The 111,785-nt window shown below is 64.4% G+C and carries 112 protein-coding genes (2 of these 112 running past the window's edge); 68 read left to right on the forward strand and 44 right to left on the reverse strand.

The genetic code is table 11. The features are described 5' to 3' along the window. The 3 genes from LB545_RS01650 to LB545_RS01660 all read right to left on the reverse strand — a co-directional run. Positions 1–306, reverse strand: partial view of a F0F1 ATP synthase subunit delta gene (locus tag LB545_RS01650; protein ID WP_140492968.1) — the 5' portion only. It extends 255 nt beyond the left edge of the window; the window shows 306 of its 561 coding nt (coding positions 1–306); the start codon lies at positions 304–306; its stop codon lies off the left edge, out of view. A 235-nt stretch (positions 307–541) separates the two neighbouring features. Beyond that, positions 542–937: a DUF4345 family protein gene (locus LB545_RS01655; protein WP_224704311.1), complete on the reverse strand. Its 396-nt coding sequence runs from the start codon at positions 935–937 to the stop codon at positions 542–544. A 95-nt stretch (positions 938–1,032) separates the two neighbouring features. Further along, the gene (locus tag LB545_RS01660) at positions 1,033–1,728 is read right to left on the reverse strand and encodes an aspartate/glutamate racemase family protein (protein ID WP_140566756.1); all 696 of its coding nucleotides are present in this window, start codon (positions 1,726–1,728) and stop codon (positions 1,033–1,035) included. Positions 1,729–1,790: 62 nt separating this feature from the next. On the opposite strand from LB545_RS01660, the gene LB545_RS01665 reads away from it, so the two are divergent. After that, a complete protein-coding gene (locus LB545_RS01665) occupies positions 1,791–1,997 on the forward strand; it encodes a type II toxin-antitoxin system Phd/YefM family antitoxin (protein WP_224704312.1) in 207 nt (68 codons plus the stop codon). Between the two features lie 6 nt (positions 1,998–2,003). Here the strand turns inward: LB545_RS01665 and LB545_RS01670 are convergent, their stop codons facing one another. Next, positions 2,004–4,187: a primosomal protein N' gene (locus LB545_RS01670; RefSeq protein WP_140554877.1), complete on the reverse strand. Its 2,184-nt coding sequence runs from the start codon at positions 4,185–4,187 to the stop codon at positions 2,004–2,006. 90 nt (positions 4,188–4,277) lie between these two features. On the opposite strand from LB545_RS01670, the gene fsa reads away from it, so the two are divergent. Beyond that, entirely contained in the window at positions 4,278–4,934 is a 657-nt protein-coding gene (fsa, locus tag LB545_RS01675; protein WP_140518241.1) for a fructose-6-phosphate aldolase, read from the forward strand. A gap of 73 nt (positions 4,935–5,007) precedes the next feature. On the opposite strand, the gene LB545_RS01680 is transcribed toward fsa, so the two are convergent. The 3 genes from LB545_RS01680 to leuS all read right to left on the reverse strand — a co-directional run bounded on the left by LB545_RS01680 (position 5,008) and on the right by leuS (position 11,022). Beyond that, complete coding sequence (locus LB545_RS01680) at positions 5,008–7,569, reverse strand: DNA translocase FtsK (protein ID WP_224704314.1); 2,562 nt, start codon at positions 7,567–7,569, stop codon at positions 5,008–5,010. A gap of 263 nt (positions 7,570–7,832) precedes the next feature. Beyond that, a complete protein-coding gene (gene lptE / locus LB545_RS01685) occupies positions 7,833–8,411 on the reverse strand; it encodes an LPS assembly lipoprotein LptE (RefSeq protein WP_140492946.1) in 579 nt (192 codons plus the stop codon). Then, positions 8,398–11,022, reverse strand: a complete 2,625-nt coding sequence (gene leuS, locus LB545_RS01690) for a leucine--tRNA ligase (RefSeq protein ID WP_140492943.1) — start codon at positions 11,020–11,022, stop codon at positions 8,398–8,400. The genes lptE and leuS overlap by 14 nt, the downstream gene beginning before the upstream one ends. Before the next feature lie 153 nt (positions 11,023–11,175). Here leuS and LB545_RS01695 point away from each other — a divergent pair, with 153 nt between their 5' ends. The 3 genes from LB545_RS01695 to LB545_RS01705 all read left to right on the forward strand — a co-directional run bounded on the left by LB545_RS01695 (position 11,176) and on the right by LB545_RS01705 (position 13,360). Next, complete coding sequence (locus LB545_RS01695) at positions 11,176–11,838, forward strand: YggS family pyridoxal phosphate-dependent enzyme (RefSeq protein WP_140492940.1); 663 nt, start codon at positions 11,176–11,178, stop codon at positions 11,836–11,838. Positions 11,839–11,938: 100 nt separating this feature from the next. Further along, the gene (locus LB545_RS01700; protein ID WP_140492937.1) at positions 11,939–12,193 is read left to right on the forward strand and encodes a type II toxin-antitoxin system Phd/YefM family antitoxin; all 255 of its coding nucleotides are present in this window, start codon (positions 11,939–11,941) and stop codon (positions 12,191–12,193) included. Between the two features lie 117 nt (positions 12,194–12,310). Beyond that, positions 12,311–13,360 carry an aldo/keto reductase gene (locus LB545_RS01705; RefSeq protein ID WP_140492934.1) on the forward strand — a complete coding sequence of 350 codons (1,050 nt, stop codon included), beginning with the start codon at positions 12,311–12,313 and terminating at the stop codon, positions 13,358–13,360. 154 nt (positions 13,361–13,514) lie between these two features. Here the strand turns inward: LB545_RS01705 and LB545_RS01710 are convergent, their stop codons facing one another. After that, the gene (locus LB545_RS01710; RefSeq protein ID WP_140492931.1) at positions 13,515–14,420 is read right to left on the reverse strand and encodes a LysR family transcriptional regulator; all 906 of its coding nucleotides are present in this window, start codon (positions 14,418–14,420) and stop codon (positions 13,515–13,517) included. A gap of 124 nt (positions 14,421–14,544) precedes the next feature. Here LB545_RS01710 and LB545_RS01715 point away from each other — a divergent pair, with 124 nt between their 5' ends. Then, positions 14,545–15,726 carry an MFS transporter gene (locus LB545_RS01715; RefSeq protein ID WP_224704315.1) on the forward strand — a complete coding sequence of 394 codons (1,182 nt, stop codon included), beginning with the start codon at positions 14,545–14,547 and terminating at the stop codon, positions 15,724–15,726. A 58-nt stretch (positions 15,727–15,784) separates the two neighbouring features. Further along, entirely contained in the window at positions 15,785–16,819 is a 1,035-nt protein-coding gene (locus LB545_RS01720) for an aldo/keto reductase (protein ID WP_140492924.1), read from the forward strand. 232 nt (positions 16,820–17,051) lie between these two features. Here LB545_RS01720 and LB545_RS01725 read toward each other — a convergent pair whose 3' ends face one another. Continuing rightward, the gene (locus LB545_RS01725; protein ID WP_140492921.1) at positions 17,052–17,324 is read right to left on the reverse strand and encodes an usg protein; all 273 of its coding nucleotides are present in this window, start codon (positions 17,322–17,324) and stop codon (positions 17,052–17,054) included. A 304-nt stretch (positions 17,325–17,628) separates the two neighbouring features. Here LB545_RS01725 and acs point away from each other — a divergent pair, with 304 nt between their 5' ends. Both acs and LB545_RS01735 read left to right on the forward strand, forming a co-directional pair. Continuing rightward, a complete protein-coding gene (acs, locus tag LB545_RS01730) occupies positions 17,629–19,584 on the forward strand; it encodes an acetate--CoA ligase (RefSeq protein WP_224704316.1) in 1,956 nt (651 codons plus the stop codon). Between the two features lie 8 nt (positions 19,585–19,592). Next, on the forward strand, positions 19,593–20,333 hold the full coding sequence (locus LB545_RS01735) for an MOSC domain-containing protein (RefSeq protein ID WP_224704317.1): 741 nt from the start codon (positions 19,593–19,595) through the stop codon (positions 20,331–20,333). 1 nt (position 20,334) lies between these two features. Here the strand turns inward: LB545_RS01735 and LB545_RS01740 are convergent, their stop codons facing one another. From LB545_RS01740 to LB545_RS01750, 3 genes are all read right to left on the reverse strand, one after another. Next, the gene (locus LB545_RS01740) at positions 20,335–21,597 is read right to left on the reverse strand and encodes an SAM-dependent methyltransferase (RefSeq protein WP_140492912.1); all 1,263 of its coding nucleotides are present in this window, start codon (positions 21,595–21,597) and stop codon (positions 20,335–20,337) included. Between the two features lie 365 nt (positions 21,598–21,962). Then, complete coding sequence (locus LB545_RS01745; protein ID WP_224704318.1) at positions 21,963–23,441, reverse strand: TadE/TadG family type IV pilus assembly protein; 1,479 nt, start codon at positions 23,439–23,441, stop codon at positions 21,963–21,965. 287 nt (positions 23,442–23,728) lie between these two features. Beyond that, a complete protein-coding gene (locus LB545_RS01750; RefSeq protein WP_140524987.1) occupies positions 23,729–24,598 on the reverse strand; it encodes a transglutaminase-like domain-containing protein in 870 nt (289 codons plus the stop codon). A gap of 213 nt (positions 24,599–24,811) precedes the next feature. Here LB545_RS01750 and LB545_RS01755 point away from each other — a divergent pair, with 213 nt between their 5' ends. Then, positions 24,812–25,486, forward strand: a complete 675-nt coding sequence (locus LB545_RS01755; protein ID WP_140492904.1) for an HAD-IA family hydrolase — start codon at positions 24,812–24,814, stop codon at positions 25,484–25,486. 60 nt (positions 25,487–25,546) lie between these two features. Here LB545_RS01755 and LB545_RS01760 read toward each other — a convergent pair whose 3' ends face one another. Next, complete coding sequence (locus LB545_RS01760; protein ID WP_140518225.1) at positions 25,547–25,765, reverse strand: DUF1674 domain-containing protein; 219 nt, start codon at positions 25,763–25,765, stop codon at positions 25,547–25,549. A 118-nt stretch (positions 25,766–25,883) separates the two neighbouring features. Between LB545_RS01760 and htpX the strand changes: the two genes are divergently transcribed. The 4 genes from htpX to purH all read left to right on the forward strand — a co-directional run bounded on the left by htpX (position 25,884) and on the right by purH (position 31,957). Continuing rightward, positions 25,884–26,897: a zinc metalloprotease HtpX gene (htpX, locus tag LB545_RS01765; RefSeq protein ID WP_140560732.1), complete on the forward strand. Its 1,014-nt coding sequence runs from the start codon at positions 25,884–25,886 to the stop codon at positions 26,895–26,897. Continuing rightward, complete coding sequence (locus tag LB545_RS01770; protein ID WP_224704319.1) at positions 26,894–28,276, forward strand: RsmB/NOP family class I SAM-dependent RNA methyltransferase; 1,383 nt, start codon at positions 26,894–26,896, stop codon at positions 28,274–28,276. The genes htpX and LB545_RS01770 overlap by 4 nt, the downstream gene beginning before the upstream one ends. 249 nt (positions 28,277–28,525) lie before the next feature. Further along, positions 28,526–30,250 carry a heparinase II/III family protein gene (locus LB545_RS01775; RefSeq protein ID WP_140518222.1) on the forward strand — a complete coding sequence of 575 codons (1,725 nt, stop codon included), beginning with the start codon at positions 28,526–28,528 and terminating at the stop codon, positions 30,248–30,250. A 90-nt stretch (positions 30,251–30,340) separates the two neighbouring features. After that, the gene (purH, locus tag LB545_RS01780) at positions 30,341–31,957 is read left to right on the forward strand and encodes a bifunctional phosphoribosylaminoimidazolecarboxamide formyltransferase/IMP cyclohydrolase (protein ID WP_140676176.1); all 1,617 of its coding nucleotides are present in this window, start codon (positions 30,341–30,343) and stop codon (positions 31,955–31,957) included. Between the two features lie 139 nt (positions 31,958–32,096). Here purH and LB545_RS01785 read toward each other — a convergent pair whose 3' ends face one another. Together LB545_RS01785 and LB545_RS01790 are read right to left on the reverse strand one after the other, a co-directional pair. After that, a complete protein-coding gene (locus LB545_RS01785) occupies positions 32,097–33,473 on the reverse strand; it encodes an MFS transporter (protein ID WP_140560729.1) in 1,377 nt (458 codons plus the stop codon). Positions 33,474–33,726: 253 nt separating this feature from the next. Beyond that, positions 33,727–38,559, reverse strand: coding sequence for an NAD-glutamate dehydrogenase (locus LB545_RS01790; RefSeq protein ID WP_224704320.1), 4,833 nt, complete (start codon positions 38,557–38,559; stop codon positions 33,727–33,729). Between the two features lie 136 nt (positions 38,560–38,695). Between LB545_RS01790 and LB545_RS01795 the strand changes: the two genes are divergently transcribed. Further along, positions 38,696–39,259 carry a peroxidase-related enzyme gene (locus LB545_RS01795; RefSeq protein WP_224704321.1) on the forward strand — a complete coding sequence of 188 codons (564 nt, stop codon included), beginning with the start codon at positions 38,696–38,698 and terminating at the stop codon, positions 39,257–39,259. Between the two features lie 129 nt (positions 39,260–39,388). Then, complete coding sequence (locus tag LB545_RS01800) at positions 39,389–39,712, forward strand: YciI family protein (RefSeq protein ID WP_140662781.1); 324 nt, start codon at positions 39,389–39,391, stop codon at positions 39,710–39,712. A gap of 3 nt (positions 39,713–39,715) precedes the next feature. Here LB545_RS01800 and LB545_RS01805 read toward each other — a convergent pair whose 3' ends face one another. Next, entirely contained in the window at positions 39,716–40,330 is a 615-nt protein-coding gene (locus LB545_RS01805) for a LysE family translocator (protein WP_140518106.1), read from the reverse strand. Between the two features lie 399 nt (positions 40,331–40,729). Between LB545_RS01805 and LB545_RS01810 the strand changes: the two genes are divergently transcribed. Next, a complete protein-coding gene (locus LB545_RS01810; protein WP_224704323.1) occupies positions 40,730–41,356 on the forward strand; it encodes a DUF1062 domain-containing protein in 627 nt (208 codons plus the stop codon). A gap of 61 nt (positions 41,357–41,417) precedes the next feature. On the opposite strand, the gene typA is transcribed toward LB545_RS01810, so the two are convergent. Continuing rightward, a complete protein-coding gene (gene typA / locus LB545_RS01815; protein WP_224704325.1) occupies positions 41,418–43,247 on the reverse strand; it encodes a translational GTPase TypA in 1,830 nt (609 codons plus the stop codon). A gap of 199 nt (positions 43,248–43,446) precedes the next feature. On the opposite strand from typA, the gene LB545_RS01820 reads away from it, so the two are divergent. Continuing rightward, positions 43,447–43,728, forward strand: a complete 282-nt coding sequence (locus LB545_RS01820; protein ID WP_181174415.1) for a hypothetical protein — start codon at positions 43,447–43,449, stop codon at positions 43,726–43,728. 88 nt (positions 43,729–43,816) lie between these two features. Here the strand turns inward: LB545_RS01820 and LB545_RS01825 are convergent, their stop codons facing one another. Beyond that, a complete protein-coding gene (locus LB545_RS01825) occupies positions 43,817–45,100 on the reverse strand; it encodes an MFS transporter (RefSeq protein WP_140880322.1) in 1,284 nt (427 codons plus the stop codon). 74 nt (positions 45,101–45,174) lie between these two features. Here LB545_RS01825 and LB545_RS01830 point away from each other — a divergent pair, with 74 nt between their 5' ends. Both LB545_RS01830 and LB545_RS01835 read left to right on the forward strand, forming a co-directional pair. After that, a complete protein-coding gene (locus LB545_RS01830) occupies positions 45,175–45,792 on the forward strand; it encodes a TetR/AcrR family transcriptional regulator (RefSeq protein WP_140524978.1) in 618 nt (205 codons plus the stop codon). 44 nt (positions 45,793–45,836) lie between these two features. Next, positions 45,837–46,430: a hypothetical protein gene (locus LB545_RS01835; RefSeq protein WP_140554860.1), complete on the forward strand. Its 594-nt coding sequence runs from the start codon at positions 45,837–45,839 to the stop codon at positions 46,428–46,430. A gap of 115 nt (positions 46,431–46,545) precedes the next feature. Here LB545_RS01835 and LB545_RS01840 read toward each other — a convergent pair whose 3' ends face one another. After that, on the reverse strand, positions 46,546–46,713 hold the full coding sequence (locus LB545_RS01840; protein ID WP_140492852.1) for a hypothetical protein: 168 nt from the start codon (positions 46,711–46,713) through the stop codon (positions 46,546–46,548). A 308-nt stretch (positions 46,714–47,021) separates the two neighbouring features. Between LB545_RS01840 and LB545_RS01845 the strand changes: the two genes are divergently transcribed. Further along, a complete protein-coding gene (locus LB545_RS01845; RefSeq protein WP_140518068.1) occupies positions 47,022–47,939 on the forward strand; it encodes an SMP-30/gluconolactonase/LRE family protein in 918 nt (305 codons plus the stop codon). A 23-nt stretch (positions 47,940–47,962) separates the two neighbouring features. After that, positions 47,963–48,169 carry a tautomerase family protein gene (locus tag LB545_RS01850; RefSeq protein ID WP_013892236.1) on the forward strand — a complete coding sequence of 69 codons (207 nt, stop codon included), beginning with the start codon at positions 47,963–47,965 and terminating at the stop codon, positions 48,167–48,169. Between the two features lie 3 nt (positions 48,170–48,172). Here LB545_RS01850 and LB545_RS01855 read toward each other — a convergent pair whose 3' ends face one another. The 8 genes from LB545_RS01855 to LB545_RS01890 all read right to left on the reverse strand — a co-directional run bounded on the left by LB545_RS01855 (position 48,173) and on the right by LB545_RS01890 (position 55,505). Further along, complete coding sequence (locus LB545_RS01855; protein WP_140492845.1) at positions 48,173–48,703, reverse strand: NADPH-dependent FMN reductase; 531 nt, start codon at positions 48,701–48,703, stop codon at positions 48,173–48,175. Positions 48,704–48,733: 30 nt separating this feature from the next. Then, positions 48,734–49,354, reverse strand: a complete 621-nt coding sequence (locus tag LB545_RS01860) for a pyridoxamine 5'-phosphate oxidase family protein (protein ID WP_140518070.1) — start codon at positions 49,352–49,354, stop codon at positions 48,734–48,736. A 24-nt stretch (positions 49,355–49,378) separates the two neighbouring features. After that, positions 49,379–50,053 carry a septation protein A gene (locus LB545_RS01865; RefSeq protein WP_140524974.1) on the reverse strand — a complete coding sequence of 225 codons (675 nt, stop codon included), beginning with the start codon at positions 50,051–50,053 and terminating at the stop codon, positions 49,379–49,381. A gap of 51 nt (positions 50,054–50,104) precedes the next feature. Continuing rightward, the gene (gene ftsY, locus LB545_RS01870; protein WP_224704327.1) at positions 50,105–51,940 is read right to left on the reverse strand and encodes a signal recognition particle-docking protein FtsY; all 1,836 of its coding nucleotides are present in this window, start codon (positions 51,938–51,940) and stop codon (positions 50,105–50,107) included. Between the two features lie 12 nt (positions 51,941–51,952). Next, complete coding sequence (gene mtaB, locus LB545_RS01875) at positions 51,953–53,278, reverse strand: tRNA (N(6)-L-threonylcarbamoyladenosine(37)-C(2))-methylthiotransferase MtaB (protein WP_224704329.1); 1,326 nt, start codon at positions 53,276–53,278, stop codon at positions 51,953–51,955. Next, on the reverse strand, positions 53,278–54,162 hold the full coding sequence (gene dapF, locus LB545_RS01880) for a diaminopimelate epimerase (RefSeq protein ID WP_140518073.1): 885 nt from the start codon (positions 54,160–54,162) through the stop codon (positions 53,278–53,280). The genes mtaB and dapF overlap by 1 nt, the downstream gene beginning before the upstream one ends. A gap of 72 nt (positions 54,163–54,234) precedes the next feature. Continuing rightward, a complete protein-coding gene (locus LB545_RS01885; RefSeq protein WP_140518074.1) occupies positions 54,235–54,396 on the reverse strand; it encodes a DUF1328 family protein in 162 nt (53 codons plus the stop codon). Between the two features lie 89 nt (positions 54,397–54,485). Beyond that, positions 54,486–55,505: an MBL fold metallo-hydrolase gene (locus tag LB545_RS01890; protein WP_224704330.1), complete on the reverse strand. Its 1,020-nt coding sequence runs from the start codon at positions 55,503–55,505 to the stop codon at positions 54,486–54,488. 129 nt (positions 55,506–55,634) lie between these two features. Here LB545_RS01890 and LB545_RS01895 point away from each other — a divergent pair, with 129 nt between their 5' ends. The 3 genes from LB545_RS01895 (at position 55,635) to zapE (ending at position 58,041) form a co-directional block, all read left to right on the forward strand. Next, positions 55,635–56,078, forward strand: coding sequence for a VOC family protein (locus LB545_RS01895; RefSeq protein WP_224704331.1), 444 nt, complete (start codon positions 55,635–55,637; stop codon positions 56,076–56,078). Positions 56,079–56,214: 136 nt separating this feature from the next. After that, positions 56,215–56,754 (forward strand): protease inhibitor Inh/omp19 family protein, encoded by a 540-nt coding sequence (locus LB545_RS01900; protein ID WP_140550731.1) that lies wholly within the window; start codon positions 56,215–56,217, stop codon positions 56,752–56,754. Positions 56,755–56,781: 27 nt separating this feature from the next. After that, entirely contained in the window at positions 56,782–58,041 is a 1,260-nt protein-coding gene (gene zapE, locus LB545_RS01905) for a cell division protein ZapE (RefSeq protein ID WP_224704332.1), read from the forward strand. Here zapE and LB545_RS01910 read toward each other — a convergent pair. After that, positions 57,977–58,489, reverse strand: coding sequence for a GNAT family N-acetyltransferase (locus LB545_RS01910; RefSeq protein WP_224704333.1), 513 nt, complete (start codon positions 58,487–58,489; stop codon positions 57,977–57,979). The genes zapE and LB545_RS01910 overlap by 65 nt on opposite strands. Positions 58,490–58,724: 235 nt before the next feature. Between LB545_RS01910 and mdh the strand changes: the two genes are divergently transcribed. The 12 genes from mdh to lpdA all read left to right on the forward strand — a co-directional run bounded on the left by mdh (position 58,725) and on the right by lpdA (position 70,639). After that, positions 58,725–59,693 carry a malate dehydrogenase gene (mdh, locus tag LB545_RS01915; protein WP_140492808.1) on the forward strand — a complete coding sequence of 323 codons (969 nt, stop codon included), beginning with the start codon at positions 58,725–58,727 and terminating at the stop codon, positions 59,691–59,693. A gap of 30 nt (positions 59,694–59,723) precedes the next feature. Then, positions 59,724–60,917, forward strand: coding sequence for an ADP-forming succinate--CoA ligase subunit beta (gene sucC / locus LB545_RS01920; protein ID WP_140492804.1), 1,194 nt, complete (start codon positions 59,724–59,726; stop codon positions 60,915–60,917). Between the two features lie 4 nt (positions 60,918–60,921). Beyond that, positions 60,922–61,293 carry a cupin domain-containing protein gene (locus LB545_RS01925; protein ID WP_140518078.1) on the forward strand — a complete coding sequence of 124 codons (372 nt, stop codon included), beginning with the start codon at positions 60,922–60,924 and terminating at the stop codon, positions 61,291–61,293. A 4-nt stretch (positions 61,294–61,297) separates the two neighbouring features. Further along, the gene (locus tag LB545_RS01930) at positions 61,298–61,795 is read left to right on the forward strand and encodes a DUF1579 family protein (RefSeq protein ID WP_140518079.1); all 498 of its coding nucleotides are present in this window, start codon (positions 61,298–61,300) and stop codon (positions 61,793–61,795) included. Between the two features lie 83 nt (positions 61,796–61,878). Beyond that, the gene (locus LB545_RS01935; RefSeq protein ID WP_140492797.1) at positions 61,879–62,184 is read left to right on the forward strand and encodes a hypothetical protein; all 306 of its coding nucleotides are present in this window, start codon (positions 61,879–61,881) and stop codon (positions 62,182–62,184) included. Beyond that, positions 62,111–62,527 (forward strand): PIN domain-containing protein, encoded by a 417-nt coding sequence (locus LB545_RS01940; RefSeq protein WP_140670624.1) that lies wholly within the window; start codon positions 62,111–62,113, stop codon positions 62,525–62,527. The genes LB545_RS01935 and LB545_RS01940 overlap by 74 nt, the downstream gene beginning before the upstream one ends. 26 nt (positions 62,528–62,553) lie before the next feature. Continuing rightward, positions 62,554–63,456, forward strand: a complete 903-nt coding sequence (gene sucD, locus LB545_RS01945; RefSeq protein WP_140518080.1) for a succinate--CoA ligase subunit alpha — start codon at positions 62,554–62,556, stop codon at positions 63,454–63,456. Positions 63,457–63,594: 138 nt separating this feature from the next. Continuing rightward, positions 63,595–66,579, forward strand: coding sequence for a 2-oxoglutarate dehydrogenase E1 component (locus LB545_RS01950; protein ID WP_140554852.1), 2,985 nt, complete (start codon positions 63,595–63,597; stop codon positions 66,577–66,579). Between the two features lie 46 nt (positions 66,580–66,625). Then, positions 66,626–67,912, forward strand: coding sequence for a 2-oxoglutarate dehydrogenase complex dihydrolipoyllysine-residue succinyltransferase (odhB, locus tag LB545_RS01955; protein WP_224704334.1), 1,287 nt, complete (start codon positions 66,626–66,628; stop codon positions 67,910–67,912). Between the two features lie 86 nt (positions 67,913–67,998). Then, on the forward strand, positions 67,999–68,457 hold the full coding sequence (locus LB545_RS01960; RefSeq protein ID WP_181172074.1) for a hypothetical protein: 459 nt from the start codon (positions 67,999–68,001) through the stop codon (positions 68,455–68,457). Further along, on the forward strand, positions 68,454–69,209 hold the full coding sequence (locus LB545_RS01965) for an SDR family oxidoreductase (RefSeq protein WP_140662757.1): 756 nt from the start codon (positions 68,454–68,456) through the stop codon (positions 69,207–69,209). The genes LB545_RS01960 and LB545_RS01965 overlap by 4 nt, the downstream gene beginning before the upstream one ends. Before the next feature lie 26 nt (positions 69,210–69,235). Then, positions 69,236–70,639, forward strand: coding sequence for a dihydrolipoyl dehydrogenase (gene lpdA / locus LB545_RS01970; RefSeq protein ID WP_224704335.1), 1,404 nt, complete (start codon positions 69,236–69,238; stop codon positions 70,637–70,639). A 550-nt stretch (positions 70,640–71,189) separates the two neighbouring features. Here the strand turns inward: lpdA and LB545_RS01975 are convergent. Both LB545_RS01975 and LB545_RS01980 read right to left on the reverse strand, forming a co-directional pair. Then, the gene (locus LB545_RS01975; protein ID WP_224704336.1) at positions 71,190–72,257 is read right to left on the reverse strand and encodes a TraB/GumN family protein; all 1,068 of its coding nucleotides are present in this window, start codon (positions 72,255–72,257) and stop codon (positions 71,190–71,192) included. A gap of 174 nt (positions 72,258–72,431) precedes the next feature. Further along, positions 72,432–73,370, reverse strand: coding sequence for a tyrosine recombinase XerC (locus LB545_RS01980; protein ID WP_224704337.1), 939 nt, complete (start codon positions 73,368–73,370; stop codon positions 72,432–72,434). Between the two features lie 282 nt (positions 73,371–73,652). On the opposite strand from LB545_RS01980, the gene rimM reads away from it, so the two are divergent. Then, positions 73,653–74,252, forward strand: coding sequence for a ribosome maturation factor RimM (gene rimM / locus LB545_RS01985; RefSeq protein ID WP_140492758.1), 600 nt, complete (start codon positions 73,653–73,655; stop codon positions 74,250–74,252). Next, a complete protein-coding gene (gene trmD / locus LB545_RS01990; RefSeq protein ID WP_224704338.1) occupies positions 74,249–74,950 on the forward strand; it encodes a tRNA (guanosine(37)-N1)-methyltransferase TrmD in 702 nt (233 codons plus the stop codon). Before rimM ends, trmD begins: the two co-directional genes overlap by 4 nt. On the opposite strand, the gene LB545_RS01995 is transcribed toward trmD, so the two are convergent. Next, a complete protein-coding gene (locus LB545_RS01995) occupies positions 74,932–75,684 on the reverse strand; it encodes a sulfite exporter TauE/SafE family protein (RefSeq protein ID WP_224625130.1) in 753 nt (250 codons plus the stop codon). The two genes, trmD and LB545_RS01995, sit on opposite strands and share 19 nt — an antisense overlap. Before the next feature lie 305 nt (positions 75,685–75,989). Between LB545_RS01995 and rplS the strand changes: the two genes are divergently transcribed. The 7 genes from rplS to leuC all read left to right on the forward strand — a co-directional run bounded on the left by rplS (position 75,990) and on the right by leuC (position 82,074). After that, entirely contained in the window at positions 75,990–76,529 is a 540-nt protein-coding gene (gene rplS, locus LB545_RS02000; RefSeq protein ID WP_140492749.1) for a 50S ribosomal protein L19, read from the forward strand. A gap of 154 nt (positions 76,530–76,683) precedes the next feature. Next, complete coding sequence (locus LB545_RS02005) at positions 76,684–77,103, forward strand: organic hydroperoxide resistance protein (RefSeq protein WP_140492746.1); 420 nt, start codon at positions 76,684–76,686, stop codon at positions 77,101–77,103. Continuing rightward, on the forward strand, positions 77,100–77,609 hold the full coding sequence (locus LB545_RS02010; protein ID WP_140492743.1) for a MarR family winged helix-turn-helix transcriptional regulator: 510 nt from the start codon (positions 77,100–77,102) through the stop codon (positions 77,607–77,609). The genes LB545_RS02005 and LB545_RS02010 overlap by 4 nt, the downstream gene beginning before the upstream one ends. A gap of 178 nt (positions 77,610–77,787) precedes the next feature. Beyond that, the gene (locus tag LB545_RS02015; protein ID WP_140524675.1) at positions 77,788–78,585 is read left to right on the forward strand and encodes a transporter substrate-binding domain-containing protein; all 798 of its coding nucleotides are present in this window, start codon (positions 77,788–77,790) and stop codon (positions 78,583–78,585) included. Between the two features lie 260 nt (positions 78,586–78,845). Then, positions 78,846–79,658 carry an amino acid ABC transporter permease gene (locus LB545_RS02020; protein ID WP_140492737.1) on the forward strand — a complete coding sequence of 271 codons (813 nt, stop codon included), beginning with the start codon at positions 78,846–78,848 and terminating at the stop codon, positions 79,656–79,658. Positions 79,659–79,714: 56 nt separating this feature from the next. After that, entirely contained in the window at positions 79,715–80,350 is a 636-nt protein-coding gene (locus LB545_RS02025) for a class I SAM-dependent DNA methyltransferase (RefSeq protein ID WP_224704339.1), read from the forward strand. A gap of 314 nt (positions 80,351–80,664) precedes the next feature. Then, positions 80,665–82,074 (forward strand): 3-isopropylmalate dehydratase large subunit, encoded by a 1,410-nt coding sequence (gene leuC, locus LB545_RS02030; RefSeq protein ID WP_140524672.1) that lies wholly within the window; start codon positions 80,665–80,667, stop codon positions 82,072–82,074. An 88-nt stretch (positions 82,075–82,162) separates the two neighbouring features. Here leuC and LB545_RS02035 read toward each other — a convergent pair whose 3' ends face one another. Further along, positions 82,163–82,477, reverse strand: a complete 315-nt coding sequence (locus LB545_RS02035) for a hypothetical protein (protein ID WP_140492726.1) — start codon at positions 82,475–82,477, stop codon at positions 82,163–82,165. Positions 82,478–82,637: 160 nt separating this feature from the next. Between LB545_RS02035 and LB545_RS02040 the strand changes: the two genes are divergently transcribed. Beyond that, positions 82,638–83,834, forward strand: coding sequence for a sensor domain-containing diguanylate cyclase (locus LB545_RS02040; RefSeq protein ID WP_140554844.1), 1,197 nt, complete (start codon positions 82,638–82,640; stop codon positions 83,832–83,834). A 189-nt stretch (positions 83,835–84,023) separates the two neighbouring features. Further along, positions 84,024–85,226, forward strand: a complete 1,203-nt coding sequence (locus tag LB545_RS02045; protein ID WP_140492718.1) for a sensor domain-containing diguanylate cyclase — start codon at positions 84,024–84,026, stop codon at positions 85,224–85,226. Here the strand turns inward: LB545_RS02045 and LB545_RS02050 are convergent. After that, positions 85,210–85,572 carry a hypothetical protein gene (locus LB545_RS02050; RefSeq protein WP_224704340.1) on the reverse strand — a complete coding sequence of 121 codons (363 nt, stop codon included), beginning with the start codon at positions 85,570–85,572 and terminating at the stop codon, positions 85,210–85,212. The two genes, LB545_RS02045 and LB545_RS02050, sit on opposite strands and share 17 nt — an antisense overlap. Positions 85,573–86,016: 444 nt before the next feature. Between LB545_RS02050 and sdhC the strand changes: the two genes are divergently transcribed. The 5 genes from sdhC (at position 86,017) to LB545_RS02075 (ending at position 90,225) form a co-directional block, all read left to right on the forward strand. Beyond that, the gene (gene sdhC / locus LB545_RS02055; RefSeq protein WP_140518100.1) at positions 86,017–86,436 is read left to right on the forward strand and encodes a succinate dehydrogenase, cytochrome b556 subunit; all 420 of its coding nucleotides are present in this window, start codon (positions 86,017–86,019) and stop codon (positions 86,434–86,436) included. A gap of 2 nt (positions 86,437–86,438) precedes the next feature. Then, positions 86,439–86,834 carry a succinate dehydrogenase, hydrophobic membrane anchor protein gene (gene sdhD / locus LB545_RS02060; protein WP_140518101.1) on the forward strand — a complete coding sequence of 132 codons (396 nt, stop codon included), beginning with the start codon at positions 86,439–86,441 and terminating at the stop codon, positions 86,832–86,834. A gap of 4 nt (positions 86,835–86,838) precedes the next feature. After that, positions 86,839–88,674, forward strand: a complete 1,836-nt coding sequence (gene sdhA / locus LB545_RS02065) for a succinate dehydrogenase flavoprotein subunit (RefSeq protein ID WP_140518102.1) — start codon at positions 86,839–86,841, stop codon at positions 88,672–88,674. A 39-nt stretch (positions 88,675–88,713) separates the two neighbouring features. Then, positions 88,714–89,493, forward strand: a complete 780-nt coding sequence (locus tag LB545_RS02070; protein WP_140518103.1) for a succinate dehydrogenase iron-sulfur subunit — start codon at positions 88,714–88,716, stop codon at positions 89,491–89,493. Positions 89,494–89,598: 105 nt separating this feature from the next. Then, positions 89,599–90,225, forward strand: coding sequence for a YceH family protein (locus LB545_RS02075; RefSeq protein ID WP_140559263.1), 627 nt, complete (start codon positions 89,599–89,601; stop codon positions 90,223–90,225). Positions 90,226–90,273: 48 nt separating this feature from the next. Here LB545_RS02075 and LB545_RS02080 read toward each other — a convergent pair whose 3' ends face one another. Beyond that, entirely contained in the window at positions 90,274–90,699 is a 426-nt protein-coding gene (locus tag LB545_RS02080) for an OsmC family protein (protein ID WP_140492697.1), read from the reverse strand. Positions 90,700–90,912: 213 nt separating this feature from the next. Between LB545_RS02080 and LB545_RS02085 the strand changes: the two genes are divergently transcribed. Further along, entirely contained in the window at positions 90,913–91,140 is a 228-nt protein-coding gene (locus LB545_RS02085) for a hypothetical protein (RefSeq protein WP_140554839.1), read from the forward strand. After that, positions 91,137–91,493: a YciI family protein gene (locus LB545_RS02090; protein ID WP_140492691.1), complete on the forward strand. Its 357-nt coding sequence runs from the start codon at positions 91,137–91,139 to the stop codon at positions 91,491–91,493. Before LB545_RS02085 ends, LB545_RS02090 begins: the two co-directional genes overlap by 4 nt. 13 nt (positions 91,494–91,506) lie before the next feature. Here the strand turns inward: LB545_RS02090 and LB545_RS02095 are convergent, their stop codons facing one another. Further along, positions 91,507–92,766, reverse strand: coding sequence for a ubiquinone biosynthesis hydroxylase (locus LB545_RS02095; protein ID WP_140728659.1), 1,260 nt, complete (start codon positions 92,764–92,766; stop codon positions 91,507–91,509). A gap of 99 nt (positions 92,767–92,865) precedes the next feature. Between LB545_RS02095 and tesB the strand changes: the two genes are divergently transcribed. From tesB to LB545_RS02130, 7 genes are all read left to right on the forward strand, one after another. Next, positions 92,866–93,726 (forward strand): acyl-CoA thioesterase II, encoded by an 861-nt coding sequence (tesB, locus tag LB545_RS02100; protein WP_224704341.1) that lies wholly within the window; start codon positions 92,866–92,868, stop codon positions 93,724–93,726. 249 nt (positions 93,727–93,975) lie between these two features. Further along, positions 93,976–94,314, forward strand: a complete 339-nt coding sequence (locus LB545_RS02105) for a P-II family nitrogen regulator (protein ID WP_013528889.1) — start codon at positions 93,976–93,978, stop codon at positions 94,312–94,314. 32 nt (positions 94,315–94,346) lie between these two features. Continuing rightward, on the forward strand, positions 94,347–95,699 hold the full coding sequence (locus tag LB545_RS02110; protein WP_224704342.1) for an ammonium transporter: 1,353 nt from the start codon (positions 94,347–94,349) through the stop codon (positions 95,697–95,699). Positions 95,700–96,003: 304 nt separating this feature from the next. Beyond that, a complete protein-coding gene (locus tag LB545_RS02115) occupies positions 96,004–96,279 on the forward strand; it encodes a hypothetical protein (protein ID WP_140492681.1) in 276 nt (91 codons plus the stop codon). Positions 96,280–96,492: 213 nt separating this feature from the next. Continuing rightward, a complete protein-coding gene (locus tag LB545_RS02120) occupies positions 96,493–99,159 on the forward strand; it encodes a DNA translocase FtsK (RefSeq protein ID WP_140492677.1) in 2,667 nt (888 codons plus the stop codon). Positions 99,160–99,295: 136 nt separating this feature from the next. Then, positions 99,296–99,976: an outer membrane lipoprotein carrier protein LolA gene (locus LB545_RS02125; protein WP_140513951.1), complete on the forward strand. Its 681-nt coding sequence runs from the start codon at positions 99,296–99,298 to the stop codon at positions 99,974–99,976. 130 nt (positions 99,977–100,106) lie between these two features. Continuing rightward, entirely contained in the window at positions 100,107–100,913 is an 807-nt protein-coding gene (locus LB545_RS02130) for an exodeoxyribonuclease III (RefSeq protein ID WP_140492674.1), read from the forward strand. 122 nt (positions 100,914–101,035) lie between these two features. Here LB545_RS02130 and LB545_RS02135 read toward each other — a convergent pair whose 3' ends face one another. Continuing rightward, positions 101,036–101,491 carry a cyclic nucleotide-binding domain-containing protein gene (locus LB545_RS02135; RefSeq protein ID WP_140524662.1) on the reverse strand — a complete coding sequence of 152 codons (456 nt, stop codon included), beginning with the start codon at positions 101,489–101,491 and terminating at the stop codon, positions 101,036–101,038. Between the two features lie 121 nt (positions 101,492–101,612). Next, on the reverse strand, positions 101,613–102,296 hold the full coding sequence (locus LB545_RS02140; RefSeq protein ID WP_140492669.1) for a response regulator transcription factor: 684 nt from the start codon (positions 102,294–102,296) through the stop codon (positions 101,613–101,615). A 144-nt stretch (positions 102,297–102,440) separates the two neighbouring features. Between LB545_RS02140 and LB545_RS02145 the strand changes: the two genes are divergently transcribed. After that, positions 102,441–102,977, forward strand: a complete 537-nt coding sequence (locus LB545_RS02145) for a L,D-transpeptidase (protein WP_181165209.1) — start codon at positions 102,441–102,443, stop codon at positions 102,975–102,977. Between the two features lie 56 nt (positions 102,978–103,033). Here the strand turns inward: LB545_RS02145 and LB545_RS02150 are convergent, their stop codons facing one another. Continuing rightward, entirely contained in the window at positions 103,034–103,279 is a 246-nt protein-coding gene (locus LB545_RS02150) for a hypothetical protein (RefSeq protein WP_140554835.1), read from the reverse strand. 165 nt (positions 103,280–103,444) lie between these two features. Here LB545_RS02150 and gcvA point away from each other — a divergent pair, with 165 nt between their 5' ends. Continuing rightward, positions 103,445–104,377: a transcriptional regulator GcvA gene (gene gcvA, locus LB545_RS02155; protein ID WP_140492662.1), complete on the forward strand. Its 933-nt coding sequence runs from the start codon at positions 103,445–103,447 to the stop codon at positions 104,375–104,377. Positions 104,378–104,386: 9 nt separating this feature from the next. Here the strand turns inward: gcvA and LB545_RS02160 are convergent, their stop codons facing one another. The 6 genes from LB545_RS02160 to tsaD are packed head-to-tail and all read right to left on the reverse strand — an operon-like array spanning position 104,387 to position 108,431. Beyond that, positions 104,387–104,803: a DUF1761 domain-containing protein gene (locus tag LB545_RS02160; protein WP_140628176.1), complete on the reverse strand. Its 417-nt coding sequence runs from the start codon at positions 104,801–104,803 to the stop codon at positions 104,387–104,389. A gap of 51 nt (positions 104,804–104,854) precedes the next feature. Then, positions 104,855–105,568 carry a class I SAM-dependent methyltransferase gene (locus LB545_RS02165; RefSeq protein ID WP_411971061.1) on the reverse strand — a complete coding sequence of 238 codons (714 nt, stop codon included), beginning with the start codon at positions 105,566–105,568 and terminating at the stop codon, positions 104,855–104,857. Beyond that, on the reverse strand, positions 105,523–105,948 hold the full coding sequence (locus LB545_RS02170; protein WP_224704343.1) for an EVE domain-containing protein: 426 nt from the start codon (positions 105,946–105,948) through the stop codon (positions 105,523–105,525). The genes LB545_RS02165 and LB545_RS02170 overlap by 46 nt, the downstream gene beginning before the upstream one ends. A 28-nt stretch (positions 105,949–105,976) precedes the next feature. Next, positions 105,977–106,273, reverse strand: coding sequence for a YciI-like protein (locus LB545_RS02175; protein ID WP_140554833.1), 297 nt, complete (start codon positions 106,271–106,273; stop codon positions 105,977–105,979). 23 nt (positions 106,274–106,296) lie between these two features. Continuing rightward, positions 106,297–107,319, reverse strand: coding sequence for an NAD(P)H-dependent glycerol-3-phosphate dehydrogenase (locus tag LB545_RS02180; RefSeq protein WP_140563973.1), 1,023 nt, complete (start codon positions 107,317–107,319; stop codon positions 106,297–106,299). 26 nt (positions 107,320–107,345) lie between these two features. Further along, entirely contained in the window at positions 107,346–108,431 is a 1,086-nt protein-coding gene (gene tsaD, locus LB545_RS02185) for a tRNA (adenosine(37)-N6)-threonylcarbamoyltransferase complex transferase subunit TsaD (RefSeq protein ID WP_181171872.1), read from the reverse strand. Positions 108,432–108,536: 105 nt separating this feature from the next. On the opposite strand from tsaD, the gene hemC reads away from it, so the two are divergent. From hemC to LB545_RS02205, 4 genes are all read left to right on the forward strand, one after another. Next, positions 108,537–109,463, forward strand: coding sequence for a hydroxymethylbilane synthase (gene hemC / locus LB545_RS02190; RefSeq protein ID WP_140513958.1), 927 nt, complete (start codon positions 108,537–108,539; stop codon positions 109,461–109,463). Between the two features lie 2 nt (positions 109,464–109,465). After that, positions 109,466–110,182, forward strand: coding sequence for a uroporphyrinogen-III synthase (locus LB545_RS02195; RefSeq protein ID WP_140513959.1), 717 nt, complete (start codon positions 109,466–109,468; stop codon positions 110,180–110,182). A gap of 89 nt (positions 110,183–110,271) precedes the next feature. Beyond that, entirely contained in the window at positions 110,272–111,753 is a 1,482-nt protein-coding gene (locus LB545_RS02200) for a COG4223 family protein (RefSeq protein WP_224704344.1), read from the forward strand. Between the two features lie 10 nt (positions 111,754–111,763). Beyond that, positions 111,764–111,785 carry the 5' end (the start) of a heme biosynthesis protein HemY gene (locus LB545_RS02205; protein ID WP_140513961.1) on the forward strand. The gene runs 1,580 nt beyond the window's last position, so 22 of the gene's 1,602 nt are visible here — the first part of the coding sequence; its start codon is at positions 111,764–111,766; its stop codon lies off the right edge, out of view.

Here is a 111,785-nt window from a genome sequence, read left to right on the forward strand (position 1 = left end):
TGCCCTGATCATGCCGGGCACGGCGAACAGCCGGCGGTTCTTGGCGACGACGCGCAGGAAATTGCCGGTCAGGCCGGTGATCCCGGCCTTGTCGGCGATCGCCGCGATGGCCTTGGCCTGGTCCTCGCTGGAGAACACCGGGCTGTTGATCAGCCGGGTCAAGTCGGCGCTGCCCGCGAGCATCGCCTCGAAACTGTTGAGGTCGGCTTCGACCTTGGCGACGGAATTCGCCTGCGATGCCAGTTCGAACAGCGAACCCGCATAGCGTTCTGCGACACCTGAGATTGGCGATGACGATTGGGCCACGGACCGTCTTTTCTCTTGTCTGACAGGCCGCAGATTGTTGGCGCGAGCGAAAACTCTGGCTAAATCTTTGACCTTACTGCATTTTTTCAAGCACGGAGGCGCGGCTTCCGCTATCCCCGGCCGAAAGTCGATTGCCGTCTAGCACAGGCCTTTTAAGACCGCAATGCGTCGTTCCGCATGGTTTTCAGGCACTATTGTCGCATCCGGGGACGAAGTCCCTGGATTGCCTGCGGATTCAGGGCAGGAAGCCGAAGGCAAAGGCAAGCGGCAACGCCGCCAGCGCCAGTTCCACGACGATGGAAACCCAGTTGAAGGGCGTGTTGGCGCCATCCGACATCATCGACAGCAACCGGCCGAAGGCGGTGAACAGCCAGGAGAAGCCGAGCGCCATGTAGATCAGCGGCTGCGCCAGCAGGATGCAGCACAGGCCGACGCCGAGATAGAAGCCCGCCATGCGGCCGCGCCCTTCGGCGATCGCCGCCGCCTTCTCCGGCTTGACCTGCAAGCGCAGAATGCGGAAGGCAAGCCCCGGCGCCAGGAAAAGCACCAGGCCGAGCAGCACCGTGACGACGGCGCTCGACCAGGCCAGCCATTCGCCCTGGCTCACCGGCCATGGAAACGCAAAATCCATAGTGTCCCCTCGTAAATGCCGCTCTGAAATCGCGGGCATTCTAGCGGAGGAAAAGCCGCGCGCCAGATGGCGGCCAGCACTTTAGGCCAAACGCATCAGGAGAGCGCGAAGGCGACCGCCGCTTCAGCATGGATGCGCGTCGTGTCGAAGACCGGAATGTCGAAATCCTGCTGGCCGATCAACATCGTGATTTCGGTGCAGCCCATGATCACGCAGTCGACATTTTCATCGCGCCGCAGGCGGTTGATCTCGGCGATATAGGCGGTTTTCGATGGCTCGGTGACGATGCCCTGGCAGAGCTCGTCATAGATGATGCGATGGACCATGTCGCGTCCTGCCTGGTCCGGCACGATCGGCTGCAATCCATATTTGTCGGCAAGCCGGCGCTTGTAGAAATCCTGCTCCATGGTGAACCGCGTTGCGAGCAGCGCCGGGCGCCGCATGCCGGCCGCCTTGACCGCGGCTGCGGTGGCGTCGGCGATGTGGGTCAGCGGGATCGACACCGAGGCCTGCACCTGGTCGGCGAGCTTGTGCATGGTGTTGGTACACAAAAGCAGGCCTTCCGCGCCAGCTGACTCGAGCTTGCGCGCGGCATCGACCAGAAGCGCGCCGGCGCCGTCCCAGTCCCCGTGATGCTGCAGCTCGGCGATCTCGGCGAAGTCGAAGGACCACAGCAGCAATTTCGCCGAATGTAGCCCGCCGAGACGCTGCCTCACGAGATCGTTGAGCAGGCGATAATAGATCGCCGTCGATTCCCAGCTCATGCCGCCCAGAAGGCCAAGGGTTTTCAAAACGGTTTCCTTTCCTTGCAGCGACTTATGATACAGTCCAAGGCGATGTTGAGGGCTACTCGATGAAAACAAAATCCAGCAGCAAAGCACGCAGCGAACTGTGCGCCGTGGTCGCTGAAGCCAGCAAAGGCAGCTCGACAACAATCACCAAGCGGGGACGCCCCGTGGCCATAGTGATATCGATCGAGGACGCCCGTCGACTCTATCCTGAAGAGTTTAGGCAACGTCCCGAACTGAAGGACACGACCAGCAATCCGCGCGAACGCTGAGCGACCTTACAAAAAGCTCTGCGGATCGATGTCGACCTGCACCCGGACCGAGCCGCGCTGCTTCGGCCCGTTGGCGAGCATGGTCCGGATAAACCTTTGCATGTCGGCGCGGCGCTCGCCCTGGATCAGCAGGCGGAAACGGTGACGGCCGCCGAGCAACGACAGCGGCGCTTCGGCCGGCCCGAGCACGAACAGGTCGGATGCCTCGGGCGCGGCACGGCGCAGGGCGCGGGCATGGCCCTCGGCTTCCGCCCGCGTCACCGCGCTGACGATGACGCCGGCGAGCCGGCCGAAGGGTGGCAGAGCCGCCCGCTCGCGCTCGGAAATCTCGCGCTCGTAGAACGCATCGGCATCGCCGGAGACGATCGCCCGCATCACCGGATGGTCGGGCTGGAAGGTCTGCAGCAGGCCGAGACTCTTCTTGCCGGTGCGCCCGGCGCGGCCGGTCACCTGGCTGAGCAGCTGGAAGGTGCGTTCGGCGGCGCGCGGATCGCCATTGGCAAGGCCGAGATCGGCATCGACGACACCAACCAAGGTCATGTTCGGGAAATTGTGGCCCTTGGCGACGAGTTGCGTGCCGATGACGATATCGGCCTCGCCATTGGCGATGGCTTCCAGCTCCAGCCGCAGCCGCCGCACGCCGCCCATCAGATCCGACGACAAAACGATGGTGCGCGCATCCGGGAAATGTGTGACGACTTCCTCGGCGATGCGCTCGACGCCCGGCCCGCAGGCGACCAGATGATCGAGCGTGCCGCATTCCGGACAGGCTTCCGGACGGCACTCATTGTGCCCGCAATGGTGGCAGACGAGCTGGCCGCGAAAGCGGTGCTCGACCAGCCAGGCCGAGCAGACCGGGCAACCGAAGCGGTGACCGCAGACGCGGCACAGCGTCAGCGGCGCATAGCCGCGCCGGTTGAGGAACAAAAGCGATTGTTCCTTCCTCTCCAGCGTCCGTCGCATATGGTCGAGCAGCACCGGCGACAGGAAGCCGCCGCGCGCCGGCGGCGCGCGCCGCATGTCGATCGCTTTCAGGTCGGGAAGTGCCGCCTCGGCGAAGCGGGCGGACAGCACCGCCCTGGCGTAGCGGCCCTGGCTGGCATTGACGCGGCTCTCGACCGATGGCGTCGCCGATGCCAGCACCACGGGGAAGCCACCTATATGGCCGCGCACGACAGCCATGTCGCGGGCATTGTAGAAGACGCGGTCTTCCTGCTTGTAGGCGGGGTCGTGCTCCTCGTCGACGACGATCAGGCCAAGCTCCTTGAACGGCAGGAACAGCGCCGAGCGTGCGCCGGCCACGACCCGCACGCCGCCTTCCGCCACCTGCCGCCAGACGCGTTCGCGCATCCTCGGCGGCAGGTCGGAGTGCCATTCGGCGGGCTTGGCGCCAAAACGCTGCTGGAACCGTTCGAGGAAAGCGTGGGTCAATGCGATTTCGGGCAGCAGGATCAGCACCTGCTTGCCCCGGTCGAGTGCCGCCGCCACCGCCTCGAAATAAACCTCCGTCTTGCCCGAACCAGTGACGCCGTCGAGCAGTGCGACGTTGAAGCCGCTGCCCGCGACATTGGCGCGCAGCAGCCGCGCGGCTTCGTTCTGGTCGGGCATCAATTCCGGCGCGGCGTAGGCTGGGTCGGGCTCCGCCACCACGGGCCGCGGCGGGATCATCACCGTTTCGAACACGCCTTGCGCCTTCAGCCCTTCGATTACCGTCGACGACACGCCGGCCGCATGGGCAAGGCCGGATCGCGTCCAGGCCAGTCCGCCTTCGGCCGTCTCCAGCACGCGGGCCCGCGCATCCGTCATCCGGTCCGGAACGGCCGCGGTTCGCTGCAATCCCTCGATCCACGGTTCCGGATCGAAGGCCTCCGGCGCCCTCAGCAGCATGCGCGCCACCATGCCCGGCGCCGACAGCGTATACTGCGCCACCCAGTCGACGAAACGGCGCATCGCCCGATCGATCGGCGGACAGTCGAAGACCTGTTCGATCGGGCGCAGCTTTTTCGCGTCGACCGTCTCGACCGCGCCGTCCCACACGATGCCGGCGACCTGGCGGGGGCCGAGCGGCACGCGCACGATCGAGCCCGGCACCACCCGCATGCCGGCGGGCACGGCATAGGTGTAGGGGCGTTCGGCCGGCATCGGCACCAGCACCGGTGCGGCTGCGACAAAGGGCGAATCTTCGATCATGAGGCGTGACCTTGCCCCGACTTTGCTCTAGATCAAAGGGCAACGCTGAACGTGCCTTCCCAAGCACGAGGAAATCGTCAGGAGACCGCCATGAAATTTTTTGCCGACACCGCCGACATCAAGGAAATCCGCGAACTGATTGATCTGGGGCTGCTCGACGGCGTCACCACCAACCCGTCGCTGATTCTCAAATCGGGCGGCAAGATCTCCGAGGTCACCAAGCAAATCTGCGACATCGTCGAAGGTCCGGTTTCGGCCGAGGTCGTAGCCACCGAATACAAGCAGATGATGGCGGAGGCCGAGGTGCTGGCCAAGATCGCGCCGAATGTCGCCATCAAGGTGCCGTTGACGCTGGATGGATTGAAGGCCTGCAAGACGATCCGCACCCAGATGAACCGCATGGTCAATGTCACGCTGTGCTTCTCGGCCAACCAGGCGCTGCTCGCCGCCAAGGCAGGCGCCTCCTTCATCTCGCCCTTCGTCGGCCGCATCGACGATACCGGCTCCGACGGCATGGAAGTGATCCAGGAGATCCGTCAGATCTACGACAATTACGATTTCCAGACCGAGATCCTGACGGCTTCCGTGCGCACCGTGAACCACGTCAAGCAGGCGGCGCTCATCGGCGCCGATATCGTCACCGCGCCGCCCGCGACACTGAAGGCGCTGGTCAATCACCCGCTGACTGACAAGGGTCTTGCCGCCTTCCTCGCCGACTGGGCCAAGACCGGCCAGAAAATCGGCTGAGCGAGCTTATATCCGACACGAAAAAAGGCCGGGCAACCGGCCTTTTTCATGCGCTGCGGATCAAGAGGCCCGGTCAATCCGTGCCGTCATCCTCAACTGCGGTTACCGGCGGGCGCCGGCCCATGATGATCTCGCGCTTGCCGACATGGTTTGGTGCACCGACCAAACCCTCCTTCTCCATGCGCTCGACCAGGGACGCGGCGCGGTTGTAGCCGATGCCGAGGCGGCGCTGAATGTAGGACGTCGAACACTTCTTGTCGCGCAACACCACCTTGACCGCCTCGTCATAGCTGGTATCGCCGTCCTCCGACGCAACGGCGCCCTTGTCGAAGACCGCGCCCTCATCGCCTTCGTCTTCCTCTTCATCCTCGTCGGCCGTCACGGTTTCCAGGTATTCGGGGCGACCCTGCGCCTTCAGATGCGCCACGACATGCTCGACCTCCACGTCGGAGACGAAGGGGCCGTGCACGCGGGCGATGCGCCCGCCGCCCATCATATGCAGCATGTCGCCCTGACCCAGCAGCTGCTCGGCGCCCTGCTCGCCAAGGATGGTGCGGCTGTCGATCTTGGAAGTGACCTGGAAGGAAATCCGGGTCGGAAAATTGGCCTTGATCGTGCCCGTGATGACATCGACCGAGGGGCGCTGCGTCGCCATGATCAGGTGAATGCCGGCCGCGCGCGCCATCTGCGCCAGGCGCTGGATGGCGCCTTCGATCTCCTTGCCGGCGACCATCATCAGGTCGGCCATCTCGTCGACGATGACGACGATGTAAGGCATTGGCGCGAGGTCGATTTCCTGCTGCTCGAAGAGCGGCTCGCCGGTGCCTTTTTCGAAGCCCGCCTGCACGGTCATGACGACCGTCTCGCCGCTTTCGCGGGCTTGGGCGGCGCGTTGATTGTAGCCGTCGATATTGCGCACGCCGAGCCTCGCCATCTTGCGATAGCGGTCCTCCATCTCGCGCACCGCCCATTTGAGCGCGGTAACGGCCTTTTTTGGATCGGTGACGACCGGGGTCAGAAGATGCGGGATGCCGTCATAGACGGAGAGTTCGAGCATCTTGGGATCGACCATGATCAGCCGGCATTCCTCCGGCTTCAGCCGGTAGAGCAGCGACAGGATCATCGTGTTGATGGCAACCGACTTGCCGGAACCGGTGGTGCCGGCAACGAGCAAGTGGGGCATCTTTGCCAGTTCGGCGATGACAGGCTCACCGCCGATCGTCTTGCCGAGGCAGAGCGCCAGCTTGCAGCCGGTCTTGCGGAAGCCCTCCGATTCGATCAGCTCGCGGAAATAGACGGTTTCGCGCGCCTCGTTCGGAAGCTCGATGCCGATGACGTTGCGGCCCGGCACGACGGCGACGCGCGCCGAGATCGCCGACATGGAGCGGGCGATGTCGTCGGCGAGACCGATGACGCGGGAGGATTTGACGCCCGGCGCCGGCTCGAATTCATAGAGAGTGACGACCGGACCGGGGCGAACATGGATGATCTCGCCGCGCACGCCGAAATCCTCGAGCACGCTTTCCAGAAGATCGGCATTCTGCTCGAGCCGCTCCTGCGACATGTAGAAGCCTTGTCCCTCCGGCGGCTGCTGCAACAATTCTTCTGAGGGGAGTTCGTACGTCTCGCCCGTCGCGGTCGGCACGATCCTGCCGACCAGTGGCGCTCGCGACGATGCGCGCGCAGCCGGAGCCGGTACGGCTTGCTCCAAACTTTGCGTGACCAGTGCCGGAACGGCATTGCTTGCGACGGCGGGAATTGCGGCCGGAGCCCGGGCTTGCTGCGGCACGCGGTTCGCCGCCGGCTGAACCGCGGCCTGGTTGGAGTTGGCCGGACGGACATCCGGCACGGCGGACGGAGCTGGCGACCCGGGAAGGCATTCGATGACACGGAACAACGCGGTCGGATCGGCCGTTGGCGCGGGGCGGTTGTCGATCCGCTCGGTGACCACAGGCGCGGTCGTGCGTGCAACCGAAACGGCCCGAGGCGCGGGTGACGGGCCTTCGACCAAATAGGGCGCCATGATCTCGAAAAAGACGTGATCCGACAGATAGGGCCAGCGCACATTTTCGCGGCTCGGCGTCTTGACCGGGGCTGTCGCTGCTTGGGCGGACGCTGCCGGTGCGGATGCCCGCGCCGCCGCAGTCATCCTGTGGCCCGCAGGCGTAGCGGCGGCCCGCGCCTTTTCGCCGGCATGCCCTGACGGAACCGGCGCCGGGGCCGGTTGCACCACGGCTCTGTTGCCGACGGGCGGCCTGGCGGCGCCCGAAGAAAGGTTTCGGCTTGGTATTGGCGCCGATGAAGACGTCCCAGCCGCGGTGGATTGGCCAGGTGCCTGCGGTGCTGGTGATTCGCTTTGCTCGACGGCAATCGCCTGGTCCCGCGGACGGCGCGTGCTGGCTTCATAGTCCGGCGTGCGCGTAAACCGCACATTGGGCGCCAGGAAGAAATAGTCTTGCCAGGCAGGGCTTTCGTTGCCGCCGAGATCGACAGGGGATGGGGAAGGGCCGGCTCCTGCTGCTCTTGCCCGCTGGCTGTCCGCCTTGTTGTCCACACCCGTGAAACGCTTCACCCCGGGGTCATCGGGCGACGCTGCCTTCAATGAACTGACCCGAGGAAAACGCTTGGATTCCATGCTCAAGACTCACGCTGAAATGTCTGCTGAGCAATAGAGAGCGAGTGGTTAACAGTTGCTTCCCGTCGGCCCCCCAAGAGCGGCGAAGCGTGACTTTCACAGCGGTGTCGGACGATCGGATCCGTGCGGCCGATCGTCATCCCACGATCGTCAACACACCCGCGCGCTTCGGCTAAAGGCGAACGGAGAACCGGCTCCGGAGCCGTGGCAAAGGCGGCCTTCAGGCACCAGATTGTTATGCCACCGTGAAACGGAGAGCGGCGCTAACCAGTCGTCTTGCCGTGCCGTGCCAGATCCTGGGCGATGGACAGTTGCAGCGCGTTGGCAAGCTCGCGCGCGGCGCGGTTCTCGGCATCGATCTGTGCCCGGTACGCGGCGAATTCCTGGCGCGGCCTGTCGAAGGACGAAGTGATCGCCCGCCTGCCGGTCGCGATCACCGCGCCGGTTTTGGCATCGGTCAGCGTGTAGCCGGCGGTCAGCGTCACCGAACCCGCGGTCGGCTCGTCCTGGTCGGTTCCGACCTGCACGAGCGCCGAGGATTCAACGGCTTCGGTCACGCCGAGATCGAGCGAGTAGGCCGGCGAGGCCGGTTCGCCGGCGCCGCGCCCAAATCCGAAGATCAGGTTGTTGCGCACCTGCTGGCCGTAACGCGTCCTGACGGGTTTGATAGCGATCGATGCCAGTTCGGCATTGGCGCTTGAGCCGGTCGACAGCGGCGCGCTCGAGTAGAGCGGCCGCACCTGGCACGCCGAAACCAGCGCAAGCGAGCCGACAAGGCCGGCAAGCGCGGCACGGCGCAGCAAACGGCTCAGCTCTGTCTTCTCCCGATCAGGCAACGACATTGACGATCCTCTGCGGCACGATGATCACCTTGCGCGGAGCCTTGCCTTCGAGCGCCTTCTGCACGAAGTCGAGAGCGAGCACGGCTTTTTCGACCGCACCTTGGTCCGCGTCGCGGGCAATTGTCAAATCCCCGCGCTTCTTGCCGTTGACCTGAACCGGATAGGTGACCTCATTGTCGACGACCAGCGCCGGATCGAAGATCGGCCACGGCCGTTCGGCGACGAGATCGGCACCGCCGAGCGCCTCCCAGCATTCCTCGGCCAGATGCGGCATGATCGGCGCGATCAGGTGCACGAGCACCTCCACGGCCTCCCGGCAGGCGCCTTTGAGCGCGGCATCGGCCTTGCCTTCGGCCACGTCATTGAGCGGCGTGGTCAGCACGTTGGCGAGCTCATAGATGCGGGCGATGGCGCGGTTGAATGCGAGTTTCTCGATGTCTTCGCCGACCGCTTTCAGGATCTTGTGCGTGGCCTTGGAAACCGCCCCGGCTTCACCGCCACCGCCCGCTATGGGTGCGATGCCGGCCAGCGATTCGGCCGCGGTCGAGACCAGGCGCCAGATGCGCTGCATGAAGCGATGCGCGCCGGCGGCGCCATCGTCGGTCCATTCGACGTCGCGTTCGGGCGGCGAATCCGACAGCATGAACCAGCGCGCGGTGTCGGCGCCGTAGCCGTCGGTGATGTCTTCCGGGCTGACCGTGTTCTTCTTCGACTTCGACATCTTTTCCAGGGAGCCGATCTCCGCCGTCTCGCCCGTGGCGATCTCGACGGCGCGGCGCTTGCCGCCGACGTCCTCCAGCCGCACCTCGGTCGGCGCCAGCCAGCGGCCGTTCGATGCCGATCCCACGCGATAGGTCTCGTGCACCACCATGCCTTGCGTGAACAGGCCCTTGAACGGCTCGGCTAGGTCGAGATGGCCGGTCTCGCGCATGGCCCGGGTGAAGAAGCGCGAATAGAGCAGATGCAGGATCGCGTGCTCGATACCGCCGATATACTGGTCGACGGCCAGCCACTCGTTCGCCGCCTTCGGGTCGGTCGGCTCATTCGCCCAGGGCGCGGTGAAGCGGGCGAAATACCAGGACGAATCGACGAACGTGTCCATCGTGTCGGTTTCGCGCCGCGCATCCTTGCCGCATTGCGGGCATTTGACATGCCGCCAGGTCGGGTGGCGGTCCAGCGGGTTGCCTGGGCGGTCGAACTCGACATCGTCGGGCAGCTTCACCGGCAGGTCTGCCTTCGGCACCGGCACCACGCCGCAATCCTCGCAATGGATCATCGGGATCGGACAGCCCCAGTAGCGCTGGCGCGAAATGCCCCAGTCGCGCAGGCGGAAGTTGACCTTGCGCTCGGCCATCGGCCGGTTGCCGATCGTCTTCTGCTCCAGCAGCTTCGCCACCTCGTCGAACGCCCGCTCTGGCTTCATGCCATCGAGGAAGCGCGAATTGATCATCACGCCGTCGTCGACATAGGCTTCGTCGATGACCTGGAAGGTCTTGGGATCAGCACCTTCCGGCATCACCACCGGGATCACCGGCAGGCCGTATTTGTTGGCGAAATCGAGGTCGCGCTGGTCGCCGGACGGGCAGCCGAAGATGGCGCCGGTGCCGTAGTCCATCAGCACGAAATTGGCGACGTAGACCGGCAGCGTCCAGTTCTCGTCGAACGGATGCACGACGCGGATGCCGGTGTCGAAGCCTTTCTTCTCGGCCGTCTCCAGCGCCGCCACCGAAGTGCCCATATGGCGGACTTCGTCAATAAAGCTCGCCAGCGCCGGATTGGTCTCGGCGGCCTTCCTGGCCAGCGGATGGTCGGCGGCGACCGCCATGAAGGAGGCGCCGAAGATGGTGTCGGGCCTCGTCGTATAGACTTCCAGCTCCTGCTCGCCGGCGACGGGAGCCGCCAGCGGCCAGCGGACCAGCAGGCCTTCCGAACGGCCGATCCAATTGTGCTGCATCAGCTTGACCTTCTCGGGCCATTCGTCGAGGCGATCGAGCGAATCCAGGAGATCCTGCGCAAAGTCGGTTATCCTGAAGAACCATTGCGTCAGCTCGCGTTGTTCGACCAGCGCGCCCGAGCGCCAGCCGCGCCCGTCGATGACCTGCTCGTTGGCGAGCACCGTCATGTCCTCCGGATCCCAATTGACCTTCGAGGATTTGCGCGTCACCAGGCCCTTCTCGACAAAGTCGAGGAACAGCATCTGCTGGCGGTGGTAGTAGTCGACATCGCAAGTCGCGAATTCGCGCGCCCAGTCCAGCGACAGGCCCATGACCTTGAGCTGTTCGCGCATGGTGGCGATGTTCTGGTAGGTCCATTCCTTGGGATGGACCTTGTTCTGCATCGCCGCGTTCTCGGCCGGCATGCCGAAGGCGTCCCAGCCCATCGGATGCAGCACGTTGAAACCCTTGGCCCGCTTGTAGCGCGCCACCACATCGCCCATCGTATAGTTGCGCGTATGCCCGATATGGATGCGTCCCGATGGATAGGGGAACATCTCCAGCACGTAGTATTTCGGGCGCGGATCATCGTTGTGCGCCTCGAACAGCTTCCTGTCGGCCCAGGCCTTCTGCCATTTGGGCTCTGACGCGCGCGGATTGTATCGTTCGGTTGCCATGGGACGTTTTTCACTTAAAAAGCATGCGGACTGCGGGCGACAGCTCGGCAGTCCATTGGATGTGGTCCGGGTGTTCACCATGGTTTGGCAAACCCGTCAACCATATGGGTATCGCGTCTGGAAAAAACGCGGTCAAAACAGCGGGATTTGGACATGGGCGACGCCGTTCAGCAGGTTTTAGCGGTCAAGGCGAAGATCGCCGCCGCCGAGCGCGAAGCCCGGCGCGACGCTGGCGCAGTGACGCTGGTCGCGGTTTCCAAGACCTTTGACGCCGCCGACATCAGGCCCGTCATCGAGGCAGGCCAGCGCGTCTTCGGCGAGAACCGGGTGCAGGAAGCGCAGGGCAAGTGGCCGGCGCTGAAAGAGGCTTTCCCCGATGTCGAACTGCATCTGATCGGACCGCTGCAATCGAACAAGGCCAGGGAAGCCGTGGCGCTGTTCGACGTCATCGAGACGGTCGATCGCGAGAAGATCGCCGCCGAACTCGCCAAGGAGATCGCCCGGCAAGGCCGGGCGCCAAAGCTCTACGTCCAGGTCAACACCGGCTCCGAGCCGCAGAAGGCCGGCATCGAGCCGCGCGACGCCGTGACCTTCGTCGCCCGCTGCCGCGATGTCCACGGCCTCGCCATCGAAGGCCTGATGTGCATTCCGCCGGCGGACGAGAACCCCGGCCCGCATTTCGCCCTGCTGGAAAAATTGGCGCGGGAGGCAGGCGTCGCCAAACTGTCGATGGGCATGTCCGGCGATTACGAGACGGCCATCGCCTTCGGCGCCACCGGTGTCAGGGTCGGTTCGGCGATCTTCGGCAGTCGATAAAACCGTCCGCCCTGGGTTGGCCCTGTCGTCTGTGAGTTCTAAGCCTGTGATACACAGACGGACTGAACACATCTTGCGAGTCAAGCGAGGAGTAGTCTTCTTGAGCTGGCAGCTGCGGGACGCAAGAAACAACCTCTCGAAGCTGGTAAGACAGTCGCGCGAAAAAGGGCCGCAAACCATTACGGTGCGAGGGCAGCCATCTGCCGTGGTGCTAGCGGTTGAGGACTACGAACGGTGGGTTGGCGCAAAGCCCTCCCTTGCGCAATATCTTCTCTCCGTCCTCGTCTGGGATGACGAATTTGTCGAGGAGGTCAATCGCCGCCCGAACACAATGATCCGAGCGGTCCATCTCTGACAAGTTTCTGTCACCGGCAAGATGGTCCAGTTCTACCGGCTGATTACGCCAGCGCTGGAAACGAAACGTACCGTTCCTATTTGATCTGTGTCATCACAAATCTCTGGAGCTTTCGCCATGCATTACAACCAGCTTGGAAATACGGGGATGTTCGTCTCCGAACTCTGCCTCGGCACCATGACCTTCGGTGCAGCCGGCCAGAATGCCCAATGGGGCCTGATCGCCAGTCTCGACCAGAAAGGCGTCAACGAGATCGTCGGCCGCTCGCTCGCCGCCGGGGTCAATTTCTTCGACACGGCCGATGTCTATTCCTTCGGCGAATCCGAGCGCCTGCTCGGCCAGTCGCTCAGGGATCTCGGCGTTGACAGGTCGAGCGTGGTCGTCGCCACCAAGGTTCACGGCGCCATGGGCGAAGGCCCGAACCAGCGCGGCTCCTCGCGCGGCCACATCATGGACTCGGTCGATGCCAGCTTGGAACGGCTGCAGCTCGATCATATCGATCTCTATCAGTTGCACGGAACCGACGCGGTGACGCCGATCGATGAGACGCTCAGGGCACTGGACGATCTCGTCGCCAGCGGCAAGGTCCGCTATGTCGGCGTATCCAACTGGCAGGCCTGGCGCATCGCCAAGGCGCTTGGCATAGCCGACCGCAAGGGCTTTGCCCGCTTCGAGACCATCCAGTCCTATTACTCGATCGCCGGTCGTGATCTCGAGCGCGAGATCGTGCCGCTGATCAACGAGGAGAAGCTCGGTCTTATGGTCTGGTCGCCGATGGCCGGCGGACTGCTGTCCGGCAAATACGGCCCTGGTGCGCCCGGCAATGGCGAGGGCCGCCGCGCCTCCTTCAACTTCCCACCGGTCAACGAGGACCGCGCCTGGGCGGCGGTCGCGGTCATGCGCGAGATCGCCAAAAAGCATGACGTCAGCGTCGCTACCGTGGCACTAGGCTATGTCCTGGCCAAGCCCTTCGTGATGAGCGTGATCATCGGCGCCAGCCGCATGGATCAGCTCGAACAGAACCTTGCCGCCACGAACCTCAAACTTGATACCGATGATCTCGCCAGACTGGACGAGGTGAGCGCGCTGCCGGCCGAATATCCCGGCTGGATGCTGGAGCGGCAGGCGGCCGGCCGGCGGCCGGCGCCGTTCGTGCCGAAGGCCTGATCGCTTTTCGAGCTGGCTTCGAAGCCGCGTGCCTTAGGTACGCGGCTTCTCAGTTAGAGCAATTCCAAGAAAAGTGTGTGCGGTTTTCTGTCCAGAATTGCGTCAAAACAAAGAGTTAGAGCGGTTCGCCGTTTCCACGAAACGGTGAACTGCTCTAGAGGCGAACGGCCTCCGAGAGAAAATCGAGAAAAGCCCGCACCCGCGCAGGCAGATGCTTGCCCTGGCCGACATAGACGGCATGGGTGGCCTCCTCGTCGCCTGGGTTGAATTCCTCCAGCAACGGGACGAATGCCCCGGCGTCGATGTCCGGCTGGACATGCCAGCGCGCCAGCCTAGCGATTCCGCCTCCCGCCAGCGCGATCCGCCGCATCGCCTCGCCGTCGGTCAGCGTTGCGTTTCCGACAACCGGGACGATGACCGGCGCACCTGCCGCATCGACAAAAGGCCAGCCGTCTATATGCCGCGCAAAGCCGAAGGCCAGCATATTGTGACGCCCGAGATCGGCCAGCGTGCGCGGCGTCCCACGCGCTTCGACATAGGAGGGTGCCGCGACCAGCACCATCCGGCTCTGCCCCAGTTTGCGCGCTACCAGCCGTGACTCGCGCAAGGGCCCGGCGCGTATCGCCACATCGGCGCGCTCCTCCAGAAGGTCGATCACGCTGTCTGTCAGCACGGCGTCGACGGAAATCTCGGGATAACGCTCCAGAAACCGAGGCAGCAGCGACATCAGCCGGTGGTGGCCGAACGGCACGTAGCTGTTGACCCTCAACCGGCCGCGCGGCGCCGCCCCGGCGGCCGCCTCGCGCTCGGCCGCGTCCATGTCGGCGAGGATGCGCATGCCGCTGTCGTAGAAAGCAGTGCCTTCCGGCGTCAGTTGCAGCTTGCGCGTCGAGCGGGTGACCAGCCGCGCGCCGAGCCTAGCCTCCAGCCGCGCGATCAATTTGCTCACCGCGGACGGGGTCATGCGCAAGGCACGTGCCGCCGCCGAAAAGCTGCCCGCCTCGACGACGCGCACAAACACTTCGATCTCGCCGGAACGATTGATGTCGGATCTCGCCATCTGTGAATCTATTTCACAGAAAGTATGCCTGGAGCAAGTCTGGTTCACATCGCATGGCCACACGATCTTCCCGGTCGGGGCGCGGCCTGGACAGGGCGCCCGTCACCGCCGAAGTGGAAACATCATGCCTCTCGCTCTCTATGCTCTCGCCGCCGGCGCCTTCGGCATCGGCGTCACCGAATTCGTCATCATGGGCCTGCTCATCGACGTCAGCAAAGATCTCGGCGTCTCGATCTCGGCCGCCGGCCAACTGATTTCCGGCTATGCGCTGGGCGTCGTCATCGGAGCACCTCTGCTGACGATCGCCACCGGCAACTGGCCGCGCAAGACGGTGCTTCTGGCGCTGATGGCGATCTTCACCATTGGCAATCTGGCCTGTGCGCTGGCGCCTGATTATTGGACGTTGATGGGCGCGCGCGTCATCACCGCCTTTGCCCATGGCACCTTCTTCGGCGTCGGCTCGGTGGTCGCCACCGGATTGGTCGCGCCTAACAAGAAGGCGTCGGCGATCGCGCTCATGTTCACCGGCCTGACCATCGCCAACATTCTCGGCGTTCCCTTCGGCACCTGGCTCGGCCAGGCTTTCGGCTGGCGCGCCACCTTCTGGGCGGTGACCGCGGTCGGTCTCGCGGCCTTTGCCGTCATCCTGGCACTGGTGCCGCGCAGCCAAGCAACTCCCGTGAAGAGCGACCTGCGCGCCGATCTCGCCGTGCTGCGCCGCACGCCCGTCCTGCTCGGCTTCGCCACCACCGTTCTCGGCTATGCCGGCGTCTTCGCCGTCTTCACCTACATCGCCCCGTTGCTGACCGAGATCAGCGGCTTCCAGGAAGCGGCCGTTTCGCCGATCCTGCTCGTCTTCGGCGGCGGCCTCATCGCCGGCAATATCGCCGGCGGCAAGATCGCCGACCGCTGGCTGGTGCCGGCGGTGCTCGGCAGTCTTGTGGTGCTCGCCCTGGTTCTGGCGACCATGAGCTTTGCTATCCACAGCCAGGTGTTGGCCGTGATCTATGTCGGCCTGCTGGGCGCCGCCGCCTTCGCCACCGTGGCGCCTTTGCAGATGTGGGTGCTGGAAAAGGCCCAAGGTGCTGGCCAGAGCCTCGCCTCGTCCTTCAACATCGCCGCCTTCAACCTCGGCAACGCGGCCGGCGCTTGGCTCGGCGGCGCGGTCATTGCCCAAGGTCTTGGCCTGGGTTCGCTCACCTGGGTCGCCGCCCTGCTGCCGGTCGCGGCACTCGCCGTGGCGGGACTGGCCCTGCGTCTCGACCGCGGCACCGCGCTCGGCGCGCCCGTCTGCGTTCGGTCGTGAAGCTCGCCGGCAAAGCCGGATCGATTCGACTTCTTTCAAAATCACAAGGAGTAAGAAAATGGACTATCGAAATCTTGGCGCATCGGGCCTGAAGGTGCCGGTGCTCTCGTTCGGAGCGGGAACCTTCGGCGGTTCCGGCCCGCTGTTCGGCGCATGGGGCAACAGCGACGCCAGGGAAGCGCGGCGGCTGGTCGACATTTGCCTCGAGGCCGGCGTTAATCTGTTCGACACCGCCGATGTCTATTCGAACGGCGCCTCGGAAGAGGTGCTCGGCGAGGCGATCAAGGGCCGGCGCGATGCCGTGCTGATCTCGACCAAGACCTCGCTGCCGATGGGCGACGGGCCGGCCGACTATGGTTCCTCGCGTTCGCGGCTGATCAAGGCCGTCGACGCCGCGCTGAAGCGGCTCGGCACCGATTACATCGACCTGTTGCAACTGCACGCCTTCGATGCCGGCACGCCGATCGAGGAAGTGCTATCGACGCTGGACGGCCTCGTGCGCGCCGGCAAATTGCGCTATGTCGGGGTCTCCAATTTCTCCGGCTGGCAGGTGATGAAATCGCTCGGGCTGGCCGACAGGCACGGCTATCCGCGCTATGTCGCGCATCAGGTCTACTATTCGCTGGTCGGCCGCGACTATGAATGGGAGCTGATGCCGCTTGGCCTCGACCAGGGCGTCGGCGCGCTGGTCTGGAGCCCGCTCGGCTGGGGCCGCCTGACCGGCAAGATCCGTCGCGGCCAGCCATTGCCCGACAAAAGCCGGCTGCACGACACCGCGAGCTTCGGACCGCCGGTCGAGGACGAGCATCTCTACCGGGTCATGGAGGCCCTCGATGCGGTGGCGCAGGAGACCGGCAGGACCGTGCCGCAGATCGCCATCAACTGGCTGTTGCAGCGCCCGACCGTGTCGTCCGTCATCATCGGCGCCCGCAACGAGGAGCAGTTGCGTCAGAACCTCGGCGCCGTCGGCTGGACGTTGACGCCGGAGCAGATCGGGAAGCTCGATGCGGCAAGCGAGGTCACCGCGCCCTACCCTTATTTTCCCTACCGCCGCCAGGAGGCCTTCGCCCGGCTGAGCCCGCCGGCGGTTTGAGCGTGTCCGACCGCTAGAGCCGAAGGTTAGCGGGGCGGCGCCCGCCTCTGTCCTGCCGGACATCTCCCCCACGGGGGGAGATTGGATGTCACCTCGGCTTTCGCCAATTTCCAACGTGAAGGGATGGCGCTGTTAGCAAAGCTGCCGATCTCCCCCCTCGTGGGGTAGATGTCCGGCAGGACAGAGGGGGGCGCCGTAGAGTGCCGACCTTACGGCCTCGAAGCAGCGGCCCCTAATGCAGCACGAATTCGCCGTCGACCTTGCGCCACTCGTTGGGCGCGATGAGCTTCTGGTGCGTGTAGCTGACCGAATGCAGCGGCCCCTCGAGCTTGGTCTTCCAGAACTCGATGAAGCGGATCAGCACCGGAAACTTCGGCGCGATGTCGTAGTCCTGCCATATGAAGCTCTGCAACAGATGCGGATGGTCTGGGAAATGATAAAGGATATTGGCCGTAGTCAGGCCATAGCCCCGCAGCATCAGGTCCATTTCAAGCTGGTCGCGCATTTTTGCTCCCCGGGTTGATTCTCCTTCCTCCCAACAATGGATTGTGCGCGCGGTTGCTTAACCGTCTATTGATTTTTTCTTGATCGAAACCGGCTTTAGCACGCGAAAACATGAAGTTAGCAGCGGTCCGGTGCAAGTGCTGACAGCAGCCGCGGACCCATGTGCGGCATCCCGCCGCGCAAACCCAACGTCTAATGTTGCCGTCATCGCGGAACTGTTAATAATGCGCGCGAATTCGCGGCCGCGTCGCCGCGATCCCGCTGGCGGTTCAAGCCGGCGTTAGTTTCGGGAGGAAAAGCAGGAAATGTCCGAGGTTCATGTCCACCGCGTTCAGCCGGCCTGGAAGAAGAATGCGCTGATCGACAACGACACCTATTTCAAATGGTACGCCGACAGCGTGAAGAATCCGGACAGGTTCTGGAGCAAGCACGGCAAGCGCATCGACTGGTTCAAACCCTTCTCCAAGGTCAGGAACGCCTCCTTCGACGGCAAGGTCTCCATCAAATGGTTCGAGGACGGCCAGACCAATGTTTCCTACAACTGCATCGACCGCCACCTGAAGAAGCGCGGCGACCAGACCGCCATCATCTGGGAAGGCGACAACCCCTACGACGACCGCAAGATCACCTACAATGAGCTCTATGCGCATGTCTGCCGCTTCGCCAACGTGCTGAAGAAGCACGGCGTCAAGAAGGGCGACCGCGTCACCCTCTATATGCCCATGATCCCGGAAGCGGCCTATGCGATGCTCGCCTGCACGCGTATCGGCGCCATCCACTCGGTCGTCTTCGGCGGCTTTTCGCCCGACGCGCTCGCCGGCCGCATCGACGATTGCAAGTCAACCATCGTCATCACCGCTGACGAGGGCCTGCGCGGCGGCAAGCCGATCCCGTTGAAGGAGAACACCGACAAGGCAATCGAGATCGCGGCAAAAGCCGGTACCAGGGTCGAAAAGGTAGTGGTGGTCCGCCGCACCGGCGGCAAGATCGGCTGGGCGCCGGGCCGCGACGTCTGGTACCACGAAGAGGCCGCGACCGTTAAGGCTGAGTGCAAGCCGGAGAAGATGAAGGCGGAGGATCCGCTGTTCATCCTCTATACGTCGGGTTCGACCGGCAAGCCGAAAGGCGTGCTGCACACCACGGCGGGTTATCTCGTCTACGTCTCGATGACGCACCAATATGTCTTCGACTATCATGATGGCGACATCTACTGGTGCACCGCCGATGTCGGCTGGGTCACCGGCCACAGCTACATCGTCTACGGGCCGCTCGCCAACGGCGCCACCACGCTGATGTTCGAGGGCGTGCCCAACTACCCCTCGCAGTCGCGCTTCTGGGAAGTCATCGACAAGCACCAGGTCAACATCTTCTACACCGCGCCGACGGCGCTGCGCGCCCTGATGGGCGCCGGCGACAACCACGTGAAAAAGGCGTCGCGCAAATCGCTGCGCGTGCTGGGCTCGGTCGGCGAACCGATCAATCCGGAGGCATGGGAGTGGTATTTCAACGTCGTCGGCAACGCCAAGGTGCCGATCGTCGACACCTGGTGGCAGACCGAGACCGGCGGCATCATGATCACGCCGCTGCCGGGCGCCACCGACCTCAAGGCTGGCTCGGCCACGCGGCCCTTCTTCGGTGTCAAGCCGCAACTGGTCGACGGCGAGGGCAAGGTGCTTGAAGGAGCCGCCGACGGCAATCTATGCATCACCGAGTCATGGCCCGGCCAGATGCGCACCGTCTATGGCGATCACGACCGCTTCGTGCAGACCTATTTTTCGACCTACAAGGGCAAGTACTTCACCGGCGACGGCTGCCGCCGCGATGCCGACGGCTATTACTGGATCACCGGCCGCGTCGACGACGTCATCAACGTCTCCGGCCACCGCATGGGCACGGCCGAGGTCGAATCCGCATTGGTCAGCCATGACAAGGTTTCGGAAGCCGCCGTCGTCGGTTATCCCCACGACATCAAGGGGCAGGGCATCTACTGCTACGTCACGCTGATGGCCGGCGAGACGCCGAGCGAGGACTTGCGCAAGGAACTCCTCGCCCATGTCCGCAAGGAGATCGGCGCCATTGCCACGCCCGACAAGATCCAGTTCGCACCCGGCCTGCCTAAGACCCGCTCGGGCAAGATCATGCGGCGCATCCTGCGCAAGATTGCCGAGGACGATTTCGGCGCCCTTGGCGATACCTCGACGCTCGCCGATCCGGCCGTCGTCGACGACCTCGTCGCCAACCGCCAGAACAAGAAAGGCTGACACCGGCCATGGCCGCGATAGGCAGCGTTGCCGAACTCTGGCGCTATCCGGCGAGTTCGCTCGCCGGCGAACGCCTGGAGACGATCGCGGTCGGCACCGAGAGCATCGAGGGCGACCGCATGTTCGGCCTGGTCGATGCCTCCGACAATGAGATCGCCCGTCCCGATCGCGAGCCGAAGTGGCACAAGGTGCCGCGCATCCGCACCCGGCTGACTGGCGACCGCAGGCTCGAGATCGCGATTCCCGGCGCGGATTGGCTGGCGGCGCCCGGCGCCGAAAGCGACCGTGCCGTTTCCGACTATCTAGGCTTTCCGGCCTCGATCCGTCCGTTCGGCCTGGAGAACGCCCCGCCGGCCTATTCCGGCCCGTTGACCGAGGCGCGCTACCGCAAGGCGCCGATCCATCTGTTGACCACCGCCTCCCTGGCGCGCCTGAAGGCGCTGCATCCGCAAGGCACTCCCGATCCGCGCCGCTTTCGTCCCAACATCGTCATCGACATGGCGGCGGTCGAAGGCGCTTTCCCCGAAACCGAATGGATCGGCAGGAAACTCGCCGTCGGCGACCTGCTGTTGACCATTTCCGAGCCGTGCCGCCGCTGCGGCTTCACCATCATCGCCCAGGACGGTTTCGACGACGATCCGGCGATCCTGCGCAATCTGGTGCGTCATAACGCGCACAATCTCGGCGTCTACTGCACCGTCGACCGCGCGGCCAGCGTCAAGGGCGGCGACGGGATGCGATTCGCCTGAATTACCGGTAAAGGTCCGCCCGCGTCGGCGGCAAGCCGCTCGGGCCCCGCGTCCGCTTGGTGGCGACCGTCTGGAAAATCTGCGCCGAGGCACGATCGAAGGCGATCGAACAGCCGGCCAGGTAAAGCAGCCACAGCCGCGCCTTGGCTTCTCCCACTTCGGCGATGGCCTCGTCGAAGCGCGCATGCAGGCGCTCTGCCCACAGCCGGCAGGTGCGGGCGTAGTGCTCGCGCAGATTCTCGACGTCGTGGACGAGGAAGCCGTGTGCTTCCAGATTGCCGCACGTCATGCCGATCGTGTCGATCTCGCCACCCGGGAAGATGTATTTGATCAGCGCCTTGTATTCCGAGCCCTTGCGCAAGGTCTTCTTCATGCTGCCCTTGCTGCGCCTGGTGATGGCATGATGCAGATAGATGCCGCCCGGCTTGAGCAGGCGATGGACGGTCGAGAAGTAGGCGGCGTGGTTGGCCAGCCCCAGATGCTCGAACATGCCTATCGAGGATATCTTGTCGAAGCTTCCGGTGAGCTCGGCATAGGATTTTATCTCGATTGTGATCCGGTCCTCCAGCCCCTCGGCCCGAATGCGTTCGCGGGCGAGTCCGGTCTGGGCCTCCGACAACGAGACGCCATGGCCGACGACGCCATGATGCTTCGCCGCATGGATCAGCATCGCGCCCCAGCCGCAGCCGATATCGAGCAGGCGGTCGCCGGGCTTCAGCCGGAGCTTGCGGCAGATATGCTCGAGCTTGTCGGCCTGGGCCTGGTCGATGTCATTGGCGAAATCCTTGAAATACCCGCAGCTGTAGACCATGCGCTCGTCGAGGAAGAGCCGGTAGAAGGCGTTCGATATGTCGTAGTGATGCTGGATCGCCTGCTTGTTGGAGCCGCTGACAAAGGGATTTTGCCCGGCGAGATCGGCGCGTTGCGTCATCTGCCTTCGCGAGAACAGCACGGCCGGCAGGTCGCGCATGATCGCGAGCTTCGGCAGCGCCTTGAACCGCAGCTTGCCTCGTGAAGGCAGCGCGTAGAGGTCAAACAGCGACCCCTCCTCCACGTCGACCGCCTTGGAAATCCACATCTCGACCAGCGTCGAGAAATTTGGCCGGCGGGCCAGTTGCCAGACGATGTCCTGGTCGTTGATGGCAAGCACCGGGCCGCCGGCCGGACCGATGCGCTCGCCGGTCCAAAGCCTGACGGCAAAGCCCGGCTTCAACGCCTCGACGACCGTGCGAACGATGCGTGCTGCTCTTTCGGTAGCGTCCATGCCGTCCCCCCTGCATTCGGTAGGCCGATCTTGTCCGCTTGAACCCCTGGCCGCAACCCGCTTGCACGAAAGGACGCGGCCAAGCCGGAAAAACGTCTTTTTCCATCCGGCGTCTTGTCTTTTGCTGCAACGCACCCCATCATCAGTGCGTGTTCAACAAACTGAAAGGAGGTGATCCGATGTCGAGTGATTTCGTTTTCCAGAACGTGGCCTCAGCGGATTGCACTTTCGGGAAGCAGTCTTCCCGTTAAGGCGCGAGATGCGCGGCGGGCGACCCCTCGGGTTGCCGCCAGGAGCCGCGCCATGGACGGAAACACGGAAGGCCGCCGGCTTCGAAAGAAGCGGCGGCCTTTTCCTTGTGCGGCCTACTGCGTCAGCGCGACCTTTTCGGTGTTGCGGATGATTTCCTGAAAGGCGGCGTCCAATTCCACCCCGGTCGACACCTCGAAATAGTGTTTTTGAGCGGCGGAGGCATCTTTCGACGAACAGTCCTTCAGCACCGCCTTTGCCTGATCCCGCTCGGTTGCCGGCATGTCCTTGTTGTTCAGGTCGAAGCCGATGGTGAAAATCTCGATGCCGTCATTTTTCATGTTGCCGCACAGCGTTTCGGCGTTGCCGCGCGCAAGATTGCCCTGGCTGTTGTAGCGGCCCCCGGCACCGGCGAAGGCGGTATTGAACTGGCCATCGGTCATCAGGATCGCGACCTTGGCGATCTTCTTCGCGTTGACGTCCGAGGCGCCGTTGCCGAGGCCGGCATTCTTGATCGCAGCGCGCCATTGCGGCGACAGCATATAGTAGGTCCACTGAATGGCGATCGCGCCGGCGGTATAACCGTCAGCCTGGAAGTCGTCGATCGAATCAAGCAATGCGCCGGAATCGGCGGTCAGCGGGATCACTTCCGCATCGGGGCACTTGTTCATTCCGCCGCCATCGAGATGATCATCCCGGTTGACCAGGGCGTAGTACTTCTTGCCGTTCTTGTCCGTGCGAACAGCATCTGGGCCGTCGGCGCTCAAATCCGCATCGCCGTTTTTGTCCTTGCGCTCCGTGGCGCAATTATCGGGGCGTGGCATCGCCGCGCCGACAATGGAAATGTAGTCGCTGAAGGACGGCAGAAGAGTTTTGCCCGTCTTGGCGACGAGAAGCGAACTGCCGGCCACGGGTGGCAGCTCAGAGCTCGCCGGCTTCTCGGCATAGACGTTTTCGGCCAGCTTGCCGGCGTTCACGCCGGATGCGTAAGGCACAATCGCGACGCGGATGCGGGGGTTCTTCGGATCCTGGTTCCGGAGCATCGTCCGAACGGCGTTTTTCGCTGCTGCTTTCAGATCGCCGATCTTGTCGACCTTGCCCCGCTTCGCCATCGAGCCTGTTATGTCGAGCATCATGGCCACCTCGATCTGCTTGTCCGAATAGAGCGCTGTCGTCGAGGCGGGAACGCGCTGCATGTCGCGCGTGCCGAACAGCGGGAAATAGAAGGCGACGTCGGCATGGGCCTCCGCCTGCACCGTCCTGGCGGTCCTGTCGACCGTCAGCCTGTCGAGCACGATCTGGTTGGCCTGCAGGATGCCGGCCGTGCTGTTGGCGTCGAGGAAGGCCTGCACCGATTTGTTGGCATCGGCCTCCTTGATGACGCCGGTCGTCAGGTCCCGCGCCGTCGACGTCACCGCGGCGTCGACCACGCTCTGCAGGCTCGATTTGGCGTTGTAGAGCTGGGTGATGTTGACGGCGAAGCCGACGCCCAGCACCAAGACCGAGGCGGCGAATCCGAACAGGATGGCGAAATTCCCGCCGCGGTGCCTGGCAAAGTCGCCGGCCGCGTCCACAAGACCCCCGAAAATCCGCATCGTTCTCTCTCCGCTCGCCCCGGCCTCGTCGCCGGGCGGATCGATGCAGGATTCCGGCCGGGCGCGGCCAGCGGCCGCGCACCAGGGACTAGACTCTTATTTTTACTTCGCTTTCAAGGATGGAAAGGTGAATGGCCGGTAAACGCCAATGCTGCGTTCCCGCGGCATTTACGAAGCGCTTACCAAGATCCTGCATGTCGCGGCACAGGGCGCGCGGCCGTGTCCCGCCGCGGCACAGCGGCACCTGTGCCAGAGCGAGGCAGTATGGGGATGCATGGAAACCCGGATCAGGCCAGCATCTGCGCGGTGACCGTCCTGTCGATGGCGTGGTAGGGCGGGTTGAACAGATTGTTCTCCTGTTCGTAGGTCCATACCTTGAACAGGCTGAGCCGGTGCGGCCCGAAACTGTGCAGCAACGGCACGTCGGTGGCATCGCGTCCGCGCGCGATGACGATGCGGCCGATCCTCGGAACATTGTGGCGGGGGTCGAACGTGTACCACTTGCCGTCGAGAAACACTTCCATCCAGGCCGAGAAATCCATCGGCGCCGGATCGGCCGGCACGCCGATGTCGCCGAGATAGCCATTCACATAGCGTGCCGGAATGTTCATGCAGCGGCAGAGCGTGATCGCCAGATGGGCGAAGTCTCGGCAGACGCCGACCTGCTCCTCATGCGCCTGCGCCGCGGTGCGGGTCGAGCGGGCATAGCCATAGCCGAAGGACAGCCGGTTGTGGACGTAGTCGACGATCGCCTGCACCCTCGCCCAGCCGGACGGCAAACGGCCGAAAAGCTCCCAGGCGAGCTGGCTCAGGTGATCGGTCTCGCAATAGCGGCTGCCCAGCAGATAAAACAGCACCTCGTCGGGCAGCTCGGCCACCGGCACCTCGCGTGCCAGCGTGTTGACCTCGTCCGTCTCGCCGCTGTCCTCGACCACGGCATCGTAGAGGATGCGAAAAGTGCCGGCGGGTGCGGTAAAGCGGCGGCACGAATTGCCATGCAAATCGCTGTAGAGCCTGGTCGGAACCGCGGGCGACGTCAGCATGCGCGTCTGCCGCTTGATGTCGGCCTGCCTGTCCCTGTGGATCTCGAGCATTGAAATCACCGGCGTGGCTCCAGCGCATTCAATGGCCATTTCGTAGCCGAGCCGAATCAGCATCGCGTCCCCCTTCGATGGTCGTGGAAAAGCAGCGAAGTTGAAACGCCGGAGGCGGATCGCGGTTCCCTGACTTGCGGAAAAGGGGACTTGCCGAAAAGGGAAATGGCCGAAAAGGGGAAATGCCGAAAAGGTGGCCGCGCGGCTTCCAATGCCGGCGCCGGGACGTTACCATCGGCGCTCCCTCGAAAGACCTCCCCGAAATCAAGGAAAATCATGTACGCAGGCAGAAAATTCGCCGCCTTCCTCTTCGACATGGACGGCACGCTCATCAATTCCATTGCCTCGGCCGAACGGGTGTGGAGCGACTGGGCGCGGCGGCAAGGGCTCGACGTCGCCGCCTTCCTGCCGACGATCCATGGCGTGCGGGCGATCGAGACGATCGCCGGTCTGGCGCTCCCCGGCGTCGATCCGGCGCATGAGGCCGACCTCTTGCTCAAGGCCGAAGCCGCCGATCTGGAGGGCATTGTTCAGATCGCCAGCGCCGCCGCGTTTCTCAACGCGCTCCCGCCGGGGCGCTGGGCGATCGTAACCTCGGCACCGCGCGAACTGGCGCTCTTGCGCATGAAGGCTGCCGGCATCCCCGTCCCTGCCGTGCTGATCGCGGCGGAAGATGTTTCACGCGGCAAGCCGGCGCCCGACTGCTTTCAGCTCGGCGCAACGCGGCTCGGCGTCGATGCGCGCGATTGCCTCGTGTTCGAGGATGCCCCGGCGGGCATCACGGCGGCCGAGGCGGCGGGCGCAGCGGTCATGGTCATAAACGCCACGCACCGACATCCCCTGGCGACGCGGCATGCCGCGATCGCTGGCTACGACGCCATCGGCGTCACCGTCGACGAGCGGGGCTGGATCGCGCTCGAGCCGCAGCGGGCGGCGGCGGCGGCCTTCTAGGCTGTGGCGACACTCAAACACCCGATTGCCGGCAAATGAGCTGTTTGCTGGGCCGGCATATTAGAAATCGCTGGTCAGGCCCTTGATCTCCCAGTCGCCGTAGCGGCCGGGCTCCTTGCCGCCGCGGCCGCCGACTTCCTTCGGCACCGCGGCTTCCTTGCGGCGGTAGTCCTCGCGCCGCGCCGCGGCCTCTTCAAGCGCGCGGCGGGCGGCGGGCGTCAGCGTCTTCAGCCGCGCTTCGTCATCAGTGGCAGGTGTTTTACTGGTCTCGTCGTTCATGCGATATTCCGGCGGATTGAAACAGGCCGATTGAAACGGGTACCGGCGTTTCCCATCATATAGCGATGAGCCCACGAGGATCGACCCCCTTACATCACGACCAGGACGGGAGCAGACGATGAACACACTTCGCACCGCCATGCTTCTTGCCGCGATGACCGCGCTGTTCATGGGCGTCGGCTTCCTGATCGGCGGCACGGGCGGCATGATGATCGCCTTCCTGATCGCCGCCGCCACCAATCTGTTCAGCTACTGGAACGCCGACAAGATGGTGCTGTCGATGAACCGCGCCGTCGAGGTCGACGAGAAGAACGCGCCCGAATATTACGCCATCGTGCAGGCACTGGCCAAGCAGGCAGGCCTGCCGATGCCCAGGACCTACCTGATCGACAATCCGCAGCCCAACGCCTTCGCCACCGGCCGCAACCCGCAGAACGCGGCGGTCGCCGCTTCCACCGGCCTTTTGCAACGGCTGACGCATGAGGAAGTGGCCGCGGTGATGGCGCACGAGCTCGCCCACGTCCAGCACCGCGACACCTTGACCATGACGATCGTCGCCACCTTCGCCGGCGCCATCTCGATGCTTGGCAATTTCGCCTTCTTCCTCGGCGGCAACCGCGACAACAACAGCCCGTTCGGTTTTGTCGGCGTGCTGGCGGCGATGATCGTGGCGCCCTTTGCGGCGATGATCGTGCAGATGGCGGTCAGCCGCACCCGCGAATACGAGGCCGACCGGCGTGGCGCTGAAATCTGTGGACACCCGCTGTGGCTGGCCTCGGCGCTTGACAAGATCGCCCGGGGCGCCGAACGCATACCCAATCCGGATGCCGAGCGTAACCCGGCGATGGCTCATCTCTTCATCATCAACCCGCTGCACGGCGAGCGCATGGACAGTCTGTTCTCCACCCACCCGAGCACCGAGAACCGCATCGCCGCGCTGCAAGCGATGGCGCAGCGCATGGACGGTGGCGTATCGCGGTCCCCGCAGCGCCAGGCGCCAGTGCCGCCGCAGGCCGACGAGCCGCAATCGGCAGGACCGTGGGGCAAGCCGGCCGCGCCGGAACCGCCGGCAGAGCCCAAATCCAATCCATGGGGTCGCAATCCGACCGGGCCCAAGGGCCCGTGGTCGTGAGCGTGGCGGGCAGAGCACCTCGACACACAGGTGGTCAGGAAGACAAAAAGGACGGCGAGTTCGTTGCCGGCCTTGCCGCCCGCAAGGCGGCGGCGCGCCTGCTGGCAGCTGTCATCGATGCGAGGACGCCGCTCGACGGCCTGACCGACCATGAAAACGGCCATCCGCAATACAAGGCGCTAGACCTGCGCGATCGCGGTCTTGTGCGCGCCATTCTGGTCACCGCGCTGCGCTATCGCATGACCATTGCCGGGTTGCTGGCGCGGCGTCTGGAAAAACCGCTGCCGGCCAATGCCACCGCGCTGTCGCATATTTTGCATGTGGCGGCCGCGCAGATCCTGTTCCTCGACATTCCAGACAGCGCCGCGGTCGACCTCGCCGTCACCCATGCCAAGTCCGATCCCCGCACATTGCGCTTTGCCGGCCTGGTCAACGGTGTGCTGCGCACGCTCGCGCGGATCAAGGAGGCTGAACTTCCAGAGGCTCTTGCTACCACCGACGAAGCGCCGAAATGGTTTTCCGACCGTTTGAAGGCCGCCTATGGCGTGGACGAGGCCGGACGGATACTCGCCGCCCACCGCCAGGAGGCCCCGGTCGATTTCTCGGTCAAGGCCGATCCGGAGCACTGGGCCGAAAGGCTCGGCGGCATTGCCCTGCCGACCGGCACGATTCGGGTGGAGAAGCTTGCCGGCCCGGTCACCGAACTGCCTGGCTTCGCCGAAGGCGCCTGGTGGGTCCAGGATGCCGCAGCCGGCCTGCCTGCCCGGTTGCTCGGTGATGTCGGCGGGCTTCGCGTCGCCGATCTCTGCGCCGCGCCCGGCGGCAAGACCGCCCAATTGATCGTGGCCGGCGCACGCGTCACCGCGATCGACACCTCGAAGAACCGGCTGGCGCGGCTGGCGCAGAATCTCGAACGCCTCCGCCTGTCGGCGGATATCGTGCAGGCCGACCTCCTCCAGTACGAGCCGGACGAGCTGTTCGACGCCGTCCTCCTCGACGCGCCCTGCTCCTCGACCGGCACAGTGCGGCGGCATCCCGACGTGCCATGGACCAAGACTGTGGCTGATGTCGAGAAGCTCGCCGATCTCCAGCGCCGGCTGCTCGCGCGCGCCGTCACCCTGGTTAAGCCGGGCGGAAGGATCGTCTTTTCGAACTGTTCGCTCGACCCACTCGAAGGCGAGGAGCTTTATCGTGGCTTCCTCGCCGCGACGCCTGGCGTCGTTGCCGACCCGCTTCGCGCCGGCGAGATCATCGGCATCGATCCCTTCCTGACGCAGGAAGGCACGCTGCGCACCACACCTGCCGACCTCGATCTCGGCTCGCCGCAACGTTCCGGTCTCGACGGCTTTTTCGCCGCGCGCATGCGTCGCGCCGGCTAAGGCAAGTCCACGAAAGCTGCGTGACGATTCTCCGTCCGGAATTGCGTGGAACAAGGATCTGGAGCGGAGTATGGATGCCCATCGGGCGCTGAACCGCTCAGGGGTTTAAGCATAGGAAGTTGCTGACTTTTTTGGGGAGCATCCGCGGCCAAGCCAGGCGCAGCGTCACCGCTCGCGGGAATTCGCCTTCGCATGAATCGTTGAATCAGATAAGCTTGCCCTTGGGATAGAGGACGATCAGGAGGGGTTTTGGCACTTGCTGCCGGCAACACGACGCGTCTGTGGGCGCTTGTCGCGAAGGAGTTTTGGCGCAAAACGCGCCGGCGCCTGCGTGCCGGACCGGTTTATCGCTGGCGCTATTCCGGCCGCACGCCCGAACGGGTGCTGATCGCGCCGCCGGACCTGCGGCTGGCCGACCCGCAGATCGCGCTTGAGATCTACTATGGCCGCTATCCCTTGTCGGGACATATGGTCGAGACCGGCGGCAAGTCGCCCTTCCAGATCAGCGTTCCCAATTACGGCTGGCAGAAGACGCTGCATGGCTTTCGCTGGCTGCGTCACATGCGCGCCGCCGGCACCGAGCTTGCCGCCGCCAATGCGCGTGCGCTGGTGTCCGACTGGATCGCCACGCATGGAAACAACATTTCCGGCATTGCCTGGGAGCCCGGCACGGCCGCCAAGCGCATTATCGCCTGGCTGCAGCATTCCTCGATCGTGCTGCAAGGCGCTGAATTCCCGTTCTACCGCGCCTTCCTGAAATCGCTGGCCGTCCAGATCCGCTACCTCAGGTCGATGGCGCGCGAAATGCCTGACGGCAAGGACAGGCTGCGCGCCCGCATCGCCCTCGCCTTCGCCGCCCTGTCGCTGCCGGCGCCCGCATCGGCGCTGCGCGGCGCCACCCGCAACCTCGCCGAGGAACTGGACCGCCAAATCCTTCCTGATGGCGGCCACATCTCGCGCAACCCAATGGCGGTGCTGGAAATCCTCGCCGACCTTTTGCCGCTGCGGCAGACCTACGCCAACCAGGCGGAAGCGCCGCCACAGGCCCTGATCGGCGCCATCGACAGGATGCTGCCGGCGCTGCGCTTCTTCCGCCACCAGGACGGCAGCCTCGCCCGCTTCAACGGCATGGGCGCCACCATCCATGACCGCATCGCCAGCATCCTGCGCCACGACGACACCGCCGGCTCGCCGCTGCTGCATGCACCGCATTCGGGCTATGAGCGGCTGTCCATGGGTGGCGTCACCGTCATCGCCGACACCGGCCTGCCGCCGCCCGTCCACGTCTCCAATGCCGCCCATGCCAGCTGCCTTGCGTTCGAGCTGTCGTCGGGCCGCCAGCATTACATCGTCAATGCCGGCATCGACACCTATGGCGCCGCCGAATTCCGGCCCCTGGCCCGCGCCACCGCCGCGCATTCGACCGCCACCATCAACGACACCTCGTCGGCGCGGTTCAGCCATTCGCTGCGCATCAACGATCTTCTGGGGTCGCCTTTGATCGGCGGCCCGCAGCATGTGCAGTGCAAGCGTATCGACCAGAAGGGCGTTCAAGGCTTCATCGCCCGCCATGACGGCTATATCCAGCGCTTCGGTTTCCTGCACGAGCGCGAGCTGAAACTGTCCTCGAACGGCAATGTGCTGACCGGCAGGGACCGCTTCCAGCGTCCTGGAGGTGCGGCGATCCGCAACAATGGCCGCGATTTCGTCACCGTGCGCTTCCACGTCCATCCCGACATCAACCTTTTGCAGGACGAGCATGACCGCCTGGTGCTGACCGCCGAGCAGGCCGACAGCTGGGTGTTCACCTGCACCGAGATGGTGCCGGAGGTCGAGGAATCGATCTACTTCGCCGGTCTCGGCGGCCCGCGCCGCAGCCGGCAGATCGTGCTTGCCTTCAAGCCGTCCGACATCGCCGAAGTCCACTGGCAGCTCACCCGCACCTCTATCGCCGGCTATCCCGAAAACAACTGACCGCGCCTGCGCTGACCGAGCTTGCGCCTTGATTTCCTGATCTCATATGATACGGCGCGGGCCTGCCCCTCCAGCCGTGAAAGCACGCCCATGGCCGTCGCCGCCAAGAACATTCCCGCTCCCGACCTCGTTCCCGTGCGTCGCGCGCTGCTCTCCGTCTTCGACAAGACCGGCCTCATCGATCTCGCCAGGGCGCTCGCCGCTTCCGGCGTCGAGCTGGTGTCGACCGGCGGCACGGCAAAAGCGATCGCCGATGCGGGCCTGGCGGTCCGCGACGTCTCCGAGCTCACCGGCTTTCCCGAGATCATGGATGGCCGCGTCAAGACCCTGCACCCGTCGGTGCATGGCGCCCTGCTCGGCGTTCGCGATGATCCCGATCACGCCGCGGCGATGCACAAATATGGCATCGAGCCGATCGACCTGGTCGTCTGCAATCTCTATCCGTTCGAGGAAGTCCGCCGCTCCGGCGCCGACTACGCGGCGATCGTCGAGAACATCGACATTGGCGGCCCGGCGATGATCCGCGCCTCGGCCAAGAACCACGCCTATGTCGCCATCGTCACCGATCCCGGCGACTATGCCTCCGTGCTCAATGCGCTGGAGATGAATATCGGCTCGCTTTCGCTGGATTTCCGCAAGAAGCTCGCGGCCAAGGCTTTTGCCCGCACCGCCAGCTACGACGCGGCAATCTCGGGCTGGTTCGCCGAGGCGCTGGAGATCGAGCACCCGACCTGGCGCACCTTCGGCGGCAGGCTGGAGACCGTGATGCGCTATGGCGAGAACCCGCACCAGGGCGCCGGCTTCTATGTCAATGGCGACAAGCGGCCGGGCGTGGCCACCGCGCGCCAGCTCCAGGGCAAGCAGCTTTCCTACAACAACATCAACGATACCGACGCCGCCTTCGAGCTGGCCGGCGAGTTCGACCCGGCGCGCTCGGCCGCCGTCGCCATCATCAAGCATGCCAACCCGTGCGGCGTCGCCGAGGGTTCGACGCTGAAGGCGGCCTACGCCAGGGCGCTGGCCTGCGACCCGGTCTCGGCCTATGGCGGCATTGTCGCTGTCAATCGCATCCTTGACGCCGAGGCCGCCGAAGAGATCGTGAAGACCTTCACCGAGGTCATTATCGCGCCCGGCGCCACCGACGAGGCGGCAGCGATCGTGGCCGCGAAGAAGAACCTGCGCCTGCTGGTCGCGGGCGGCCTGCCGGATCCGCGCGCGATCGGCACAACCGTCAAATCCGTCGCCGGCGGCCTGCTGGTGCAGGGCAGGGACAACGCCGTCGTCGACGACCTCGAACTGAAGGTGGTGACGAAACGGGCGCCGACGCCGGCCGAACTGGCCGACCTGAAATTCGCCTTCCGCGTCGCCAAGCACGTCAAGTCGAACGCCATCGTCTACGCAAGGGACAGCGCCACGGTAGGCATCGGCGCCGGGCAGATGAGCCGCGTCGATTCCTCGCGCATCGCTGCCCGCAAGGCACTCGACGCTGCGGAAGCGGCGGGCTGGGCCGAGCCGCTGACCAAGGGCTCTGTCGTCGCCTCCGACGCCTTCTTCCCCTTCGCCGACGGCCTGCTGTCGGCCATCGAGGCCGGCGCCACGGCGGTGATCCAGCCCGGCGGCTCGATGCGCGACGACGATGTGGTTGCCGCCGCCGACGAGCATGGCATCGCCATGGTGTTCACGGGCGTGAGACACTTCAGACATTGAGCGCCTCACCCTCCCCCTTGTGGGGAGGGTCGGCGAGCGATGTTTGCGAAGCAAAGCTCGTGAGAGGGGTTGGGGGCAGCGCCGTCCCCCACCCCGCTCCGCTTCGCGGATCGACCCTCCCCACAAGGGGGAGGGTAAATCACTCCGCCGCCCGATCCGCCGGATACGGCGTCCTGATCAGGATCGCCATGCCTATGGCCAGGAACAGGATGATAACCGCCATGCCGAGCCGCGCCGAATCGCTCACCGCCGTGATGGTCGCCACCAGGAACGGCGCCAGGAAACTGGTCGCGCGCCCGGCCAGCGCATAGATGCCGAAATAGCGGCCGGATTCCGACGCCGTGACGCTGCGCGCCATATAGGACCGCGATGACGCCTGCACCGGCCCGAAGGCGAGCCCGATCAGCAATCCATAGAGGATGTAGGCCTTTTCCGCGGCGGTGCCGAACAGGCCCCCGGAATCGGTGGTCGAGAGCTGGATAAGCCCGAGCAGCGTGAAGCCGGGGCCGGTCGAGACGACGCCGATGGTAGCGATCGAAAGCATGACCAGCGCGATCATCACCACCGCCTTGGAGCCGAGCGCGGTGTCGAGCCGCGCGGCGATCCAGCAGCCGAAGATGGCGACGACGTTGAGGATGATGCCGAACATGCCGATTTCGGTGATCGACCAGTGGAACATGCCGGCAGCGAACGTGCCGCCGAGCGCCAGCAGCGCGTTGACGCCGTCCTGATAGATCATGCGGGCGACGAGGAAGCGGAAGATGCCGCCGCGCCTGCGCACCTCGGCCAGGGTCGACTTCAGCTCCGACAGGCCTTCGCGCACCGCAGGCTTGATCGGGATGCCTTTGATGGCATCGGGAGTGAAGAGGAACATCGGCAGGATGAACAGGAAATACCAGCCGGCCGACAGCGGCCCGGTGGCGCGGGCATCCTCGCCGAGCTTCGGGTCCAGCCCGAACAGCGGGTCGAGGCCGATGATGGTCTTGCCGGTCTCCTGCGATCCGGCCAGGAACAGCACGACGAAGATCAGCGCGATCATACCGCCGAGATAGCCAAGCCCCCAGGCCATGTTGGAGATGCGGCCGATCTCGCTCTTCGGCACCAGGCGCGGCATCATGGAATCGTTGAAGACGGTGGAGAATTCAGCCGCCACCGAGGCCAGCGAGAACAATGCCACGATCAGGAACAGGTTCGAGCCGGGCGCGGCGAGCCACAGCAGCGCCAGGCTGGCGATCTTGATCGCCGCGAAGAAGGCGATCCACGGCTTGCGCGGCCCGGTCTGGTCGGCGATCGAACCGAGGATCGGCGACAGCACGGCGATGACCAGTCCGGCCGCGGCGATGCCGTAGCCCCAGACGGCCTGGCCGGTGGTCGGATCGCTGGCCATGCGCGAAACGAAATAGGGGCCGAAGATGAAGGTGGTGACGACCGTGAAGAAGGGCTGCGCCGCCCAGTCGAACAACATCCACCCCCAGATGCCGCGCCCGGACGCCCGCTGCACTGCTACTTCGGCCATGTCCCCTCCGGTCGCCTTCGTTTCGTTGGGCGGTTCACCCCATGTCTGCATGTTTTCCGCTGGTCATGCAAACGAACACGAGTCGCGCGGCCGTTCTTTGGCTTACCCGCCTTCATTCCGACGAGAGCAAGGGCGCCGACCCTAGCTCCCCCCTTGTGGGAGGTCGGACCGAAGGTCCGGGTGGGCGTCCGGCGCCGCCCTCCCGCTGCTTCGCAGGGCCCCCCCGCCTGGGAAGGGTAAGTCAGGCGATGGCTCACATCCCCGTCAGATCGCTCATCAGGCCCGATGCCACCGACAGCCGCGACACGGTGATGTCGCCGCCCTCGGTCAGCGCCTGCAGCCGTTCGCGGGTGCGGCCGATCCTCTCCCCGCCGGCCTCCAGCCACGCCGCCACCGGGTCGGCTGCCCCGGCGTGGTTCACGAGTGCCGCCACCGCGATGCCGCGCCGCGCGGTCCCGATCGTGTCGGTGGCGCGCGACAGGGCGAGCTGGTCGTAATAGTCCGCCGGTGTGATGGAGCGGGCCGCCTCCTCGACGCGCGGAATACGGAAGGCGTCGCTGACCGCGAAGAAGGCCTTCGCCGCGGCGACGATGTCGGCGCCTGCCGTTCGCGCCGTCAGCGCGATGTCGGGGATCAGCTCCGCCACATCGGCCAGCGCCAGTTGCGCTGCCAGCCTGTCCGGCGCCCCGGCCTTGAACAGTCCATGCCGCTTCTCGTCGATCCGTTCGCGCGAATAATCGGGGAGCAGCGAAACGAGTTTCGGCTCCAGCGCCTTGCGGGCCTCCTGCAATTCGGCGATGCGCTGGGCAAGCGGCGCCGTGCCGGCGTCGTTCTTCAAGTACCAGCCGCTGGTCACGTAGATCAGCCGGCTGACCGCCTGGTAGAGATCGAGCTGCATCTGGCCGTCGATCTGATTGTCGAGTGCGTCGATCTCGCGGTAAAGCGCCGGCAAGGCAAAGCCGTCGCGCACCACGGCGAAGGTGCGCACCACGTCGGCGGCGGTGCGCCCCGTTGCTTCCCGCAACCGGTTGACGAAGGAGGGACCGCCGCGGTTGACCAGCTCATTGGCTACGACCCGGGCGATGATCTCGCGGCGCAGGCGATGGCCGTGGATCTCGGCGGCATATTTCTTCGCCATCCGGTCGGGGAAATAGCCCATCAGGTCGCGGTCGAAATGCGGCTCGTCAGGCACGTCGCTTGCGACGATGTCGGAAAACAGCACGATCTTGGCATAGGCGAGCAGCACGCCGAGCTCGGCCCTGGTCAGCGGCTCGCCGCGCGCCTCGCGCTCGGCAAGGGCCGCCGGCGAGGGCAGCGTCTCGACCGTGCGGTCGAGCAGGCCGCGTGCTTCCAGCGCCGACATGAAGCGGGCTTGGTGGGCGATGTCGGCGAGGCCGCGCTTGCGGGCGATGGAGAGCGCCAGCGTCTGCTGGTAGTTGTTGGACAGGACCAGCTCGCCGACCTCGCCGGTCATCTCGGCGAGAAGCTTGTCGCGCGCCGGGCGGGTCAACGACCCTTTGCGCATGGCGGACGCCAGCGCGATCTTGATATTGACCTCGACGTCGGAACAGTTGACCCCGCCCGAATTGTCGATGGCGTCGGAATTGCAACGCCCGCCATTCATGCCGAATTCGATGCGCGCGCGCTGCGTCACCCCGAGGTTGGCGCCCTCGCCGATCACCTTGGCGCGCACGTCGAGCGCGGTGATGCGGACGGCGTCGTTGGCGCGATCACCGACCTCGGCGTTGGTCTCGGTCGAGGCCCGCAAATACGTGCCGATGCCGCCGAACCACAAGAGGTCGACGGGCGCCTTGAGGATGGCGCTCATGATCTCGACCGGCGTGGCGGTCGTCTTGTTGAGGCCGATCGCAGCAGCAGCAGCGGCCGGCAAGGTGATCGATTTCTGGCCGCGCGAGACGATGACGCCGCCCTCGGACAGCTTGCTCTTGTCGTAGTCCTGCCAGCTCGAGCGGGGAAGAGCGAACATGCGCTGGCGCTCGGCCATCGACGCCGCCATGTCGGGATCGGGATCGATGAAGATGTCGCGGTGGTCGAAGGCGGCTATCAGCCTTGTCTTCGGCGACAACAGCATGCCGTTGCCGAACACGTCGCCCGACATGTCGCCCACCCCGACGACGGAGAAGGGCGTGGTCTGGATGTCGCGGTTCATCTCGCGAAAATGTCGCTTGACCGCCTCCCACGCGCCCTTGGCGGTGATGCCCATCTTCTTGTGGTCATAGCCGGCCGAACCGCCGCTGGCGAAGGCATCGTCAAGCCAGAAGCCATGGCTTTCGCTGATGGCGTTGGCGGTGTCGGAGAAAGTTGCCGTGCCCTTGTCGGCGGCAACGACGAAATAAGGGTCGTCCTGGTCGCGCCTGACAACGCCGGCCGGCGGGATGACGCCGTCGAGGCCGATATTGTCGGTGATCGACAAAAGGCTGGAAACGAAGTTCTTGTAGGCCGAGGTGCCGGCTTCGAAGATGGCGTCGCGGCCGGCGCTCATCGGCAGCTTCTTCGGATAGAACCCGCCCTTGGCGCCGACCGGCACGATGACCGCGTTCTTGACCTGCTGTGCCTTGACCAGGCCGAGCACCTCGGTGCGGTAATCCTGGGCGCGGTCCGACCAGCGCAGGCCGCCGCGCGCCACCGGACCGAAGCGCAGATGCACGCCCTCGACCTCAGAGCCGTAGACGAAGATTTCCCGCCACGGTCGCGGCTCGGGCAACCCGTCGACCGAACGCGAATCGAGTTTGATCGCCAGCGATTGGCCCTTGGCTTTCGTATCGGCAACGAAATGATTGGTGCGCAGCGAGGCTTCGATGAGATTGAGGTAGCGGCGGATGATGGCGTCGTCGTCGATGTTGGGAACGTCTTCCAGCGCGTCCTTGATCTTGGCCTTGAGATGCTTTGCCGCCACCACGCCTTCCGTCTCGGCTGTCGGGCCGAGCCGGGCGATGAACAGCGCGTGCAGGCCGCGTGCGATCTCGGGATAGCGGTTGAGGGCCGCGGCGATGAAATCCTGGCTCTGCGGAATGCCGGCCTGCTGCAAATAGCGACCATAGGCGCGCAGGATGGTGATTTCACCCGACCACAGGCCTGCGGTCTGGGCAAGGCCGTTGTAGCCGTCATTGTCGACGTCGCCGCGCCACACCGAGAGGAACGCGTCCTCGAACAGCGCGCCGGCATTGCTGAGGTCGATCGGCTTTCCGTAGCTGTTCTCCAGCTCCATGTCGTGGATGAAGACGGTGCCGGGCTGATCACTATTGATCATGCCGGGCTGGCCGCTATTCCCGGCTTTGTCGTCGCCGACCTCGAAGGTGCGCTCGCTGATGACGCGGAAACCGATGTTTTCCAGCACCGGCACGCGCCGCGACAGCGCCACCGGGCTGCCATGGTGATAGATTTTCAGCGCCGCCTGGTGCGGCTTCTGCTCGGCATGGCGATAGTAATCGATGGCGATCGGATTGCTGGCGCTGATCCTGGCGATACGCCCGGCATCGACCAGCGCCACACCGGCGCTGAAGGAGTCCCGGTAGCTTTCCGGAAATCGTGCCGCGATCCTCTTCAGCGCCGGGTCGCTGCCGCTGGTTTCCGCCGCCTCGGAAAGGGCGTCCTCCCAGGTGCGCACGATGTCGCGGATCGCCGCCTCGATCGTCGCCTGTTCGACCTTCGGCGTCTTGCCGCCGGAGCGGCCGATGATGAAATGCACGCGCGCCAGCCCGCCTTCCGGGAAGGCCGGGTAGTAGGCCGACAGCCGGCCTTCGAACACCGTCTTGAGGTAGGTGCCGACCTTCTCGCGCACGACGCTGTCGTAACGGTCGCGCGGCACGAAGACGAGGATGGAGACGAAGCGGTCGAACTGGTCGGCACGCACCAGTGCCCGCACGCGCGGCCTCTCGACGAGGCCCAGAATGGCCGCGGCATGCTTCCTCAGGATCGGCACCGGTACCTGGAACAGCTCGTCGCGCGGATAGCTCTCCAGCACGTTGATCAGCGCCTTGCCGGAGTGGTCGTGCCGGTCGAAACCGGATTTGGCGATGACGGTTTCGGCCTTCGACCTGAGATAGGGGATCTTCATCACCGAGCGCGTGTAGGCGGTCGACGTGAACAGGCCGACAATGCGCAGTTCGCCCGCCAGAGCGCCCTTGGCGGTGTAGGTCTTGATGCCGATATAATCGAGATAGATGCGCCGGTGCACGGAAGACTTGGCATTGGCCTTGGTGACGATCAGCGGCTCCGGCCCATGCAGGAAGGCTCGAATCTCCGGCGTTGTCGTCACCGCTTCGGTGCCGCGCCGCAGCACCAGCACGTCCAGGTCGGACAATATGCCCAGGCCAGGCTTGTCGGCACGCTCCAGCGTGCCGCTTTCCTCGCCGCCGACATATGTGAATTCGCGCATGCCGAGGAAAGTGAAATTGTCGTCGCGCAGCCACTCCAGGAAGGCGATCGCCTCGGCCACGCTCTTCTTGTCCAGCGGCACCGCCGAATAGCGGAACTCCGAGATCGCCTGGTCGAGGCGGGCCAGCATCGGCTTCCAGTCGCTGACGGCTGAATGGACCTGGCCGAGGATCTTGCGCAGCCGCTCTGCCAAGCCGTTCGCCTGCTCCGGGGTCAGCCGGGGAATATGGACATGGATGACGCTCAGCCGGTCGTGGCTGCCGTCGTCCCTGGCGAAATTGCCGTCGCCGAGAATTTCCTCGACGCCGTCCTTGCCATGGCGGACGGTGATGACGGGATGGGTGACCAGGGTCGGCTCGCCGGCACTCTCGGTGATCTCGCCGAGTATGGAATCGAACAGGAAAGGCATATTGTCGTTGACGACGGTGACGATCGTGACGGGTCGGCCCTCGCGAACGACGCCGGAATCGGTGTCGACGGCGACGGCGCACGCGCCCTTCTTGTGACCGGCGACCGCGCGGCCGGCGAGATCCGCGGCGCGTTCGAGGTCGGCCACCTCATAGGCGGCAATGTCTTCCGCCGGCGCGCGGGCGAGCAGGTAGTCGGCAAGCCTGGCCGGCCTTTCCTGCGTCTTCGGCATCGCCGTGGCTTTCTTCTTCGACCTGCTCGCCGATTTCACGCTGGCCATGACGCTTCTTTCCTCCCGTCGTATGCTTTTGCGGACATCTGTAGCAGATGACCGCTATTTGGCGACAAAGGTTTGACGGCGTGCCAAGAATTATCGCAATTCGGCGGCAGCCGGCGACAAACGAGGAGGAATGCCCATGACCGACAAGATCACCGCGCTCGATCTCGCCGCCGCTGAGCTGAGCGATGCGACCAGGACCTATTTCGCCAAATGCGAGGAGAAGCTCGGCCTGGTCCCCAACGTGTTGCGCGCCTATGCCTTCGACGACAAGAAGCTGCGTGCCTTCACCGACATGTACAACGATCTGATGCTGGGCGATTCAGGCCTGTCGAAGCTGGAGCGCGAGATGATCGCGGTCGCTGTCTCCTCCATCAACCATTGCTACTACTGCTTGACGGCGCATGGCGCCGCCGTGCGGGAGCTGTCGGGCGACCCTTCGCTCGGCGAGATGATGGTAATGAATTTCCGCGCCGCCGATCTTTCATCGAAGCAGGTCGCGATGCTGGAATTCGCGGTCAAGCTGACAGAGGAGCCGGCCAAGATCGTCGAAGCCGACCGCGCGGCCCTGCGTATGGCCGGCTTCACCGATCGCGACATTTGGGACATCGCCTCCACGGCCGCCTTCTTCAACATGTCGAACCGGGTGGCGGCGGCAATCGATATGCGCCCGAACCCCGAGTACCACGCCATGGCAAGGTGACGATCAGGGCCTGACTCGGCAGTATATTAGCTATCGCTCATTCTCATTGCTTGTTTGCCGGTTTGGTCCGATGATCGCCGGGCGGCATGACCGCATGCCGGTTCGATGCCGCCGACAAGGGAGGAGAACATGGCGAAATTTCTCTATGTCTATCACGGCTCCGGCAAGATGCCGACCGAGGAGGCCGAACGCAAAGCCGCGATGGATGCCTGGAACGGCTGGTACGGCAAGCTCGGCTCGGCCGTGATCGATGGCGGCAATCCGGTCGGCATGTCGAAGACGGTGCTGCCCGACGGCAAGGTCGAGAACAATGGCGGCAGCAACCCGACCGCCGGCTACACGATCGTGGAAGCCAGGGACATCGACGATGCCGTCGCCAAGGCCAGGGATTGCCCGATCCTGATGAACCCGGCCTTCAGCGTCGAGATCGCGCCGATCGTCGAAATGATGTGACGGTCACGAGCGCGCCGCGATCGCCGCGGCTGCACCGGCCATGGTGGTGGCGCTGACGCGGTTGGCGATTCTCATGGCGCGCTTGCTCTTCAGGAGCTTGCGCGCCTGGGCGGCGGCAAGCACCCAGGCAAGGTCGATGATAACAAGCACCACCGCCATGGTCGCCGTCAGCTCGAGCCAGCCAACCACCGTCACCGAAGCAAGGTCGATGATGGTCGGCAGCAAGGCCAGGTAGAACATCATGATCTTGGGGTTGCCGAGCGTCACGGCCATGCCGGCGAAGAACAGTTTGCCGGGCGAGTCCTCGCGCGGCATCTCGCCTTCTTTCGCTTCGACAGGCGCGGTCCACATCTTCCAGGCGAGGTAAGCGAGATAGGCGACGCCGACCCATTTGACGATGACGAAAGCGAAATGGAAAGTCTGCGCCACCACCGCCAGCCCGAACACCGCCAGGGACAGCCAGATGCCCTCGCCGATCCACATGGCGAGCAGGAACGGGAACACGTCGCGAAATCCCTTGGCGATGACGCGGGCGACGAGTGCCGCGATCGAAGGACCCGGCGAACCGGCGGCCACGAAGAGCGCGGCGGCGAAGATCAGGAGCGAGGTGAGGTGCATGGCGAGGATCTCGGCTTGAAAACCTTCAATGCCAGACATTAGCAATGCCAGACATTAGCGCAAGCGATCGAGCTTCGGTAGCATCAACATGCTTGCCGGCCCGGCATCTCGCGGCTAGATAGATCGCCGCGAAACAATTTCGAGCTTCACTTTGCCTACGTAACCGCCGGTCTCGTCAACTCCCCCGACACAATGCATGGCGCCGCCACAACGGTGCCTTTTTCCATTTCATGTGTTCCTCTGGGCGGCGGTTCGAGACCGGTTTGGCACTGCTGAACCGCTGTCGCATGCGCCGCGACGCCTGATCCCAAGAACCGCAGCCTACCGCCACGCCGCGCCCGCCTGGGCATCTCGACATTGCCGACCTGATGAACTTCCCGACGGGAAGGGCTTATCGGCATGTCTTCTATTCTGCGCATCCGCTGGACGGTCGCGCCTCAAATCGCACCACGTCCCCTGATCACCTGCAATCGCTGCGGCGACATCAAAGCCTATCGCAGCAACGGAAAGTTCCGCGTCAACGCCAACGGCAAGCGCATTGACGTCTGGCTGATCTATCGTTGTATCAACTGCGACAATTCCTGGAATTTCGGCATTTTCGAGCGCCGCAACCGCCGCGACATCGAGCCGGCGCTGCTGCGGGCGCTGGAGAGCAACGATGCAGCACTTGCCCGGCGCCATGCATTCGATGTGACTGCACTGCGCGGCCAGGTGGGGCGTGTCGAGGAGTTTCCCGACGTCGACGTGCACAAAACGGCGCTTGGCGGGACAAGCGAAGCTGCAAGCGTGCTGGAGCTCCGGCTCGGGCTCGAAATGCCGATATCGCTGCGGCTCGATCGTTTGCTCGCCAACGAACTCGGCATCTCACGGTCGCGACTTCAAGCCCTGGAGGAGAAAGGCCTGTTGGTTGTCGATTGCGACGGGGCCAAGGCTTTGCGCAAGCCGGCACGCGACGGGACGACGGTCCGCGTCGATCTGGCCGGCGAACCCGACCGGCAGGCCATCATATCTGCCGCCAGGGGATGAACGGCAGAGGGGCGAAGCACCTGGTGCTCCGCCCCTCCCGGATACGATCAGAAAGCAGAAATTACGCGGCGCCGACGGCCTTGGACGATTTCTCGAAGCGCTTGCGCTCGTTGGGATCCAGATAAAGCTTGCGCAGGCGGATGGTCTTCGGTGTCACCTCGACCAGCTCGTCGTCCTGGATCCAGGCCAGCGCGCGCTCCAACGTCATGCGGATCGGCGGTGTCAGCTTGACCGCCTCGTCCTTGCCGGCGGCGCGGATGTTGGTCAGCTTCTTGCCCTTCAGCACGTTCACTTCCAGGTCGTTGTCGCGGGAGTGGATGCCGATGATCATGCCCTGATAGACCTTGACGCCCGGATCGATGACCATCGGGCCACGATCCTCCAGGTTCCACATGGCGTAGGCGACGGACTCACCCTGCTCGTTGGAGATCAGCACGCCGTTGGTGCGGCCGGGCAGTTCGCCCTTGTAGGGCTCATAGGCATGGAACAGCCGGTTCATCACGGCGGTGCCGCGCGTGTCGGTCAAGAGTTCCGACTGGTAGCCGATCAGGCCGCGCGTCGGCGCGTGGAAGACGAGGCGCTGGCGGTTGCCGCCGGAGGGGCGCAATTCGACCATCTCGGCCTTGCGCTCGGACATTTTCTGCACGACGACGCCGGCATGCTCCTCGTCGACGTCGATGACGACTTCCTCGACCGGCTCCAGCAATTCGCCGTTCTCGCCCTTCTGCATGACCACGCGCGGCCGCGACACGGCGATTTCAAAGCCCTCGCGGCGCATGGTCTCGATCAGCACGGCAAGCTGCAATTCGCCACGGCCCGACACGAAGAAGGAATCCTTGTCAGGCGATTCCTCGATCTTGAGCGCGACATTGCCCTCGGCTTCGCGCAGCAGGCGGTCGCGGATGACGCGGCTGGTCACCTTGTCGCCTTCCGTGCCGGCCAGCGGCGAATCGTTGACGAGGAAAGACATGGTCACGGTCGGCGGATCGATCGGCTGCGCGTGCAGCGGCTCGCTCACGCTTAGGTCGCAGAACGTGTCGGCGACGGTGCCTTTGGACAGGCCGGCAATGGCCACGATGTCGCCCGCCTGCGCTTCCTCGATCGGCTGGCGCTCGAGGCCGCGGAAGGCCAGTATCTTGGAAATGCGGCCGGTTTCGATCTGGGTGCCGTCATGATGCAGCACCTTGACCGCCTGGTTGGCCTTCAGCGTGCCGCTCTCGATGCGGCCGGTGATGATACGGCCGAGGAACGGATTGGCTTCCAGGATGGTGCCGATCATGCGGAACGGGCCGGGATGCACGGTCGGCGCGGGCACATGCTTGAGGACGAGGTCGAACAGCGGCGACAGGCCCTGGTCCTTGGGACCTTCCGGACTTTCCGAGACCCAGCCGTCGCGCCCCGAACCATAAAGGATCGGGAAGTCGAGCTGCTCGTCGGTGGCGTCGAGCGCGGCAAACAGGTCGAACACCTCGTTGACCACCTCGACATGGCGGGCGTCCGGCCGGTCGATCTTGTTGATGACGACGATGGGCTTCAAGCCGACCTTGAGCGCCTTGCCGACGACGAACTTGGTCTGCGGCATCGGGCCTTCGGCGGCGTCGACCAGCACGATCGCCGAATCCACCATCGACAGGATGCGCTCGACCTCACCGCCGAAATCGGCGTGGCCGGGGGTGTCGACGATGTTGACGCGGGTGCCCTTCCAGTCGACCGAGGTCGCCTTGGCCAGGATGGTGATGCCGCGTTCCTTTTCGAGGTCGTTGGAATCCATGGCGCGTTCGGCGACGCGCTGATTGTCGCGGAAGGCGCCGGATTGTTTCAGAAGCTGGTCGACAAGGGTGGTCTTTCCATGGTCGACGTGCGCGATGATCGCGATATTGCGGAGGTTCATGATCTGGTCTCGGGAGCGTTGCAGGCAGCAGGCCAAAAGGCGCCGCCTCTTTCGTGTTGCGCGGCTCATACAGGGTTTTTCGCATTTGCGAAAGAGGAAGCGCGACACCAAATAATCATCAAATCTTAAGCATCGCCATGTGAAATGGTTTTGTTAACCAAGGTGGGAACCTTTTGCGGGCCCGGGCAGTTCGAACACCATGACCAATGCAGTCGTCAAATTTCGGCCGATTCTCGCAACTGCGGCCCTCGCCGTGTTGCTGGCCGCCGGCGCCGCTCAATCCGCGGCGACGCTCAAGGAAGCGCGGCCCGCTCTGCCGAACGATGTCCCGAGCGCCGAACAGGTCTTTGCGGATGCGCCCGATGGGGTCGATCCGGTGGTGACGGGGCCCGTCAGCGCGGCCTTCAAGCAAAGGCAGGAAAGCGCCAATTGCGATAGTGCGGTTTGGCCCAACGTCCCGTTGGTCTGCTATCCCGACTGATCGGCTGCGCGCCGTCGGCGAACTGCCGATCTCCCCTTTATCGAAAAGATCGCCAATCTGACCGACGGCACACTCGTTCGAAGGCGCACTATGCCGCTTGCGGCTCCGGGTCGAACGCCGGCCGGCTGGTGTTGATCAGGAGCGAGATACAGGCGGCGGCAATCGCGGTCATGCCGGCGATCAGGAAGGCCAGTTCGTAATTGCCCTGCAGTTCGCGCATGGTGCCGCCGAAGAAAGCGGCGGTTGCCGCGCCCACCTGATGGCCGGCGACGATCCAGCCGAACACGATCGGGCCGCTGCGGTCGCCGAAGGCTTCATTGGCGAGCCGCAGCGTCGGGGGCACGGTGGCGATCCAGTCGAGACCGTAAAGCACGGCGAAGATGATCAGACTGGTCGCCGAAAAGCCGGAATAGGGCAGATAGATCAGCGAAAGGCCGCGGATCGCATAATAGACGCCGAGCAGCTTGCGCGGATCGAAACGGTCGGTGAGCCAGCCCGACAGCGTGGTGCCGATCAGGTCGAAAATGCCCATCATCGACAACAGGCCAGCCGCCTGCACCTCGTTGATGCCCATATCGCCGCAAAATGCGATGAGATGCGTGCCGACCAGCCCGTTGGTGGTGAAACCGCAGACGAAGAAGGTGGCGAACAGGTACCAGAAGACGCGCGTGCCGGCGGCGCGACGCAGCGTGGTCAGCGTGTGGGTCAGGAAATTGCCTTGTGCCGCCGGCGGTACCGGCGGCACGTCGTCGGCTTCCGCGCCATAGCGCACCATGCCGATCGATGCCGGGCGTTCCGGCACCAGCAGCAGCACCAGCGGCACCAGACAGGCCGTTGCGACGGAGATGGCGGTGACGACCGGCTTCCAGCCGCCTGACTGCGCCAGCGAGGCCAGCAGCGGCAGGAAGACCAGCAGACCGGTGGCGCTGGAGGCCGACATCAAGCCCATGACGAGACCGCGGTTGGTCTTGAACCAGCGGTTGACGATGGTGGCGCCGAGCACGGTGGCGACCGCGCCGGAGCCGACGCCGGAAAACACGCCCCAGGTGATCAGCAGATGCCATGGCTTGGTCATCAGCAGGCTGAGCGCGGTGGAGGCCGACATCACCACAAGCGCGGCAAGCAGCGTGCGCCGCAGCCCGATCCGCTCCATCAGCGCAGCGGCAAACGGTCCGGTCAGGCCGTAGAGGAAGATGCCGACCGCGGCAGCCAGCGACACCACGTCGCGCCGCCAGCCAAAACTTTCCTCCAGCGGCAGCATCATGACGGCTGGCGCGGAGCGCAGGCCGGCCGCGATCAGCAGGCAGAGAAAGATGACGGCGACCACGACGAAAGCGTAGCGCTGGCCAAATGGACGGGATTGAGCTAGCATGTTACTGACCGGTACGTTGCAGGATGGAAACATGTATACGTACCGATCGGTAACAGTGTCAACCGAGACCGCGAATGCCACCAGACAATAAAATTGAACCGTCCATCAGCAGCGCTCACGCGTCGGCTCCGCCAAAGGCGGCGGAAAAGATACTCGGCGTGGCGCGCGATCTGTTTTACCGGCAAGGCATCAGGGCAATTGGCGTCGATGAGATCGTCAGGCGCGCAGGGGTCACCAAGCCCAGCCTCTATCGCAGCTTTCCCTCCAAGGACGAATTGGCCGCCTCTTATCTGCGCCGATACGACCTCGAATTCTGGGAACGCTTCGACGAGGCGGTGAACGCCCATCCCGGCGATCCGCGCGCGCAAATCCGAGCCTTCCTGACCCGCGTCGGCAAGCGCACGCAGAAGCCTGACTATCGCGGCTGCGGCATGACCAATGCGGCCGTAGAATATCCCGAGCGCGGCCATCCGGCGCGCGTGGTGAGCGAGGACAACAAGCAGGAACTGCGCCGCCGCCTGCGCGCCATGGCCGCCGCGATGAATGCCGCCGACGCCGACACGCTGGGCGACGGTCTGCTGCTTCTGATCGAAGGCGCCTATATCAGCGGCCAGTTGTTCGGCGCCGGTGGCCCGGCGGCGTCGGTGGCGATCAACGCCGATCTGCTGATCGAGGCGAGCTTGAAGAAATAGTGTTTGGCGATAGGCTGCTGCGACCTTCAACGGAGATGTCCGCGATGCGCAGCCTGGTTCTTCCGCTCGTTCTCGCCAGCGTCTGCCAGGCAGCGCATGCCGGCGAGATATCGAGCGCCTACACCGATCTCGACTGGAAGAACGACTGCGTCACCTATGCGCAGGCCGGGGACGGTGATGGCGACTGGGCCGACCTCGCCTGTTCGGGCTATCGTGGATATCCGGTGCTGATCGCCTATGACGATGCGCGCGAATCGCTGTTTTATGGTTTCCCGCCCGGCGGCGACATGACATCGGTCTGGGAAAGTTTCTCCGGCTTCAATTCCTCAGGCGCCAGGATCGAGTGGCGCATCGAGACCGACGGCGACAAGGCGGTGCCGTTCGCGGTCATTCACCGCCGCTCCATCAGCAATCCGGAAGACGAAAAGAAACCCACCGACGTGCTGCTCGTCTCCAAGGTCGCGCAAATGGATGCGCGCGACGGCTGCACGGTCGCACTGGTGCTGGCTACAGGAAATCCTGCCGCCAACGATCAGGCGCGCAAGCTTGCCGACGAGAAAGCACGGTCCTTTGCCTGCGGCAAGGACCGGCGCACCGTCATCGGCGAGGTGCCGGCTTTCGGGCGCGTCGACAATTGAAGGACAAGCGTTCGCCGCTCGCCGACGCGTCAAATGCTTCGATTTTCACGCGCCCTCGTCATCACCGTTGAGGAACAGCAATGTCTCGGAGCGCGCGGATCTGCTTGTTGTGGGCTCAGCCGTAGATCTGCTTGTGGACCTGATAAAGCATTTCCGAGCGGTCGGCGCGCATGTCGGCCAGATCGCGGCTGGAGAAGCTGTCGATTTCAGCGACGAGGCGGTTGTAGTTCTTGCGCTTGGCGATGCTGCTGCGGGCGCGGGTCAAGAGGCTGTCGAGGATCATAGCGAGTTTCCTTCTGGGCCGCATTTGGCGGCCGGTTTCTTCCTCCCTTGATCGATACGGAGCATGACATAGGAATGGTGCATCGCAAAAAGAAGATGTTGCAATGCACCATTGCGCTATGTGCATAGCCGGTTAATGGCGCCTGAACGCCACCCCCGGCGCCGGCGCATTGCCCTTCCGTGATGGGAATGCCGGTTCCTGTCGTTTTGTCTTACAAATTGCGGAAATGTCATCGCCGCCGACCTTGCCATATCGATCTCCTGCTGGCTTGATCGCCGCCGGATTGCCAACGTTACCGGGAGGAAAGAATGGCCGCCGCCGACTACGAAATTCTCGATCCGCGTTTTGCGCGGCTGTTCAACGGCAATGCGCAAGTGGATAAGCTCTTCACCGGCTGCCGATGGGCGGAAGGGCCGGCCTGGTTCGCCGCCGGCCGCTATGTCGTCTGGTCCGACATCCCGAACAACCGCATGATGCGTTACGACGAGACCGACGGCAGCGTCAGCGTGTTTCGGCAGCCATGCGGCAATTCCAACGGCAACACCGTCGACCGGCAGGGCCGGCTGGTGACCTGCGAGCATTCGGGGCGCCGCGTCAGCCGCACCGAGTTCGACGGTTCGGTCACCACCATTGCCGCCAAATGGAAGGGCAAGCGGCTGAATTCGCCCAATGACGTGGTGGTCAAGTCGGACGGCTCGATCTGGTTCACCGATCCAACCTACGGCATCGACACCGATTACGAGGGCGACAGGGCCGAGAGCGAGATCGGCGCCTGCCATGTCTACCGGGTCGATCCCGGTACCGGCGATGTCGAGGCTGTCATCACCGACATGGTCAGGCCGAACGGGCTGGCTTTCTCGCTCGACGAGAGCAAGCTCTATGTCGTCGACACCGGCCGCACGCATGGCGCGCAGAACCCGGCGCATATGCGGGTATTCAATGTCGGCGAGGGCGGCAAGAAGGTCTCGGGTGAAAAAGTCTTCGCCGACTGCACCGCAGGCCTGTTCGACGGCTTCAGGCTCGACGATGCCGGGCGCATCTGGACCAGCGCCGCCGATGGCATCCATTGCTACGATCCGGACGGAACGCTGATCGGCAAGGTCAAGGTGCCCGAGGTGACGGCCAATTGCGTGTTCGGCGGCGCCAAGCTGAACTGTCTCTACATTGCCGGCACCACCTCGCTCTACATGGTCCGGCTGATGGTGAACGGCGCCAAGACCTACTGAGCTGAATTAAAGGGAGGATCGTCATGCCATTCGTCAACATCCGCATCGTCAAGGAAGTGATCGCCGCCGATCCGGCCGGCAAGAAAGCCGACATCGCCAAAAAAGTCACGGCGGCGATCATGGACGCCACCGGGCTCGGCAATGACGATGTCTGGGTGGTCTTCGAGGAGGTCAACGCCCGCGACTGGTACGTCGGCAAGACCGATGTCGAGACGCTGAGAAAAGGGTAGGCGCTAACGCGCGCGAATGAAATCCGCGAAAGCGGACAACGCATCGCGCATTGCCAACGCGTTCGCCTGCTCCCCCAGGACGGCCTCCACCTCAGCTGGCTTCTTGCCGAGCAGCCCGATCTCCAGCCCGCCGTCATGAAGCGCGAAGGACATGGTGCGCATGATCTCCGCCAATGCGGCGCGGGCATAGAGCGAGCGCGGCGAGGCGTGCACCAGCATGGCCGGCTTGTCGACGGCGGCATCGCGCGAGACCAGCCAGTCGAGCGCATTCTTCAGGCCGCCCGGCACGCCATGCGCATATTCCGGGCATGAGATGATGACGCCGTCGGCGGCGGTGACGGCATCGATCAGCCTGGACGCTTCGGACGGCGTCCGCTCACCCTCGTCGTCGGGGTTGAAGATCGGCAGCAGGCCGAGTCCTTCATGGATGGCGACGCGGCAGCCCTCTGGCGCGTTCCACGCCAGTGCCGCGACCAGGCCCGAATTGGTGGAGGCCGCCCGCAGGCTGCCGGAAATGGCAAGGAGGTTCAGCAAGGCGACGCTCGGACGAATCTTCCGCGCAGGCTACCACATCGTCTGCTTGTATTCGTCGTCCAGCCAGCGGTCGGTCGCCTCGGCCGAATCGGCGAGCGCCAGCTGGTCGCGCAGGATCTGGCCGAGCGTCGGCAGCGTGGCGCGATCGTGCCAGCTCTCCGGCTTCCAAAGCTCGGAGCGCATGAAGGCCTTGGCGCAATGCATGTAGGCGGCCTTGACGGCGACCACGACGACGCTCTGCGGCTCCTTGCCGTCGACGGCCAGCCGTTCGCGCAAACCCGCGTCGACGGTGATGCGGGCGTCGCCGTTGACGCGCAGCGTCTCGTTCATGCCGGGAATGAGGAACAGCAGCCCGACCGACGGGTTGAGCAGGATGTTCTCCAGCGTATCCAGCCGGTTGTTGCCGGGCCGGTCGGGGATGGCGATGGTCCTGTCGTCAAGCACGGCGGCGAATCCTGGCTTGTCGCCTTTGGGCGTCACATCGGCATTGCCTTCGCCGTCGGAGGAGCCGATCAGCACGAAGGGGCTCTTGCCGATGAAGGAGCGGCAATGGCCGTCCAGCGCCTTCAATTCTTTGCGGATCGAACCATCCGTCGGACGCGGCGTCTTGTAGATCGTCCGCAGCTCTTCGCGCGTGGTGACGAATTCCATGGCACTCCCCCCAATTTGCAGGCCTTACTTGCGGGCCTTCTCTTCGCCGCCGGTCTTGTCGTCCAGCGAATGGCGCAGGATCAGCGGCATCTGGCTGAAGGTGAACAGAAGCGTGATCGGCATGATGCCCCAGACCTTGAAGGTAACCCAGGCATCGGTCGAAAAATTCCGCCACACCACCTCGTTGACGAGGGCCAGGAACAGGAAGAACAGACCCCAGCGGAAGGTGAGTTTTCTCCAGCCCTCGGCATCGAGCCTGAAGGCGGAATCGAAGACGTAGCCAAGCAGAGATCTGCCGAAGAACAACCCTCCGAGCAGCACGCCGCCGAACAGCGTGTTGACGATGGTCGGCTTCATCTTGATGAAGATGTCGTCCTGCAGGTAGAGCGTCAACGCGCCGAAGATGAAGACGACGACGCCCGACACCATCGGCATGATCGGCAGGGTGCGGGTGAGTAGCCACGACGCGACCAGCGCGATCGCGGTGGCGGCCATGAACAGGCCGGTGGCGACGAAGATCGGGCCGCCGAATTCAGCCAGCGCCGGGAATTTCTGCGTCAGCCATTCGCCTCGCGCATTGGCGAAAAAGAACACCAGCAGCGGCCCTAGCTCGAGAACGAGCTTGAGCAGCGGGTTGACGCCTTCCTTCTTCTCTTTCTGCGGGTCGGACGGATCGCGTTCGAGAATGGGTGGGTTCATATCTTCCTTCTTACGCACGATCCGGTTGAAGCAACTTCCGGGATCATGCCGTTACGCAACGCCAGCGATCGCCCTGGCGAATTCGCTTGCCGAGAACGGTTCGAGGTCGTCGACCTGTTCGCCGACGCCGATGAAATAGACCGGCAATCTGTGTTTTGCCGCGATCGCCACCAGAATACCGCCACGCGCCGTGCCGTCCAGCTTGGTCATCACCAGGCCGTTGACGCCGGCGATGTTGCGGAAGATCTCCACCTGGTTGAGCGCGTTCTGGCCGGTGGTGGCGTCGACCGTCTGCAGCACGGTGTGCGGGGCTTCCGGATCAAGCTTGCCCAGCACGCGCACGATCTTTTCCAACTCGGCCATCAGCTCGGCCTTGTTTTGCAATCGGCCGGCGGTGTCGATGATCAGCACGTCGGAACCCGCTTCCTTCGCCTTCTCGAAGGCATCGTAGGCGAGGCCGGCGGCATCGGCGCCGAGCTTGGAGGCGATGACCGGCGATTTCGTCCGCTCGCCCCAGATCTTGAGCTGCTCGATGGCGGCGGCTCGGAAGGTGTCGCCGGCGGCCAGCATCACCGACAGGCCGCCATCGGTCAGTTTGGCCGCCAGCTTGCCGATGGTCGTGGTCTTGCCGGTGCCGTTGACGCCGACCACCAGGATGACATGCGGTTTGTGGCTGAGGTCGAGTTCCAGCGGCAGGGCGACGGGGGTCAGCACCTTCTCGACCTCCTGCGCCATCACGGTGCGGACCTCGGCGTCGGAGACATCCTTGCCGTAGCGGCTGGCGGCCAGCGAATCGGTGACGCGCAAGGCCGTCTCCAGCCCGAGATCGGCGCGGATCAGCACGTCCTCCAGATCCTGCAGCGTGTCGTCGTCGAGCTTGCGCTTGGTGAAGACGCCGGCAATGTTGCCCGACAATTCGCGCGAGGAGCGGGCAAGCCCGTCCCGCATGCGCTGGAACCAGGAGCGCCGCGGCGCCGGCTCCGGCGCCTTCTGCGGCTCGGCCTTCTGCTCCACCTTTCTGGCGACCGTTACCTTTCCGGGGGCGGGCGCAGCCTTCGGCGGGACGGGAACTGCCTCAGGTTCCGGCGCGATCTCGGCGCGCACAGGCTGCGGCTCGATCGGCGCAGGCTGGCGAATCGGCGGCGAGATTTCGGCGGCGGTTTCGGCGCTGGGTGCCAGGTTCTCGACAGGTCGGCGCTGCCCCTCACCCTCGCCCTCTTCCCGTGAAGGACGGGGAGAGGGAGGCGTTGGCGTTGCAGCTTCTTCCTTCTCCCCGTCACTATACGGGGAGAAGGTGCCAGCAGGCGGATGAGGGGCGGCGCCGGCCTGTGAAGGCTGCGCGGAAGACGGTGTCGCAGGAATCTCGATTGGCGCCGGCGTCTCGACCGGAACTTCGGCGGGCGTCGGTACTTCGGCGGGTGCCGGTTCCGGCAGCTGCTCCGGGCGCGACGGGACAATTTCCGGCTCGGCGGGCGCTGGTTGCGGTACCTCCTGCGGCCGCGGTTCGGGCGCAGGCTCCGGAATGGCCGGGGGTGTCGGAATTTTCTCAGGGGCCGGCGGCTCCGGGCGCTCTGGCGCCGGTGCCGGTTCCTCCTCCGGCCGCGGCTCCGGCAGCGGTTCCGGCTCGGGCGGAACAGTCGGCTCCGGCACCGGCGGAATGGCCGGGGCAGGCTCGGGTGTCGGCTCCTCGGGCGGCGCGGGCTCGACGGGAGGCTGAGCCTGGGTCTCCTCCCGCTTCAGGAATTCCGGAACGGCCTGCTCGGCCGCCGGCTTCAGCGTGTCGAGCTGATCCCATTTGATCGGCGGCAGCGGGGCGGTCTCGTCGACGCGCTCCTCGACGACCTCCTTCTTGCCGAACGAAAATATCTTCTTGAAGAACCCGGCCATCTCTTGCGTTTCTCAGGCGGCGCGGGCGGCAAGCGGGGCCGCGATCAGCCGGGCGCCGTCATGACCGGTGACTGTTGCTTCGACGATCTCGCCCGGCGCGCCGGTGGCGAGCGCGGCGAGCGTAAACCCTTCGGTGCGGCCGAGCCCGTCGCGCTCGATCAGGATCGACTGGCGCGTTCCGGAGAGCGACGACAGATGGCGGCGATATGCGGTCTCGCCGGCGGCGCGCAGGCGGGCTGCCCGCTGCTTGACCACTTCGCGGCGGACCTGCGGCATGCGCGCGGCGGGTGTGCCTTCGCGCGGCGAAAACGGAAAGACGTGCAGGTGGGTCAGCCCGCATTCCTCGACGATCTTTGCCGAATTTTCGAACATCGCCTCCGTCTCGGTCGGGAAGCCGGCGATGATGTCGGCGCCGAAGACGACGTCGGGGCGCAGCTTGCGCACGTCTTCGCAGAAGCGGATCGACTGATCGCGCAGATGCCGACGCTTCATGCGCTTCAAAATCATGTCGTCGCCCGATTGTAGCGACAGATGCAGATGCGGCATCAGCCGCGGCTCGGTGGCGATGGCGTCGAGCAAATCGTCGTCGGCCTCGATGGAATCGATGGAGGAGAGGCGCAGGCGCTTCACGTCCGGCACCTGGCGCAGGATCGTCTTCACCAGCCTGCCGAGTTTCGGCGCACCCGGCAGGTCGGCGCCGAAACTGGTCATGTCGACGCCGGTCAGCACGATCTCGGCATAGCCGTTGCCGGTGAGCCGCTTGACCTGCTCGACCACGGCGCCCATCGGCACCGAGCGTGAATTGCCGCGACCATAGGGGATGATGCAGAAGGTGCAACGGTGGTCGCAGCCATTCTGCACCTGCACGAAGGCGCGTGCCCTGCCCTCGATGGCATCGACCATATGGCCGGCGGTCTCGCGTACGGAGAAGATGTCGTTGACGCGCGCCTTCTCGCTGTCGTTGACACCGAAATCCGGCAGCGCGCGATAGGAATTTGCCCTCAGCTTCTCCTCATTGCCGAGGACGAGATCGACCTCGTCCATGGCAGCGAAATTCTGCGGCTCGGTCTGCGCCGCGCAGCCGGTAACGATGATGCGAGCCTTGGGGTTGTCGCGGCGCGCCTTGCGAATCGCCTGTTTGGCCTGGCGCACCGCCTCACCTGTGACGGCGCAGGTGTTGAAGATGACGGCGCCGCCGGCCAGCGCACCGAGACCCGCAGTTTCGGCTTCGCGCCGCATCACCTCGGATTCATAGGTGTTCAGCCGGCAGCCGAAGGTTACCATTTCGATGCGATTGGGGCGCTTCGCCACATCGCCGTCCTTGACAGGAGCGGGCATCAGGCCGCGCTTTCGGTGTCGCGCGCCCAGGCGCCGCTCGAGGGATCGAAGCTGCCGGAAAACTCCCATTCGGCGGCGCCGGTCAGGATGACATGGTCGTTTTCGAGCCATTCCACATGCAGCGAGCCGCCGCCCGGGGTCAGCAGATTGACGCTGCGCCCGGTGCGCCGGGTGCGGGCGGCAGCCACGACGGCGGCGCAGGATGCCGTGCCGCAAGCCTTGGTCAGGCCGGCGCCGCGTTCCCAGGTGCGGATGATCATGCTGTCGGGCGAGGTCACCTGCGCGATGGTGATGTTGGCGCGCTCGGGGAAGATCGGATGGTTTTCGAGCAGCGGTCCGAAGCGGTCGAGTTCGTAGGACCAGACGTCGCGGTCGACCCAGAAGATGGCATGCGGATTGCCCATGGAGACGACCGAGGGCGAATGCAGCACCGGGGCGTCGATCGGGCCGACCTGCAATTCGATCATGCGGGTATCGCGAAACTCCTCAGCGAGCGGAATGTCCCGCCAGCCGAAGCGCGGCGTGCCCATGTCGACCGAGATCGAGCCGTCGGCATGTTCCTGCGCGTTGAGGATTCCGGCGACGGTCTCGAAGGTGAATGTCTTTTGTCCGGTCTCGGCCGCCAGCGCCTGGACGACGCAGCGCATGCCGTTGCCGCAGGCCTGCGCGCCCGAGCCGTCCGAATTCAATATGTCGATGAAATAGGCCGTACCCGGCGTCCGCGCCTCATGGATCGCCATGATCTGGTCGAACCGCGTCGAGGCATCGGCGTTGAGCGCGATCGCAGCTGTCGGCGTCACCCGGTCGGCACGGCCGCGCATGTCGGCAACGATGATCTCGTTGCCGATGCCGTTCATCTTGGCGAAGGGGGCGGTGCCTGCCATTTCTTCCGGTCATTCCGTACTGTTTGCCGCTATATGGCGGAAAAGGGCGGGAATTACCAGTGCATCGCGCCTTCAGGTGACGGCGAAGACGCCGAGCACGATCAGCAGGAATATGATCAGCACGATACCGATCAGGATGCGCGCGCCGGTGGCGGCCGCACCTGCTAATGCCGGCATGCCGAGCAGGCTCGCAGCGGCGGCGATAATCAGGAGAATGATGATCCATTTAAGCATGGAAATGCCTCGCAAAGCGATAGAAATCGAAGCCCCTTCAACAAACGCGCCGGTGGCGCTCGGGTTCCGCCGGCCGCGGCCGGCCCCGGTCAAAGCGCCGCTTCCTGCGGCACGTCCCAGACCTCACCTGGCCGCAAGGCGCGAAAACGTTCGCGCGGCAGGCCCTCGGCCTCCAGCGCCTCGTCGAGCTTGCGTGCCGGCTCGTCGATCGGTTCGTCGGTGAGCTGGAACGTGCCCCAATGGCAGCCGGCCGCATAGGCGGCGTTGCACAATGTCATGCCTTGCACCGCCTCCTCCGGGTTTTGATGCTGCGAGGCCATGAACCAGCGCGGCTCATAGGCGCCGATCGGCAGGATGGCGAAGCGGAAGCCGCCGTGCTTGTGAGCTATGAGCCGGTAGTTGATGCCATCATGGAAGCCGGTATCGCCCGCGAAATAGATCCGGCCGGCCCGCGTCTCGATGACGAAGCCGGCCCACAGCGCCATGCGCCGGTCGCGTGTGCCGCGCGCCGACCAGTGATGCGCCGGCTCGACATGGACGGCCACGCCATCCCCGATGTCGACCCTGTCGCCCCAGTCATGCGCCGAGAGCCGCATGCCGGGAACCGCCCCGCCAATCAGGACGTCATTGCCGAACGGGGTCACCACCAGCGGGTCGTGCCTGGCCTTGAGCTGCTTCAGCGTCGCGATGTCGAGATGGTCGTAGTGATTGTGGCTGACCAGCACGAGATCGATCGGCGGCAGGTCGGCCAGGGCGATGCCCGGCGCATTGACGCGTTTCGGCCCGACGAAGGAGAACGGCGACGCCCGCAGCGACCATACCGGGTCGGTGAGGATGTTCAGGCCCGCAGTCTGGACCAGCAGCGTGGAATGACCGACCATGGTCACGGTCAGGCCGGCACCCTCGACACGCGCGGGCGGCTTTGCCTGCGGAAAGGGACTCGGATTGGTGGCTGGCCATTTCGAGCGTTGGCCGTTGAACTGCCATTTCAGCAGATCGACGAAACGCGCCGGCGGCTGGCCGCCGGGATTGAAGAACAAGGTTCCGTCGAAATGACCGCTGGGCGGGCCGTTATAGTAGCGATTGGCGGCTTTCGGTCTCGCAGCCAATTTGCGGCTCCAGCGAATTTCGTCTTGATAGACATAAGCCCTGTGCCGGCTGGCGCAAGCGTTTGCCGACCGAATGCCAACGGCCCGGGCGGCCGGCTTGAATAGGATCGGATTGGGGAGGACGATGCCATGGCGATGAAGCGGACCAGGACACCATGGATGAAGGCCGGGGATTTCGGCCGCTCGCTGGCGCACGGCATCGGCGTCAACCTGCTGGTGAGCGACATGGCGGCCATGGAAGCCTTCTGCCGCGACGTGCTCGGCGCCGATATCATCTATGCCGACGAGGACTTCGCGGCAATCGAGCTGCTGGGCTCGGTGTTCATGCTGCACGCCGACCATTCCTATCTCGACAATGCCATGACAGGGACGATCGCCGGCGCCGAGACACGCGGCGCCGGCGTCGAGCTGCGTCTTTACGGCGCCAACCCGGATGCGGTCGAGGCCGCCGCGCGCGATCATGGCCACATCGTGCTGGCCGGGGCGATCGACAAGCCGCACGGCCTGCGCGAGAGCTATGTCGTCGGACCGGACGGCTATATATTCGTGCCGAGCGCTCCGCTGGCCGGATGATTGCGACAAATTTGCAACAATTCTTGGCGCAAACCCTATTTTAACCATATCGGGTTGAAATTTCGCCACCTTCTCCATCTTGGTGGAGGGCGACATTGTGCGGACGGCAGCCCCGCCGGATCCGACGGAGGTTGGAATGACTTTTTCGAAAACCGGCCTGGTGGCCGTATCGCTGGCGGCGCTCGTTGCGAGCGGCTGCTCAACCTCACGGTTTTCCTCGATGGACGACCAGCAGCCGGCGCCGCTGCAGCCGGCGCCGTCCGGTCAGGTGACGGCCAACCAGTTGCCGCCCCCGGCCTCCCCCGGCACCACGGATCCGTCGCAATTCCCGACCGCCCCGCAGAACAGCCAGGTCGCCTCCTTGCCGCCGGACGGTTCGGCGCCGGCGGGTGCGCCGGACCTGACCGCGGCCAGTGTCGCCGGCGTATGGAATGCCAGCGTTTCCGGCCAGAGCTGCAAGGTGGCGACGCCGCAGACCAAATTCGGCGCCGGTTTCCGCGCCGGACCGCTGCATTGCCCGGCGCCGATCGACGGCATCAAGTCATGGAACGTCGCCGGCAAGCAGTTGACGCTTTACGATGAGAATGGCGGCACGCTGGCACGGCTCTATTCCTCGGGCGGCTCGAAATTCGACGGCCAGACTTCCAATGGCCTGCCGATCTCGCTTACAAGGTAAGCCAATCCCTCGACAACGACGTGACCTATGCATCTGCGTGACGGCCTCCAGACCCATGTGACCGTCAGGCAGCGTTACGACCATCTGGTCGACACCGGTGCCATCGAGCGCGATCCGGCGCAGGAGCGGATCGTCACCGCTCTCGACCGGCTGATATCAGAGATTTCGGTGAAGCGGCTGGCGCACAAATCGAGCGCGCTTGGCTGGCTCTTCGCCCGAAGGCGCGAGACGCACGAGGCGGTCAAGGGCCTCTACATCCATGGCGGCGTCGGCCGCGGCAAGACCATGTTGATGGACTTGTTCTTCGAGCTGCTGCCGGTGCGGCGCAAGCGACGCGTGCATTTCAACGACTTCATGGCCGAGGTGCAGGACCGCATCCAGAAGCACCGGCAGGAGCGCAAGGACGGCACGGTGAGGGAAGACGATCCGATTCCGCCGGTGGCGCGGGCGCTTGCCGAACAGGCCTGGGTACTGTGTTTCGACGAGTTCTCGGTCACCGACATCGCCGATGCGATGATCCTGTCCCGGCTGTTTTCGGCGCTGTTCGCCAGCGGCGTGGTGCTGGTGGCGACGTCGAACGTGGCACCGGAAAATCTCTATCGCGACGGGCTGAACCGTCAGCTTTTCCTGCCCTTCATCGGCATATTGGAACGGCACGCGCAGGTGCTCTCGCTCGATGCCGACAAGGACTATCGGCTGGAAAAGCTTGCCCGTACGCCGGTCTATGTCACGCCCACCGATGCGGCGGCCGATGAGGCGATGGACGCGGCTTGGCAAACGATGACGCGCGGCGCGCCGACGGCCGAGACGTCGCTTGCCGTCAAGGGCCGGCAGCTGGCCGTTCCGCGCGCCGCCGGCGACGCGGCGCGTTTTTCCTTCGCCGATCTGTGCGAGAAGCCACTCGGCGCGCGCGACTATCTGGCCCTTGCCGACCGCTTCTCGACCATCTTTATCGACCACATTCCGGTGCTGGGTGAAGGCCGGCGCAACGAGGCCAAGCGCTTCATCCTGCTGGTCGACACGCTCTACGACCATCACATCAGGCTGGTGGTAAGCGCGGAAGCGCCGCCGCAGCAACTCTATGTGGCCAAGCGCGGCGTCGAGGTGTTCGAGTTCGAACGCACGGCTTCGCGGCTGATCGAGATGCAGAGCCGCGACTGGCTGGAGGATTGGGCGGAGCGGCGGAAGGCGAAGACGACGCCGGAGGCGCGGCAGGCGCCGGCTACGCCGCCTTCGTCCCAGGGCGGAGCGACGCAAAGCGAAGCGCGCACCCTAGGACGAAGATAGGCCGAACTCCTGTCAGCCTCGCTACAGTTGATAAACATACATGACGAAGCTCTCTGCTGACTCGTGCGTCTCCTTGCGCGACTCGTAAAGCGCGGGCGGCACGGTTGTCCGGCTCGGTGCCGACCCAGGCTTCTTCGCAGCCATTCTCCCTGCCGATCGCAAACATCGCGTCGAGCATCTTTCGCGCGATGCCCTGGCGCTGGAAGGCCGGCGATACGCCGAGTTCATCGATGTAGAGCTCCGTCATTTTGTCGGGATGACGGTGGATGACCGCGGCGCATTGACCGACGGTCACGCCGTCGGCGAGCGCCACGACCATGAAATGGCCGGGCTCCCTGAGATAGGCTGCCAATCGATCCGGCCTGACCGGTTCGTCGAACACATCGTCGGCGACCCGCATCACAAGGGCGTCATCGCCGGCTTCAAGTCTTACGATCTCCATCTTCATCGTGTAAATTCTCTTCAGTCGAGTTCAAAACTTTTACGTTTACGTAAATCCCGGTTACTCTAACCGATTGAAAACGCTCGCTCCAAAATAATCGTTTGAATTTACGCGGCGCCGGGGCTATTGGGTGCGGCGAAATCTCGCGGGATCCCCGCAGCATTCCGGTCTCTTCCTCGACGCCGTCATCAGATCGTCAGCGATTTGAGCGACATCACGAACAAAGGGAAACTATCCTGACATGGCACGCAACAAGATAGCGCTTATCGGCTCTGGCATGATCGGCGGCACGCTCGCTCACATGATCGGCCTCAAGGACCTCGGCGACGTGGTTCTGTTCGATATTGCCGAAGGCATCCCGCAGGGCAAGGGGCTCGATATCGCGCAATCGTCGCCGGTCGACGGGTTCGATTCCAGGCTGACCGGCGTCAACGACTATGCCGGGATCGAAGGGGCGGACGTCTGCATCGTCACCGCCGGCGTGCCGCGCAAGCCGGGCATGAGCCGCGACGATCTGCTCGGCATCAACCTCAAGGTCATGGAACAGGTCGGCGCCGGCCTGAAGAAGTACGCGCCGAAGGCCTTCGTCATCTGCATCACCAATCCGCTGGATGCGATGGTCTGGGCGCTGCAGAAGTTTTCCGGCCTGCCCAACACCCATGTCGTGGGCATGGCCGGCGTGCTCGACAGCGCTCGCTTCCGCTATTTCCTGGCCGAGGAGTTCAAGGTCTCGGTCGAGGACGTTACCGCCTTCGTGCTCGGCGGCCATGGCGATTCCATGGTGCCGATGATCCGCTATTCGACGGTTGCAGGCATTCCTCTGCCCGATCTCGTCAAGATGGGCTGGACCTCGAAGGAGAAGCTCGACCAGATCGTGCAGCGCACCCGCGATGGCGGCGCCGAAATCGTCGGCCTGTTGAAGACCGGCTCGGCCTATTATGCGCCGGCCGCATCGGCGATCTCGATGGCTGAAGCCTATCTCAAGGACAAGAAGCGTGTGCTGCCTTGCGCGGCTCATCTTTCCGGCCAGTATGGCGTGAAGAACACCTATGTCGGCGTTCCCGTGGTGATCGGCGCCGGTGGCGTCGAGCGCGTCATCGAGATCGAGCTTTCCAAGCCAGAGCAGAAGATGTTCGATAGCTCGGTGGCGGCGGTGCAGGGCCTGACCGAGGCCTGCGTCAAGATCGCGCCGCAACTCGCCTCGAAGTGAACCCCAGCAGCTGATCCGGAGACGATCCAGATGAACATCCATGAATATCAGGGCAAGGCGCTGCTGAAGGGCTTTGGCGCGCCGGTGGCCCAAGGCGTGCCGGTGTTCAAGGCGGATGAGGCGGAAGCCGCCGCCAAGGCGCTGCCCGGCCCGCTCTATGTGGTGAAGAGCCAGATCCATGCCGGCGGCCGCGGCAAGGGCAAGTTCAAGGAGCTCGGGCCCGACGCCAAGGGCGGCGTGCGGCTGGCCAAGTCGGTCGCCGACGTCGTCGCCAACGCCAACGAGATGCTCGGCCACACGCTGGTGACCAAGCAGACCGGCCCGGCCGGCAAGCAGGTCAACCGGCTCTATATCGAGGATGGCGCCGATATCGAGCGCGAGCTCTATCTGTCTGTTCTGGTCGACCGTTCGGTCGGCCGCATCGCCTTCGTCGTCTCGACCGAAGGCGGCATGGACATCGAGGCGGTCGCCCACGACACGCCGGAAAAGATCATCACCGTCGCCATCGATCCGGAAAAGGGCGTTACCGCGGATGACGTGAAGAAACTCAATGGCGCGCTGAAGCTCGACGGCGATGCTGCCAGGGACGGCGGCACGCTGTTCCCGATCCTCTACAAGGCCTTCGTCGAGAAGGACATGAGCCTGCTCGAGGTCAATCCCCTGATCGTCATGAAGAACGGCCGGCTGCGCGTCCTCGACGCCAAGGTGTCGTTCGACAACAACGCGCTGTTTCGCCATCCGGATGTGCTCGAGCTGCGCGACACCACCGAAGAGGACGAGAAGGAGATCGAGGCGTCGAAATACGACCTCGCCTATGTCGCGCTCGACGGCAATATCGGCTGCATGGTCAATGGCGCCGGCCTCGCCATGGCGACGATGGACATCATCAAGCTCTACGGCGCCGAGCCGGCCAACTTCCTCGACGTCGGCGGCGGCGCGTCGAAGGAAAAGGTGACGGCGGCCTTCAAGATCATCACCAGGGATCCGGCGGTCAAGGGCATCCTGATCAACATCTTCGGCGGTATCATGAAATGCGACATCATCGCCGAGGGCGTTATCGCCGCGGTCAAGGAAGTGGGCCTGAAAGTGCCGCTGGTCGTGCGCCTTGAAGGCACCAATGCCGAACTCGGCAAGAAGATCATCAACGACAGCGGCCTCAACGTCGTGTCGGCCGACGATCTTGACGACGCGGCCAAGAAGATCGTGGCGGCGGTGAAGGGCTGATCAAGTGCCTCCGCGCAAGATAAATCTCGTCGAGGCGGCGGATGCGAAGATCGCGGAGGTCTTCGATCCGCATATCGCCGGCGACGTCAATGACAGCCAGGCGAAGGTCGCCAAGTTCGGCGCGGTTTTCGACTGGCACGCCCATGACAACGAAGACGAAGCCTTCCTCGTGCTGCGCGGTCGCATCGCCATCGATTTCCGCGACGGTCCGGTCGAACTCGGCGAAGGCGACTTCATCGTCGTGCCGCGCGGCGTCGAACACCGGCCGCGTTCGCTGACACCGGAACCTGTGGTGCTGATGTTCGAACCGGCAACGACGCTCAACACCGGCAATGCCAAGAGCGCTCTCACCGTCACCGACCTGAAGCGGCTGTGAACCCATGAACGCTGCGCCTTTCTCCTCGCTCTCGGCCGATCACCAGCGCCTGCAGGCTCTGGTCGGCGCGTGGCGCGGCGAGGAAGAGGTCGCGGACACACAATGGGCCGATGGGGGCTCAGCGACTTCGGAAGTACTGGCAGAGGCACAGTTCGGCGGCCTGTTCGTAGTGCAACGCTATCGCCAGCGCCGCGACGGGACGATTTCGTTCGGCGCGCACAGCGTGTTCGGCTTCGACCGGCAAAACAGCCTTGTCACCATGCATCAGTTCGATTCGATGGGCTTTGTGCCGGCCTCGCCGGCCTCCGGCACGTGGGAGGGCAACACACTGACGCTGTTGCGCTCGTCGCCGCGCGGGGCCGCACGCGTGACCTACGCTTTCGACGGCAGCGACAGCTATCGCATGCGACTGCAATTCCAGCCCGTCGGCAGCGACGGCTGGCAAGACATGATGAGCGGCCTTTACCGGCGCGTCCCGCCTTCCGTTTTGGGGGATGGCTGAGCGATGGAAATCCTGGGCAAAGCGGTTGAAGAAAGACACATAATCACACATATATTGGCTGTGTGTTTATGTGGAGACGAGCGATGAAGAACGTCACCCTAGCCATGGACGAGGCCCTGCTCGAGAAGGCGCGAGGCCTTGCCGGACGTCGCAAGACGACGCTCAACGCCCTCATTCGTTCACTGCTTGCGCATGAAGTCGAGCAGGAAGATCGGATTGCCTGGGCCAAGGCGGGAATGAAGCGGCTTATGGACGAGGCTGCGAAACGGAGCGACAGCGCCGACACCCCCTATAAGTGGGATCGAAGGGACGCCTATGCCGACCGGGAAGATCGACTGCTTTCTCGACACGAACGTCCTGATCTACGCGGCTTCGGAGAAGAATCGTGACCCACGTCGCGCGCCAATCGCAGAAGACCTGGTATCGAGCACTGTCTTTGGCGTGTCGGGGCAAACCTTGGCCGAATTCACAGCGGTGGCGCGAGGAAAATCCCTTCTGGGGGATGATCTGCTCGACCAATGGCTGGTCCTCCTCGGCACTTATCCGCTGGTGCCTGTCGACGAAAGCTATGTTCGCGCAGGACTGGACCTCGCACGCCGCTACGGAATTCACTACTACGACGCCGCGCTTCTTGCCGCAGCCGGATATCTCGGCGCGCCGATTTTCTACACCGAAGATCTCAACCACAACCAGGTTTATGGCTCGGTGCGAGCCGTCAATCCTTTCTTGTAATCGCTGAATTCAGAGGCGTTCTCACCATGTCCATTCTCGTCGACAAGAACACAAAGGTGCTCGTGCAGGGCCTGACCGGCAAGACCGGCACCTTCCACACCGAACAGGCGCTGGCCTATCACGGGACCAAGATGGTCGGCGGCATCCATCCCAAGAAGGGCGGCGAGACCTGGACCGGCGCCAAGGGCGAGAACCTGCCGATCTTCGCCACCGTCGCCGAGGGCAAGGCCAAGACCGGCGCCAACGCTTCCGTCGTCTATGTGCCGCCGGCGGGTGCTGCCGAAGCCATCATCGAGGCCATCGAGGCCGAAATCCCGCTCATCGTCTGCATCACCGAAGGCATTCCCGTCATGGACATGATCAAGGTCAAGGCGCGGCTCGACCGTTCGACGTCGCGGCTGATCGGCCCGAACTGTCCCGGCGTGCTCACCCCCGACGAATGCAAGATCGGCATCATGCCCGGGAACATCTTCCGCAAGGGTTCGGTCGGTGTTGTTTCGCGCTCGGGAACGCTTACCTATGAAGCCGTGTTCCAGACCACCAATGTCGGCCTCGGCCAGACCACCGCTGTCGGCATCGGTGGCGATCCCGTCAAAGGCACCGAATTCATCGACGTGCTCGAAATGTTCCTCGCCGACGACGAGACCAAGTCGATCATCATGATCGGCGAGATCGGCGGCTCGGCCGAGGAAGACGCCGCGCAGTTTCTCAAGGACGAGGCCAAACGCGGCCGCCGCAAGCCGATGGCGGGCTTCATCGCCGGACGCACGGCGCCGGCCGGCCGCACCATGGGCCATGCGGGCGCGGTCATCTCGGGCGGCAAGGGCGGCGCCGAAGACAAGATCGCGGCAATGGAATCGGCCGGGATAAAAGTTTCGCCATCGCCGGCCCGGCTGGGCACGACGCTGGTCGAGGCAATTAAGGGCTAGTGAGTAGTCAATAGTGAGTAGTGAAAAGGGAAGAACGGGTGAGTAGCAGCTGAACGGGAAAGTCTTCATTTTTCCTACTCCTTACTGACTACTCACTATTCCCCTCGAAAGGAGACGGAGCCAGGCTCCGCAGACAAAATGGCACGACAAGATCAGGCCAACGACCAATTTTCGCTCACCTCTTTCCTCTATGGCGGCAATGCCGATTATATCGACGCGCTCTATGCGGCGTATGAGGACGATCCAGCCTCGGTCAATCCCGAATGGCAGGAGTTCTTCGCCGGCCTGAAGGACGATGCCGGGGATGTCCGCAAGAACGCCAAGGGCGCCTCGTGGGCCAAGCCCTCCTGGCCGCTGCAGGCCAATGGCGAGCTGGTGTCGGCGCTCGACGGCAATTGGGGCCTGGTCGAGAAGCACATCGAAAAGAAGGTCAAGGAGAAGGCAGCCGTCAACGGCGCCGTCCCCTCCGACGCCGACGTGCACCAGGCGACGCGCGATTCCGTGCGCGCCATCATGATGATCCGCGCCTATCGCATGCGCGGCCATCTGCACGCCAATCTCGACCCGCTCGGCATCGCCACGCTCGAGGATTACAACGAGCTGTCGCCAGAGAATTACGGCTTCACCGAAGCCGACTACGACCGGCCGATCTTCCTCGACAATGTGCTCGGGCTCGAATTCGGCACCATCCGCCAGATGCTCGACATCCTGACCCGCACCTATTGCTCGACGCTCGGCGTCGAGTTCATGCACATCTCCGATCCGGAAGAGAAAGCGTGGATCCAGGCGCGCATCGAGGGCGCCGACAAGGAGATCTCCTTCACCGCGACCGGCAAGAAGGCGATCCTGCAGAAACTGATCGAGGCCGAGGGCTTCGAGCAGTTCGCCGACGTCAAGTTCAAGGGCACCAAGCGCTTCGGCCTCGACGGCGGCGAAGCGCTGATCCCGGCGCTGGAGCAGATCGTCAAGCGCGGCGGTCAGCTCGGGCTGAAGGAGATCGTGCTCGGCATGGCGCATCGCGGCCGCCTCAACGTACTCTCCCAGGTGATGGCCAAGCCGCACCGCGCCATCTTTCACGAATTCAAGGGCGGCTCGGCCGCACCCGACGACGTCGAGGGCTCCGGCGATGTCAAATACCATCTTGGCGCCTCGTCGGACCGCGAGTTCGACGGCAACAAGGTGCATCTGTCGCTGACCGCCAATCCCTCGCATCTGGAAATCGTCGACCCTGTGGTGATGGGCAAGGCGCGCGCCAAGCAGGATTATCTGTTCGGCCGTGGCCGCGAGGAGATCGTGCCGCTGGAAGAGCGGGCCAAGGTGTTGCCGCTTTTGCTGCATGGCGACGCTGCCTTTGCCGGCCAGGGCGTCATTGCCGAAATCCTCGGCCTGTCCGGCCTGCGCGGCCACCGCGTTGCCGGCACGCTGCATTTCATCATCAACAACCAGATCGGCTTCACCACCAATCCGCGCTTCTCGCGCTCGTCGCCCTACCCGTCCGACGTCGCCAAGATGATCGAGGCGCCGATCTTCCACGTCAACGGCGACGATCCGGAGGCCGTGGTGCACGCCGCCAAGGTGGCGATCGAATTCCGCATGAAGTTCCACAAGCCTGTCGTGGTCGACATGTTCTGCTACCGCCGCTTCGGCCACAATGAGGGCGACGAGCCGGCCTTCACGCAGCCGATCATGTATCGCAACATCCGCACCCACAAGACGACGGTGCAGATCTATGCAGACCGGCTGATCGCCGAAGGGCACATGACGCAGGCCGAGTTCGACAAGCTCAAGGCCGACTGGCGGGAGCATCTGGAATCCGAGTGGGAAGTCGGCCAGCACTACAAGCCCAACAAGGCCGACTGGCTGGACGGCGCCTGGTCGGGCCTGCGCACGGCCGACAACCAGGACGAACAGCGGCGCGGCAAGACCGCGGTGCCGGCCAAGACACTGAAGGAGATCGGCAAGAAGCTGACTGAGGTGCCGAAGGATTTCGAGGCGCACAAGACGATCATCCGCTTTCTCGAAAACCGCCGCCAGGCCATCGAATCCGGCGAAGGCATCGACTGGTCGACGGCCGAGGCGCTGGCTTTTGGCGCCATCCTGCTCGACGGCAACCCGATCCGCCTCTCCGGGCAGGATTCGGAGCGCGGTACCTTCTCGCAGCGCCATTCCGTGCTCTACGACCAGCGCGACGAGACCCGCTACATCCCGCTCAACAATCTGTCGGCGGCGCAGGCCGGCTATGAGGTCATCAACTCGATGCTGTCCGAAGAAGCCGTGCTCGGCTTCGAATATGGCTACAGCCTGGCCGAGCCGAAGGCGCTGACGCTGTGGGAAGCGCAGTTCGGCGACTTCGCCAATGGCGCCCAGGTGGTGTTCGACCAGTTCATTTCCAGCGGAGAGCGCAAGTGGCTGAGAATGTCGGGCCTCGTCTGCCTGCTGCCGCATGGCTATGAGGGCCAGGGACCGGAACATTCGTCTGCCCGGCTTGAGCGTTTCCTCCAGCTCTGCGCCGAAGACAACATGCAAGTGGCCAACTGCACGACGCCGGCCAACTACTTCCACATATTGCGTCGGCAGTTGAAGCGCGACTTCCGCAAGCCGCTGATCCTGATGACGCCGAAGTCACTGTTGCGCCACAAGCGGGCGGTGTCGACGCTGCCGGAAATGTCGGGCGAAAGCTCGTTCCACCGGCTGCTGTGGGACGATGCCCAGCTCTTGCCCAACCAGGCCATCAAGCTGACCAAGGATTCCAAGATCCGCCGTGTCGTGCTGTGCTCGGGCAAGGTCTATTACGACCTCTACGAGGAGCGCGAGAAACGCGGCATCAACGACATCTATCTGCTGCGTGTCGAACAACTCTACCCGTTCCCGGCCAAGGCGCTGATCACCGAATTGTCGCGCTTCCGCAATGCCGAAATGGTGTGGTGCCAGGAGGAGCCCAAGAACATGGGCGCATGGTCGTTCATCGACCCGTATCTGGAATGGGTGCTGGCGCATATCGACGCCAAGCACCAACGGGTGCGCTACACCGGCCGGCCGGCAGCCGCCTCGCCGGCGACCGGGCTTATGTCCAAGCACCTCGCCCAGCTCGCCGCCTTGCTCGAAGATGCGCTCGGCGAGTAGGCAGAATTGGGCGAATAGAACAGACAGATAGAAACGGACAGGCACAATGGCTACCGAAATCCGCGTTCCCACTCTCGGCGAATCCGTCACCGAGGCGACCATCGGCAAATGGTTCAAGAAGGTGGGCGATGCCATTGCCGCCGACGAGCCGCTGGTCGAGCTCGAAACCGACAAGGTGACGGTCGAGGTTCCCTCGCCGGGCGCTGGAACCTTGGGCGAGATCGCGGCCAAGGAAGGCGAGACGGTCGGGGTCGGCGCGCTTCTGGGCTCGATTTCGGCCGGCGCCGCCGCCGCACCGGTCACCAAGCCGCAAGCCGTGGCGCAGGCATCCAGCCCCGACGCCGCGCAGACCACCAAACAGGCCGCCGCCGAGACCGCCAAGGTCGCAGGCGACGCCGGTCCGGTCGAGCCGCGCACCATGCCGCCGGCGCCGGCAGCGGCGAAACTGATCGCCGAGAACAATCTGTCGGTCGACCAGCTTTCCGGCTCCGGCAAGCGCGGCCAGGTGCTGAAGGGCGACGTGCTGGACGCCATCTCCAAGGGTGCGCCGTCGCAGCCGGCCGAGACGCCGAAGGCGGCCCCGGCCCCGGCAGCGCCGGTTGCTGCCCGTGCGCCGTCCTCAGGCAACGACGCGGCGCGCGAGGAGCGCGTGCGCATGACCAAGCTGCGCCAGACCATCGCGCGCCGGCTCAAGGAAGCGCAGTCGACCGCCGCCATGCTCACCACCTTCAACGAGGTGGACATGTCAGCGGTGATGGCGCTCAGGACCAAGTACAAGGACGTGTTCGAGAAGAAGCACGGCGTGAAGCTCGGCTTCATGGGTTTCTTCACCAAGGCCGTCACGCACGCGCTGAAGGAAATCCCCTCGGTCAACGCCGAGATCGATGCCACCGATATCATCTTCAAGAACTACGCCCATATCGGCGTCGCCGTCGGCACCGAGAAGGGTCTGGTCGTTCCGGTGGTGCGCGATGCCGACCAGATGTCTATCGCCGAGATCGAGAAGGAGATCGGCCGGCTCGGCATCGCCGCGCGCGACGGCAAGCTGTCGGTCGCCGACATGCAGGGCGGCACGTTCACGATTTCCAATGGCGGCGTCTACGGGTCGCTGATGTCCACGCCGATCCTCAACGCGCCGCAGTCGGGTATTCTGGGCATGCACAAGATCCAGGACCGGCCCGTGGTGGTCGGCGGCCAGATCGTGATCCGGCCGATGATGTATCTGGCGCTGAGCTACGATCACCGCATCGTCGACGGCAAGGAAGCGGTGACCTTCCTGGTGCGCGTCAAGGAAAGCCTGGAGGATCCGGAACGGCTGGTGCTTGATCTGTGAGGCGGTCGGATGGCGGCTCGCGGTCGGAGTAGCCAATAATGGCCCTGTTCCCTGGGCCTGCCAGACCGATAGCGCTGGCGGCCGGTATGGCATTCGCCGCTGTCCACGCTAATGCCGCATGCCCGGCCGAACTCGCCGTCTACGGCGATGCCCAGAGCGGCAGTGAGATCAATTTTACGCCGACCGGCACGTCGGCGACCGTCACCAACACGTTCCGCTTGATCCTCGACAACGATGTGGTGCTGAACGGCATCGTCCAATGGAACGAAGGTGTTTCGCGGCCGAACGGGGCGCTGATGTACAAATGCCCGGGAGGCGACGTTACCGGCACCGAGCTTGCCGCCTGCACCTTGTGGAACGGCGTCATCTATACGTCGGATGAAAAGGGCAGCATCGGCCTGTTGCCGGCCGAAGGCGTCGAAGCACCGAAGACGCTGATCCTGGCCGATCTCGGTCCGGTGTTGCATCAATCCACCGCCTATGGCGGCGCCGGGTTTTCGAAAGTGCCGTCGGACGTGTTTGCCTTGAAGGGATGCCAGGAATGAGCGGGACGCAAAAGGTGCTGCTGGTCACCGGTGGCAGCCGCGGCATCGGCGCCGCGATCTGCCGGCTCGGGTCGAAGGCTGGCTATCGCGTAGCGGTCAACTACACCTCCAACCAGACCGCCGCCGAGGCACTGGTCGGCGAAATCAAGGCCGCAGGCGGCGAGGCCTTTGCGGTCAGGGGCGATGTCGGCGTCGAATCCGATATCGTTGCCATGTTTGAAGCCGTCGACCGCGGCTATGGCCGGCTCGATGCTTTCGTCAACAATGCCGGCATCGTCGACGTCAAGGCGCGGGTCGATGAGATGGATGTTTCACGGCTGGAGCGCATGATGCGCATCAATGTCGTGGGGTCGTTCCTCTGCGCCCGCGAAGCGGTGAAGCGGATGTCGAGCCGTCACGGTGGGTCGGGTGGATCCATCGTCAACATCTCGTCGGCTGCGGCAGTTCTGGGCTCGCCGGGCGAATATGTCGACTACGCCGCGTCCAAGGGCGCGATCGACACCTTCACCATGGGGCTCGCCCGCGAGGTGGCGCTGGAAGGCATCCGCGTCAATGCGGTGCGGCCGGGCATCATCGATACCGAAATCCATGCCTCGGGTGGACAGCCGGACCGGATAGAACGCTTCCGCGATCTTCTGCCGATGAAAAGAGCCGGCACCGCGGATGAAGTCGCGGGCGCGGTTCTCTACCTGTTGTCCGATGCCGCGTCCTATACGACCGGCGCGATCCTGAATGTCAGCGGCGGCCGCTGAGCGCCCCAAGAAAAAGGGAAACAAACATGGCTTATGACGTCGTAATCATCGGCTCGGGACCGGGCGGCTATGTCTGCGCCATCAAGGCGGCGCAGCTCGGGCTGAAGGTCGCGGTGGTCGAGAAGAACCCGACCTTCGGCGGCACCTGCCTCAACATCGGCTGCATTCCGTCCAAGGCGTTGCTGCATGCCTCCGAGATGTTCGCCGAAGCCGGCCACTCCTTCGACACACTGGGTGTCGAAGTGACACCGAAGCTCAATTTGAAGAAGATGATGGCGCACAAGGACGCCACGGTGACGGCGAACGTCAACGGCGTCGCCTTCCTGTTCAAGAAGAACAAGATCGATAGTTTTCGCGGCATCGGCACGGTGGTCGCGGCGGGCAAGGTGTCGGTGACGAGCGAGGACGGCAAGGTCGAGGAAATCGAGACGAAGAACATCGTCATCGCCACCGGCTCGGATGTCGCCGGCATTCCTGGCGTCACGGTCGACTTCGACGAAAAAGTCATCGTGTCCTCGACCGGCGCGCTGTCGCTGGACAAGGTGCCCGGCCATCTCGTCGTGGTCGGCGGCGGCGTCATCGGGCTCGAGCTCGGCTCGGTCTGGGCGCGGCTCGGCGCCAAGGTCACCGTGGTCGAATTCCTCGACACCATCCTCGGCGGTATGGACGGTGAGGTCTCCAAGCAATTCCAGCGGCTGCTCTCCAAGCAGGGCTTCGAATTCAGGCTCGGCGCCAAGGTCACCGGCGTCGCCAAGGCCAAGAAGGGCGCCAGCGTCACTTTCGAGCCTGTGAAAGGCGGCGCGGCCGAGACGATCGAGGCCGACATCGTGCTGATCGCCACCGGCCGCCGCGCTTTCGCCGACAGCCTGGGCCTGAAGGAAGCCGGCGTCGAGGTCGATGAGCGCGGCCGGGTCAAGACGGACGCGCACCTGAGGACCAACGTACCAGGCATCTATGCCATCGGCGATGTCATCGCCGGGCCGATGCTGGCGCACAAGGCCGAGGATGAGGGCGTGGCGGTCGCCGAGACGATTGCCGGCCAGGCCGGCCATGTGAACTACGACGTCATTCCGAGCGTCGTCTACACCAGCCCGGAGATCGCTTCGGTCGGCAAGACCGAGGAAGAATTGAAGAAGGCCGGCATCGACTACAAGGTCGGGAAATTCCCGTTCACCGCCAATGGCCGGGCGCGCGCCATGCTGCACACCGATGGCTTCGTCAAGATCCTGGCCGACAAGGCCACCGACCGCGTGCTCGGCGTTCACATCGTCGGCTTCGGCGCCGGCGAGATGATCCACGAGGCGGCGGTGCTGATGGAATTCGGCGGCTCGTCGGAAGATCTCGCCCGCACCTGTCATGCCCATCCGACCATGTCGGAAGCAGTGAAGGAAGCGGCATTGGCGACGTTCTTCAAGCCGATCCATATTTAGAACGATCCAGGAAAATCATGAAACGGTTTTCCCGGGCAAGCGCGTAGCGCTTCCCTTGAGGGAATTGCCTCCTTGCCTGCCCCAAACAGAACGGCCCACCGGAAGGCGGGCCGTTCTTCGTTGAAAGCCGTGGCCCGATTACTGGGCCGGTGCGGGAGCTGGGGCCGGCGCAGGAGCCGGTGTCGCCGGTGCAGGGGCCGGCGCGGGTGCTGGGGCAGGGGCAGGGGCCGGTTCGGCGGGCTTCATCGGCTCCGCGGGCGCTGGCGCCGGTGTGCTCGCGGCGGGCGGTTCGGTCGCCGGATGCTCACCACTTCTTCCGAAAACATAATACGCGACAATCGCCAGAATAACGACGACCAATGCAATCAGCCAAGGGCTGCCGCCGCCACCTGATCTGGGCGTGTCGTTTGATGGATTCGCCATAAAAGTGTCCTCCGTGGATGAAAATGATCAATCAACAGCCATCAACGCGCAACCGTTGATGGGGTTTCACGCTAGGGAAGGAAAGCGCCGAAAACGCGGCGCCTGATTCCTCCGCTGCCCACGCGACTCAATCGACAGCGGTGACAGTATAGCCGGCTTTGCGGAAATCCTCGACCAAGCCCTCGGGACCGGGCAGATGCAGCGCGCCGACGGCGATGAAGGCACTGCCTTTGGCGAGGAATGGTCCGGCATGATCGACCATCGCCTTGTTGCGGCTGGTGATCATGGTCTGCTCGAATGCCGCGTAGCCTGTCGCGTCGCCCGTCTCGCCGGGCAGCACGGCGCGAAACAGCGGCCAGAACATGCCGGTCTCGCCGCGCTGGTAGAGCACGATCATGGTTTCGTTGACGTCGTTCATCCTGTCGCCGAGCTTCAGCGTGTCGACCAGTCCCTTCATGTGGAACGCCATCGGCAGCGAAGCCATGGCGCGCAGCTGGTCGGCGACGGTTTCCAGCCCTTCGACGGATTTTCCGGAGGCCTTGGCATCCTCGGCAAGCTTGACGTCGAGCACCGGCGCGCCGCCGGCCTTGCGGGCGAGCTCGCAGGCTGGAAGCGCCACCATGGCCGACAGCATCCACGGCTTCATCTTGGCGACGGTTGCCGGCGGGATGCCGCGTTCGTCGAGCGCCTTGTCGACCGCCGCGGCGTCGTCCGGCGACAGCAGCGACGACAGCGTGGTGCTGTCGGTGAACATCATCAGCTCCGGCTGCTTGAGCAGAGCCGCCATCATCTTCTGCTGGTCGAGCACTTCGGTGGTCTCGATCACGATGGTGCCGGCGCCGTCATAGGCCTTCTGCGCCGCCGGCGGCAGCGCTGTGACACGCGGGTCGGTCATATGCATGGTGCCGAACAGGAAGGACGGCTGTTCGCCCGTCTTCTCCAGCTTCCACAGCAGGCCCTTGCCGTTCGGCGTTGCGGCGGCTTCCGCCTCGATCTTGCGGTAGGTGGGCGGGTCGCTTTTCTGCAACGCCGACAGCATGTCGGCGCCGGTGCAGGACGGGATTTCGGCATGCGCCTTGCCCGCCGCGAACAACAGGACGGCGAGCAGGGACAGGAAAAACAGCACATGGAACGCCAAGAGCAGCTTCAACGAGAAGAGCGCAGCGCGGTCGGCGATGACGATGACCCGTTTCATGGTCCTTTCCTAAGCTGGAAAAACGGCAAAACGGTTAACCCGGAGAACGAAATTGTCTTCGGTTCAATCAGTTTTGACTATCGCTCGAATTACTGAACGGCTTGCGGTTGGTTGAGCCGCCCACCCCTCATCATCCCGTGGCGAAGTCCGGAAGCCTCGCACAACCCCAATACTTCACGCCCTCGGGTGAGCCGATTCATAGATCTCCAACAGCCTCGCCGTATCGACGCCGGTGTAGATCTGCGTGGTCGACAGGCTGGCATGGCCGAGCAGTTCCTGGATGGTGCGCAGGTCGCCGCCGCGGCCGAGCAGATGCGTGGCAAAGGAATGGCGCAAGGCGTGCGGCGTTGCGGTGTCCGGCAGGTTGAGCGCCGAGCGCAGCTTGGCCATCTCCCGCTGGACGATGGCCGGGTTGAGCGGGCCGCCGCGCGCGCCGCGAAACAACCGGCCCTTGGGGTCGAGATGGTGGGGGCACAGCCGGCGGTATTCGGCAACCGCCTTGAGCGCCACCGGCAGCACTGGCACCAGCCGCGTCTTGCCACCCTTACCGGTGACGCGCAGCACCGTGTCGGCGTCCGACGCCAGTTCGGCGCCGGCAAGGCCGAGCGCCTCGGAAATGCGCAGGCCCGAGCCGTAGAGCAGCGTCAGCACGGCGGCGTTGCGGGCGGCGATCCAGGGTTCCTCCGCCAATTGACCCTCGACGGAAACGACATGTTTTGCGTCACTGGCCGTCAGCGGTTTCGGCAGTGACTTTGGTTGGCGAGGCGCGCGCAGGGCCGCCGCGCCCGCTGCGTTGGCGAGACCACGCCGTTCCAGAAAACGCAAGAGTGAGCGAATGCCGGCCAGCCCCCGGCCGAGCGTGCGGGCGCCTGCGCCTTCATTGCGGCGGGCGGCGAGAAAGCCGCGCAGGTCGGCCGGGCGCAGATCGGCGATGTCGGCTATGCCGGGCGGGCCGCCATTATGACCCGTCAGGAAATGCAGGAACTGCCTGGTGTCGCGCTCGTAGCCTTCCACCGTCTCGGGCGACAGCCGACGTTCTCGCGCGAGCATCTTGAGCCAGCTTTCGCGCGCCGCCTGGAGGTCGGGCTTTGCCGGGATAAGGAATTCCTGCATGGCGTCGTTCCGGTTCGCCGTCATTTTCCGGCAGCCGGGTTAGGAAGCGGTGAAGAGGCGTCATTGAAATGACAATCCGGTGGGGCTAGGAGTCGACCGGCGGCAAGTCAAAACCGTGGTGATTGGCCAAACGGGGTATCCGCAAATAGAGAGTTGCAGGAACGAAACCCGTGAGCCTTTCTGAACTGCCGTGGGTTTGATCACCGTAACGAATGGGTCCTCGGGTCTGCGCAGTCGCTTCGCGCCTGCTCCGCCCGTGGATGACGAAGGTAAAAGCGCGCCATGAGCAAGCCCCAGAACCCTGTCCAGATGGCCGTGATCGGCGCCGCCCACGGCATCAAGGGCGAATTGCGCGTCAAAACCTTTACCGGCGATCCGCTGGCGCTCGCCGATTACGGGCCGCTTTACGCAAGGGACGGCCGCGCCTTCCAGATCATCGACATAAGGCCCGCCAACACCGTGGTCGTGGTGCGCTTCAAGGGTGTCAGTGACCGCAACGCGGCCGAGGCGCTGGCCGGCACGGAGCTGTTCGTCGATCGCTCCATGCTGCCCGATGACGGCGAGGAGGACGAATTCTATCATGCCGACCTGATCGGTCTGGAGGTTCGGGACGATACGGGAGCCGTCCTTGGCAAGGTAGTCGCCGTGCACAATTTCGGCGGCGGCGACATCCTCGATGTGACGCTGGCCGGACGCAAGGGCGTGTTAATCCCGTTCACGCAGGCCGCTGTGCCCGAAGTGTCGATCGCCGAGGGTTTTGTGCGCGTCAACCAGGCGGCGGCCGGACTGGTCGAGGACGAGGACGGCGAAGCGCCGCGCGAGGAAGGCTTCGACCCGAAGGGCAGGCCGCGCGGCCCGAGGGACGCCGGGGGCAACCGGTGAGCTTCTCCGCCTCCGTGCTTACGCTCTACCCGGAAATGTTTCCGGGTCTGCTTGGCCTGTCGCTGGCCGGGCGGGCGCTGGAGGCCGGTACATGGTCGCTGCAGACAATCCAGATCCGCGACTTCGCAACCGACCGCCACCGCACTGTCGACGACACGCCGGCCGGCGGCGGCGCCGGCATGGTCATGCGCGCCGATATCTTGGCCAGGGCGATCGACCATGCCTCGCCCGAAGGCGATTTGCGGCCACGGCTGCTGATGAGCCCGCGTGGAAAGCCGCTGACGCAGGCGCGCGTGCGCGAACTGGCCGCCGGGCCGGGCGCCGTCATCCTGTGCGGCCGCTTCGAAGGCATCGACCAGCGGGTGATCGACGCGCGGAAATTGGAGGAAGTCTCCATAGGCGATTTCATCCTCTCCGGCGGCGAGCCGGCGGCGCTTGTGCTGCTCGACGCGGTGGTGCGGCTGCTGCCCGGCGTCATGGGCAATGCCGTGTCGGGTAAAGAAGAGAGCTTTGAAAACGGCCTGCTCGAACACCCGCATTACACGCGGCCGCAGGATTTCGAGGGCCGGCCCATTCCCGAGGTGCTGACCTCGGGCAACCACGGCAAGATCGCAGCTTGGCGGCGGGCAGAGTCGGAGAAGCTGACTCGAGAACGGCGGCCGGACTTGCTCGGCTCTCCTCAGCCCTTGGCGAAATAGTAGAAAGCCAGGAACAGCCCGACCGCGACGACGAAGCCGCGCACCACGTTCTGCGGCACGCGCTTGGCGATCCACACGCCGGCATAGCCGCCCAGCGCGCCGCCGGGGATCATGATGATCGCCTGCGGCCAGGCGACGACGCCGCCCGAGACGAAGACGACGATGGCGACCGCCGCGATGACAATTGCCAGCATGTTTTTCAGCGCATTCAGGCGGTGGTAGTCGCCGGCCTGGGTGAGGCCGAGCGTCGCCAGCATCATCACGCCCATGCCGGCTCCGAAGAAGCCGCCATAGATGGCCGTGACGAACTGCGCCAGCGAGCCGGCCAATGAGCCTACGGAAGCCTCATGCCCCGGTTTGGGTGCGGGCTTCAGCCACGGCCCGGCGGCGAACAGCGCCGTCGCGGCCAGCAGCAGCCACGGCACCAGGACGCGAAATGACGGATTGTCCAGCGCCAGCAGGATGAGTGCGCCGGCCAGTGCGCCGAGCGCCGATATCAGGCAGAGCAGCAGGGCGCCACGCCAGAAATGGCGGATGTCGTCCCGGTAGGCCAGCGTCGAGGTGATGTAGCCGGGAAATTGCGTCACCGAGGAGGTCGCGTTGGCGACGATCGGCGGCAGGCCGACCAAGGTCATGGCACCGAAGGTGATGAAGGTGCCGCCGCCCGCGACCGCATTGGCGGCGCCGGAAAGAAAACCCGCCATGAATAGCAGGACCGCGTCGAAAAAGGACATGAGGATGCCGCCGGAGAACTATGGTTGCCCCGCCTTAGGCAGCTTGAAGGGCCCTTGCAACCCGGTAGTGGACAGATACGATGGTGCACGCGAGCAAAAAAGACGCGGCCAAGACGTGACAAAGCGTCGAAATAGCTGTATGTGCCCGCCGAACCGGGAGAAATCTGCCGGACCCGTCAACAATGGCGGTGTAGTCGCCCCTGCCCGATGTTTTCGAACAAAGGGCATAGCCGAGTGGTCATTGGAACTGCAAGGCGAGCGCCGGGCGCTCTGACTGTCGGAAGAACAAGAAGTGGATTATTGAGATGGATCTCATCCGTCAGCTCGAGGCCGAACAGGCCGCCAAGATCGAAGCCAAGCGCAAGCTTCCCGAATTCCAGCCCGGCGACACCGTGCGCGTCCAGGTCCGCGTGACCGAAGGCACCCGCACCCGCGTCCAGGCCTATGAAGGCGTCGTCATCGCCCGCGCCGGTTCGGGCTTCCAGGAAAATTTCACCGTCCGCAAGATCTCCTACGGCGAAGGCGTCGAGCGCGTCTTCCCGGTGTTTTCGCCAATGGTCGAAGGCGTCGAGATCGTGCGTCGCGGCAAGGTGCGTCGTGCCAAGCTCTATTACCTGCGCGACCGTCGCGGCAAGTCGGCCCGTATTTCGGAGAACACTGGCGTGCGCGCCCGCAAGCTCAATGATGAGGAGCGCGATGCGTTGAACGCCGAGAAGGCGCGCATCGAGGCCGAGAAGGTTGCCGCCGCGCAGGCGCTGGCCGCCGAGACAGCCGCCAAGGAAGCCGCCGAGAAGAAGGCCGCCGACGAGGCCGCGAAGGCTGCGGAAGCCGCCGCCGCCGAATAAGGTTTAGACAGATATTCTTAAAAAAGGCGGCTTCGGCCGCCTTTTTTCGTTTCGGAGCCCGCCTTTTGCCAAATGCGGGCTTCCAAAGCGGGATTGATTTCTATAATACGGTAGACTAAATAATCGTGTACAATCTAATTTTCGGAGACTTGATATGACCGCACTCTATTCGACCCAGGCTCGTGCCGTCGGCGGCCGCGCCGGCCACGTCCAGACCGATGACGGCCTGCTCAGCCTCGATCTCGCAATGCCGAAGGAGCTTGGCGGCAAGGGTGGCGCCACCAATCCCGAACAGCTTTTCGCCGCCGGCTATGCCGCTTGCTTCGAAAGCGCCATGCGGTTTCTCGCCGGCAAGCAGAAACTGCCGCTGCGCGATGCCTCGGTGACGGCCACTGTCAGCCTCCATCCCAACGGTCAGGGCGGTTTCCTGCTCGGCGTTTCCCTGGCGGCCGAGACGAAAGGTCTTGATCAGGCGGCCGCCGAAGCGCTTGTATCGGCAGCGCACCAGATCTGCCCCTACTCCAACGCAACCAGGGGCAATATCGAGGTGGCGATTTCGGCAAAGGCGACATGACGGCGAAAACCAAAGACACGGCCAACCAGGTCCCGGCGGGTGACGCCGGGACAAGCGCGGTCCCAAGGCTCAGCGACCAGCTCTGCTTCGCGCTCTATTCGGCGAGCGGATTGATGACGAAGCTCTACCGGCCGTTGCTCGATCCGCTTGGCCTGACCTATCCGCAATATCTGGCCATGCTGGCGCTGTGGGAGCGCGCGCCGAGCACGGTGGGCGAGCTCGGCGAGGCGCTGGGCCTCGATTCGGCGACGCTGACGCCGCTGCTCAAGCGGCTCGAGGCCGGCGGCCTGGTTACGCGCCGGCGCGATCCTGCCGACGAGCGCCGCGTGCTGGTCGAGCCGACAGCCAAGGGCCAAGCCTTGCGCGAGCGCGCCAGGGACATCCCCGCCGCCATGCTCTGCAGCCTGCCGCTCGACCCAGCCGAGTTGAAGTCGCTGCACGGCACGCTGACCCGCTTCGTCGCCGGGCTGCGCGAGGCCGATGCCGGAGCGCCGCAGCGCGGCTGATCGGCCACGGCAAGGATCGTTCCCCAAAATCCCGGCCGAAAGTATCTATTTGCGTTTTTCGCCGGCCGTGGCGCAGCGGAGCGTCTTGCATGGCGCTTGCGGAGAGCTAAAGTCGGCGCCGGATTTCCTTTGCAAGCCCGGCCCGTGTCCGGGCGCTTTCACTTCCGGGGAGTGTGTCATGACAAAATCGAAACTGCTGCTGGCCGGCCTGCTTGCCGTCATGCTTGCGCCCGTTGCCGCCTTCGCCCAGGCGCTGCCCGATCTCGGCGGCAAGAAAGTGGTGGTGGTGACGGAAAACGCCTATCCGCCGCTACAGTTCATCGATGCCAAGACCGGAAAACAGATCGGCTGGGAATATGACGCGATGAACGAGATCGCCAAGCGGCTGAATTTCACCGTCGAGTACCAGAACACGTCCTGGGACGCGATGATCCAGGCGGTTTCCGACAACCAGTACAACATCGGCATGACCGGCATCACCATCAAGGACGACCGCAAGCAGAAGGTGGATTTCTCTGACCCCTATATGCGCTCGGAACAGTTCATGTTGGTGCGCGGCGACGAGAGCCGCTTCACCGACGCCAAGACCTTCGGCGCCTTCAAGGACGGGCTGATCGGCGCGCAGGCCGGCACGACGCCCTTCTACACCGCTGTCTACAGCGTGCTGGACGGCAATGAGCAGAACCCGCGCATAAAGCTGTTCGAGACGTTCGGTGCCACCGTGCAGGCGCTGAAGACTGGCGACGTCGATGTGGTGCTCACGGACGGCACTGCGGGCAAGGGCTATGTCGACGCTTCCGAGGGCAAGCTGAAGCTGATCGGCGGCCCGCTGGGCACCGAGGATTTCGGCTTCATCTTTCCCAAGGGCTCCGACCTGGTGAAGCCTGTCAACGCCGCGATCGCCGCGCTCAAGACCGACGGCACGTTCGATGCGCTGAACAAGAAATGGTTTCTTGATTACAAGATGGGGCAGTAGTTCGTCTTGATGCGGGCGGTGCGCGTGCGGGAACTCGCGCTGAGTTTGCGCTTGAACGCCCCCCTCTGCCCTGCCGGGCATCTCCCCCTCAAGGGGGGAGATTGGCAGCTTGGCCTTCGTCCCACATGCAGCATCGATGAAGATTGGCGAAGGCCGATGAGACATCTGATCTCCCCCCTTGAGGGGGAGATGTCCGGCAGGACAGAGGGGGGCGCCTTGGCGCCTGCCTTGCGCACTATGCACCTCGCCGGCCACGCCTGATGGCCCCCCCACCATCCTCCGTCAAACCTGAATTCCCCTGGTGGCTGGCCGCCGCCCTTGTCCTTGCCTTGGCCGCCGCGCTCGCCATCGCCGCCAGCGATCTTTATGCCCAGGTCTTCGCCACTGTCGCCAAGGGCATCGGCGTCACCGTCTTCGTCACCATTGTCGCCTTCGCGCTGGCCTCGATCATCGGCCTCGGCATCGCGCTGATGGGATTGTCGGGTTCGCAGTGGCTGCGGCAGATCGCGCGTTTCTATGTCGAGATCATCCGTGGCGTACCGATCCTGGTGCTTTTGTTCTGGATCGCGTTTGCCGGCGCACCGGCTTTCGTCGCAGCCTGGAACGCGCTGACCGCGCCGCTGCAGAGCACCGGCTATCTCGGCGAGTTGCAGGTGCGCGACGTCTCGCTCTTGTGGCGCGCCGTCATGGCGCTGACCATCGGCTATTCCGCCTTCATCTCCGAAGTGTTCCGGGCCGGCATCCAGGCGGTCGAGAAGGGCCAGATCGAAGCGGCCAAGGCGCTCGGGCTCACGCGGGCGCAACGTTTCCGGCTCATCGTCTTTCCGCAGGCGATCCGTACCATCCTGCCGCCGCTCGGCAATGACTTCGTCGCCCTGGTCAAGGATTCCTCGCTGGTCTCGGTGCTCGGTGTCGCCGACATCACGCAGATGGGCAAGGTCTATGCCGCCGGTTCCTTCCGCTTCTTCGAGACCTATTCGATAACAGCCTACATCTATCTCATCCTGACCGTCGGCTTGTCTTTGGCGCTCCGGGCGCTGGAACGGCGGTTGCGCCGCCAGCATCAGGAATAGTGTTTCGGCAAGGACGGCGTTACGCTCCGGTTACGCACTGGAGGAGGAGCATGCCCATGAACGTCGACAAGGCCAATGCTGCGCTGAATTCGGTCTATACGGCCGATACGCCCGAAACCCTGGCGCAGGCCTATGCCGCATGGGCCGCGACCTATGACAGCGAGACCGCCTCGCTCGGTTATCTCCTGCCGTTCCTCATTGCCGCCTGGGTGGCGCGCCATGTGCCTGCGGGCGAAGGGCCGCTGCTCGACGCGGGCTGCGGCACCGGCCTGTCGGGGCCGTCGCTGAAGGCGCTGGGCTACGGCGATATCGCCGGGCTCGACCTGTCGGACGACATGCTGAAGATCGCCGGCAGCCGCAACGCCTATGGCGAGCTGAAGCAGGCAATGCTGGGCGGCCCGCTGCCCTGGCCCGACGGCCATTTCCGCGCCTTCTTCTCGACCGGCGTGTTCACCATCAGCCATGCGCCGGCTTCCGGCCTGCACGAACTGGTGCGCATCACGAAGAAAGGCGGCCACGCCATCTTCACCGTGCGCGACCAGGTGTTCGAAAGCGGTGGTTTCCAGGCCGTCTTCGACGAGCTGGAACGGACGGGAAAATGGCGGCTGATGGAGCAAAGCCCGTGGTTCCGCTGCTATGCGACTGCCGAGCCGGATGCGCTGGTGAAGACGTTTGTCTTCGAGGTGCTTTGAACCGCGGGTCCGCCAACCTTGGTGCGCATCCCCCGGAGGCGTGGACGCGAGGACGAGGAACCCAGGTCCCGCGCAGCCACCGCCAATTGCCGAAAAGCCAAAACATTGCTATCTACCCCGCCATGGAAGAGCTTTTTGGCGATCCGGCCTACAAGGGGTTCGTGCTGCAGGACAGAAAACGCCTGCCGTCGCGCTTCTCCGCGCGCGTCTGTGGCGCGCCGACCAGCCGACTTACGCGGGCCGACTGATCAACTCGTTTCGCCTGACATCTCGGCGTCTGCCCTTCCCTTTCTCATATCGACGGATTTACGCACATGAGCGCACCGCGCACCCTCTATGACAAGATTTTCGACGACCACGTCGTCGACCGCCAGGACGACGGCACCTGCCTGCTCTATATCGACCGCCACCTCGTCCATGAGGTGACCAGCCCGCAGGCCTTCGAGGGCCTGCGCATGAGTGGCCGCAAAGTCCGTCATCCCGAAAAGACGCTGGCCGTGGTCGACCACAACGTCTCAACCTCGCCCGAGCGCAAGTTCGGCATCAAGAACGAGGAAAGCCGCATCCAGGTCGAGGCGCTGGCCAGGAACGCCAAGGATTTCGGCGTCGAATATTATTCCGAGAATGACATCCGCCAGGGCATCGTCCACATCATCGGGCCGGAGCAGGGTTTCACCTTGCCCGGCATGACCATCGTCTGCGGCGACAGCCACACCTCCACCCACGGCGCCTTCGGCGCGCTGGCGCACGGCATCGGCACGTCGGAGGTCGAGCACGTGCTGGCGACGCAGACGCTGATCCAGCGTAAGGCCAAGAACATGCTGGTGCGCGTCGACGGCCAGTTGCCGGAAGGCGTCACCGCCAAGGACATTATCCTCGCCATCATCGGGGAGATCGGCACCGCCGGCGGCACCGGCTATGTCATCGAATATGCCGGCGAGGCGATCCGCTCGCTGTCGATGGAAGGCCGCATGACGATCTGCAACATGTCGATCGAGGGCGGCGCGCGCGCCGGCCTGATCGCACCTGACGAGACGACCTTCGCCTATGTCAAGGACAAGCCGCGCGCGCCCAAGGGCGCCGCCTGGGACGCCGCGCTCGCCTACTGGAAGACACTGCAATCCGACGAAGGCGCGCATTTCGACAAGGTGATCGTGCTCGATGCGGCCAAACTGCCGCCGATCGTCTCCTGGGGCTCTTCCCCGGAGGATGTTGTCTCGGTGCAAGGGATTGTGCCGAACCCGGAAGACATCACCGACGAAAACAAGCGCACCTCAAAGCAGCGCGCGCTCGACTATATGGGCCTGACGCCGGGAACGAAGATCACCGACATCGCCCTCGACCGTGTCTTCATCGGCTCCTGCACCAACGGCCGCATCGAGGATCTGCGCGCCGCCGCCAAGGTGGTCGAGGGCCGAAAAGTCAATCCGCGCGTCAACGCCATGATCGTGCCGGGCTCCGGCCTGGTCAAGGAACAGGCCGAGGCCGAAGGGCTGGACAAGATCTTCCTCGCCGCCGGCTTCGACTGGCGCGAGCCGGGCTGCTCGATGTGCCTTGCCATGAACGACGACCGGCTGAAGCCGCATGAGCGCTGCGCCTCGACCTCGAACCGCAATTTCGAGGGCCGGCAGGGCTTCAAGGGGCGCACCCATCTGGTGTCGCCGGCCATGGCTGCGGCGGCGGCGATCGCCGGCCACTTCGTCGATATTCGCGACTGGAAGTAAACCGCGGCTGGTTCGATCGAAACGCAAGGGCCCGGATCGCGATGCGATCCGGGCCTTCTGCTTAAGCGTTCAGAGCATGTTTGGAGCTTCACCGGTCGTCGCGGCGGATGATCTCGTGGAACTGCTCGCGGCGCCCGGGTTCTTCGGCGGCGACCACCAGGGCCAGCCCGCGTTCATCGAAGAGTTTGAACCATTCGTCCCACTCGACCAGCTCATAACCTCCGGCATTGATCGGGCGCTCCGGCTGGTCTTCGTCCTCATAGGCGTGCTGGCCGAATACCAGCCGCAGCATCGCCTGCGTGCCGGCCTCGGGCGACACGTCGACAATGGCCGGAAAGCCGGCGCGTGAAGCGGCCCATGAACGGATTGCCTCGTGATCGGTCAGGGTGATTGTATCGGCCATTATCGGTTCCTCTTCTGCGCTGGACAAACGCAGGTCCGGCGCGCCGGTTCCACGTCACGCTCCGCACCAGCGTGACGCATATTCGCTTTCGCTTAACCGCTTGTTTGGGCTTGCAGCCTAAGGTCTTCCCCGACGTCAAGCGAGGGGAAGTCACGGTCCTTTGGACACCGGCCTGCTGATAGCGTTGCTAAACCCGACGATCGCGCTGGCCCTCGGCGCGGCGTTCCTCGTGCTTTGGTTCTATCAGCGCCACCGTCCCTATCTGGCCGTGCTGGCGGTAAGCTATTCGCTTGCGGCGGCCGGGTTCCTGTTCCAGCATTTCACGCTGCCCGTTGGCCTGGCACCGTCGAAGCTGCTCTCCAACCTATGCTTCTGCGTTGCCGGATCCTGCCTGGCCGGCGCGATCGTGGCGCGGCATGGCCGGCGAGTGCCCTATGCCGGGCTTTGCGTCTTGGCGAGCGGCGGCATGGCCGCCTTTTGCTGGTTCCTGTTCGTCCAGCCGGACCTGACATGGCGGGTCCTCGTCATCAATTTCGCGCTCGGCGGCATCAGCCTGGTGGCGGCCGCCGAATTGCGCAAGGTGCGTGGCAATGGCCCGACGGAAAATATCCTGTTCGTCCTGGCATTGCTCGCGGGGCTGAATTTCTTCGTGCGCACGCTTGCCGTCATCGTCGCGCACGGGCCTTTCGCGACCTATGACGAGCTCTATACATCCTCCTATTGGACGACGGCGTTGCTGTCGCATGCGCTGCTGTCGCTGCTGATCGCGCTTTGCCTGTTCTCCGCCGCCGCGCTCGACGTGATGAAGGCGTTGAAGGTCGAAACCTACACAGATCCGCTGTCTCGCCTCCTCAACCGGCGCGGCTTCGAGCAACGGGCGGCACTGCTCTTGCAACGCTGCGCGGCGGCGAAATTGCCGGTGGCCCTTGTGCTGGCCGATCTCGACCACTTCAAGGCGCTCAACGACCTGCATGGGCATGCCGCGGGCGACCGGGTGATCGCCGACTTCGCCGCCAAGCTTCGCGCCGCCGCCGGTGCGCGCGGTGAGGCCGGACGTATCGGCGGCGAGGAATTCGCGGTGCTCCTGCCCTTGACCGACCTTGCCGCCGCGCGGCTGCTCGCAGAGACCGTGCGCGTGGCCTACTCGGCCGGCGGCGTCGACGGACTTCCGCCCGGCACCAAGGTCACCGCCAGTTTCGGCGTGGCGGCGCGCAGCGGCGACGAAGCGCTGGAGCCGTTGATGCGCCGCGCCGACGAGGCTCTCTACAAGGCCAAAAAGAACGGCCGCGACAGCGTGCGCCTGTCCTATGAGCGGCCGGAAACGCTGTTTGTGCCGGAGCCGCTCAAAGCCGGCTGAAGGCGATCGGCCCGACGCCTTCATCATCCAGGACCCGCGCCGCACCGCTTCGTTCCTTGCTTCGCCCTGAAGGGCGATGGCAACCATCCTTCGGCCAATGTCCGAGGCGTGCGCGAGCCTCGATATGACCTGACGTTAACTTCTTTTTCGCCCGTCGATGGTTTGCTGCCGTCAGGGGCTTGGGAAATCATGGGCGGCGCGGACTTCATCCTTGTCATCAATCTATTCGTTGCCGGGCTGCTGGCGGCGGCCTTCATGGCGATTGCCGTCTATGGCATCGGACGCGTCTCGGCACGCTGGCTGGCGTTCGGCTATGTGCTGGGCATGGCCTATTTCGTCGTGGAATTCAGCATCCCCGCCTTCGACAATGCGCGGCTGGTGGTCGTCGCAGCCTTTGCCGTTTTCCTTGGCGCCACCATCGCCTTCAACGGCGGGCTTGCGCATAGATATGGCGTGACGCCGCCCTGGTCGGCGATGCTCCTGATCCTGGCCGTTGCGTCTGTCGCGGTCTATTTCGCCCAGGATCTGCCGCGCCAGTCCCTAGTCAGCAAGATGGCCTACCAACTGCCCTACGCCGTCATGCAGCTTACCGGGTTCGGCATTGTCTGGTCGTCCAGGCAAAGGCGTGACCGGCTCGATCGGATGCTGATGGCGGTGCTGGCGGCCAGCGCCATGCAGTTCGCCAGCAAGCCATTCATCGCCGATGCGCTTGGCGGCCGCGGCGCCGCCCCACAATCCTATCTGCAGACCAGCTATGCCCTGGTATCGCAATCGCTCGGCACCGTGTTCGGCGTGGCGCTGGCCTTGCTGGCGCTGGCCATACTGGTGCGCGACGTGCTCGCCGAGGCGACGTCGAAATCGGAAACGGACACGCTGTCGCGGCTCCTCAACCGCGGCGGCTTCGAGCATCACGCCGAGAGGGCGCTGGGGGAAGCGGCGCGCCGCGGCGTCCCAGTCGCGCTGGTCATCGCCGATCTCGACCACTTCAAGTCCATCAACGACAATTACGGCCATGCCTCGGGCGACCGGGTCATCGAGGCCTTTGCCCGCTTCCTGCGCGAGGCCGCGGCCGACCACCATGTCGCCGGTCGTATAGGCGGCGAGGAGTTCGCCATCATCCTGCCAGGCACCCACCTTGCCGCCGCGCGGCTGTTCGCCGAAGGCGCGCGCAGCGCCTTCGGGACGCTGCCCATCGACGGGCTCCCCGCCGACAATCGCTGCACGGCGAGCTTCGGCGTCGCCGAACTTCATGCCGGCGAGCATTTTTCCGACCTGATGCGACGTGCCGATGAAGCGCTCTATCAGGCGAAGGATGCCGGGCGCGACTGCGTGCGCGTTTCCGCCGGGCCAGCCAGGCCAGAGGCCGTGGCGCTGTTCAGCGGCAGGGGCTGAGCTCGGGCATCTCGCCGTCGGAGAGGCCATACATATAACTGCGCCCCTTCACGAACACCGGCGGCCGATAGCAGTCGCCATAGCCCGACATCTCGTCAGCCCCGTTCTCGTAGATCACCTTGGGCTGGCCGGCGCTGGTATAGTCGGACAGTTGCTTGGCGAGCTTGCCTTCGCCGACGAGGATGCGCCTGTAGCCGGCGGCACTGTCGATGACGAGATTGCCGAAGGAATCGGCGTAGACCCGATCCTGGTGGCGTCCGTCCGCCAGCGCCGGCGCGGCGAAGCCGACGGCCAATACCGCCACTGTGAGCGCCGCAAGGCGCGATCTGCCCGAATTCGAACGCATGCCGTCCTCCATGTTGGAGACAAAGCCTCCTCGAATCGGAAATTAACCTTTTCTTAACCTTTGTTAAGAGGCTGGCGCGGTTCTCACCCATGTCTTGATAAACATGGTTAACGAGGCACATGACGCGATCGTGATCAACGGTCGCGAGGCGCTGGTGATGAAAGCGGGCTCGGCGCCACTGACCTGCACCCGCTGAGCCGAAGCCCGCGCCCGCCACATATATGCTGCACCGCAGCGAGAACGGGCCGGCTTGGCATCGTCGACGCCTAATCGATTGAAGCCCGGACCTGCCTTTTAATCAGACTAAATTACGTTTTCGAAACGGTTTTCTGGCTTTGACGCGGTGCAAAAAGAGCATTAGAAACCGGCTGTCCGAAGTCGCAACCGGAAGCGGCAATGCCGCATTTCCACCTGAGGCTCCAGGAACGCCGAACTGGGGGAGCCATGAGCAAATCACCAGCCACCCGCGAATTCGCCAGACGTGAACGGCCGCTTTCGCCGCACCTCAGCGTGTACCGGCCGCCGATCACCATGACGATGTCGATCATCCATCGCATCACCGGTGGCGCGCTCTATTTCGGCACGCTCCTGGTCGCGATATGGCTGATGGCGGCGGCGAGCTCGCAAGCCACTTTCGATTGGGTGAGCTGGGCCTTCGGAACCTGGCTCGGACGGCTGATCCTGTTCGGCTACACCTGGGCGCTCATGCACCACATGCTGGGCGGCGTGCGCCACCTGATCTGGGATACCGGCGCCGGTCTCGAAAAGCATACCGCCTCCAAGATCGCCTGGGCGACCCTGGCCGGCTCGGTCCTGCTCACGCTGCTGATCTGGATCGCCGGCTATATGGCGCGAGGAGCCTGACCATGAGCACTGGAAAGACCGACATGCGCACGCCGCTGGCGAAAGTCCGCGGCCTGGGGTCCGCCCGCGAAGGCACCGGGCATTTCTGGCGCCAGCGCCTCACGGCAATCGCCAACATCCCGCTGATCCTGTTCTTCACCGGGTTCCTGGTCGCGCTCAACGGCGCCGGTTATGCGGAGGTGCGGGCAGCGCTCGCCAACCCGCTCGTGGCGCTGATGATGGCCCTTGTGCTCATCTCGCCGCTTTATCACATGCGGATCGGCATGCAGGTGATCATCGAGGATTACGTGCATGGCGAAGGCATGAAGCTGGCGCTGATCGCCCTCAACACTTTCTTCACCGTAGCGGTCGGCGTGGCTTCGCTCTTCGCCCTGCTCAAACTGGCATTCGGAGGCTGACGTTTTGGCCAAGGACGCGAAAGAAGCCAATACGGCAGGCTATACCTATGTCGACCACAAATTCGACGTCGTGGTCGTCGGTGCCGGAGGCGCGGGACTGCGCGCTACGCTGGGCATGGCCGAACAGGGCCTGCGCACCGCCTGTATCACCAAGGTTTTCCCGACCCGCTCGCACACGGTGGCGGCGCAGGGCGGCATTGCCGCTTCGCTTTCCAACATGGGCCCGGACTCCTGGCAGTGGCACATGTACGACACCGTCAAGGGTTCGGACTGGCTGGGCGATGTCGACGCCATGGAATATCTGGTGCGTGAAGCGCCGGCCGCCGTCTACGAACTCGAGCACTACGGCGTGCCGTTCTCGCGCACGGAAGAGGGCAAGATCTACCAGCGGCCGTTCGGCGGCCACATGATGAATTACGGCGATGGCCCGCCCGTGCAGCGCACTTGCGCGGCCGCCGACCGCACCGGCCACGCCATCCTGCACACGCTCTACGGCCAGTCGCTGAAGAACAACGCGCAGTTCTTCATCGAGTATTTCGCGCTCGACCTGATCATGGAGCCGGACGGTACATGCACCGGCGTCGTCGCCTGGAACCTCGACGACGGCACCATCCACCGTTTCTCGGCCAAGATGGTTGTGCTGGCGACAGGCGGCTATGGCCGCGCTTATTTCTCGGCGACGTCGGCCCACACCTGCACCGGCGACGGCGGCGGCATGGCCGCGCGGGCGGGGTTCCCTTTACAGGACATGGAGTTCGTGCAGTTCCACCCGACCGGCATCTACGGGGCCGGCTGCCTGATCACCGAAGGCGCGCGCGGCGAGGGCGGCTATCTCGTCAATTCCGAGGGCGAGCGGTTCATGGAGCGCTACGCGCCGTCGGCCAAGGACCTTGCCTCGCGCGATGTCGTCTCGCGCTGCATGACGCTGGAAATCCGGGAGGGCCGCGGCGTCGGCAAGAACAAGGACCATATCTTCCTGCACCTCGATCATCTCGATCCGGCGGTGCTGCACGAGCGGCTGCCCGGCATCTCGGAATCGGCAAAGATCTTCGCCGGCGTCGACCTCACCAAGGAGCCGATTCCGGTGCTGCCGACGGTGCACTACAATATGGGCGGCGTGCCGACCAATTACTGGGGCGAGGTGCTCAACCCGACGATCCTTAATCCCGATCGGGTCTCGCCCGGCCTGATGGCGGTAGGCGAGGCCGGCTGCGCCTCGGTGCACGGCGCCAACCGGCTGGGATCGAACTCGCTGATCGACCTGGTCGTGTTCGGACGCGCGGCGGCGATCCGCGCTGGCCAGGTCATCGATCGCAAGTCGGCGATCCCGTCGCCCAACCAGGCCTCGGTCGACAAGATCATGGATCGCTTCGACCGGCTGCGCCACGCCAACGGCTCGACGCCGACGGCGGTTCTGCGCGAAAAGATGCAGCGTGCCATGCAGGAAGACGCGGCGGTGTTCCGCACGCAGGAATCGCTGGAGAACGGTTGCAAGCGCATTTCGCAGATCTGGGGCGAGCTCAAGGACATAAAGGTTTTCGATCGCTCGATGATCTGGAACTCCGACCTGGTGGAGACGCTGGAGCTGGAAAACCTGATGGCCAACGCCATCACCACGGTCTACGGCGCCGAGGCCCGCAAGGAGAGCCGTGGCGCGCACGCGCGGGAGGATTTCTCGGCCCGCGACGACGCCAACTGGCGCAAGCACACGCTCGCCCATCTGAGCGAGACCGGTGAGGTGACGCTCTCCTACCGCCCGGTGCACACCGAACCGCTGCTGGCCGAAAAGGACGGCGGCATCAGTCTCGCCAAGATCGCGCCCAAGGCCAGGGTGTATTGAAATGACGTCCAGCCGCGTCATCCGAAAGGACCTGAGGTAATGGTCGAACTCACGCTCCCCAAGAACTCGAAGATCCAGCAGGGCAAGACCTGGCCGAAGCCGGAAGGCGCGACCAATCTCAGGGAATACCGCATCTACCGCTGGTCGCCGGATGATGACGAGAACCCGCGCATGGACACCTATTTCGTCGACATGGACGATTGCGGGCCGATGGTGCTGGATGCGCTGCTCTGGATCAAGAACAAGATCGACCCGACGCTGACCTTGCGCCGCTCCTGCCGGGAAGGCATCTGCGGCTCCTGCGCCATGAATATCGACGGCTCCAACACGCTCGCCTGCACCAAGGGCTGCGACGACATATCGGGTGCTGTCAAGATCTACCCGCTGCCGCATATGCCCGTCATCAAGGACCTGGTGCCCGATCTCACCAATTTCTACGCCCAGCACGCCTCGATCGAACCGTGGCTGAAGACGGTCTCGCCGCAGCCGGCCAAGGAATGGCTGCAGAGCCATGAGGAGCGCGAGAAGCTCGACGGGCTCTACGAATGCATATTATGCGCCTGTTGCTCGACCTCTTGCCCGAGCTATTGGTGGAACGGCGACCGTTATCTCGGCCCGGCAACCCTGCTGCAGGCGTATCGCTGGCTGATCGACAGCCGCGACGAGGCCACGGGCGAGCGGCTCGACAATCTCGAGGACCCCTTCCGGCTCTATCGCTGCCACACCATCATGAACTGCGCGCAGACCTGCCCCAAGGGCTTGAATCCGGCCAAGGCGATCGCGGAAATCAAGAAGATGATGGTGGAGAGAAGGGTTTAGGCGCTCGCTCGCGGCAATCTTGAACGCAGCGATCCTTCGCGCCCCCTTTCTCCGGCAGGACAAAAGGGGCGCTGTCTTGCCAGCTTCAAAAAGGATTGCAATCCAATGACGGACCTCCCCATCCTGTCTCCTCCCGAAGCGCGTGTGCTCGGCTGCCTCATCGAGAAGAAGGAGCTGACGCCGGACGTCTATCCGTTGACCCTCAACGCAGCGCTTGCCGCCGCCAACCAGAAGACGGCGCGCGAGCCCGTCATGGCGCTGGAGCAGACAGAGGTGCACCGGGCGCTGAAGCTGCTCGAGCAGAAGGGGCTGGTGCGGCAGATGTTCGGCTCCCGCGTCGAGCGCTACGAGCACCAGATGGCGCAGCGCTTCTCGCTGACCACGCCTCAGACCGCCTTGGTCGGTCTGCTTTTGCTGCGCGGGCCGCAGACGGCGCATGAATTGTTGGCACGCAGCGAGCGCATGGCAAGGTTTTCATCGATCGAGGATTTGCGCGGTGAACTCGATATGCTGATCGGCCGTCGACCGCCGCTCGTTCAGGAAATCCCGCGCGGTCCAGGCCAACGCGAGGACCGCTATGTGCATCTCCTCGCCGGGCCGGTTGACGTTGCCGCCCTGTCGGCGCAGCGCACTGCATCGGCCGTGCCCGCTTCCGACCTCGAAGCGAGAGTGGAGGCGCTGGAGCAGGAAGTCGCAGCCCTTCGCGCCCGGCTCGACGCGCTGGGCGCCTGAGCGGTCGGGCGTGTCCGGCGCGACCATGCGCGCCGGGATGCCGTGGTCTCAGCCGAGCCTGGCGTCGAGCGATACGTTGATGGCGCCCAGCGCTTTGGAAACAGGGCATTCGGCCTTGGCCTTCTCGGCCAATTCCTTGAACTTCGCGGCGTCGATGCCGGGCACCTTGCCGACAAGGGTGATCGCGCTGCCCGTGATGCCGGTGCCGGGAACCAGCGTCACCACGGCCTTGGCGTCGAGCTCGGCTGCCGGGGTGCCGTTCTCGGCCAGGAAATGCGACAGCTGCATGGCGTAGCAGCCGGCGTGCGCGGCCGCGATCAGCTCTTCCGGATTGGTGCCGGATTTGCCGCTCTCGTCCTCGAAGCGTGCCTTGAACGAATAGGGCGTGCCGTTCAGGGTCCCGCTCTGGCTGTCGAGCGTGCCTTTGCCGTCCTTCAGATTGCCCTTCCAGACGGCGGTTGCGGTGCGGTCCATGAATTCCTCCTTGGTTGTCGTGAACTTGTCCAGGTGAGCCCAGCGTCCGGCCAACTATAACGCGGGCATGCGCGAAGACCACTGCGCTGTTTGGACCACGGCGTGATGACGGTTCATTCCTTTAGAAAAAAAACCGCGTGCAAAAATGTCGGCTTCCATTCGGCCCGGCCGTCCTGCGGGCGACCACGGGATTGTGGCCGGATGGAGGTTCACATGGACAATCTGTTTTTCGCAATATGGAAGACCCCGGGCCGCAAGGCTCAACGACGGCAGGACTTCTGGCTGGAGCCACCGCCGTCCGGTGTCCGCAGGCTGCTGGCGGCTGTCGCCATCATCGCGGTCGCGGCATGCCTTCTCGACCATGCGGCAGCGGTCGAAGGCAAGGCTGACACGCTCGTCACCGCATCCTATGATTCATCGCAGCAAGGGAGCGCGAAATGAAATATGTCTGCCTGGTCTATGGTGAGGAGAAAGACCTCTACGCGCTCACCCCGGAAGGATCGGCCAAGCTCGACGCCGATTCGCTGGCCTATGACCGGTCCTTGGACCAACAAGGCAAGCTCATCGTCGCGCAGGCGCTGCAATCGGTGAAGACCTCGAAAACCGTGCGCCGTCGCAAGGGCAAGCGGCTGGTCACCGACGGCCCGTTCGCCGAAACCAAGGAGCAGTTGCTCGGCTTCGTCATGATCGAGGCGAAGGACCTCCAGGAGGCACTGGACATCGCCGGCGGCATTCCGCTGGCCGAACTCGGCACGATCGAGGTCCGGGCGATCTATGACGTGCCCGGGTCATAGATGGCGCGGCGGGTCAGATCGCCTCGCCCTTCAAAAGGCGCGGCGTGCCGGCTGAAAGCCCCGACGCCTGGCGGATGAAGAATTCCTTCAGCCGCGGCATGCGCTCGACCAGGCCGAGGCCGATATCGCGCACTGCGCGCAGCGGACCGATGTCGTTGGAAAACAGCCGGTTCAGCACATCTGTCGTGACGCCCATCTGCACCGTGTCGAAACGACGCCATTGCTGGTAGCGCTCGAGCACGTCGAGCGCGCCGATATCCTGGCCCAGCCGGTCGGCCTCGACGATCACCTCGGCCAGGGCGGCGACATCCTTGAAGCCGAGATTGAGGCCCTGGCCGGCAATCGGATGGATGCCGTGGGCGGCATCGCCGGCAAGCGCCACGCGCGGCGCGACGAAGGCGCGCGCGATGGTAAGACCCAGCGGCCAGGCGCGCGGCTTGTCGGCGACGCGGATCTCGCCAAGCTTGAGGCCGAAACGCTGTTCCAGCTCATGCTCGAAGAGGAGGTCGTCGCCGGCGACCAGCGTCTGAGCATCTTCCGACCGCTCGACCCAGACGATCGACGAGCGGTTGGAGCCGTCCTCGCCCGGCTTCAGCGGCAGCGTGGCGAAGGGGCCGGCGGGCAGGAAATGCTCTTCGGCACGGCCGTTGTGGGGCCGTTCATGTGCCACGGTGCAGACGATGCCGGACTGGCCGTATTCCCACTTCACCGTCTTGATGCCGGCCATGTCACGCAGCTTCGAATTGACGCCGTCGGCGGCGACCAGCAGCCGCGCCTTCAGCGTCGCGCCGTCGGCCAAATGCACGGTGATGCCTGCACCATTGGTTTCGAACCCTTGCACGGCAACGCCTTCGATGATGTCGACGCCGAGCTTTTCGGCGCTGCGGCGCAAGGCGCCGTTCAGCACCCGGTTGGCCACCATATGTGCGAAGGGCTCGCCCGACGCCACCTCGCCGTCGAAAGTGAGGAAGACCGGGCGCACAGGATCGGCGGCACGCGAATCGGTGATGATCATCTCGGTGATTGCCTGCGCTTCCGGCGCGATCTCGGCCCAGACGCCGAGCCGCTCGAGCATGCGGCAGGCGGCCGCCGCAATGGCCGAGGCGCGCCCGTCCCTTTGCCAGGAGCCGGCGGGTGCGGCATCGACCAGGGCCACGGCAAGCTCCGGTTGCGCCTGTTTCAGCGACACGGCGGCAGCCAGGCCGACATAGCCGGCGCCGGCGACCAGAACATCGAGCCCGGACCTGGTTTTCGCCTCTGCCTTGCCTTCCATGGTCTTCGCTCCTTGCAAGCCAGCCTGCCATCCGCCCTTGACGGCCCGTCCTTCCTGTCGGAAACCCGCCGAGGAAATCTTGAGGCGAGGTCACGACACATGACGGCGGCCATGGACGAGCTTCTGCGCATTCTCGACCTCGAGAGGCTGGAACACAATCTGTATCGTGGTCGCAGCCCCCAGGTGGAGTGGCAGCGCGTGTTCGGCGGCCAGACCATCGCCCAGGCGCTGGTGGCGGCGCAGCGGACCGTGGAGCCCGACCGCTACGTGCATTCGCTGCACGGCTATTTTATGCGGCCGGGCGACATCAAGGTGCCGATCATCTACGAGGTCGACCGCATCCGCGACGGCGGCTCCTTCACCACCCGCCGGGTGCTGGCGATCCAGCACGGGCAGGCGATCTTCTCGCTGGAGGCCTCGTTCCAGGTCGATGAGAAGGGGCTGGAGCACCAGTTCGCTTTGCCCGACGACGTGCCGCCGCCGGAAGGGCTGAAGACGCAGCGCCAATTGCTCGAAAAGGCCGACCGGGTGCCGGAAGCGGTGCGACGCTTCTGGGCGCGCGAGCGGCCGCTGGAGCTCAGGCCGGTCAATCTCCAGCACTATGAAAGCCGTGACAAGCTGCCGCCCCGGCAGAATGTCTGGATCCGCCTCGCCGGCCCCGTCCCAGACGACCGCGCGCTGCAATCGGTGCTGCTCGCCTATCTCTCCGACATGACGCTGCTCGACACCTCGACCTTCGCGCATGGGCGCGGGCTGTTCGATCCCGACATCCAGGCGGCCAGCCTCGACCATTCGATGTGGTTCCACCGCCCGCATTCGCTTGACGGCTGGCTGCTCTACGCGCAGGACAGCCCCTCGAGCTCGGGATCACGCGGATTCAGCCGCGGCACGCTCTATGCCCGCGACGGCACGCTGATCGCCTCGATGGCCCAGGAAGGCTTGATCCGGCTCAAGCGTTGAGCAGTCCTTTCGCCCAAAGCCTTCCAAATAGGCGTTTTCAGAAAATTGCTTAATTATTGAGCAGAAGCTGTGCCGCGCCCATCGGCACGGTGCGGTTGCGGGCGCGTCAATTCCTTTATTTACAACAGGTTAACACGCTGCTTCGGCAATTGGCACGGAGCTTGAATCCTCGTCGGCACTCTCCGGCTCCTCGGGATCGGTGAAGGTGTGCAAACGCGGGGGACCGCAACAGCAAAAGGGTGAAACCTTATGAAAATCGTGATGGCAATCATCAAGCCGTTCAAGCTCGACGAGGTACGCGAAGCGCTTACCGCCGTCGGCATCCAGGGCCTGACCGTCACCGAAGTCAAAGGCTACGGGCGTCAGAAGGGGCACACGGAAATCTATCGCGGGGCGGAATACGCGGTCAGTTTCCTGCCGAAGATCAAGATCGAGGTCGCGGTCAGCGCCGACATGGTCGACAAGGCCGTGGAGGCCATCACCGCAGCCGCCAAGACCGGTCAGATCGGCGACGGCAAGATCTTCGTTTTCGGCATCGACCAGGCGGTGCGCATCCGCACCGGCGAAACAGACACCGACGCGCTCTGAAGCGGCGAACACGTATTCCAATGGAGAGTTCAATGAATATTCCTTCCACCTTGAAGAAGACGGGACGCGCCGCCCTTTTTGGCTCGCTCGCTCTCGCAGCGTTGGGCAGCGTCGCCGCCCTCGCGCAGGAAGCGGCTCCGGCCGCGGCTGCCGCCGCCCCGGCCGCTCCCACCCCGGTGCTCGACACCGGCAACACCGCCTGGATGCTGACTTCGACGGCGCTGGTGCTGATGATGACCATCCCCGGCCTGGCACTGTTCTACGGCGGCATGGTGCGCAAGAAGAACGTGCTTGCCACCGTCATGCAGAGCTTCGCCATCACCTGCCTGGTGACGGTGCTGTGGTTCATGTTCGGCTATTCGCTGGCCTTTTCCGACGGCGGCGGCATGAATGCCTATCTCGGGGGCTTCTCGAAGTTCTTCCATCACGGCATCACCACCTCGACGCTGTGGGCGCCGGGCGTGGCCAACATTCCTGAATTCGTCTTTTCGATGTTCCAGATGACCTTCGCCATCATCACCCCGGCCCTGATCGCCGGCGCCTTTGCCGAGCGCATGAAGTTCTCGGCCCTGCTGATCTTCATGGCGCTGTGGCTGCTGGTCGTCTATGCGCCGATCGCGCATTGGGTCTGGGGCGGCGGCTTCCTCGGCGCTGCCGGCGTGCTCGACTTCGCCGGCGGCACGGTCGTCCATATCAATGCCGGTGTCGCGGGTCTCGTCTGCGCCCTGGTCCTTGGCAAGCGCGAAGGCTACGGCACCACCAACATGGCGCCGCATAACCTGGTCTATTCCGTGATCGGCGCTTCGCTGCTGTGGGTCGGCTGGTTCGGCTTCAACGCCGGTTCGGAACTCGCCGCCGACGGCCTCGCCGGTGCCGCGATGCTCAACACCCAGGTTGCCACCGCGGCAGCGGCGCTGGCCTGGATGTTCGCCGAATGGATCGTCGCCAAGAAGCCCTCGGTGCTCGGCATCATCTCCGGCGCCGTCGCCGGCCTTGTCGCGGTGACGCCGGCTTCCGGCTTCGTCAACCCGACGGGCGCCTTCATCGTCGGCATCGTCGCCGGCGTCGTCTGCTACATCTCGGCGGTCAAGGTAAAGCACATATTCGGCTATGACGACTCGCTCGATGCCTTCGGCGTCCATGGCGTCGGCGGCGTGGTCGGCGCATTGCTGACCGGCGTGCTCGCCGACCCGGCAATCAACAGCCTGTCCTCGGGCGCGTCGATCGGCAAGCAGCTCTACGGCATCGTCTTCACCATCCTGTGGACGGCAATCGCCACCTTCGTCATCCTCTACATCGTCAAGGCGCTCGTCGGCCTGCGTCCGTCGACCCAGGAAGAGGTCGAGGGTCTCGACATCAGCCAGCACGGCGAAGTGGTGCCGTAAGGCCTCTTTGCCATGGGACCGGCGGACCTCCTCCCGCCGGTCCCATCTCTTTCTGTAATCGCGTACGGAAAACCGCTGCACGTCTTCTGGAACTTGAAATCCCGTCGTGACGCTCCGCAAGGTGCTCACGCCTTGAGGCCCGGATCGCTCCGGGCCTCTTTTTTGGAGCCCGTTTGATTGAACGAGCGCAATCACGTTCGCGTGATTGAGATTTTCGAGGAAACATCGGACGTCTTGGCATCGAACTCCCGGGCACGACCACTGTTCGGCGGTCGTTGCAAACAATAGGGAAGGAAACTATCCAATGAACGTCAAGAATATCTGTCTCGGCGCGCTCGCTCTTTCCATGGTCAGCGGCATGGCATTTGCCGGGGCTCTCGACGAACCCGACAATATGGCCCCGTTCTTCACCGATTCCAGCATGAAAACCATGAAGCCGATGGCGGAATTCAAGACCGCTTTCATGGCCATGCCAATGGAAAAACAGGATACGATGAAGAAGGAATGCCAGGACGCGGCGATGAGCAAGCCGCACGCCGAGTTCTGCGCCAACGTCCAGGCGCTCGGCGGAGCCAACTGAGACCGCAGCGGATCAGGCCCACCGAGCCTGATCACCCTGCCGTTGCCGATGCAGAAATGGCGGGCCGTGAGGCTCGCCATTGTTATTTGCGGCAGGCGGGTGGGGCCCTTGCCATGGTTAATGCGGCCTTAACCTTCCCACGCATAGTCTGGCAGCCAAATCTGCCGAAGTGCGTCACGCGCTCGGGCCAGGCAATCACTGACGGGGAAGAGCATGCGTTCAGGGGCTTCAGCACCGCTCGCGCTGACCGATACGGGGCACGGCATCCAGGCATTCGCGCGACGCCAGGTCGGCCGGCTTGTCGGCGCCGGCATGTTCGCGTTCACCGCTTTCGGCGTCGCCAGCCTGGCCACCTGGAATGTCGCCGACCCGAGCTTCTCGCACGCCACAGCCAACACCGTCACCAATGCCATGGGCTATGCGGGTGCTGTCTTCTCCGACATCGCCATGCAGTTCTTCGGCCTTGCCGCCGTGGCGGCGCTGGTTCCGGCCGTGATCTGGGGATATCTGCTGTTTTCGGCGCGTGGCGTCGACAGGCTGCCCAGGCGCGGTCTGTTCTGGTTCGGCTTTGCCCTGCTGGCCGCTGCGATCGCCGGCTGCGTGGTGCCGCCCAAGACCTGGCCGCTGCCGACCGGGCTCGGCGGCGTGTTCGGCGACATGGTACTGAAGATTCCGGGCGTCGTCATCGGTGGCTATCCGACCGGGCTGGTGGCCAGCGTGCTCGCCATTCTGATGGCCGGTCCGGCGCTATGGCTGTTCGCCTACGGTTCGGCGCTGATCGCACGCAAGAACGGTTTCGCCGTCATGGAGGAACCGGCCGCCGCCGATCCGCGTGAGGATGAGCTGCTGTTCGACAATGACGAGGATGAAGGCGACGAAGGCATGCTGGCGCTCGGCGCAATGACCCATTGGTGGCTTTCGTTCCGCGCGTGGATGCACCGCCGCGCCGTGCGCCGCAGGCAGCGGCGGGACGAATTCGAGCCGGGAATGGAGCCGCGCGCCAGCGCCTGGCGGCGTGCCGCCGAACGGGTCGAATCGGCCGAGTTCGCCGAGCAGCGGATGAGCCCGGATGGCCGTGCCCGCGTCGAACCGGAATTCTTCGCCGCCATGGTCAACGACCGCAGCGTTTCCGTCGATCCGGACGATGACGTCTTCGACGATCGCTTCGACACCGGCGATGACGATGTCGATTTCGACGATGAACCCCTCGTCCAGCGTCGCGCGGCTTCCACCGCAAAGGTCCAGCCGTTCCGCTCGGATGCCGCCACGCGCGTTGAAGCGCCGGCGCCGCGCCCGGCTCCGGGTGCGCGCGTCCAGCGCGAGGCGCAGGCCTCGTTGATCGGCTCGGAAAAATTCGAGATGCCGTCGCTGCATTTCCTGTCCGAACCGAAGAACGTCGCGCGCGACCCGAGCCTCTCGAAAGACGCGCTGGAACAGAACGCCCGCCTGCTCGAAGGCGTGCTGGAGGATTTCGGCGTCAAGGGCGAGATCATCCATGTCCGCCCCGGCCCCGTCGTCACGCTCTATGAGCTGGAGCCTGCGCCAGGCATCAAATCATCGCGCGTCATCGGCCTCTCCGACGACATCGCCCGCTCGATGAGCGCCATCGCCTGCCGCGTCGCCGTGGTGCCGGGCCGCAACGCCATCGGCATCGAATTGCCGAACGCCAAGCGCGAGACGGTGTATCTCAGGGAAATCATGGCCAGCCGCGATTTCGAGACCACCAAGGCCAAGCTGGCGCTGGCGCTGGGCAAGACCATCAACGGCGAGGCGGTCATCGTCGATATCGCCAAGATGCCGCACGTCTTGGTCGCCGGCACCACCGGCTCGGGCAAGTCGGTCGCCATCAACACCATGATCCTGTCGCTGCTCTACCGGCTGACGCCGCAGGAATGCCGGCTGATCATGATCGATCCCAAGATGCTGGAGCTCTCGGTCTATGACGGCATCCCGCACCTTTTGACGCCTGTCGTCACCGACCCGAAGAAGGCGGTGGTTGCGCTGAAATGGACCGTGCGGGAGATGGAAGACCGCTACCGCAAGATGTCGAAGGTCGGCGTGCGCAATATCGACGGTTTCAACGCACGCGTCCAACAGGCGGAGAAGAAGGGCGAAAAGATCTCGCGCACGGTGCAGACCGGCTTCGACCGCCAGACCGGCGAGGCGATCTACGAGACCGAGAATCTCGACCTCGAGCCGATGCCCTACATCGTCGTCATCATCGACGAAATGGCCGATCTGATGATGGTTGCCGGCAAGGACATCGAGGGTGCCGTCCAGCGCCTGGCGCAGATGGCGCGCGCCGCCGGCATCCATGTCATCATGGCGACGCAACGTCCGTCTGTCGACGTGATCACCGGTACCATCAAGGCCAACTTCCCCACCCGCATCTCCTTCCAGGTGACGTCGAAGATCGACAGCCGCACCATCTTGGGCGAGCAAGGCGCCGAGCAGCTGCTCGGCATGGGCGACATGCTCTACATGGCCGGCGGCGGCCGCATCCAGCGCGTGCACGGCCCGTTCGTCTCCGACGACGAGGTCGAGAAGATCGTCGCGCATCTGAAACTGCAGGGCGTGCCGGAATATCTCGACGCCATCACCGAGGACGATGATGAGGACGAGGACGAGCCCTCCGGCAAGGGCGGCTCGGGCGGCGGCGGCGGCAATTTCGAGGATTCCGACGATCCTTACGACCAGGCGGTGTCCGTGGTGTTGCGCGACGGCAAGGCCTCGACCAGCTACATCCAGCGGCGTCTGGGCATCGGCTACAACCGCGCCGCTTCGATCATCGAGAAGATGGAAAAAGAAGGCATTGTCGGCCCCGCCAACCATGCCGGAAAACGCGAGATCCTGGTGCCGACCGAAGAGGACAAATTCTGATCGCGACAAATACCGGCGGCAACTTTGAACCTTCTGGCGCGTTCAAGCGGTCAAGCAGTGTTCGCGCCGTCAAACTTCAGCCCAACTGGGGGTTCAGGACAACAACAAATCAGGACTCAAGATGAGAGTGACCGACATGAAAAACGATCTTTCCGCGCTCGGCGATCTTGCCCCGACGCGCCGTCAGTTGCTTGGCCTCGGCCTGGTGCTCGCGGGCGCTGCCGCCCTCAACGTGGTGCCCGGATTCGAGCTGCTGGCATCCGCGCAGGCGGCCGTGCCGGCGGCCGCGCAGAAGATCGCCGATCATTTTTCCTCGGTTAAGTCGATGAGCGGCGAATTCGTGCAGTTCGGCCCCAAGGGCGAACAGACCGGCGGCAAGTTCTTCCTGGAAAGACCGGGCAAGATCCGTTTCAATTATGACGGATCCTCGAATTTCCGGGTGATTTCGGACGGCAAGTCGGTGGTCATCCTCAACAAGAAACTGAACACGTCCGATCTCTATCCCTTGTCGAAGACGCCGCTGAAACTGTTGCTCGACGACCGGATCGACCTCTCCGGAAACCGCGTCAAGAGCGTCAAGGAAGAGGACGACCTCACCACCATCCAGCTCTCGGACAAGTCGGTGTTCGGCAATGCGCGGATCACCATGATGTTCGATCCGAAGACCTATGATCTGCGCCAGTGGACGATCACCGATGCGCAGGGCAAGGACACCACGGTGATGATCTTCAACACCAAGGAAGGCGTCAGCTTCGCTCCCGACACGTTTGCCATCGACTATACGGCCAATCGCGAGCTGAATACGAAAACCAGATAGCTTTCCTCGCGCTGGCGAAGCCTTTCGTGCAGTTTCGGCGGCGCGGCGCCGACCTCCGCAACTGCTGCAATGCTTGTCTTTATGGCGCGGGGCTGGCAGTAGTTCGGCGATCTTTCGCCGGACCCGCCAAATGCCCTTTTCCATCGCCACCTGGAACATAAATTCCGTTCGCCTGCGCATGCCGATCATCGAGCGCCTGCTCGATGAATACGCGCCCGATGTGCTTTGCCTGCAGGAAACAAAAGTTCCCGACGAGCTGTTCCCCGAAAAGGCCTTCCGCAGGCTCGGCTACGGGCACATCGCCTTTCACGGTCAGAAGGGCTATCACGGCGTGGCGACGGTCGCGCGCCGGCCGATCGCGGTGGTCGAGAAGCGCCGCTTCTGCGACATCGACGACAGCCGGCATTTGTCGGTGACCGTGCGGGCCGGCGGCAAGACGATCCTGCTGCACAATTTCTACGTTCCGGCGGGCGGTGACGAACCGGACCCGGAAGTCAACCGCAAATTCAGGCACAAGCTCGATTTCGTCGCCGAGATGAACGCAATCCGCGCCGAACACAGCGAAGTGTCCGCCTCGGTCCTGGTCGGCGACCTCAACATCGCGCCGCTCGAACACGATGTCTGGTCGCATAAGCAACTGCTCAACGTGGTCAGCCATACACCGGTCGAGACGGAGAGTTTCGAGGCCATGCGGCTGGCCGGCGACTGGGTCGACCTGATGCGGCTCAACGTGCCATCAGAACAGAAGCTCTACACCTGGTGGAGCTACCGCGCGCAGGACTGGGAGGCATCCAACCGCGGCCGGCGGCTCGACCATGTCTGGTCGTCACCGAACCTGGTGCCTGATTTCACCGGCTACGAAATCCTGCGGGCGGCGCGTGGCTGGGAACGTCCCTCGGATCATGTTCCGGTCATCGCGCGGTTCAACCTGGACTGATCAGCCGGGCCGGCGCTTTTCCCACTCCGGCGACAATTGCGTCAAGCCGCTCGGTCGCCATGATGAAGGGCAGGTCATTTTCGGTGGCGCGAACCAGCCGGAACTCCACCTGTCTCTCCCGTTCACTCGGAAAAGCGCGGCGCCAGCTTCTCGATGCGGTGGATCATTGCCTGAAAGTCTTCCAGGATGCGCTGGTGGAGCTGTGCCGCCAAATCCGGATATTCCTCCAGGATGCGGCGGAACATCTTTCGGCTGAGCCGGATCACCTCCGAATCGACCGCGGCCGATGCACTGGTCAGCCGGTTGGTGTCGGCGATCAGCGCCAGTTCGCTCAGCATGGTGCCGGGGCTGGCCGTGCCGATAGGGATGCGTCCGCCTGCCTGTTCGCGGTAGAGCACGATCTCTCCGCTGACCACGATATAGGCCGAATCAGCCATATCGTCCTCGCGATAGAGCTTGTGGTCTGCCTGCAGCAGCATGGTCTCGGCGCCGAAGGCGAGCAGGCGCAATTGTTCCTGCGTGAAGCCCTCGAAAAGCCTCACGGCTGACAGGATGCGGATGTCGTCATCCAGCGCCATCTAGCTGTGTCCCCGAACGGTCAGTCCAATCCCTCCTCTGCGGTGCGATCCAGAATCCCGCTCCAACAGGATCGCACCCAAAAGCAGCCCCGCCCAGACCGCTTATTGGATAATAAAATGTTTAAGGAACCAGCTTGTAGCCACCGCTTTCTGTCACAAGAATTTCCGCATTGGAAGGATCGCGCTCGATCTTCTGGCGCAGGCGATACACATGGGTTTCTAGTGTGTGCGTGGTAACGCCGGAATTGTAGCCCCACACCTCCTCGAGCAGCACGTCCCGCGTCACCACCTTCTGGTCGGCGCGGTAGAGATATTTGATGATCGAGGCCTCCTTCTCCGTCAGCCGCACCTTTGCGCCGCGCGAGTCGATCAGCAGCTTCTGGCTTGGCTTGAAGGTGTAGGGGCCGACCGAGAAGGTGGCGTCCTCGCTTTGCTCGTGCTGGCGCAGCTGCGCGCGGATGCGCGCCAAAAGCACCGCGAAGCGGAACGGCTTCGTCACGTAGTCGTTGGCGCCGGCTTCGAGGCCGAGGATCGTGTCCGAATCGGTGTCGTGGCCGGTCAGCATGATGATGGGCGCCTTGTAGCCGCCCTTGCGCAGGATCTTCACCGCTTCGCGGCCGTCCATGTCGGGCAGGCCGACATCCATGATCAGCAGGTCGATGAGGCCGCCACGCGCCGCGGCGACGCCTTTTGCCGCAGTGGACTCCTGCAGCACGTCGAATTCCTCATAAAGGGACAATTGCTCGACCAACGTGCCGCGCAGGTCGTCATCGTCGTCGACGATCAGGATGGTTCGTGAAGTCATGGATCAATCCGTTGTTTTGAAAAGAAAATTCAGTTGACCGCTGCCTGTTTATGCGGAAGCTGACCGGCACAACAGCCGATCACAGTGATTTGTTCCGTGGCACGATCATACAAGAAAAAACACGATCGCAATGCAGCCGGCGCAATTTTGCGAAAAGGACTGCGGGTGCTGACCGTGCGGGCGAGGCCCGGCCGTCCCAGCCAGGGGCTGCTGCAGGCGGGCAGAACGGTGTTTGCCTGCGCGCTGGGGCGTGGCGGCATCTCGGCGGGCAAGCGCGAAGGCGACGGCGCCACGCCGCTTGGCCAAATGCGGATCCTGTCGGGTTATTTCCGGGGAGACCACTTCTCCAGCGGCCGCATCACCCGGCTGGCGATGACGCCGATCGGGCCTGATCTCGGCTGGTGCGAAGTGCCCGACGACCGAAACTATAACAGGCCAGTCAAGATCCCCTACGGCGCCAGCCACGAACGCATGCGGCGCGACGACAGGCTCTATGATGCCTGCCTTGTGCTCGACTGGAATATAACGCCGCGCCGCCGCGGACGCGGCAGCGCCATCTTCTTCCACCTGGCGCGCCCGGGCTTCACGCCCACGCAAGGCTGCGTCGCGGTGACCGCACGCACGATGGCGCGCCTTTTGCCGCTGCTGTCGGACCGGACGGTGGTGAGGGTGGTAAGGTAGGGAATGGTGTAGGGAATAGGCAGTAGGCAGTAGGGTTCTCTTTCTATTGCCTACTCCTAATTCCTATTCCCTTTCCTTACCTGCCAGCCGATGTCGAGCAGGCCCAGCCGGCCGAGTTCGCGGTCCATGGCGCGGGAGACGTCTTTGCGCGTGGCGCCAACATCGCGCAACTGGCGATCCGACAGGTCCTCGATGTCGTCCTGCGGCAGGCTTGCCGCGACCTTGGCCTGGCGGAGCCAGTCGAACGCGGCGGTCAGCCAGTTCAGCCGGCTCGCGGGAGCTCTCAAAGCTATGTGAGACATGATGCGGTTCCTTCCATCCGGACATAAAATCCGGTTTGATATTGGTTCGATGGTCGCATCATGCCCGATTGAAAGATTGGAGAGAAACGAGTAGTTCTTTCCGGATTATCAAGTTTTCTTTGAGGATCAGGACGCCATGACCGCGTCTGTTCTGGGGCCACGCTGATGGCCCGCCTGGTGCCGGGAACCCGGGCGCTGAGGACGCTGGAGGCAGCGGCCCGGCATCTCAATTTCACCCGGGCCGCCGACGAACTCGGCCTGACACCAGCCGCCGTCAGCCACCAGATCAAGGAGATCGAAGACCAGCTCGGCATCGTCCTGTTCACGCGCTCCAGCCGCAGCATCCGGCTGACGGAGGCCGGAACGGTGCTGTTCGAGGCCTCTGCCGATGCGCTCGACCTGCTTGGCAAGGCCGTCTCGCGGGCACAGAAGATGACGCGCGGCACGACGCTGCTGAAAGTGACGCTCGACGCCCAATTCGCGACGAAATGGCTGATGCGGCGGGTCGAGGATTTTCGAAAAAAACATGAAGGCATCGAACTCAGGTTCGACATCGCCTACGGATTGCGGGATTTCGACCTTGACGATGTCGATGTCGGCATCCGCTTCGGCGCCGGCAGATATCCGGGACTTTGCGCGCATCGGCTGTTCGACAACGTCATCATCCCGGTATGCAGCCCGAGCCTGCTGGCGTCAGGTCCGCCGCTGCGCGAACCGCGCGATCTCTTCCATCACACGCTTGCCCATATCGAATGGGCGCGTCAGGGCGTGACCTGGCCGAACTGGCGCATGTGGATGGCGGCAGCCGGCGTCGACGATTTCGACGACAGCCGCACCATCGTTTTCGGCACCTCGGCCGACGCGGTCCAGGCGGCGATGGAGGGCAGCGCCGTGGCGCTCGCCGATTTCGCCATGGTGGCCAACGACCTTTCCGAAGGTAGGTTGGTGCGGCCTTTCGAACTCGGCATCAAGGTCGCGCCGGAATTCGCCTATTTCCTGGTCTATCCCAAGGAACTGGTGAACGATCCGCGCATCGTTGCCTTTCGCACGTGGATTCTGGAGGAAATGGCAAAATCCCAAACCGCGGACCGGGTGTAGCGGAGGCCTTCAACTCGCTGCGGCGCCGAACCAGCCGACCACGGCGCCGACGATCAGCAGCACGCCAAGCCAGTGGCCGCCGTCGATGATGGTCAGGTCCCAGCCGAAATTCTCGTAGCGATGATTGACCGACAGCGTGGTTGCGACGAAGCCGAGCCAAAGCACGAAACCGAAGACCAGTCCCGCCAGCAATGTCGGCTCGCCCCCAGTCACCGCGCCGACGACTAGGGCCATCACAAGCGCCATGACCAACTCGGCGATGAAAGAGATGAGAAACGGCAGCAACGATCTCTTCATGGTCGCCGGATCGAGTTTTGCAGCCTTCAGCCATGGCTTGCTCAAACCGGTGTACCAGCCGGCGCCGAACAGCCACGCCAGGATTGCGGCGACGATCACCGCCAGCCAGTTAACCGCTGAAAAATCCATGATATCCCCCTCTGATACGGAGCTCATGGAAACGCCTGTTCAGTGGCGGCGTCAAGCCGGGCGCGCGATGCTCCACCGCCAGACAGTGGTGCGTTTGATCTCCGCATCCTCGAGCGCCCGCGTCACCGGCACCTGGTAGACGCCAAGCGGTTCCAACCCCGACCGCGGCAGATAGGAGCGGCCGGGATCGCCGATCAGGATATCGGCGCCGCGCCGCTTCAGAGCCGCGAACCAGGGCGTCAGCCGGTCTGCGAACGGCTTGTCGTAGAAGACATCGCCGGCAAGAACCACGTCCCAGTCCGCATCCGTTCCGACGCAGTCATTCTGGACGAATTCGACCGCGACGCCATTGGCTTGCGCATTGAGGCGGACCGCCGTGGCGCAGAACGGGTCGATGTCGGCGGCGGTCACCCCTGCCGCGCCGGCTTTGGCCGCGGCGATGGCGACGAGACCGGAGCCGGAGGCGAAGTCGAGCACGCGCTTGCCCCGCACCATGGCCGGGTTGTCGATGATATGGCGGGCAAGCCCCTGGCCGCCGGCCCAGGCAAAGGCCCAGAAAGGCGGCGGCAGCCCGATCTCGACCAGCTCGTCCTCCGTCCGCTGCCACAGATCATGCGCCTCGTCGGCAAGATACAGCGCAATCTCCGGCACATGCGGCGGCGCCATCAGCGCCGTATTGTCGAGGATGAAGCGTTCCGCGCTATGGCTCGTGAGAACCGTCACGGAGCCGGTGTCAGACCACCCATGCCGCAGACTTCCTTCCATTCGGCCGGAGTCACCGGCTGCACGGAAAGCCGGCCGAGCCGCACCAGCGCCATGTCGGCGAGCTTGGGATTGGCCTTGACCTGCTCCAGCGTCGGCGGGTTGGGCACATCCTTGAAGGCGCGGATGTCGACGCATTCCCAGCGCGGATCGTCCGATGTGGTGTCGGGATGAGCCAGTGCGCACACTTCGGCGATGCCGACCACGTTCAGCCCCTCGTTGGAGTGGTAGAAGAAGCCGAGATCACCGATCTGCATGGCCTTCATGTTGTTGCGCGCCGCATAGTTGCGCACGCCGTCCCATTGCGTGCCTGCCTTGCCCTTGGCCTTCAACGCCTCGAACGAGAAGACCGAGGGTTCGGATTTGAACAGCCAGTAGTTCATTCGTATTGCTCCTCCAGCCTTGTGCCGATTAATTAGCCGCCGGCTTGTTGAAGGTCCAGTTCCACTGGCGGACCTCGACGCTTTCGAACAGTCCCGCCTTGGCATAGGGATCGGCTGCCGACAGCGCCTGCGCGCCTGCCATGTCAGGCGCTTCGACGACGACGAGGCTGCCGTTGGACTTGCCGTCGGCGTCGAGGAACGGACCGGCGAAGGCCAGCTTCTTGTCGCTGTTCAGCCCTTCGAGAAAAGCGAGGTGCTCCGGCCGCGTATCGATGCGCACTTGCATGCTTCCGGGCTTGTCCTTGCAAATCAACGCGAACAACATGTCTCTGTCTCCTGATGCTGGAATCAATCGTCGGTTTCGGTCTTCAGCGGCCGGGTCATCAAGGCCGCCACAGCCTGCCGGATGGTGATGGTGCCGTCCAGTATGGCGGCGACTGCGGCGATGATAGGCGCGTCGATGCCGCGCTCGGTGGCGATGCGGGCGGCGATCGCCGCCGTCGGCACGCCTTCCGCCAGCGGCAGCCCGCCAAGCGGCTTGCCCTGGCCGAGCGCCAGTCCGTAGGCGAAGTTGCGCGATTGCGTGGACGAGCAGGTGAGCAGCAGGTCGCCAAGGCCGGAAAGCCCCATCAACGTCTCGGGTCTGGCGCCGAAGGCGGCACCGATGCGGCGCAGTTCGACGAAGCCGCGCGTCACCATGGCGGCCTGGGCACTGGCGCCAAGCCCGGCGCCGGTGACGGCACCCGCGGCGATGGCGAAGACGTTCTTCAAGGCGCCGCCGATCTCGACGCCGATCAAATCATCATTCGAATAGCAACGCAGATTTTCCGCCGAGAAGCGCGCGGCAAGCTTGGCCGCCAGCGCCTCGTCGCGGGCGGCAACCACCACCGCTGTCGGCAAGCCCCGGGCAACGTCCGTGGCGAAGCTCGGGCCGGACAGAGCGGCGACCGGATTCCCAGGCAGGATCTCCCCGACGATCGCCGAAAGCAAGTCGCCGGTGTCGCGTTCGATGCCCTTGGCGCAAAGGACAAGCGGAACGCCGGAAGGCATATGCGGCTTGGTGGCTGTCAGCATCGCCCGCAGCGATTGCGCAGGCGCCACTGCCAGCACGCAATCGGCACCGTCGAGCGCGGCTTGGATGTTGCTCGTCGCTACGATGCCGGCCTGGAGCGCGATGCCAGGCAGATAGCGTCGATTTTCGCCGTGGTCGATTGCGGCGACGGTCTCCGGGTCGCGCGCATAAAGGCGGACGAAATGGCCGGCACGCAGCATGGCCAGCGCCAGAGCGGTACCCCAGGCCCCGCCACCGAGTACGGCAACGCGCCAGCCGGTTGGCGCGGCCTCGATGCCGCTCATGCCTTCCTCGCTCATGCCCTCCTTGCTCATGCCCTCCTTGCTCATGCTTTGGCCCCGCGCCGGCCCGAGCCGATCATCGGCGCGGAGATGCTGTCCAGCGGCCAGCGCGAGCGCGGCACGAAATCGAAGCCGTTTTCTTGCGCCAGGCCTTCGCGCATCCGCTCGATGCCGGCCCAGGCGATCATTGCCGCATTGTCGGTGCAAAGTTTCAGCGGTGGCGCGACGAAGGCGAAGCGCGCCTCGGCGCACAGCCGTTCCAGCGTCGCCTTGATCGTATGGTTGGCGGCGACGCCGCCGGCGACGACCAGCGCCGGCGCGGCCGTGTCAGGGAATTCCCGGCGGAACCGGGCGAGCGCGCGCGAGACACGGTCGCCCAGCGCGTCGGCCACCGCCGCCTGGAAGGACGCGCAGATGTCGGCGACGTCCCGGTCGCTCAAGGGCTCGATCGCGCTCGCCGCCTGGCGCACAGCGGTCTTCAGGCCGGAGAACGAAAAATCGGGCTGCGCCGATCCCTTCATCGGACGCGGGAAGGCAAAACGACCCGCATCGCCCGATGCCGCCGCCTTCTCGACATTGGGACCGCCGGGATAGGGTAGGCCAAGCATCTTGGCCGTCTTGTCGAATGCTTCGCCGAGCGCGTCGTCGATGGTCGTCGCCCAGCGCTGGTAGTCGCCGACGCCGCGCACGGCCAGGATCTGTGTGTGGCCGCCGGAGACCAGCAGCAGGAGATAGGGAAAGTCGAGCCCATCGGTCAGCCGCGCCGTCAAGGCATGGCCTTCGAGATGGTTGACGGCGATCAGCGGCTTGCCGGTTGCGGCCGCGATCGCCTTGGCCGTCATCAACCCGACGATGAGGCCGCCGACGAGGCCCGGACCTGCGGTCGCGGCGATGGCATCGATGTCGGCCAGCGCCACGCCCGAATCGGCAAGGGCTGCCTCGACAATGCCGTCCAGCGCCTCGACATGAGCGCGCGCGGCGATCTCCGGCACAACCCCGCCGAAGGCGGCATGCTCCTCGATCTGCGACAGCACGATATTGGACAGGATTTTGGGCGCGGCATTGCCTTCCAGCGCCACGACGCTGGCGGCGGTCTCGTCACAACTCGTTTCAATGCCCAGAACGCGGATCAATTGGTCGCTGTCCCCAAGGATTGTGTATCGGGGCATTCCCCGGTAGGAGACGCCCGGAAAAGGCGACTTCGCTTGCCGGGGGGTTATCACGGACCGCGCGCCATGCAAACAATCTTGAAGATCGGAACACGCGGCAGCCCGCTGGCGCTGGCGCAGGCGCAGGAAACCCAGGCGCGGCTTATGGCGGCGCATGGTTTGCCGCAAGAAGCGTTCGAAATCGTCGTCATCTCGACCACCGGCGACCGCATCCAGGACCGGCCGCTGTCGGAAGCTGGCGGCAAGGGCCTCTTCACCAAGGAGATCGAGGAGGCGCTGCTCGCCCGCGCGATCGACATTGCCGTGCATTCCTCGAAGGACATGCCGACGCAGTTGCCCGATGGGCTGGAGCTGTCTGCTTTCCTGCCGCGCGAGGACGCGCGCGATGCTTTCGTCGGCAAGGCGGCTAAGACGATTGCAGACCTGCCGCGTGGCGCCAAAGTCGGCTCGTCGTCGCTCAGGCGGCAGGCGCTGATCCGCCGCATGCGGCCGGATCTCGACGTGGTGATGTTTCGTGGCAATGTGCAGACGCGGCTGCGCAAGCTCAATGAAGGCGTTGCCGCCGGCACCATCCTCGCCCATGCCGGGCTGAAGCGGCTCGGGCTCGGCCACGTGGTCACCGATCTGATCCCGCTCGACATCTTTCCGCCGGCGCCGGGCCAAGGCGCGATCGGCATCGAAACCCGCATAGGCGATGGCGACGTCGAACAGATGCTGGCGGCCATCCACGACCTGCCGACCGGACAGGCGCTGGCTTGCGAGCGCGCTTTCCTGGCGGCCCTCGACGGCTCCTGCCGCACGCCGATTGCCGGTCATGCCGTGATAGACGGCGCGGACCTTTCTTTCGCGGGATTGATCATCTCGCCTGATGGCACGCAGTCGCACATGGTCGAGATGAAAGGCCTGGCGCTGGATGCCGCCCGCATCGGTGAAGAGGCGGCAAGGACGGTGCGGGCCAGGGCCGGCGAGACATTCTTCGACGGCTGGGCCTGACGGTGCAGCGCGTTCTGGTGACGCGGCCTCAACCGGGCGCCTCCCGCACCGCGCGAATGCTCAAGGACATGGGGTTTCTACCGCTGCTTTTGCCGCTGACCGAGACGGTGGCCTTGCCGATCGATACGGACCTCGTCATCGGCAATGCCGTGGCCGTTGCGGTGACCAGCGCCAATGGCGTGCGCTTTGCGCCTAAGGAGGTCGTCGCCCGGCTTTCGGACTTGCCTTGCCATGCCGTCGGCAAGAGGACCGCGCAAGCCGCGCGTGAAGCAGGATTTTTGTCCGTCAGCGAAGGTCCCGGCAATGCCGAAGGTCTTGCTGGCAGTCTTGCCGGCGAATTCCAGGGCAAGACCATTGTCTATCTCTGCGGACGCGTGCGCTTCCCGGCATTCGAGCAGCGGCTGCAAGCTGCCGATGTCGGGGTCCGCCCCGTCGAGACATACGACACGCTCGCCGTGACCTATTCGGACGAGGCCGTGCTTGCCCGTCTGTCGGGGCAAACCGCGGATGCGGTGCTGCTCTATTCCGCCAGGGCGGCTGCTGCGCTGCAGGCCTTGGTCAGGCGGCCTGCGCTGCATGAAGCCTTTGACAAGACGCGGGTTTTTGCCCTGTCGCATCGCATCGCCGCCGTCCTTGGCGACGTCGCTGGCGACCGCATCCACATAGCCGCGCGGCCCGACGAGGGTGCGCTGCTTTCGCTTTTGCGGCCCGGGTCCTGAGCCGCGTCATCACACCGCCCCTTTTCACCGCTTGGTGATGTGCTAGACCCTCTTTGAACCATCCCCAAGCGAATTTGCGGAGCCCAAGCATGGTCAAGACGCCGAAGATGCGACATTCGAAAAGCCGCCGCGAGCCGGTGACCATCGAACTTGAGCCCGGCGCCGTTTCCCGCATCGCCGACGAGAATGCCGCCAGGGCCGGGGCGCAAACCGACGAGGCCAAGGCGGAGGAAGCCGCGAACGCCTCGCGGCCGGAGGCGCCCGAAGAGCCTGTGCACGCCGACCAGACCGATCTAGAACCCTGGGAGCACGCCGAGGCGACAGCGCCCCGATCGGAACGATCCGCGGAAAGCGCCGCCAAGGCGGACGAACCGGCGGCAGCCTACCCCGGTTCCCGGGACGACGCCGCTGGCAAGGCCGGCGCCTTCGACTACAGTTTCGAGGACACATCGGCGAAGCGCGCCGAACCTGAACCGGCCGGGCCAGTAACCGGCGCCTCGGCGGGGAACGGGAAAACCGCATCCGCACCGCCACCGCCGAAGCGGGTCAACGGCATCGCGGCCGGCATCATCGGCGGTGTCATCGCACTGGTCGGCGCCGGCGGATTGCAGTTCGCCGGCCTGCTCGGCGCGCCGGGGTCCGCTCCCAGCGTCTCGCTCGAAGGCGTCAACGGCGAAATCGCCGCGCTCAGAGCCGAGATCGCGGATCTGAGGCAAGCCGGCGACGGCGGTGCGTCGGCCAAGGTCGACGGGTTGTCCGCGGCGTTGGATCAGGTCAGGACGGATGTCGCAGCGCTCAAATCGGCGGTCGAGCAAGGCGGAGCGGGCGACAATGCCGGGCTGGCCGCGCTTGGCGACAAGGTCAGGCAGATCGAGACGGCGGTTACGGCGCTCGGCAAGGCCGGCAACTCGGCCCCAGTCGATCTCGGTCCGCTCAATGAAAGGGTGGCCGGCCTCGATGCGCTGGTGAAATCGGCCGGCGAGGCGGCGGCGAAGCAGGACAGTCGGCTCACCGCGCTGGAGCAGTCGGTGTCGCAGCTTTCTGGGAAAGTCGAGGCGCAGGCCGGACAGCCGAAGGTCGCGCTCGCCATCGCCGCTTCGGCACTGAAGGCGGCGCTCGACCGTGGCGCGCCGTTTGGTGCCGAACTCGAGACCTTCGCCGCGATCGCGCCGGACGCGCCGCAGCTTGCGGCTCTGCGCGCCTACGCCCAAAAGGGCGTCCAGACCCGCACCGAGATCGCATCGCAGATGGATGCCGCCGCCAACGCCATGGTCGCGGCGGCCACGCCGGTCGACGAAAATGCCGGGCTGCTGCAGAACCTTCTGTCGAGCGCCGAATCGCTGGTCAAGGTCCGGCCGATCGGCGCTGTCCAGGGCGCCGGCGCGCCGGAAACCATTGCGCGCATGGAGGTGGCGGTCAATCAGGGCGACTATGCCAAGGCGCTCACAGAATATGAGACGCTGCCCGCGCCTGCAAAGGCGGCCGGCGCCGATTTTGCCGGCAAGCTGAAGGCACGCATCGAGGTCGAGACGCTGATCGATGCGCTGATATCAGGCGCGATGAAGGCGTGAGGAACTGGCGATGATCCGAATCCTGCTCTTCC

This window comes from Mesorhizobium sp. BR1-1-6, from assembly GCF_020165355.1.
Classification (GTDB): domain Bacteria; phylum Pseudomonadota; class Alphaproteobacteria; order Rhizobiales; family Rhizobiaceae; genus Mesorhizobium.

Bases quoted from the DNA above. Each gene is read 5' to 3' on its own strand.
- LB545_RS01705 (WP_140492934.1), top strand. From the start codon at position 12,311: ATGCATTACAACCAGCTTGGAAATACGGGGATGTTCGTCTCCGAACTC.
- LB545_RS01790 (WP_224704320.1), bottom strand. From the start codon at position 38,559: ATGGCCAGCGTGAAATCGGCGAGCAGGTCGAAGAAGAAAGCCACGGCG.
- LB545_RS01715 (WP_224704315.1), top strand. From the start codon at position 14,545: ATGCCTCTCGCTCTCTATGCTCTCGCCGCCGGCGCCTTCGGCATCGGC.
- LB545_RS01725 (WP_140492921.1), bottom strand. From the start codon at position 17,324: ATGCGCGACCAGCTTGAAATGGACCTGATGCTGCGGGGCTATGGCCTG.
- LB545_RS01745 (WP_224704318.1), bottom strand. From the start codon at position 23,441: ATGCGGATTTTCGGGGGTCTTGTGGACGCGGCCGGCGACTTTGCCAGG.
- LB545_RS02160 (WP_140628176.1), bottom strand. From the start codon at position 104,803: ATGGATTTTTCAGCGGTTAACTGGCTGGCGGTGATCGTCGCCGCAATC.
- LB545_RS02025 (WP_224704339.1), top strand. From the start codon at position 79,715: ATGAACGTCGACAAGGCCAATGCTGCGCTGAATTCGGTCTATACGGCC.
- LB545_RS02125 (WP_140513951.1), top strand. From the start codon at position 99,296: ATGAAAAACGATCTTTCCGCGCTCGGCGATCTTGCCCCGACGCGCCGT.
- odhB (WP_224704334.1), top strand. From the start codon at position 66,626: ATGGCTACCGAAATCCGCGTTCCCACTCTCGGCGAATCCGTCACCGAG.
- lptE (WP_140492946.1), bottom strand. From the start codon at position 8,411: ATGTCGTTGCCTGATCGGGAGAAGACAGAGCTGAGCCGTTTGCTGCGC.
- LB545_RS01940 (WP_140670624.1), top strand. From the start codon at position 62,111: ATGCCGACCGGGAAGATCGACTGCTTTCTCGACACGAACGTCCTGATC.
- mtaB (WP_224704329.1), bottom strand. From the start codon at position 53,278: ATGCCCGCTCCTGTCAAGGACGGCGATGTGGCGAAGCGCCCCAATCGC.
- LB545_RS01895 (WP_224704331.1), top strand. From the start codon at position 55,635: ATGGCGATGAAGCGGACCAGGACACCATGGATGAAGGCCGGGGATTTC.
- LB545_RS02050 (WP_224704340.1), bottom strand. From the start codon at position 85,572: ATGCGTTCGAATTCGGGCAGATCGCGCCTTGCGGCGCTCACAGTGGCG.
- LB545_RS01935 (WP_140492797.1), top strand. From the start codon at position 61,879: ATGAAGAACGTCACCCTAGCCATGGACGAGGCCCTGCTCGAGAAGGCG.
- sdhC (WP_140518100.1), top strand. From the start codon at position 86,017: ATGAGCAAATCACCAGCCACCCGCGAATTCGCCAGACGTGAACGGCCG.
- LB545_RS01820 (WP_181174415.1), top strand. From the start codon at position 43,447: ATGACCAATGCAGTCGTCAAATTTCGGCCGATTCTCGCAACTGCGGCC.
- LB545_RS01850 (WP_013892236.1), top strand. From the start codon at position 47,963: ATGCCATTCGTCAACATCCGCATCGTCAAGGAAGTGATCGCCGCCGAT.
- LB545_RS02090 (WP_140492691.1), top strand. From the start codon at position 91,137: ATGAAATATGTCTGCCTGGTCTATGGTGAGGAGAAAGACCTCTACGCG.
- fsa (WP_140518241.1), top strand. From the start codon at position 4,278: ATGAAATTTTTTGCCGACACCGCCGACATCAAGGAAATCCGCGAACTG.
- LB545_RS01835 (WP_140554860.1), top strand. From the start codon at position 45,837: ATGCGCAGCCTGGTTCTTCCGCTCGTTCTCGCCAGCGTCTGCCAGGCA.
- LB545_RS02200 (WP_224704344.1), top strand. From the start codon at position 110,272: ATGGTCAAGACGCCGAAGATGCGACATTCGAAAAGCCGCCGCGAGCCG.
- hemC (WP_140513958.1), top strand. From the start codon at position 108,537: ATGCAAACAATCTTGAAGATCGGAACACGCGGCAGCCCGCTGGCGCTG.
- LB545_RS02020 (WP_140492737.1), top strand. From the start codon at position 78,846: ATGGCCCCCCCACCATCCTCCGTCAAACCTGAATTCCCCTGGTGGCTG.
- LB545_RS01740 (WP_140492912.1), bottom strand. From the start codon at position 21,597: ATGGACGCTACCGAAAGAGCAGCACGCATCGTTCGCACGGTCGTCGAG.
- LB545_RS01695 (WP_140492940.1), top strand. From the start codon at position 11,176: ATGGGCGACGCCGTTCAGCAGGTTTTAGCGGTCAAGGCGAAGATCGCC.
- lpdA (WP_224704335.1), top strand. From the start codon at position 69,236: ATGGCTTATGACGTCGTAATCATCGGCTCGGGACCGGGCGGCTATGTC.
- LB545_RS02015 (WP_140524675.1), top strand. From the start codon at position 77,788: ATGACAAAATCGAAACTGCTGCTGGCCGGCCTGCTTGCCGTCATGCTT.
- LB545_RS01810 (WP_224704323.1), top strand. From the start codon at position 40,730: ATGTCTTCTATTCTGCGCATCCGCTGGACGGTCGCGCCTCAAATCGCA.
- LB545_RS01670 (WP_140554877.1), bottom strand. From the start codon at position 4,187: ATGATCGAAGATTCGCCCTTTGTCGCAGCCGCACCGGTGCTGGTGCCG.
- zapE (WP_224704332.1), top strand. From the start codon at position 56,782: ATGCATCTGCGTGACGGCCTCCAGACCCATGTGACCGTCAGGCAGCGT.
- LB545_RS02120 (WP_140492677.1), top strand. From the start codon at position 96,493: ATGCGTTCAGGGGCTTCAGCACCGCTCGCGCTGACCGATACGGGGCAC.
- leuC (WP_140524672.1), top strand. From the start codon at position 80,665: ATGAGCGCACCGCGCACCCTCTATGACAAGATTTTCGACGACCACGTC.
- tesB (WP_224704341.1), top strand. From the start codon at position 92,866: ATGACGGCGGCCATGGACGAGCTTCTGCGCATTCTCGACCTCGAGAGG.
- dapF (WP_140518073.1), bottom strand. From the start codon at position 54,162: ATGGCAGGCACCGCCCCCTTCGCCAAGATGAACGGCATCGGCAACGAG.
- LB545_RS01665 (WP_224704312.1), top strand. From the start codon at position 1,791: ATGAAAACAAAATCCAGCAGCAAAGCACGCAGCGAACTGTGCGCCGTG.
- LB545_RS01975 (WP_224704336.1), bottom strand. From the start codon at position 72,257: ATGAAACGGGTCATCGTCATCGCCGACCGCGCTGCGCTCTTCTCGTTG.
- LB545_RS01930 (WP_140518079.1), top strand. From the start codon at position 61,298: ATGAACGCTGCGCCTTTCTCCTCGCTCTCGGCCGATCACCAGCGCCTG.
- LB545_RS01840 (WP_140492852.1), bottom strand. From the start codon at position 46,713: ATGATCCTCGACAGCCTCTTGACCCGCGCCCGCAGCAGCATCGCCAAG.
- LB545_RS01830 (WP_140524978.1), top strand. From the start codon at position 45,175: ATGCCACCAGACAATAAAATTGAACCGTCCATCAGCAGCGCTCACGCG.
- LB545_RS02005 (WP_140492746.1), top strand. From the start codon at position 76,684: ATGACCGCACTCTATTCGACCCAGGCTCGTGCCGTCGGCGGCCGCGCC.
- LB545_RS02130 (WP_140492674.1), top strand. From the start codon at position 100,107: ATGCCCTTTTCCATCGCCACCTGGAACATAAATTCCGTTCGCCTGCGC.
- LB545_RS02140 (WP_140492669.1), bottom strand. From the start codon at position 102,296: ATGACTTCACGAACCATCCTGATCGTCGACGACGATGACGACCTGCGC.
- purH (WP_140676176.1), top strand. From the start codon at position 30,341: ATGGCCGTCGCCGCCAAGAACATTCCCGCTCCCGACCTCGTTCCCGTG.
- LB545_RS01805 (WP_140518106.1), bottom strand. From the start codon at position 40,330: ATGCACCTCACCTCGCTCCTGATCTTCGCCGCCGCGCTCTTCGTGGCC.
- sucC (WP_140492804.1), top strand. From the start codon at position 59,724: ATGAACATCCATGAATATCAGGGCAAGGCGCTGCTGAAGGGCTTTGGC.
- LB545_RS02165 (WP_411971061.1), bottom strand. From the start codon at position 105,568: ATGGAAGGAAGTCTGCGGCATGGGTGGTCTGACACCGGCTCCGTGACG.
- ftsY (WP_224704327.1), bottom strand. From the start codon at position 51,940: ATGGCCGGGTTCTTCAAGAAGATATTTTCGTTCGGCAAGAAGGAGGTC.
- LB545_RS01655 (WP_224704311.1), bottom strand. From the start codon at position 937: ATGGATTTTGCGTTTCCATGGCCGGTGAGCCAGGGCGAATGGCTGGCC.
- LB545_RS02080 (WP_140492697.1), bottom strand. From the start codon at position 90,699: ATGGACCGCACCGCAACCGCCGTCTGGAAGGGCAATCTGAAGGACGGC.
- LB545_RS01755 (WP_140492904.1), top strand. From the start codon at position 24,812: ATGTACGCAGGCAGAAAATTCGCCGCCTTCCTCTTCGACATGGACGGC.
- LB545_RS01860 (WP_140518070.1), bottom strand. From the start codon at position 49,354: ATGGAATTCGTCACCACGCGCGAAGAGCTGCGGACGATCTACAAGACG.
- LB545_RS01825 (WP_140880322.1), bottom strand. From the start codon at position 45,100: ATGCTAGCTCAATCCCGTCCATTTGGCCAGCGCTACGCTTTCGTCGTG.
- LB545_RS01785 (WP_140560729.1), bottom strand. From the start codon at position 33,473: ATGGCCGAAGTAGCAGTGCAGCGGGCGTCCGGGCGCGGCATCTGGGGG.
- LB545_RS02170 (WP_224704343.1), bottom strand. From the start codon at position 105,948: ATGAACTACTGGCTGTTCAAATCCGAACCCTCGGTCTTCTCGTTCGAG.
- typA (WP_224704325.1), bottom strand. From the start codon at position 43,247: ATGAACCTCCGCAATATCGCGATCATCGCGCACGTCGACCATGGAAAG.
- LB545_RS01995 (WP_224625130.1), bottom strand. From the start codon at position 75,684: ATGTCCTTTTTCGACGCGGTCCTGCTATTCATGGCGGGTTTTCTTTCC.
- LB545_RS01680 (WP_224704314.1), bottom strand. From the start codon at position 7,569: ATGGAATCCAAGCGTTTTCCTCGGGTCAGTTCATTGAAGGCAGCGTCG.
- rplS (WP_140492749.1), top strand. From the start codon at position 75,990: ATGGATCTCATCCGTCAGCTCGAGGCCGAACAGGCCGCCAAGATCGAA.
- LB545_RS02010 (WP_140492743.1), top strand. From the start codon at position 77,100: ATGACGGCGAAAACCAAAGACACGGCCAACCAGGTCCCGGCGGGTGAC.
- LB545_RS01865 (WP_140524974.1), bottom strand. From the start codon at position 50,053: ATGAACCCACCCATTCTCGAACGCGATCCGTCCGACCCGCAGAAAGAG.
- rimM (WP_140492758.1), top strand. From the start codon at position 73,653: ATGAGCAAGCCCCAGAACCCTGTCCAGATGGCCGTGATCGGCGCCGCC.
- LB545_RS01900 (WP_140550731.1), top strand. From the start codon at position 56,215: ATGACTTTTTCGAAAACCGGCCTGGTGGCCGTATCGCTGGCGGCGCTC.
- LB545_RS02115 (WP_140492681.1), top strand. From the start codon at position 96,004: ATGAACGTCAAGAATATCTGTCTCGGCGCGCTCGCTCTTTCCATGGTC.
- LB545_RS01885 (WP_140518074.1), bottom strand. From the start codon at position 54,396: ATGCTTAAATGGATCATCATTCTCCTGATTATCGCCGCCGCTGCGAGC.
- mdh (WP_140492808.1), top strand. From the start codon at position 58,725: ATGGCACGCAACAAGATAGCGCTTATCGGCTCTGGCATGATCGGCGGC.
- LB545_RS01845 (WP_140518068.1), top strand. From the start codon at position 47,022: ATGGCCGCCGCCGACTACGAAATTCTCGATCCGCGTTTTGCGCGGCTG.
- LB545_RS02180 (WP_140563973.1), bottom strand. From the start codon at position 107,319: ATGAGCGAGGAAGGCATGAGCGGCATCGAGGCCGCGCCAACCGGCTGG.
- LB545_RS01800 (WP_140662781.1), top strand. From the start codon at position 39,389: ATGGCGAAATTTCTCTATGTCTATCACGGCTCCGGCAAGATGCCGACC.
- LB545_RS01795 (WP_224704321.1), top strand. From the start codon at position 38,696: ATGACCGACAAGATCACCGCGCTCGATCTCGCCGCCGCTGAGCTGAGC.
- LB545_RS01965 (WP_140662757.1), top strand. From the start codon at position 68,454: ATGAGCGGGACGCAAAAGGTGCTGCTGGTCACCGGTGGCAGCCGCGGC.
- LB545_RS01720 (WP_140492924.1), top strand. From the start codon at position 15,785: ATGGACTATCGAAATCTTGGCGCATCGGGCCTGAAGGTGCCGGTGCTC.
- LB545_RS01980 (WP_224704337.1), bottom strand. From the start codon at position 73,370: ATGCAGGAATTCCTTATCCCGGCAAAGCCCGACCTCCAGGCGGCGCGC.
- LB545_RS02045 (WP_140492718.1), top strand. From the start codon at position 84,024: ATGGGCGGCGCGGACTTCATCCTTGTCATCAATCTATTCGTTGCCGGG.
- LB545_RS02175 (WP_140554833.1), bottom strand. From the start codon at position 106,273: ATGTTGTTCGCGTTGATTTGCAAGGACAAGCCCGGAAGCATGCAAGTG.
- LB545_RS02085 (WP_140554839.1), top strand. From the start codon at position 90,913: ATGGACAATCTGTTTTTCGCAATATGGAAGACCCCGGGCCGCAAGGCT.
- LB545_RS02135 (WP_140524662.1), bottom strand. From the start codon at position 101,491: ATGGCGCTGGATGACGACATCCGCATCCTGTCAGCCGTGAGGCTTTTC.
- LB545_RS02035 (WP_140492726.1), bottom strand. From the start codon at position 82,477: ATGGCCGATACAATCACCCTGACCGATCACGAGGCAATCCGTTCATGG.
- LB545_RS01910 (WP_224704333.1), bottom strand. From the start codon at position 58,489: ATGAAGATGGAGATCGTAAGACTTGAAGCCGGCGATGACGCCCTTGTG.
- LB545_RS01950 (WP_140554852.1), top strand. From the start codon at position 63,595: ATGGCACGACAAGATCAGGCCAACGACCAATTTTCGCTCACCTCTTTC.
- LB545_RS01760 (WP_140518225.1), bottom strand. From the start codon at position 25,765: ATGAACGACGAGACCAGTAAAACACCTGCCACTGATGACGAAGCGCGG.
- LB545_RS02110 (WP_224704342.1), top strand. From the start codon at position 94,347: ATGAATATTCCTTCCACCTTGAAGAAGACGGGACGCGCCGCCCTTTTT.
- leuS (WP_140492943.1), bottom strand. From the start codon at position 11,022: ATGGCAACCGAACGATACAATCCGCGCGCGTCAGAGCCCAAATGGCAG.
- gcvA (WP_140492662.1), top strand. From the start codon at position 103,445: ATGGCCCGCCTGGTGCCGGGAACCCGGGCGCTGAGGACGCTGGAGGCA.
- sucD (WP_140518080.1), top strand. From the start codon at position 62,554: ATGTCCATTCTCGTCGACAAGAACACAAAGGTGCTCGTGCAGGGCCTG.
- htpX (WP_140560732.1), top strand. From the start codon at position 25,884: ATGAACACACTTCGCACCGCCATGCTTCTTGCCGCGATGACCGCGCTG.
- sdhD (WP_140518101.1), top strand. From the start codon at position 86,439: ATGAGCACTGGAAAGACCGACATGCGCACGCCGCTGGCGAAAGTCCGC.
- LB545_RS02070 (WP_140518103.1), top strand. From the start codon at position 88,714: ATGGTCGAACTCACGCTCCCCAAGAACTCGAAGATCCAGCAGGGCAAG.
- LB545_RS01710 (WP_140492931.1), bottom strand. From the start codon at position 14,420: ATGGCGAGATCCGACATCAATCGTTCCGGCGAGATCGAAGTGTTTGTG.
- LB545_RS01750 (WP_140524987.1), bottom strand. From the start codon at position 24,598: ATGCTGATTCGGCTCGGCTACGAAATGGCCATTGAATGCGCTGGAGCC.
- LB545_RS01960 (WP_181172074.1), top strand. From the start codon at position 67,999: ATGGCATTCGCCGCTGTCCACGCTAATGCCGCATGCCCGGCCGAACTC.
- LB545_RS02105 (WP_013528889.1), top strand. From the start codon at position 93,976: ATGAAAATCGTGATGGCAATCATCAAGCCGTTCAAGCTCGACGAGGTA.
- acs (WP_224704316.1), top strand. From the start codon at position 17,629: ATGTCCGAGGTTCATGTCCACCGCGTTCAGCCGGCCTGGAAGAAGAAT.
- LB545_RS02150 (WP_140554835.1), bottom strand. From the start codon at position 103,279: ATGTCTCACATAGCTTTGAGAGCTCCCGCGAGCCGGCTGAACTGGCTG.
- LB545_RS01735 (WP_224704317.1), top strand. From the start codon at position 19,593: ATGGCCGCGATAGGCAGCGTTGCCGAACTCTGGCGCTATCCGGCGAGT.
- LB545_RS02075 (WP_140559263.1), top strand. From the start codon at position 89,599: ATGACGGACCTCCCCATCCTGTCTCCTCCCGAAGCGCGTGTGCTCGGC.
- LB545_RS02095 (WP_140728659.1), bottom strand. From the start codon at position 92,766: ATGGAAGGCAAGGCAGAGGCGAAAACCAGGTCCGGGCTCGATGTTCTG.